The sequence below is a fragment of the Paenibacillus sp. FSL R5-0470 genome (assembly GCF_037975205.1).
GTDB lineage: Bacteria > Bacillota > Bacilli > Paenibacillales > Paenibacillaceae > Paenibacillus_AQ.
This window is the reverse complement of record NZ_CP150238.1, coordinates 115344-230686: the sequence shown is the minus strand read 5'-3', so window position 1 is coordinate 230686 and position 115343 is coordinate 115344. Positions and strand designations below refer to the sequence as shown.

The window sequence follows — 115343 nt, the reverse complement described above, 5'->3', positions numbered from 1 at the left end:
AGAGGGATAGCAACAATTGCGGTAGACACAAAAACTAAACCAAGCCTCCTCTGACGAAAGCCTATTAACTGCTGATTTCTCACAAAAGCTACGAATGCTAGGGGACCCACCACACCTCCAACAATTAAGGCGGCGATCTTCCACCATTGGCTATGAAGGAACAGTGCCAAGAAGGATAAGACAAGGAATCCACCGACCAACCAGAGTAATTGCTCCATCCACTTGTCCTTGGCCTTAGGTAGCGATTTATTATCCTCTGCAACAGACTCCCCGCCGAAGGCGATGGTCACTTTCTCCAACATATGAGGTGTTCGCATATTTAGAAACTCAATGAGTTGTTGTCGAACCGGAGCGTAATAATCAAGTATAGTTAAGAATTCTAACTTGCCCATGATTAGCAGTTCACTATCTTCTAACGCGATCAACGTGTGCAAGGAGGCTGTGTCTGTTAGTAACTCTGTCTCTCCATAAAAATCCCCTTCACGAAGAACAGTCTTGCGCCGCTTTTGACCGTGAAGTTCGATACTCCCGCTACTAATCATGAAAAATTGATCCATTACCGCACCTTCTACGATAATCTCTTCGCCCTTCGTTACTTTCTTGATCGTCGTAATCTCTGCAAGACCCCGAAGTTCAGCATCAGGGATGACCGACCAGATTGTCGTTTTGCGAAGCATACTATGGATCATTCGAATCCGTATGTTCACAAGCACACTCTCATAAAATAGCGGACTCAGGCTCGCCAAATATTCGAACGAGGAACGGTCTAGACGCAACGCTTGTACTGGCCCGATTGCCGTAACACTAGCTGATCTTTGTACGTTCCGAATCAGACCGATCTCTCCGACTAATTCTCCCGGTCCAAGTTCAGCCAAGAGCAGTGCCTGCCCAACTAAGTTAACCGAGGTGACTTGCACTTTTCCTTGCCATATAATGAAACAGTCCTTAGAGGTGGACTCTTCCATAAGAAGTCGTTGTCCATCCTCTAAAGACACAAGTTTTATAGCATTAATTACATTTCGTAGCTCATCATCAGGAATACCTCGTAATAACGGATGATCACGTAGAAAATCGACTGCAGCACTTGGTATCATAGGTTTAACTCATCACCGCATATTTCCAATAACACTACTTCTGGAATCTTGCATTTTTTTAATAAAATTTGTCATTGTATCAAAAGCTTCGTTACGTTTATTCGTTAGACTTTGCAGGCGCAGCATGTCCATTTGCTGACTATTACTTGCACTATCAATCTGTGATTTGATTTGTCCCAACAGATTCTCAAGTTGCCCTTTTGTTTGCGGTATAGCCATACTCATAGCAGTAAACATGGCCCCCTTGTCATCTGCCAGCTTTACAGCAGCGTTGGCCTCGGCACCTGAAGGAAGCTTCGCTAGCTCTTCATTGATCACTCCTAGCAATTGATTCAGTTTTGAGATTGTTTCATTCTTGGCTTGTACGGATGCGATTTGATCTTTCAACTGATCCTCTAACATACTTGCACGATTCGACTGTACAGCCATCATTGCTGCTTCAAGATCCATGCCCTGAATGTTAACCTGTGTCACACCACTCATATCAACGCTACCTACCGAATTTTGCGTGGCATTTCCATTCAGGGCATCCTTAACAGAGTTATACACCGAATTGTTATACAACAAAGCCCCTCCTACAATGATCCCCAGTACAAAAGTACCTGACATAGATAAAACTAATCTTTTCACGCTCATTTCATTTCCTCTTTTCATTTATGGATGATCATTGCGTCATTACGATTAACAAATCCAAATATGCGCTTTCTTTGTTAATATTGTTATATCATTTTGGGTGATTAATGGTCTGTAACCCCAATTACAATTTCCAAATACTCAAACTCAAATCACATCAAGTATCTTTCTAAGTCTATCTATGTTGCACACAAGTATTTTCCTCTGATCAATACGTATCAACTGCTCATCCTGTAATCCAAGCAATGATTTTGTCACGGTCTCGCGCGCCGTTCCTGTCATATCCGCCAGGTGTTGATGCGTCAGCTTCAAATCGATTAGAACACCCTCATCAGAGGGCACTCCATGCTGTTCTGTTAGACGCAACAATACGCGAGCAATGCGCGTACGCACGTCAATAACGGTCAAGTCTGTTATTAATTTATTGGCATCACGTAGACGATCTAACGCTGTTTCCAAAATGCCGATTAATATTTCTGGATTACTTTTTAATAAGGGTATGAAATCGCGTTTTTTCAGAATACATAAGGTGGATTTCTCAATGGTTCTTGCAGACGCAGAACGTGCTCTTTCATTTTGCAATAAAGCCATCTCTCCAAAGAAATCACCTTCTCTAAAAATAGAAAGGATTACATCCCTTGAGTGGTTATCTTGATAGATTTGAACAACTCCAGATATAACCAGATAGAGTTCCTCTCCCTCTTCACCTTCAAAAAAGATAGACTCTCCCTTTATATAAGTACGCTCGCTACATAACTTGGAAATTTCAGCTAAATATTCATCATCAAGATGTTCGAAGAATGGGAAATCTCGTAACAGTTGTGGGTTCATCTTCAAGAGCAGCCTCCAGTGCATCATTTTATAATTTCTATTAGGCTTCAACTCTAGCAAAAGTTAAATCTTTAGGACCATCCCTTATTGTAATACTTTTAAATTAAGATAAATAGTGACTGTAGTCATCAAATTATCATATGACATTTTTACATTTTATGGATTAATAATCCTGGCAGGATATGCTTTTCTACAAGTCTTTAGACAGGTCATAGAAAGCAAAAACCACATCCTCTTGCTGATGTGGTTTTGGGTAGAGGCGAGGGGATTTGTTGTTGATGATAGCTTAGGGCTTAGGAGGTGAAGGATTCATTATTTCAAGCCTACTTCACCTTATATAGTTTCCAATAACCATTAAACTCTTGATACAATGTAGTCCACTCTGCTCCATTTTCATAGAGATCCGGATACTTTTGGTTCACTCCATCTATGGACAAAACGGCTTTCGGGTTTGGAAGCAGGATAAAATCAATGTTATGCTCTGCAGGATTTTCAAGCGATTCTACAAAATCATCATCACTTGTTATAACGAAGTTTTTAGGATTGCTGCTGCCCATAATAATTCTAAAGCTGCTGAATGAGTCTGTAAGAATCATCTGGTTAGGCACATTTTTATTAATGAATGCTGTTACCGCTGCGCCAGCTTGTTGTTCTTCAAACAGCTTATTTTGACGGAAAGCCTCATATTCATCGGATGCGATTTTCGGATTATTCATCATCATACCCATGACTACTCCGCTTATAAGCATCCCAATAATGAGCAGGGTTGATCCTACTTTACGAAATCTCATTTTGCTAATCTCGTAAGGAATCCACGCAACAACGATCGGAAATACATACATGTAGTATCGAATCCACGCTGCAGTCCCTCCCCTTAGCAAAAGAATAACTTGCATCGAAGGTATTGAGAGTGCAAGTATAAGCAGCATGAGAAAATCCCATCTGAATATTCGCCGCTCTATGATACGCATCACAAATATGATAATGAGCGGTATACTGAAATACCATAAACGCTCCGCAACGAAAATTAAAGTAGAAATAGGGTTATTAACCAGCGAAGTAAATTTCTCATCTTCCATTAATAAGGTAGCTTGTCCTAAATTCCCGTAGCTGGATGTCAGAAAGTAAAATCCATCCCCCATAATTGTATAGTTGAAGAAAATCCATAACAATCCTGAGAAAGCAACCGGCGTTAATAGAAGAATCCACGTTCCCTCGACTTGCTGCAACCGCTCCTTCATTAATTCTTTTTTGGTCTGCATTATCCAGATAAGGACCGCTACTGCTAGTGCTGCCCCAAAAAATACAGTTTCGTAACGTGTCCAAAAAGCAAATGCAATTGCAATGGCTGCTATAACCAAAGGTCTTGCACCATCTTTATGCATCCAGAGCAGCATTTGGATCACAGCTATGTTAATGAAATAAATGAAGATAACCTCTGTTAGTCCATTAGCTCCATAATAAAAAATATACGGATTAAAAGCGTAAAGCAGTGCAAAGATGATGCTTAACCATTTGTTCAAACCGAATTGCTTTCCAGCCTTTACTAATAACGCTACAGTTAGAGCAGCAAATAAGCTGGAAACGATAACGGCAGCTAATCCTTCTGATGCAAGTGCTGGGAATAGGGGATAAAAAACAAGTAAAATCATCTCAATAAAACTCGGGAGAGGATTCCAGACAAACCCAATATTTGCAAGGCTCGGCTCACGACTATAAAGGACATAGAAAGCATTAGCTACACGGCTTGAAGCGTCTCCCGACATAAATCCATAAATGGATGTTAGGTAATATCCTACCCCCAACTCTAGTAACAAAACCAAAAAAAAGATAATATATTTTGATCGTTTCCATGTAACTGACATTCAATTCACCTATCCATTTATTTGTTGGCCTACATCGATGTATCCATTTTTTGAATTTGCATGATGTGTATCCATTGTAGCGTGTCCGTGAGTCGTTTTTTCCCAATAAAATGGCTTGGTGACGAGTTGGATTGCCGCCTTAATTGCTGCGATACTCATCAACACCCAATAAATCGGCGTCAACAATGTGTATTTGATAAGTGAAAATGAAAATACTTTATTTCCTTTATTATGTAAATCTCTTGTTACCCAGTAAATACCAACAGTAAGACTATATACAAAAATAAAATTGCCAATAAACAATTCAAATGCGGCAAAATAATAAATTGGACCTGGGAAAAATAGAGGTATGATTTCTACTTTCGCCAAATACCACAGCAACAGCATTGTCCAAAATATAGGGTTTAATAAAGGCAGCATGGGAGTTGCAAGCACCATCGCTTGAAAGCCAAAAAAGCCTTTTGCTCCGAGGTCACGCCAAAGCTGAACCGGATTACGCATATGGACAAGCCATGTTTGCATATAACCCTTAATCCACCTCGACCGCTGTCTAATCCAGTTGCCTACTCGGCTCGTTGCTTCTTCCCATGTTCTGGAGTCAACAATAGCCGTCTTGTATCCTTCTTTATATAGTCGAACTCCAAGGTCCGCGTCTTCCGTCACGTTGTACGGATCCCACGCATTAATTTTCTTCAATACATCCGTCTTAAAATGGTTTGAAGTGCCTCCCAAAGGTATTGGAATATCGAGTTGCATTACTCCTGGCAGAAGCAATTCAAACCACATGCTATATTCATGAGTGAACCAGCGGGTTAGTAGATTTTGATTGCTGTTGTAATAATTAAGCTTTGCCTGTATACAGCAAACATTTTCTTGACTCGCCTGAAAGGCAAGGTATACCTTTTTCAGTTGATCTGGATCGGGACGATCTTCCGCATCATAAATAACTACATATTCTCCTCTTGCCCGTATAAGACCGTAGTTGCAAGCTTTTGGTTTAGTCTTGGGCAAGCTGTGCGGCACAACAAGCACCGTAAAATAAGATGGAGGCTTGAACGTTCTCAGTAATTCCTGGGCTTCGACATCGTCCTCTTCAATTAGCAGCCTGACATCCAATTTCGATCTAGGATAATCTAAGTTTTCAATATTTCGAATAAGCTGTGGAATGATATTGCTTTCCTTATAGATAGGAACCAGTATGCTATATACCGGCAAGGATCTTTCATCTATAGCTGCAATTTCTTCCTCCGTGTACCTAAGCTGAGCTGATTCCTTTGCCCCGTAGATTAAAATGGAATATTTAAAGACCGACATCAATAAATATCCGATTTGAACAACGATGTTAAATATGATTAATGTCCATAGCCAATCCCATATCAAACCGCCCACAAATAATACACCGGATATAAGTAATCCAATGGTTTGTCTTTTCGTAAACGTAATATGTGCGGAATCTTCTGGTTTTTCGGCTATAAGCTTATCCGTACTTTCCAACATGAGCTCCTCGACGTAAACTTCTTTCCAGAATAATTCCATCTCGTCTCTAGTTGCCATTACTTGTTCAATCGGGCTGTCCAGGTATCTTTCTAGTTCCCTCACCTGTTCCTGAGATAGAATGCTACTCACCGCTACCAAGTACCGGTTGAAATCTCTATTTAAAATAATCGCATTATAAGCACGGGCCATCGTTTCTGGCAATTTATGCTCCTGCTCAAATGAAAACTCCACGCCGATACGACCCATATTATTCTGAGTGGCAATGGCCCGATATAGCTGATCAGGTTCAATAAAACGAAACGATAACAAAATATCTCCCAGAATACCTCCACTTTTCTGTTGAAACAAAAGAGCTTGATCCAGCTGTTCTTGCGTAATCTGCCCTGTATTCACCAGCATTTCGCCTAGTCGTCCTTTGCTTGGAAGCTGCTGAGTGAATAATTGAATCCCTTCGCGATCCACACCTTCTAGTTTCATAATAATATCGCCTAGGCGACCGCCAAATCTTGTCTGGTAATCGATAGCTTCTTGCAGCTGTTCGTTTGTAATTAAGCCTTCGCTCAACAGTGCATCCCCAATACGTACAGGCTTCATACGAATATTCTTCCTTTCCTTAGGAGCCTGTGCTCTTCCCAGTCGTAGTCATATCTTGTTATGTCTTCTTCACTAACTTCAACACCAATTTGAACCTCAATCAGGTCAAGGCCATCTATCGCCCTAATTGCATGTTTCGATCCACACTTAATATGAATCACATCCCCTGAACTCACGGTAAAGCGTTGCTCATCAACAACGACATCCCCATTTCCGCTAATAATCGTCCATATTTCTTCGCGCATCGTATGAATCTGGTAGCTAATATGTTTTCTAGCCCATACATGCACCCGCTTCGTAACTACGTGCTGGTCCATCTCGTTTTTCTCTATATCAATCACACGGTACCATCCATATAGGGTCTCTTCGTACATAGGCCTTGCTGAAATGGGCTTTATCAGTTCCTTTAGCTTGGGACTGAGTTTTTTATCCGCGAACAAAATCCCGTCTGGACTGGCCGCGATAATTGCATTGGAAATCCCCATCACAACGATTGGGATCTGCAATTCATTGACGATATGTGTATTTACACTATCCTCACTTAGAATACCTTTTCCATTCAAGTAACTTGGCATCGTGGTTGTCCATTCATCCCAGGTTCCCAGATCACTCCATTTTCCTTCATACGGTTTCACGACAACGTTTCTTTCCTTTTCAACCACTTCATAATCAAAGCTGATGGCAGGCATCGTATGATATTGAGTAAGAAGCTCCTCGTATTGCCTAGGCCATTGTGACATATCCAATAATTGAAGTAGATAGCCTAAGCGGAAAACAAATACCCCGCAATTCCATAGCGCACCCAAAGCAATCAATTGTGATGCTTCGTCTGAAGCAGGCTTTTCAACAAATCGGTCAATTGTTAACAAAGCTGCATTTTCATCTGAAGAATCAGGAAGAATATAACCGAACTTCTCTGAAGGATGTGTCGGTTTCAAGCCAATAAGCCCTATATTTGCTGTCGATGATTCAAATTCAAGCGCAAGCTGCCTAATAGCAGCAAAAAAGCCTTCATCCGCTTCAACATCGACAGGCATGACTACAACTACCTCATCTTCGTTCACATTCCATTTTGTATGCAAAAAACTCGATGCTAGACATATTGCCGGGAAAGTATCCCTCTTAACGGGCTCGAGCACGAGAGTAACATCATCGCCAAGTTGAGATTCGATGACCTCTTGCTGTACCCTGCTTGCTGCAATGATCGCCGAAGAAGCAAGATCATACTTTTTTAAGTTGTTCCATACTCGTTGGATCATTGAAGTTTGACTTTCATTAATGCCATTATTACTATTCATTACCTTTATAAACTGTTTCGAACGATAGTCGTTTGACAACGGCCATAATCGCTTTCCAGATCCGCCAGATAAAAGTATTATTTTCATAGTATTCTCCTTCTAGCTATTAATGAAAGATCAAATATCTCAATGAAAGGAACCTAAAGGCAGCACTATTAATCTAGTTATTTGACGATACTCATCCAAAATGCAAATAGCCGTAATCACATCTAGATAATTCATACATAATCTAACATATTAACCTTCCAAATACTAGAATTCTACATTTTCCTTAAAAAAGGATCATATTATACAAAAAAATATGGTCAAATTGTTACGAGGACCATAGAGATTGTAAATAAAGCAAAAACCACATCCTCTTGCTGATGTGGTTTTACATGGCGGACCCGAATCGTAGCTATGTGAAATCACAATTCACCTGAGCTCAGAACCTGGGTAGCCTATTTACGTGTATACGGTTTGTAAAATTGTCTTATCCGCTAGCTTCAACAATAAATGCAGCATCTATTTTCACGTCAGGTTCGCACTTGCCAAGAGCTCGTTATAAGTTGTGATCTGCGGCTTCTTAGAACCATAATAAACTGGATTCGTAAAGGCGAGCAGCGTCCCCGCTTCATCACGAATGTCAAAGCGATACCAGTTATACGTCCCCTCTTCTAAAGCTATATTCCATTCCAGCACCTCAGGTACTTCTCCTGTGGCCGTTATAGATACATCCCTTACCGATTCAGCAATTCCGTTGTGGATCAGTGTCACTCGAGCGTTGACATCACTTGCTACGCTTAATGTGCAATTCACCTCATGAGATGCTATTTCTCCTTGTTCCTGACTGAATGCAGCAGACAGGTCACTGCCGAAGCGATAAGTTTTACCACCAGCTTGAATCGATGCATCAATCACTGGACCACGCGATACATAAACATGCCCATTTCGCACACCTTCTAATACTGCATCTGCACTCAGATCATCACACCACACATACGTAGCAGGATCCCCGATTAAAGAAGGAATTGGGCTATCATCATAGCTCTCAGTTGGTAGCATATGTGAGTCAGAGCCGCCAATACCTGTAATGCGGTAGCCTTCATTCCAGCTTGCTGTCCATAACTGCAATGCTTTCTCGGTAGCTACATTGTTAGGAGAAAAGGTCGGGTCATTCCATATTTCCATGGAATGTACTCCCTCCAACTGCGTCTCTCCGTATAGCCAAGCCCATGGCGTCAGCATCGGATGATTAATTGAGCAAATCGCCCCCAGCTCTGCCGCCTCTTTCATCAATCGATCCATACCCTGCTGAGTGGTTAGGCCTCCATCCGGTGAGGTTGCTCGCCAATCGATCCATTTTCGAAGTCCAAGTGCATTCCAATGTCCGTCGCCAGCTGTTACCTCTACACCTGGAATGACGAGCGCATCTCCTTTAGCCCAAGATGTAGACATTACATTGTGATCTGTCGCTACAAAGAAATCCATACCTTGCTTCAGTGCCTGCTCACGATTCATAAGCTGAGTCATCTTGCCATCGGACAACACGGTATGCGTATGGAAATCCCCCTTGTACCAACGGCTTCCTGCCTGCCATATCTTCGCCCAGTCATAGTTTTCCATTATGAAGCCAGCATTCAGCTTGCCGCTGTTCCAATACTCACGTTCGCCCTGAATTTGCGCAGATACATACTCGTCTGGCAATGTGCCACAACCAAATTCCCACTCAGCTTCAAAAGTTCTGCCTTCTTCATTTGAAACTTCAAGCATCCATGTGCCGGTCATAATCGGCCCTGGCACCGCTATTGAACTCGTTAATTCCGGTTGGTTATGAACGACAATGAGCCGCTCGTTTCCACCATCCAGAAAGCAGAATCGAATATGTTTTTCCGAATCAAACAAATGTAATCGTCCCCACGACTTCTCCTTCTCATAAGTAAATCGAATCGCGAACCATTCGTACTCTTCTTCAGCCTCAATCGGGAAGTAGGTATTATTCTGTTCCAGCTTAACGGAAATTTGTCCTTTATTCATAGTTAACCACCCTCCATATTCCAAGTTTAGTTGTACAATTCTTCATCTATCCAAGTGTTCCAATAATAATTATCCCTGCCGTAATCGCAATCGACATCATGACCCGCATTCTACCCTGCTGTTCCTTCAAGACTATTATGCCTAGCAGTGTCCCGAAGACGGTGCCTATCTCTCGGATCGGAGACAGATGTGCTAAAGGGCCTAGATTCATAGCAAATAAGAATAACAAGTAAGATCCTGGCGATAAAATGGAGCCGACTATAAGTGGTACCTTATTGATCTTCCACTCCGTCTTAACCGCTTTCGAGCGCAAGGCAGGCAATGTTAGAACAAGCATATAGCCAATGTTGCACAGGGCCAGTAATGCAAGCGGTGGCATGAATTCCAATATGTTCTTATCTGTCAGGGTATAGCCTGTTATGCATAAACCAACCCCAAGAGCATACATAAGACCCTTCATATACTTCTTATCTTGCAGCAATGTTCGATTCAGCTTAAAGCCACCGATGCGGATCATTCCATAAATAATAAGCATTAAACCTGCCCATCCGAAGATGGAAAGGGACTCGTTATACATAAGTACACTTAGGACAGGAACGAGCAGTGCTCCTGTCCCACGCATAATCGGGTAAACCTGCGAAATATCACCGAACTGATACGCCTTCGATAGTAGTATGAAATACCCGCTCTGCAGCATTATAGATAGCAATATTAAGCCGTAAGCTTTCAATGGAATCGTATTGCTTACTAGCCATTCAATCAGATATGGAGTAAGCAGCAAAAAACACGGGATATTAATCATCCATAGGAACACATCTTTGTTCATGCTACGTTTCGCAAACAAATTCCATATTGAATGCGTAAAACCAGATGCTAACACGAGTATGAGTGCGATAGTTGTCATTGTTTAATCACCGAGTTTCTTGTAAAGGTTGTGACTCGTACCAGTATCCTTTTATTCCTTTTTCCAAACGTATCAGTGCTTCAAGGTAGAAATAATCGCCCCATATCATATAATCATCTGGAGCTACATTTCCTCGTACATAGTAGGACCCATGTTTTAATAATCCCTCGGCTCCTTCTTCGCCAATAGTTGAATAATGAAGCACGAGTGAGGTCATCGACAGCTCAAACTTCTCTTCAAACTCAGCGCGATCGGGATCTGTATCGTCAAGAAGACTTAGCATCTCGATCAAGCCAGCTGCGGCGATCGCTGAAGCGGAACTGTCTCGATACATATTCGTATTAACCGGAGCATCAAAGTCCCAATAAGCCACATAATCTTCTGGCAGTTGCCCAATAAAATAGGATGCCATACGCTTCGCCGTGTCCAAGTAAACTTTATGTCCTGTGTAGCGATAGGCAAGGGAAAAGCCATAAATACCCCATGCTTGACCACGAGCCCATGTAGATCCGTTCGTAAATCCTTGATGAGTCGCTCCGCCAAGCGCTTCACCTGTTTCCGTATCAAACACAAACGTATGGTATGAGCTATCATCCCCACGCACAAGATATCGCTGGCTTTGATCAGCTTGCTTAATCGCAACCTGACGATAACGCTCTTCCCCTGTTTGTTGATAAGCCCAGAACAACAGCGGGAGATTCATGAGACAATCAATGATCATTCGTCCCCCATGCTGTGCATCACCAGACAGTCCCCAAGCTTGAATATACTGTCCATCCTCGCGCCAACGACGCATGAGTACATCTGCCGCTTGTAGTGTCAATTCTCTTGATTCCTCATCCTGCTCCACCACCCATTGCGCCTGCGAGGATAACGTATAGAGGAATCCAATGTCATGATGATCAAGAACGATGTTCTGTTCCATTCTCCGCTTGAAGCTTTTTACCGTAAGGCGTGCTGCCTCACGGTAAGCCTCGTCGCTAGAATACTCGTAGCACAGCCACAGCATTCCGCTCCAGAACCCGTTCGTCCAATCATCATTATTGTTCAATACATACCTGCCGTTAACACTGACATGCGGGAAGCGATCACCGAAACGCTCCACATTATTTTTGATCTTCTCCATTGCATCTTCAATTGCATGTTTCCACATGTCCTTACACCCTTTCCACGATCCATTCATCTCAGCGAAGCATTCGTTGCAGAACTGCAGCAGCCTCACCAGATAGTCTACATCTTCCTTAGCCCAATGATTGTCCATATCCTTGAATGTCTTCACATGCTCAACCAAGATGTAGGAATGTCATACAGAATGCTACTATAATTGAAATCCGTCTCTTTCTGATGCCCATTCAAGGTCTCCTCCTACTGAACCCATAGTAATGTCACCCTAAGTCCGGTTGATCCTGAAGTGTAACTTGCAGGTCATTCGTACCATGCAATTCGAACACAACAATCTCATTCTCACCGGCATGCAGCAATGGCCCTGGAACATAAAGCGTCTTTTGCGGTCCCGCCTCCCAATAACGTCCGAGATTGAAGCCATTTACGAATACAATTCCCTTTGTCCAGCCCTCAAGTGCTAGGAAGGTGTCTGCGATATCTACCTCTTGCTCAATATGGAAGGAGCCTTTATAAAATACAGGGCCTTCTTTTCCTTCCTCAACATTAACAACAGGTTCATGTAGTAGATCGATATTGTCCATTGGTAGACTATGAATCGTCCAATCAAATAGGAACTGGAATCCCAATCTCGCACCCTCGGTAATTCCCTTACAATCTCTTAAATACGGTCCATAGTTTGTTCTGCCCATATTCTCGACTAGAATACGAAGCTCTGCTCCGCCCTCTGGTACATGGAACTCAATCGGCTGCGGATCCCAACGCTCAATAACTCCCTTATACTCTCCATCGAGAAATACGAGCGCACGATCATGTACCTCCTGCAAGACCAGTGAACAATTTTGTCTAGGACCGGAAACCTTCGTTGTATATAAAATGAAGCCATAATCCTGTCCAAGCTTCTCCATCGGCTCAGGGCAAGTCCTTTGCACAGGCGTCGACAGCACTGGCAGTAGGTCAAACAGCGGTGCTACTGGCTTCATCTGAACACTGCCATAATCCATCTTGCGAACAGGCTCAGGAAGCGGCATTATCTCCGTATCGAGATATTTTGCAATAAGCTCCCTTAACAGAATGTACTTCTCCGTAACGTCCCCCCATTCTGTCAGTGGGCTGTCATAGTCGTAGCTAGTTACCGTTGGCTCATATATCCCGTGATTATTGGCACCATTGTAGAATCCAAAGTTTGTTCCGCCATGAAACATATAAAAGTTAACCGATCCGCCAGCCTTCAGCATATCCTCAAACACATGCACAGCATCCTGTGCATGTCGCGTATGATGCGGCTTGTTCCAATGATCGAACCACCCGTTCCAATACTCCATACACATTAGTGGCTTATCCGGCTGCACCTGCTTCAGACTATTAAAGGCTTCCTCGGTTCTCGAACCAAAATTAACGGTTTCTAGAACTCCTGGAACCATACCGCCTTGCAGCATGAAATCTTCCGGGCCATCTGAGGTGAACAGCAGGACGTCCATTCCACGTGAGACCATGCTTTCCTGTATATGTTCAAGATATTTCAGGTCATTGCCATAGCTTCCGTACTCGTTCTCTATCTGCATCGCGATGATCGGACCGCCATTCGTACATAACAACGGCTTCAGCTTCGGCAACAGCACATCATAATAAGAATCTATCTTAGATAAAAATGCCTCGTCATAACAGCGCAAGCGCATCCCATCCTCGGCAAGCAACCAGGCCGGCATTCCACCGAACTCCCACTCCGCACAGATGTAAGGACTTGGGCGTACGATAACATGCAAACCTAACTCTGCTGCTGTTTCGATAAATGTGACGATATCCGCCATACCCGTAAAACAGAACTTACCTTCCTGAGGCTCATGAATATTCCATGCAACGTACGTTTCTACCGTGTTAAAGCCGCAAGCCTTCAGCTTGCTCAATCGATCCTTCCAATACTCAGGAATTACGCGAAAATAGTGAATCGCTCCTGACACAAGCGTAAGGGGTGTACCCTCATAAAGAAATTGATCTCCTTGCACTGTGAATGATGCCATATTAGATACTCCTCTACTCATGAACTCGATATAGACTCCTTCTACCTGTCATTACTATTCTGAACAAGAATTCTCGCTAACCAGACGGTTAATCTCTTCACGCTTACGGATATACCATTCTGCCTCTTGTGGGTATACTTCAAGGGATAATTCTTGCTCCAAGCCATCTTCCAATAAGGCGATTACTGCCTCTCTTCCGACTTTCTGCTCGAGTAGCTCAAGTGCGCGTAAATCTTGCAGAGCTTCCGTAAGGACCTCCAGCCTGATCGACTCGATCGGCCCCTCAGCGCCTGGATATACCAAAAATGCATCGCCCGCTGGAAATCCACCTCCTGCATCCGTCACTTGAAATGGATCAATCGGATACTTCGAGAATTGTGCATACCAGAAGTTGTAACCCCAATGCAAAAATCCTTTAAGCTTTAGCTTGTAAATTTGCATCCCGAGTATACGATTGCGTGATGACGGCATATGAAGAAAGCGATTAGAAACGAGCTTGTATTGGGCACAGCAATAATAAGTCCATAACCCCTCTACGCCATGATCCAGAAATGGTTGAATACCATTGCTCGCTGGAATCGGATGCTTAATTAAACCACTTTCATAAAATTCATACTCAGAGAGCGCATCAATGATCGGAAAACCTTCTAGAATTGGCCCAATAAGTTCGCTCGCTGCACGATAAGTATCCATGTCCGCAAGATTTGGTTCATCCGATAGATGGAAATAAACTCGCTGCTCTAAACCATTCTCTTTCACAAACGCTAATAGCTCTTGTAAAAATAACGTAAGGAATCCCGTGTACTCCGGATCTCTAGAATCGGTATCCCATCCAAATAGTTGCTTTAATTGACCATCAACCATAGCCATTACTTTTGGTGCATGCTTGGCACCCCATTGTGTGAATAGATGGGAGAACTCAAAATATTTCACGCCACTGCGGTCACACAGCTCTATCCAACGCTTTAATCGCTCAAAAGTGAAGTTATACTTCTCTCCTGTCCGTTCTACTTGAACAAGTTGTACGGTTGGGCGGTCTCCCCCGATCTCCGTGTCTAACGGCGGTGTAAACAAAGGGGTTAGAATCATATTCATTCCATGTTTCACCGCGGTGTGGATGTATTGCTCAATCAACTGCCAATGGTACTCGCTAAATATGTCCGTTTTATAGTAGGTAGCCAAGCAGTCTACATGGAACCATTCCGTATGTATAAGCGACTGCTCCGGCAATGTTGCCGCGATCACTTCCAGCGTAAATGTTTCCTCACTTACTAGTTCGCCGCTATCATTTGCGATTTGGATACAAATATCAAATAATCCCGCCTTAGCATTGAGCGGCACCTCAACAGTGATCCATATTGAGCGCCATTGATTCGGATAACCAGTTAAACCCCGATTCGTATCGAACGGAATTAACGCATCTGGATAAAGACCCGACGTGCTTCTTAAGACATGTTCATCTGCATCGTGATAGCTCACCATATTAGCAGGCACTAGCTCTACAGTTCGCACAGTGATATTGGACCCCAACTCGGATTGCTCGCCCCGAACTTGAAGCGACCGCATAAGTACATTTGCCCGATATGCAACCTGGAAAGAATAGGATTCACCAAGTAGTGCCGAGCCTCTAAGTTGAGTTGGTGCATGCAGTTCTTCATCAGCAAATACCTTGATTAATGAACTGATACATCTTGTTTCCATCCGTGCAGCTCTATTCAACATTTCCACTTCTTTTCCCCCCATATGAATTGGTAAAAAGGATAAGCCCGGCAAACTCGACTGACTATTCGAACTTACCGGGCTTATTTAATTACTTAATTACTTACTTGCTTTGTAAGCATCGCTAGTATCTTTGAGATGCTGCTGGAAGCTCGGGTCTGCTTTCAGTCCATTAATAAACTTGTCCCAATCCTCCAAGCTGGATTTTTTGATAACGACATTTGTATACATATCAACAAACTTCTTCTGCCAATCGCCGCCTTTTTCCATCCACGCTTCGGTATTTGGCAATCCTGCAGCAGGATTCTTAATCGAAGATTCTGAGATTGTATCGATCAGCTTACGATTGTACTCTAATACTTCTGCTGGCATTCCAGGTCCTTCAGCACGTTGGTATTTATTGAAGAACCCAGAAATCCATTGTGCTGTTGTCGCTGTACCGTATCCTTGCTTCTTACCTTCATCTGTTTGAACAATAGAACCATCTTCAGAAACGGTATAATCCTTGTCTTTGATACCATAAGTCACGAGATTGTAGCCTTCTTGAGTAGCCGTTTCGTTGTAAACTTCAAGAATCTTCTTGAGCTTGTCTTCACTAACCGATTTGTTAACTAGGAACAATCCATAATAACCATAAGCTTGCTCATTGTATTTCTTGCCGTCTTTTGCAGCTGGAATTTCATACGCCTTCAACTCAGCTTCAGGCTTAACCTTCTGCAACTCTTGGCCAAACATAAATGCTTCGTTAATATTACCGAATGAGATACCCGCCTTGCCTTGAATCATCATTTCTTTCACTTGGCTTGACTTCATAACTGGTAAGTCCGGTGTAATAAGACCATCACCATAAGCCTTGCTCCAGAATTCAAGCGCTTCTCTCGCTTCAGCTGTTAGCCAGTATGGCTCAAGACCGCCATCAGCTGTTTCCTTCCACGATGTACCTGCACCAAACATCGTCATCATATAAGGACTGACACTTGCCTGTACCATACCGTAAGTATCGTTTTTACCGTTTTTGTCCGGGTCATTCTTTGTAAAGGCCTCTAACACTTTGTAGAACTCTTCCATAGTAGTAGGAGCAGTCAATCCTACGTTTTTGAGCCAGTCTTCACGAATCAACAGCGACTCATGCCCGTCCAATGGACGAACGCGTGGAATACCATAAGATTTTCCTTTGAACTTAATATTGTTAATTGCATTCTCCGGATAGCCTGCTAGATTAGGATAGTCTGGCAGGAAAGGAGTCAAATCCCAGAATGCACCTTGATCTATTGCAGTTGAGAACGCAGGGTCATTAATATCCTCGATGAGAACGACATCTGGCAAACTCTTCGAAGCAAGCAATGCATTCAACTTTTCTTTATAGTTATTAATTGGATAGAAGTCTATCTGAAGCTTTACATTCAATTTTTCATTCAGCTGTAGAATGCTTTCAAGATCACTACTAGGGGATTCACCATAAGTCATCGTACCGATATTGATTTCAACTGGCTTTTGCTGCTCAGACTTGGAAGCATCTCCAGCAGAATTGGTCTCACCACCCTTTGCACAACCCACCAACATGCTTGTAGTGAGAACTAACACCAATAACATGGTCATCCAACTTCTTTTTTTCATTTGTAAAAACCCTCCCTTTTATCTAATAAATTAATATATAAGCTTGGTTTACCCCTTAACCCTTCACGGAGCCAACCAACATACCCTTAACAAAGTACTTCTGAAGGAACGGGTAGACCATAATGATAGGTAGAGAAGCAACGACTACTGCCGCCATCTTAATCGTCTCTGGAGGAAGCATCTGCTCACTCTGTAGCATAGCAGCTACGGATGGATCTGCTATATTCGTTGAAGCTTGTATCAGCATCATCTGCAGCACAACCTGCATCGGCCGAAGTTCATCTGAGTTGATGTATAAAACGCCATTGAAGTACGTGTTCCAGAAACCTACTGCAAAGAATAGACCGAATGCAGCGACCGCTGACAGCGAGATCGGGAACATAATTTTGAAAAAGACCCCGATATCATTACATCCATCAATCTTCGCTGCTTCCTCTAGCTCCTCCGGCAGTTCCTGATAGAAGTTCTTCATCAAGAATACATACCATGCACTTGTAATTGCCGGTAATATCAACGACCAGATGGAGTCAATAAGACCCAATCCTTCAACTAACATGAAATTTGGAATCATTCCTGGGTTGAACAACATCGTCATTAGAATAGCAACTAGGAAAAACTTCTTCCCGAAGAATCGTTTCCGTGACAGAGAATACGCCAAGGCACTCGTCACCATGATACTAATCGCAGAGCCGACAATAGCTAAGAAGGCACTAACCCCTAATGAGCTCATAAACATCTTGGTTGATAGAATGTACTTATAGGAGGAAAGACTCCAGTTTTCCGGAATAATAATTAATGGCTTGCTCAAATATTCCGAAGGATCTGTAAAGGATACGATAATGACATAAAGAAAAGGTAGTAGTGTTACAAGCCCGATTAAACTGAGCACCGTATAAATGATGCCGTTTGTCACTTTATAGCCGAGGGACTTATTCATTAGTAAAGACCCTCCTCACCGAATTTTTTAGCTAACTGATTGGCTGTTACTACAAGTACAAGACCAACAACCGACTTGAATACTCCAACGACTGTCGCATAACTGAAACGACCATTCTGTATCCCAGCCCGATACACATATGTATCAAAGACATCCGCAACATGCGCTACGGGAGAACTCATCATCAAGAAGATCTGTTCAAACCCTACCTCCATCACTTGACCGAGCCTGAGTATGAGCAACACGACGATTGTACTCCTGATGCAAGGCACTGTAATCTTCATAATCTGTTTCCAACGGTTCGCACCATCAATTTGAGCCGCCTCATACATTTCTTGATTGATACCTGCAATTGCAGCCAAGAAGATGATTGTACCCCACCCGGCTTCTTTCCATATGCTCTGCGCAGTTAACAAACCCCAGAAGTAATTCGGCTCTGTCAAGAAAGCGATTGGCTGACCGCCAAGCTCAACAATAATCTTGTTAACAATTCCATCGCTCTGTCCAAGAATAATAAAACAGATACCAGCAATGATTACCCAAGATAAAAAGTGAGGTAAATAAACTATCGTTTGTATTACTTTCTTAAATCTCATACTCCGAACCTCGTTAATGAGTAATGCAAGAACGATAGGAATCGGGAAGAAGAAGATGATATTCAGCAAGCTAATCGCCATCGTATTTCTAAATAAGAGAAAGAAGTCTGGATTCGTGAAAAACTCACGAAAATATTTGAATCCGACCCATTCGCTTTCCCAGAACCCTAGGTATGGAGAATAGTTTTTAAATGCTAAACCTAGCCCCCATAGCGGGAAGTACTTGAAGATTAAAAAGAAGAGAAGACCTGGAAGTGCTAGTAAGTACAAATATTTCTCTCGACCAAATATGACTTTGAATCGAGCCCATAGGGAGTCTTTCGGATTTAATCTTTGTCTGTCGGCTTCATATGCCTGTGATAAACTTGCGTTCGCTAATTTAAGATTAGATTGCGGCAAGGATTTCACCACCTCCAACGATTTTGTTTGAACCTGGTTGACTGTAACGTTTCATGTCTGCATCTTACAAGCTGCAACGCCCATCAACAATGACCAATTCTTATTCGCCTGAGATCCTTGTGCAATAATTGCGAATAGCTTGATACTACTGGGTTTATGAACACTTCTAGTCTCAATAATTAACCTCATTAGCCCTGAGAGATTATAAATTTGCACCTCATAAAAATCAAAAAAAGACTTGCAAGAACGAGAGGTTTCATTTCTCTCGCTCTTGGCAAAGTCTTATTAAAAAAAGTGCATTTAATTTAGTCAGGAATACTATTTTCGATGCATCTCTCGATATTGCCCCGGTGGTAAGCCCACCTGCTTCTTAAATACACGAATGAAATTTTTAGGGTTATATCCTACCTGCTCCGCTATTTCATTGACCAATAAATCAGTCGTTTCTAACAACTCCTGGGCTTTGGCTACACGTAATTGTGTTACATACTCGATAAAGGAAATATTCATCGTCCGCTTAAACAACTTGCTTAAATATTGCGGGCTCAAATTGCATATCTGTGCACACTGGTCAAGAGAGATATCAAGATGATAGTTTGCCTCGATATAGTCCGTGACCTTCTCAATAAATTGCTCATACTCTTGATTCTTCTTACTATTCACATACAGCATAATCGGTTCGAATATATGATCCATAAACCACTCATTAATTGAATGTATAGTTGTGAGTTTTCTCAAATTTACATTGAGTTCACTAGTTGTATAGCCAAATAATTGCTCCGAATTTATATCCATTAAATATACTATTCGTAAAGTAGTAGACAACAGCTGATCGTAAGACATCATAATGAGCTCTGGATTGTGTACAGCGGATTGTACTTTATCAGAGAATGCATCAAGCATCCGCTTCGTTTCAGAGAGATCTCCCACCAGCAGCGAATCGGTCAGATGGTTCTCAATCTCCGTTGGATAACGGTACATCATCGAAATCGCGAGCCCTTTGCTCTCAATAATCTGATTTCCCCCATTAATCATCCGCGAGTGAATCGCAAGCTGCGCCTCACGATATAAATCAGGCAACTCCTCCACATGCGATGTGGTTCGACTCAAACCGATCGTCGCCGGAGATTTCAAAAAATGAGTAATCTGCTCACGTATCCTATCAATCACAGGCTTCAGCTTATCTGACCAAACGTCTGCCTCTTCATGCTCTGTCCATAGCCAAACCACAACTTGATCATTAAAAGAGTTGATGACCAAGCCCTCCAGTTGCTGATGCTCCAATAATTCTGTCGTCATATTCTTTATGATGAAGAGAATTAGATCCCTATCCGTCTCTTGGAACTTGGTCACATCCGATAAGTGATCATAGGCAATAATAAATACAACTGCACACTGCTTCTCCGGAATAGAATGCCTGCGCAGAAGCTCCAGTAAATATTCACGACGGTCATGAGTAAACTGCCCCTCCATTAACCTTAAGGCGAACAGCTCGCGAATAAGTGGAAATTGTTCATTTAATTGTTCTTCTAGTTGACTCGCTTTACGGTTAATTTCCTTCCAACGCTGATTCACATAACTGAACTCATCCGTTCCCATATCCGCGGTTTGATTATCGCTGATGAGAGAGACTAGCTTCCGAATCGGACTATACACTTTCCTAGTGCCGATCATCGCCAATGCAATTCCTGCAGCAAGTACAGCAATTACAATTCCTATCGTAATGCCTGCAATCTGCCTTGCACTGCTATACAGTTCCGCCGTCGGGATCATATCCACAAACAACATCTTTTGGATTGGAGATTCCGTAGAGGTCACTAAGTACTCTCGGTCCTGCCATCGATAGATAAACTCTTGCTCACCTTTTTTTGTAACCGTTATCAATTCATACAAGTCTTCAGGCACTTCGCTTCCGTTCAAATGGAATACAAGTTGACCGGTGTTATCCATCACATACATTTGCTCATGCTCGTATTTAAGAAATTGTTTTGTCAGTGATTCAAACGCTTTATTATCTATGATGACCTGGATAAATCCGATAGGTTCTTTTGAATGTAAAGGTACTGTACTTGTTAACGTTATTCCTGAATCATAGTCTTTGCCACCCTGAGAATAGCCTACTTTCCAATCTAGTTGCTGATTTTTATCCAGTAGGTTCGCATACTTCTCCCGTTCCACTGCTGATTCGATCTTTATTCCACCGTAAGTTGATGATATTAAGTAGTTCTCATCCAATGTATATAGCGCAATATCCTTAACACGAGAATTTCCGTTCATAAAAGCTAACAAATTCTGATATACACCCGTATAGAAGCTGGAATAATTGGTTCGCTTCATTTCATTCAAGTCTGAAGTAAAGAACGAGCTCAGTTCCATCTGGACTAAGTTATTCTGAACCGCTTCCAACTCGGTATCCATCGTCCTTGAAGCGTAATTCAAGATTTGAGTAATATCTTGGCTAACATTATCTTTAATAGCATTAGAAGTTAATGCATAACTAGCGATTCCAACGATAACGATAGGAATGATCGATGAAAATAATGTATATGCAATCATTTTGCGATAAAATGATGGATACTTCAGCAATCTTTTATTCCAAATTGTTCGGTAATCATCTTTAAGCTTCATATTGTAATCTCCCATGTTGATAAACTATGTCCTCAGCGTACAAATCATTTGATATGAAGTCAATAACTACGAAAAAAATTTTGGGAAATATTATAATATTAAACAAATCAAACAATCTACAATGATTCGAGTCTTAAGATCATAGAAAAAAAGCGACCCTGACCAAAAAAGCTGCCAACGATATTGCAATATCGTTAGCAGCTTTTATCTTATAAAACTATCTATTCCAACTTCATATAATACAGATTCGCCGTACTATCCTTCGTAATGGTATGTGCGCCCGCCGTAAGGGAGACAGTGGCAATGCCATTCGTTATAGGATAATTTGTTCCATCCACTTTTATTTTGGTTCCTTCTGTATTGAACACTAGGGTTAGGGTTGAAGCTTTAGCAGCTGTGAACTGAATACTGGTTGCACTCTCGATTTTTAGACATTGGGTTAGGGTTAAACCCTGATATGTCACATTTCCCTTACTTGTTGAGAGATTTCCTTGGATATTGAAGAAGCTGCTCGTTGTTCCATCAGTGGTAAAGTTATGAATGGTTGCTCCCGCTGTCGGCACTGGCGTTGTCGTGGGTGTCGTTGTCGGTACAGGTGTTGCTGTTGGTGCTATTGTTGGAGATGGTGTTACTGTTGGCACAGGAGTAGCTGTTGGAGTTGGTGTCGGACTTGTTGGGTTTGAATTGCCCCCTACAGAGACAAGCCCCGTTGTGTAGCTTCTGATTGCAGACATCAGTGCAGTATTCAGCGCATACGATGCGTCATCCACGGAATCATTAAATTCCCATGTGAAGTCTCCGCCATTCAGACGTCCGGCTTTTGCCGTAACAACCTGTTCCACATTGCTTACGTTGTCAATATTCGATACGTTCACTCCGGTTTGGACGTTTGTATCGAAGTTATTGTAGGCTGTTCCACCTTTTAATGCTTTGTATGAGCTTGGGACGGTTTCATTTCTCGACGAGGCTAAGTAGGCATCAAATGAGGTTTCATTAGCAGGAGCTGTCCCTGTATTGGAGTTAGCGTAGATAAGACTTGAAGCATCAACAATTAGATTGTTATAAGCTTTAATCACACCCCCATTTTCACCTGAGAACGTACCCTCACCTAAAGCATCTGTACCCTGTAAAGAACTAAGCATTGGGTCTTTAGTATTTCTAAAAACATTGGATTCCACAAAAGCCGAAGCTCCGGTTGTAACGCCGACACCATATTTCGAGACTCCATCATAGAAGTTATTATAGACATGAACAGAGGCCACTCTGATCCGCGGATGACGGGAGTCCGAATGATCGAACCAGTTATGGTGGAAGGTAACAAAGAATTCTGCAGACTCACTAAGTCCGACTAGAGCAGCTTTTCCGGAATCAAAGTAATGGTTGTACGAGATGGTAATGTACGTTGATCCTTTTTTGAGGTCCGTAGATCCGTCGCCTTTGGCTTGGTCCGCATCGCTCCCTGCAGATCCATAAAAAATATCATTATTATGCACCCATACATTCGCATTGCCTGTATCCATTGAAATGCCATCGTCAGGAAATAACATCACACCCAGATTTCTTACTTCCAAATTACCAACATATCTAAGCAGCAATCCCCAACCGTATGCATAAGCATCTTTTCCGATACCTTCGATTGTAATATTCATTTCCGAATAATTATTTTTACCTTTGACTTCAAGATATCCACTGCTGTTAAGCTGTCCACTCAGGTCAGCAGCTGTAACTTTACCGATAATTCGGATGGCAAGTGGGGTTGTATCATAACCCTTTTGTCTCAGAGCCAAGATGCTACCAAGACCAACGCCTGTTTGTACAGCACCTGAGCTGTTGATTTTCACATCAAGTGTTACGGTTTTCGCATTCTGAGATGTTATATACAGCACTTGAGCACCATTCTTGAGGGTTCCATTCTCATTATAAGCGCCAGAACCCGTACCAAATGGCGAGCTTGCCGAAAAAGCAAACCCAGATCGATCATATGACGTTACGGATAACGTATTTGATACTGAACTTGCCGTTCCTCCCCCTGATAGGGTAGCCTCAACCTTCATTACATAACTTCCAGCTGCAAGCCCTACAGCATCCGCTCTCCAATAGGAAGAATATTTGCGGATCAATTCATTATCAATCTGTTGGTACCCCGAATCTGATGCGCTTGCCTGTTTAACATATACGTTATATCCTGTCGCATTACTTACAGGTGACCATTCCACATATGCCGCTTCATTCCAGCCTCCACTGCCTGTTATCGAAAGACCAGCAGCATGCACTACTGTATTTGTCCATCCACCTGCTATCAAAGAAAGTGCAAGAGAAAACAACACACCAATACTGATTACCTTGGCAATACTTTTTTTCATTTTATTCCCTCCTGATTCTAATTTGTTGCAGATAGAATTGTAACCGCTTGCAATAAGATATAAAGCTTCCTTTTCACCTCCTGACAATATTACATTTTATGGGACTAAAACATCCTCAACATATCAGAACAGAAATCAGTTCCGATACAATCATTTCCTCATATTTTTCACATCTAACAGTATTCTGAGTTAATGATTATAGGACAGAGCATTGATTCACCCGTCCTTTCAGCAATGTATCCTGGGCTCTTGTGAAAATACAACATGAATAGCCACACAGTAGCCAGCACATAATAAAATTCACAACCATTAGATAATCAAGGGAGGAGCTTTCAATTGAGTGCAAATCAACCAGATAAGAATCTAATCAACACAGTAAAAGAACTGGAAGCCACGCCCGTAAACAGCCTGGAAGCCCAACAGCAGCAGCAAGCCCGTAATGATCGCCGCAAACAAGCTCTGCATGACAGCGATGGCAAATTCTCAGAAAATGAATCTGGGAACTTCCATTAGAGTCTTCAGCTATGTCCGCACCCCAATAAATCGCACGTTTTATGATCCTTTCCAAAATGAAAAAAACGTAAAAAAGCGACCAACGATGGTCGCTTTTTTACTGATATTAAGAAATGCCTTCTCCTGCAAATCATTCTTATCTTCAGTATCCAGACGAATACTCTTTGCTTTCTTTTAAGCGAGCAATATCATGGCCCGTCGGGTTTTGGAAGACACGAAGCCCAAATATCGGTACAACTGCAAAAATGTGATCAAAGATATCAGCTTGAACCGATTCATACACCACCCAGTTAGTATCATTGCTAAACGCGTAGATTTCTAAGGGCAGTCCATTATCCTCTGGTGCTAGCTGTCTGACGATCAGCGTCATATCCTTATGAATTTTAGGATGATTCCTCAGATATTCATGGATATATTCTCTGAATACACCAACATTCGTGAGATGTCTTCCATTTACTTTACTCTCCGTATTGATTTGATGTTCGATATTATAAATGCTAATTTCATTTAATCTTGCCCTTATAAAATCGGACAGGTAGTGAATCTTCTGGAATTCCTCCATCATTTCTTTTGTACAAAAGCATATGCTGCTTGTATCGATATGAACGCTTCGTTTAATCCTTCTGCCGCCAGAAACTTGCATGCCCCTCCAGTTTTTGAACGAATCTGAAATAAGGGCGTAGCTAGGAATCATGGTGATTGTTTTATCGAAATTCATAACCTTTACCGTATTCAATGTAATGTCAATTACATCACCATCCGCATTATATTTAGGCATTTCGATCCAGTCGCCTACACGCACCATATCATTAGATGATAATTGAACACCTGCCACCAAGCCCAATATAGAATCTTTGAAAATCAGCATAAAAACAGCTGATAATGCACCTAACCCACTAAGTATAATCAGTGGATTCTGACCAATGAGGTTAGAGATCACTACAATAACACCAATGATAAATAGAATAATCTTTGCAACCTGAATGTACCCCTTGATCGGTCTAATCTTGGAGACTTCGAATGAGCGATAAATAGCATCAATGGCATTAAGTAGTGCATTAAACACCGTGATAGTTACGATAATCATATAAGTTAAGGCGGATTTTTCAATAAAAGCCTGATATAGCGGAAAGATAGACGCAGAATAATAGATGATGAAGGCTGGCGCGAGATGCGACAGCTTGTGAAACACTTTTTTCTCCAAAACGATATTATCCCATGCATACCGATCCTTACTAATGAAATGAATAATTATCTTTAGCACGATTTTTTTGGCTATTAAATTGGCTAGTACAGAGAGTAGTGCTATAAATAAGACCATGATTATATTCGAAAGATAACCTGTCATTTGTTCGCTTACACCGTATCCTGCTAGTTGATCTTTTATAAAATTCATCATTTCCTCCTGCTGCGTGTTACTTAAATTGTTTGATGAAATGGTCTAGCACTAACATTCGACGTATCGATCGTTGCGGGTGAACTATTATTGCCTAGTTTCAACTAATTGTATTAACCTGGTTAACGCGCTTGAGTAAATTGTGTCATGTCTATGCACAAACCATACCTGCAAATCTCGATACTCTTCAGGCAAACGGTGGGAAGTGATTATGCCCTGTTCTTCCGCCTTGGCAATCGATGACTGTGGCAGCATAGACACACCAAGTCCAGAGGAAACGCCATCTAGAATAACTGCTAATGTGCCAAATTCCATAATCTGATAAGTGGTCAGGCCAGTGCCTCTCAGAAAACTCTCTGCTTTTGCCCGATGCGTACATCCAACGTCAAAGAACAACATCGGTTTCATGAGTAGCTCATACATTTCGTTTTGTCCCGGCTCAGAGATCAACACCAACTCCTCTTCAAAGGCCGCGATATGTTCTATATCTGGCTCATCAATAGGACCATAGACGAACGCTCCATCAAGCTCGTAATCCAATACCTTTTGTAAGAGCGCATGTGTCACACCCGTAGTGAGCGATAAATTTACATCCGGATATCGTGATTGATACTCGGCCAATAAAGGAGTCAGATGAATGACTGCTGTCGCTTCAATGGACCCTATCCGAAGAGGCCCTGCAGGATGGTCCGAAAATTGTGTTGTTTTCACAGCCTCGTCCATCAGAGTCAGTATTTTATCCGCATACCCCAGTAAATTCTCTCCAGCCAAAGTTAGCGTCATTCCTCGATTGGATCTCCGAAAAAGGGGTGTTTTCAACTGAGCCTCAAGATACTGAATTCGAGTCGTCACATTAGACTGTACATAGTTCAACATTTGCGCAGCCTTGGTTATGCTCCCCTCTCGAGCCACAGCCTGAAATATTCTTAAATCTCCGCTTTCCATTTCTATGTCACCTGCTTGGTATGATCATTTATGATACTCACAATCGGTTTTGTTCATTTTACTGTATGATTCCCACTCTGTACAATTCAATATAGATTCATTGAAATACGAATGACTGGAGGATTAGGATGAAAGCAATCGTACATGCTGGGATGAACGGCTTGAAGAGCCTAACATATGAAGACGTTGTTGATAAACAGCCAGGCTTCGGTGAAGTAAAAGTAAGGCTGAAAACCGCAGGGTTAAATCATCGAGACTTATTTCTCATAGCGGATCGAAAAAATGAGGATGCTCCCCTGATTATGGGCTCTGATGGGGCGGGTATAATTGAAGCGGTAGGTGAAGGCATAACATCACTTACAGTAGGTACCGATGTAATCATTAATCCGTGTATCGGATGGGAAATCACCCACGATGTCCCGAACGTTCCGGCCATAGTGGGCGGCCCTTCAGATGGTACATTTGCCGAGTCTATCGTCATCCCTGCGCAAAATGCCATCAGCAAGCCAGCTTATTTGTCTTGGGAAGAAGCGGGCGTGTTGCCCTTATCTGCCTTGACAGCCTATCGGGCTTTGTTTACGAGAGGCCGCTTACAGCAAGGTGAACATATCCTTATTCCGGGTATTGGTGGCGGTGTGGCTACTTATGCCATGCTTATGGCTTCAGCAGCGGGTGCAAGAGTCAGTGTCACATCACGAAGTGAAACAAAAAGGCAAGTTGCTCTTGCACATGGGGCAGATCATGCCTTTGACAGTCATAGCGATTGGAAGGAAAGTATGAAAGGAGATACAGTGGATCTCATCTTGGACAGTATCGGGCCAGCTACGTTCCAACAGTACTTTGATATCATTAAGCCAAATGGCCGGATTGTTACGTTTGGAGCAAGCTCAGGAGATCGAATGGAAATAGCTGCACGATCCATATTTTACCCCCAAATCAGTATCATCGGCACCTCAATGGGAAGCAGTGAAGAGTTTATTGCGATGCTTGAATTTATGGAATTTCACTCGATACGCCCTATCATTGATAGTGTGTATCCTTTACAAGACACCCTTCAAGCCTTTCAGCGAATGCAACAAGGGCAGCAGTCTGGCAATATTGGAATAAGAATTAATTGAAAAAAGACACCTCTCAAGGTGTCTTTTATTTACTCCATATGGAACCCAGGCGTGGCATGGCAAATCCATTAGCCGCCGTGTGTTCTAGGGCATGCAAGTATTTCCACTGCAACATGCCAAGAGTCAGCAACCATCTATCCTATTACGTGGCGCTAACACGTCGTTTAGCAAGCGCCATCGCGGCAGCATAGCCGGAGCTCCAGGCCCATTGCAGGTTATAGCCGCCGCAATCTCCATCGACATCCATCACTTCACCTGCCAAATACAGCCCAGGGACTAACTTAGATTCTAACGTTCCTTCGATTAGCTCCGTCGTATCGATGCCACCGGCTGTTGTTTGTGCATTCGTGAAGCTATTGGTATCGGTCACTTTAAATTCCCAACGTTTCAAGATTCGATAAAATATTTTCTTGGTTTTCCATGATAAATCCATACAAAGCAAGTGCGGCTGTTGATCAATTCCAGCCTCCTTCAGCAGAACTGGAATCAGTTTCTTGCTGACGATGCCCACAAAAGAATCGGCAACCGTCCGGTGTCCAAAGATCCCCCAGTGGATCTCCAGAAAATCAATTAACTCTTCCTCCGTGCGCTCCGGCATTAAATCAACCGACAATGTCACCGATTCTCCTATTCCGAGATTATACGCAGCCTTTCTGCTGAGCTGAAGTATGGGCGGGCCCGAGATACCATAGTCCGTAAAAAGAATCTCACCAGACTCAGTGCGGATGACTTCATTGTTTACGATAACATGGGCCTCTCCCTCAAATTTGATGCCCGATAGTTCCTTCAAATACGGATAATCCAGCTTCAATTGTACAATGCCTGGCACCGGGTTGATCAGGGTGTGCCCCAGACGTTGGACAAGCGTATAACCGGAGCCGTCCGTTCCCGTTTTGGGAGCGGTAAGGCCGCCGGCACATAGAAAAAGATAGTCGCTGGTATACACAACCTGTTCCTCTGTCTCCGTCTGGCAGGTTATCGCGAACCGCGGATGTCCCGCCGAAACGGTAACATCCAACACTTTATGTTTATAATATACGGGAACATTCCGATCCTCCAGCGCCAGCTTAAATACACCCGGCACCGAAGCCGCCTGCAGCGACATTGGATACATCCGGCCATTCTCCAAGCTTACAAAAGGAAGCCCGAGCGAGGAGAAAAATTCGATCGTTTGGCGGACACCGAATTGCCGCAATACATGTATTGGGAATCCTTCCTGATTACTGTGATACTTGCGTGATAAAGCGGCCGCTTCATCCGTACCGGTGGCGGTGGATTGGTTCGTAATGTTGCAACGCCCGTTACCCGTCGTTATTATTTTCTTCCCAAGCCGGTCATTGCTTTCAATAATTGCTGTATCAATACCTTGATCCCTCGCTGTAACTGCAGCCATTAGACCTGCAGCACCCCCACCGATAATGAACAGCTCGTGGTGCTTAGAAGTCTGATCCTTATACATGTTAATTGATGCATCCCTTTTCCTAATAAATTTATTGAATTGACTTAGCTAGCGCCATGGCGGCCACATATCCGGAACTCCAGGCCCATTGCAGGTTATAGCCGCCGAAATCTCCGTCCACATCCATCACTTCGCCAGCCAAATACAGCCCAGGCACCAGCTTGGATTCCAGCGTTCCTTCGATGAGTTCCGACGTATCAATGCCGCCGGCTGTCACTTGCGCATTCGTAAAGCCATTGGTATCCGTCACTTTAAATTCCCAACGCTTCAAGATTCGATAAAATTTCCCCTTGGTTTTCATCGATAGATCCTGGCAAAGCAGCTCTGGCTGTTGATCTAAGCCAGTCTCTTTTAGTAGGACAGAAACAAGCTTCTTATTGAAAATGCCAACAAGGCAATCCGCCACAGTCCGGTGTCCAAAGGTCTCCCAGAGCCTTTCTAAAAACTCAACTAGCTCTTCCTCCGTGCGGCCCGGCATCAGATCAACCGACAATGTTACCTGTTCTCCTCTTGCAAGATGATACGCAGCCTTCCTGCTTAGCTGAAGAATTGGCGGGCCGGTAATACCATAATCCGTAAAGGCAATTTCGCCCTGTTCACTGCAGATGACTTTACCGTTCACAATGATATGAGCTTGTCCCTGAGATTTGATAGTGGACAGTGCCCTCATGTTCGGATATTGCAGCTTCAATTGCACAATGGCCGGCAAAGGCTTAATCAGGGTGTGTCCCAGACGTTCGGCAAGTGTATACCCAGGAGGTTCTTTTCCCGCATTTGGACCGGCAAGGCCACCCGCAGATAGAAGTAGATAGTCGCTAGTATAAACAACCTCCTCCTCTGTCTCCGTTTGGCATTTTATCTTGAAGCGCGGATGATTCTTCGAAACAGTAACATCCAACACTTTGTTATTGAGGTATACCGGAACATTCCGATCCTCCAGCGCAAGCTGGAAAATATCCAGCACCGCTGCTGCCTGCAGCGACATTGGATACATCAAGCCCTCCTTCAATCTTGTAAGTGGAAGCCCGAGAAAGGAGAAAAAATCTATAGTCTGACGGATGCCAAATTGCTGCAATACCGCAAGTGGAAATCCGGCCTGATTACTGTGATACTTGTGCGATAAAGCAATTGCTTCATCCGTACCCGTTGCAGTGGATTCATTCGTAATGTTACAGCGGCCATCACCTGTCATTAATATCTTCTTTCCAATCCGGTCGTTACCCTCCAGAATGGCAGTATCGATACCCATATCACGCGCAGTAACGGCGGCCATTAGTCCGGCAGCACCTGCGCCGATAATAAACAGCTTGTGGTGCATAGAAGTCTGATTCTCATACATGGTTGGTCAATGCATCCTTTATCCAATTTTTCTAAAAGCACAGAGTCACTTTATTAAATTATAGCATAAGTATACTGGTTTTCATTTATATCTCCCTATTAACTCTTCCTATCCTATGTTTGCCTTTTTTATCCCTATATAGAACCTTAAATTTTTCTTCACGCCTTCTTCACTGCAATCTTTAATTCCACATACGAAAGTACTGGATCTAGCAAGATACTCATTTTTTTGAACCGCCACGTATAGTCCAGATCATACTCTGAAAACATGAAAAAGACACCCTTCATGGTGTCTTCAATAATACTCCATATGGAGGCGAGGGGAGTCGAACCCCTGTCCGAAGATAACGGCACATTAGCTTTTAAATTATAGAATCGTATAAAAATTACTTATCTATGGTTAAAAAAGGAGACTGATCTTAGGAATAACTCCTTAGTATAGTGATGCAATTATATAAGTTAATACGCAGAAAGTACCTTTGCCGCTACAGATGATGGCTGGATCCTTTTAATTTTTAGAAGTTGCTAATTCCCTGCAGAATCAAGATACGTTTCAGCTTCTTCTATCGATTCGTACAAGTTTGCAATATCTTTAAACATACGATGCATTTGCGTTTTGTAGAAAGAAGTAGGCGCAACATACACCCATTTGTGTTTTGTAGAGATTCCAGCTTTCACAGCATCTTCACTTGTTGGAGCAAGAATTGCCAACACTTCTTGCTTAAATACCAGGCCACCAGTAATTACAGTCATACCTGTAAACCCTCGCTTAGTTTTCTTCAGTACTTTCGGAAATTGTTCCGCGTACGCAAGGGCATCCTCAACATCCATACCGTCCGATGTTACAATAATTCTGTTTTTGTTTTTAACATAATCAATAGTAAAACTCATGATAGTAATTCCTCCGAATGTTTTTGTTTTTGGATGCTTAATACTATAATTTTATATCAGTTCGGGCTCTTATAGATATTAATAACTTCAAAGTCAATGATCTAATTTTAGATGTAGACAACATGTCTACAATAATGAACACATTTAGTTCCCACAACTTCTAGTCTACATTCGGTCTACAATCCAACCACTAAACAGCAAAAAACCCGCTATTTTAGCGGGTTTTTCTTATGGAGCCGAGGGGAGTCGAACCCCTGTCCGAAGATAACGGCACATAAGCTTCTACGAGTGTAGTCACAGTTTTGATGTCACCCGAGTATCGCCCCGTAACCGGCTATACGTTGGGTCAGCCTGATTATCTTCTTCCGTTGACCCCAGGCGGAGACCAGACGGCGTATCCCACTACTTGTTAGCCCCTATCCCTGTCACATGGGCGATGCAGGGTAGAAGCACGCGCGCAGTTTCTTAGGCTGCGAAAGCGTAGTTGTTTTGTTGTTTGCCGTTTAATAGGCTTTAGCGTTGATGAAGCGGACGCGTCCCCACTACTCGCTACTCATGCTCGAACTACCCCCGTCGAATCCAAGAACGGCCCCTCATTAAAAAGGGCGCTTCGGATCAAGCGGATCTTCCAAGCAAGAGAGATCCTATCCACAGCTTCTTCTTCAAGAAGTCTGTAACGAAGCAATAATCTTACTTACTCAGTATATCACATTTATCAATACTTTAACACGTAGGTTAAAGGAATTGAAGGTGGAAACTGGTACTCATTTGAATCGTACATTCTTCCTAGATTATCTGGCGATCTTTTGCTTCTCACGCAATACACGCTGAATATCACGTTGAGCATCACGCTTAGCAGCAGAGTCACGTTTATCGTACTCTTTCTTACCTTTACCAAGACCAATTAACAGCTTCGCATAGCCATTTCGCACATAAACCTTGAGTGGCACAATTGTAAATCCATCTCGCTTGGACAAGCCCAGCAGTTTATGAATTTGCTCCTTATGCATCAGCAATTTACGAGTACGCGTCGGGTCCGTAGGGTTAGCACGATTACCTTGTTCAAAAGGGCTGATATGCATGTTGTGAATGTGAATCTCACCGTTACGGATCGTAGCAAAAGCATCTCCAATATTAGCGCGGCCATTACGCAGCGACTTGATTTCTGTACCTGTCAGCACCAAGCCAGCTTCATAAGTATCCTCGATAAAATAATCATGGGAAGCTTTTTTGTTCTGGGCAAGTACTTTCCCGTCTGCTTTTTTACCCATGAGAATCACTCCTTGAATCATATTCATAAGTTAAAGTAACCATGTCTCTCTAATCTTAAACGACATAGTCATCGAACGTCTGATCTATATTGTAACAAATGGAATCGATTGTGCGCAAGGAAGGATCAGGTAATCCTTTCTCAGCCATTTTGACAACTAGTTGTCAGTAAGTTTACCCAATAGTTAACTTTAATTACATTTGTTTATAAAAAAGTGTTTATGTTTCTATATTCACACATCCCAGTCAACTCATCCCCTTTTCTATTCACTCTCTCCCTCCGACGCTACGCTAAAGCTACATAAATGCACTTTATACATCTATTTAATATATTTAAACGCTCGATGGTTGTTTAGTTGTACTTTCTGCAGTTAATAACTCGAAATCATGCGGTTTTGAAGATACTGATCAGATTTAGATGTACAAAGTGCAATTAACCTCAATCTCCACTGAAACGCCGGAATTTAACTGCACATTATGCAATTAAAAAATAAGCATCGTGATAACACTGGTTACTTTGCTCCAACCCAAGTGTCATAGTTACAAAATGATGCTGTAACCTAGCTTCTTCTGATTATTACTCAACAAACTTGTGGCAACCAATAGTCTCGGTCATAAATGAGAATTTCACACTTGAGCAGCGAAAAAGAATTAAAAAAGCACCGCCCCCAATCAAAGGGGGCGGTGCTTAATCTTTCGTCATAGAGCTACGTAACGTAGCTCTATGACGTTATTTATTTCTTCTTTCTCTTACGAGGAGCTCCGTCTGGTGCGCTGCCTGTATTGTCACTACGTTTAGAAGCGGCTTGTTCCGACGTCTGAACGTTGCCCGGTGTCACGGATTGACCGATGAACACACCACTTTTGTTCTTCTTTTTCCGGCGACCTTTACCTGTTGGAGCGCCGCTACGGCCTTCTCCACCGCCAAAGTTACCGCCGCGGTCCTCTCGGCTACGGAACTTCGTGCTGCCGTCCAGGCCGCGGACTTCGCCGCCGGAAGAGTCAGACGCAGGAGCGCCGTATCCGCCTTTGCCGGAGCCAAAGCCAAAGCTGATGCCGCGTCCACCACCGACACCGCCGTTGTCACCGCCGCGGCCTCGCCCGCCGCTGCGCTCACGTGGCGCGCCTGCGTTACCGCCCGCTTCGCCCCCGCGCTCTGCGCCGGTGCTTCCGCCCGGCGCCGCAACTACCCGGCTCGCATCCTCGCCGGAATCACGCCCGCGCTTCCGCTTTGCGCGTCCGCCCGGTGCGCCAACACCGGCCGCTTCGCGCGGCCCTTCGCCGGCGCGCACACCAGCGCCCGGCTTGCCCTTGCCCGCGCCTACAGCAGCCCCGGGCTTGCCTTTACCGCCGCGGCCCTTGCTGCCCGCGCCGCCTTTACCCCCGGCTCGCGCCTTGAAGCCGCCGCTACCTGGACGGCCGCCTTTGCCACCGCGGCCGCCTCCAAAACCACCGCCGCGATGCTCACCTGGCGCGCGTGGTTTCATGTCGACCAACTCGAAATCGATCGTGTGGTCATCCATATTTACCTTGGCGACTCGAATTTTCACCTCGTCACCAATACGGAACACCCGTGATGTGCGCTCGCCGATGAGCGCCATATGGGCCTCGTCGAAGTGATAATAATCGTCGCTCATAGCGCTGAGACGAATAAGGCCTTCGACAGTATTGTCCAGCTCGATGAACATTCCGAAGCTGGTCACACTGCTGACCATTGCCTCGAATTCCTCGCCTACTTTATCCTGCATGTATTCAGCTTTCTTCAGCTGCTCTGTATCGCGTTCTGCTTCTACCGCTACACGCTCACGCTCCGAGGACTGCTGAGCAATGTCAGGCATCCGGCCGGCCAAATAATCATGTCGTTTCTGGCTCAGCGCCCCTCCATTCTCAATCACTTCACGCATTACGCGGTGAATGACCAGATCGGGGTAACGGCGAATCGGCGAAGTGAAGTGGGAATAGTATTCCGCAGCCAGTCCGAAATGGCCTGTGCTCTCCGCATCATATTTCGCCTGCTTCATGGAACGCAACATCATTGTGCTAATAACGGTCTGTTCTTTAGTCCCTTGGATTTGCTCCAACAGATCCTGCAAAGCACGTGGATGAACCGAATTGCCACGTCCCTTCACGTGATATCCGAAATTAGCCGCAAAAGCCATAAAATTCTGCAGCTTCTCTGGATCTGGATCTTCGTGAATCCGGTAAAGGAACGGAACCTTCAACCAGTGAAAATGCTCCGCGACTGTTTCATTCGCCGCGAGCATAAATTCCTCGATAATCTGCTCAGCTACAGAACGCTCACGCTTCACAATATCTACAGCCTTGCCGTTCTCATCTACGATGATTTTGCTCTCTTCAAAGTCAAAATCAACCGCGCCCCGCCGCATCCGCGCATCACGCAGCTTCATCGCCAATTCTTTCATGAGACGGAAATCATCAATTAATGGACTATAGCGCTCCAGCAATTCTGGATCTTCATCCTCCAAAATTTTGCGAACATTGGAATAAGTCATTCTTTCCTTGGTGCGAATCACACTTGTAAAGACATCGTGCTTCACGACCTTCATGTGTTCGTTAAATTCCATCTCGCAGGACATCGTTAAGCGGTCTACCTGTGGATTCAAACTACAAATCCCGTTAGACAAACGATGAGGCAGCATCGGAATCACCCGATCCACCAAGTACACACTACAGCCCCGATCATAGGCTTCTTTATCGAGCTCAGAGCTCTCGCGTACGTAATAACCTACGTCCGCAATATGCACGCCTAGCTTGTAGTTTCCGTTCTCCAGTCGCTGAACATTAACCGCATCATCCAGGTCCTTAGCATCCTCACCATCAATCGTGACAATGTTTAGTCCGCGCAAGTCGCGACGTCCCTGCTCAGCAATTTCCTCTTCTGTGATTGAATCCGGAGCGTTGTCCGCTTCGTTCATTACTTCAGCGGGAAAAGCCTCTGGCAGCTGATGCTTACGGATGATAGATAGAATATCAACTCCTGGATCATCCTTATGTCCGAGGATCTCAATAATTTCACCCTCTGCCGCTGATCGGCCTTCTGGATAATTCACGATACGTACAACGACCTTTTGACCGTCTACCGCCCCCATGAAGGATTGCTTCGGAATAAAAATATCGCGGTTAATCCGTTTATCATCAGGCAGCACAAAGCCATAGGTCTCCAGATTTTGAAATACGCCAACCGTCTGCAGTACTCCCCGTTTTACAATGCGCTCGACTTCGCCTTCCATACGTCCGCCGGACGGACTTTTAGAGGTAATACGGATAAGGACAATATCACCATTCATAGCTCCCTTAAGATCATTCGCATGGATATATACGTCAGGATGATCACGATCATCCGGGATAAGAAAAGCGAAGCCTTTCGCATGAGCCTGTAACCGGCCTCGCAGTAAATCCATCCGTTCCGGAACGCCATAACGTGCATTACGAGTTAATACAATTCTTCCGTCCTGCTCTAATTCAATTAGTAGTTCCTCGAACTTTTTAAACCCTGTGCTATCTTCTAGAGCAAAATGGCTCACCAGCTCTTCATAAGTCATTGGTTTATATGCAGTTTCCCGCATGAAATCGAGTAATATTTCTTGTGTTATCATGTTCGTCACCCCAGCCCTCCGCGGCTCCAAGCCGCTGGCAAATATGTATGTCTTGTCCTGCTCTGTAGTAATGCCAAGTAAAATTTACCTTTACCTACTTCATACCCTAGTATACACGAAATCAATCCTGCGCATCCCTGTTACTGTCATCCAAAGGTAAACGCAGTACAAAATTTCATTCACACCGAAGGAAAAAGTTTGTTTATTAAGGCTTTACCGTATCGAATCTTATTCTTTCTGCTATGCAAAGAAAAGCACCTGCAGGTGCTTTATCCCCTTTTTATTATAACAAAAAAGCCTTCGCTCCATTCCATTCAGAACAGAGCGAGGGCTTACTGTAGGTACTTTAGTCAATGAAAACAGCAGCTAGAATCGCCATAATGAAGAATCCTGCAGCAAGTCCAACTGTTACACGTTGTAGTACGAGTTCCATACCACGAGCTTTTGTTTTACCAAAGAGATGCTCAGCACCACCGGAGATGGCACCGGAAAGACCCGCGCTTTTCCCCTTTTGCAGAAGAACGACCGCAATAAGACCGACGGAAAAAATCAGGAGCACAACTTTCAAAAAGATATCCATTCACTTCCACCTCCTACGCCTAAGCATCACTATCTATGGTAATTGAGGTTATCACGATACATAAACAGTATTCTTATTTTATCATAGCAGTGCCGGTAATACAACCGCCTAGACTGTTAAGTCGTAGCTTTTCTTGAAAGATTAGGATAAACACATATTAAAAAAAGACCCGCCATAATGGCGGGTCTTCGTACTCTGCTATAAAAGCAGATTATCTTTTAAGGTTGTAGAAAGATTTCAGGCCGTTGTATTGAGCCAATTCACCCAACTCGTCTTCGATGCGAAGCAATTGGTTGTATTTAGCAACACGGTCTGTACGGGAAGGAGCACCTGTTTTGATTTGACCAGCGTTAGTCGCAACAGCGATGTCAGCGATTGTGCTATCTTCGGATTCACCGGAACGGTGAGAGATAACTGCTGTGTAACCAGCACGTTTAGCCATTTCGATAGCATCGAAAGTTTCAGTCAATGTACCAATTTGGTTAACTTTAACCAAGATGGAGTTACCGATACCTTTTTCGATACCTGTTGCAAGACGCTCAGTGTTTGTAACGAACAAGTCGTCACCAACCAATTGAACTTTATCTCCCAATTTTTCAGTAAGCAATTTCCAACCATCCCAGTCGTCTTCGGACATACCGTCTTCGATTGTGATGATAGGATATTTCTCAACCCATGAAGCAAGAAGGTCAACATACTCAGCGGAAGTGTAAGATTTACCTTCGCCAGCAAGTGTGTATTTACCGTCTTTGTAGAACTCAGTGGAAGCAACGTCCATACCCAAGAATACGTCAACGCCTGGTTTGTAACCAGCTTTTTCGATAGCTTCGATAATTGTAGTGATTGCTTCTTCATTCGAACCAAGGTTTGGTGCGAAACCACCTTCGTCACCAACAGCTGTGTTCAGGCCTTTGGATTGAAGTACGGATTTCAAGTTGTGGAAGATTTCAGCACCTGTACGAAGAGCTTCTTTGAAGCTTGGAGCTCCTACAGGAAGAACCATAAACTCTTGAACGTCGATGTTGTTGTCCGCATGCTCACCACCATTGATGATGTTCATCATTGGTACTGGAAGAGTTTTAGCGTTGAATCCGCCCAGGTATACGTACAAAGGAATATCCAATGCTGCTGCAGCTGCACGAGCTACGGCCATGGATACAGCTAGGATTGCGTTAGCGCCCAATTTACCTTTGTTATGAGTTCCGTCCAAAGTGATCATCAATTTGTCGATGCCCACTTGGTCAAGAGCGTCCATACCAATAACTTCTGGAGCGATGATTTCATTTACGTTCTCAACAGCTTTCAGAACGCCTTTACCCATGTAACGGGATTTGTCGCCATCACGAAGCTCTACAGCTTCATGAGCGCCAGTGGAAGCGCCGGATGGAACGATAGCACGGCCTTTAGCACCGGATTCAAGATAAACGTCAACCTCTACAGTAGGGTTACCACGGGAGTCAAGGACTTCGCGAGCATAAACATCAGAAATAATAGTCATTTTAGTTAATCTCCTTTAAACAATGTTTTGGTTTTGATTGTTGAAGCTTAATCTTAGGTATTGTTTCCTTATTTGCGACTAACGATCATGGATTGACCAGTCATTTCCGCAGGTTGCGGAATTCCCATCAGATCCAGAATGGTTGGTGCTACATCAGCAAGGATACCGCGATCGCGCAATACAACATTTTCATCCGTAAGGATGAACGGAACCGGGTTAGTGGTATGAGCTGTGAACGGACGACCGTTCTCATCAAATACCATGTCTGCATTACCGTGATCGGCGATAATGATCGCAACGCCACCCTTGGCAACTACTGCGTCCACTACTTTACCTACACACTCATCAGTTACCTCCACAGCCTTGATTGTTGGCTCCAACATACCGGAGTGTCCAACCATATCAGGGTTTGCAAAGTTAAGGATAATAGCATCCTGTCTTTCAGCTTCGATTTCTGCTACGCAGGCTGCAGCCACTTCGTAAGCACTCATCTCAGGTTGAAGATCATAGGTTGCCACTTTAGGAGAGTTGATTAAGATACGAGTTTCTCCTGGAAGTTCCTCATCACGTCCACCACTGAAGAAGAACGTTACGTGCGGATACTTCTCAGTTTCCGCGATGCGCAGTTGCTTCTTGTTGTGTTGCACAAGTACTTCACCCAATGTGTTATCCAGGTTCTTCGGTGAATAGGCTACATAACCTTGTACCGTTTCACTGAAAGTAGTCAGGCATACGAAGTGCAAGTCTTGCGGGAACAAAGGACCCCGGTCGAAACCACGGAAATCTTGATTCGTGAACACTTGTGACAACTGAATAGCACGGTCAGGGCGGAAGTTGAGGAACACGACAGAATCGCCGCTCTCTACTGCCGTTACCGGCTTGCCTTCACTGTCTACAATCACGCTAGGTTCAACGAATTCGTCGAACACGGAATTTGAATAAGATGCAGTGATAGCTTGCAGAGCATCTGTGTATTTCGGTCCTTCGCCATAAACCATAGCACGATAGGCTTTTTCTACACGATCCCAACGTTTGTCACGGTCCATTGCGTAATAACGCCCGGATACCGTTGCAATTGTACCTACTCCAACTTCTTCAATCTTAGCAACCAGATCTTGAACAAACTTCTTACCACTATCTGGAGGTACGTCCCGGCCATCCATGAAAGCATGGATATACACTTCGTGCATATCTTCTTTCTTAGCCAGGTCAAGCATAGCAAACAGGTGATTAATATGGCTATGTACCCCTCCGTCGGATACAAGTGCGTAAAGATGAAGCTTTTTACCTGTGTTCTTAGCATTTCTAACTGCTGCTACCAGTGTTTCATTATCGAAGAATTCGCCCTCACGGATCGATTTATCGATACGAGTCAAATCCTGGTATACAATCCGTCCTGCACCAATATTTAAGTGCCCTACTTCAGAGTTGCCCATTTGGCCTTCTGGAAGACCAACAGCTTCACCACAAGCAGTAAGGGTAGTATTAGGATATTGTTTCAAGTAACGGTCATAGTTAGGTTTGTTAGCTTGAGCAACGGCGTTACCTTCAGATGTTCCACGCAAACCGAAACCATCCATGATGATCAAAGCTACAGGTCTTGGAGCTGACATCTTACTTCGCCCCCTCAACCAATTGAACGAAGGAAGCAGGCTGCAAGCTGGCACCGCCAACAAGCGCGCCATCGATGTCGCTTTGGCCCATGTACTCAGTTACATTCTCAGGCTTCACGCTGCCGCCGTATTGAATACGAACAGCTTCAGCTGTTGCAACATCATACAAATCTTTTACAAGACTGCGGATGTAAGCAATAACTTCGTTAGCATCTTGGGAAGTGGAAGATTTACCTGTGCCAATAGCCCAGATAGGTTCGTATGCAATGACAACTTTTGCTGCTTGCTCGGCACTAAGTCCTTGGAATGCAGCTTCAGTTTGCACTTTACATACTGCTTTAGTTTGATCAGCTTCACGCTCTTCGAGCTTTTCGCCAACACATACGATTGGAGTGATACCGTGACGGAATGCAGCATGCATTTTCTTATTCACGATTTCATCTGTTTCGCCAAAATAAGCACGACGCTCTGAGTGACCAATGATTACATAGTCTACGCCAAGATCGCTAAGCATTACACCACTGATTTCTCCTGTGTAAGCACCGTTATCTTCAAAGTGCAGGTTCTGTGCGCCAATCTTGATGTCTGTACCTTTTGCAGCTGCTACAAGTGCAGGCAGGTTAGTGAATGGGGCGCAGATTACAGTCTCAACGCCTTCTACTTCTGCTTTGCCTTTGATGTCAGCAATAAAGCTTTCTGCTTCAGGAACTGTTTTGAACATCTTCCAGTTACCCGCAATAATTGGTGTTCTCATGAATTAAATTGCCTCCTTCTATACGTCTTACTTGTCGTTCAGTGCTTCTACGCCAGGAAGCGCCTTGCCTTCCATGAACTCAAGGGATGCACCGCCACCAGTGGAGATGTGATCCATTTGGTCAGCCAGGTGGAATTTTTCTGCTGCTGCTGCGGAATCTCCGCCGCCAATAACAGTGTAACCTTCAGTTGTTGCACAAGCTTTTGCTACTGCAAGTGTACCTTCAGCGAATTTATCGATTTCGAATACGCCCATAGGTCCATTCCAGACAACCAGCTTGGAGTTCTTGATAATATCGGCATAAAGTTCACGAGTCTTAGGTCCGATATCAAGTCCTTCCCAACCTTCTGGGATTTCATTGTAATTAACGATCTTAGTGTTAGCATCAGCACCGAATTTATCAGCAACAACAACATCAACAGGAAGCATGAAGTTTTTGCCAAGTGCTTTAGCTTTTTCGATGAATCCAAGAGCAACGTCAAGTTTGTCGTTGTCTACAAGTGACTTACCGATTTCAAAGCCTTGTGCTTTAGTGAATGTATAAGACAATCCACCGCCGATCAGGACGTTATCAGCCAAAGACAACAAGTTATCAATAACATCAATCTTGTCTTTAACTTTCGAACCACCGATGATCGCAGTGAAAGGACGTTCTGGGTTAGTAAGAGCTTTACCAAGAACGGTCAATTCTTTCTCCATCAAAAGACCGGATACAGCTGGTAGGAAATGAGCGATACCTTCTGTCGATGCATGTGCACGGTGAGCCGCGCCAAACGCATCATTGACGAACAAATCAGCCAGTTCAGCGAATTGTTTAGCCAATTCAGGATCGTTCTTTTCTTCGCCTGGGTAGAAACGAACATTCTCAAGTACAAGTACGTCGCCTTCGCCTAGCTCAGCAATTTTTGCTTTGACAGCTTCGCCAACAGCTTCGTCAGCTTTAGCTACTGGTTTGCCGAGAAGCTCGGACAGACGTTCAGCAGCAGTAGTCAAACGCATGGAATCTACGAATTGACCTTTAGGACGACCCATGTGACTCGCAAGAATGATCTTTGCACCGTTCTCAATCAAATATTTAATGGTTGGAAGGGTTTCGCGAATACGAGTATCATCAGTAATCTTACCGTCTTCTACAGGTACGTTGAAATCCACGCGTACAAATACGCGTTTACCCTTTACTTCTACATCACGGACGCTCTTTTTGTTCATGATTAATTCCTCCACACCCAAAGTTGTTTCTAGCAGGAAACAAGAAATACATTTAGAAAGAGCGGAAACAAGGAACTTCTGTTTCCGCTCTATAGATGTTACTTATATCAAGTCAATTACTTAGCGATTTTAGCGAATTTCTCCAAAGTACGAACCAATTGTGCAGTGTAGGACATTTCATTGTCATACCAAGCAACAGTCTTAACGAGTTGTTTGTCGCCAACAGTCAATACTTTAGTTTGTGTAGCATCGAACAGGGATCCGAAAGTCATACCTTTGATATCAGAAGATACGATTTCATCTTCAGTGTAACCATAAGTGTCTGGATCGGAAGCTGCTTTCATTGCTGCGTTGATTTCTTCAACAGTAACGCTCTTATCAAGAACAGTTACAAGCTCAGTCAGGGAACCAGTTGCAACTGGAACACGTTGAGCCGCACCATCCAATTTACCTTTAAGTTCTGGAATAACAAGACCGATTGCTTTAGCAGCACCAGTAGTGTTAGGAATGATGTTTTCAGCTGCTGCACGAGCGCGTCTGAAGTCACCTTTAGCGTGTGGAGCATCCAAAGTGTTTTGGTCACCAGTGTAAGCGTGAATTGTAGTCATCAAGCCTTCAACGATACCGAACTTGTCGTTCAATACTTTTGCCATTGGAGCTAGGCAGTTCGTTGTGCAAGATGCGCCGGAAATAACAGTCTCAGTACCATCAAGAATGTCATCGTTAACGTTGTAAACGACAGTTTTCATGTCGCCAGTAGCTGGAGCGGAGATAACTACTTTCTTAGCTCCACCTTTCAAGTGTTTTTCAGCTGCTTCTTTAGTTGTGAAGAAACCTGTGCACTCAAGTACGATATCAACGCCTAGGTCGCCCCATGGCAATTCTTCAGGGTTGCGGTTAGCAAGAACCTTAACTTCTTTGCCATTGACTTTGAAGAAGCCATCATGCACTTCAACATCACCTTGGAATTTACCTTGAGTTGTATCATATTTAAGCAAATGAGCAAGCATCTTAGCGTCAGTCAAGTCGTTGATTGCTACCACTTCGATACCTTCTACATTTTGAATACGGCGGAAAGCAAGGCGTCCAATACGTCCAAATCCGTTAATTCCAACTTTTACACTCATTGAATAGTTCCTCCTAGAATTCGTTTTATTTATTCAAAACAGACCGTGAAGCCTGTCATGACAACAATGTTAAGTATGATGCAAGATATATGCTCTAGTGAGTTACGAGGATATCTGTAACTGATTATCAATTTCCTTGCCGATTTCCACAGCAGCAGCCTCGTCGGTGACGAGTATATTCTCCTGCCCGAAACGCAGCATGGCATGAATGGCTTTGGCCTTTGGTTTGCCTCCAGCAATACCGATGACTGTCTCCGTCCGAACAATATCTTCTAGACGTAGTCCCATCGTAAGCATCGTATGGACAACCTGACCATCTTCGTTAAAGTAATACCCAAAGGATTCAGCCACGGCTCCCTCACCCTGGATTTCTGAGACAGTTGCCTCATCCAGCTTGCGGCGGCGAGTCATTTCAATGGCATCCCCAATCCCATGTACAATAATACGCGAACTGCGGATGATTTGTACAATCTCTCCAATATTAGAGTCAAGTGCTAGTGACTGGTAGGCATCCCCACTAAGTAAATCAGGTACATGCAGCAACCGGTAATTCGCTCCTACCCGTTTTGCCATTGTTGAGGCAATCGTATTGGCTTGAATCTCCATACTCTCTCCTAATCCACCACGCGCCGGAACAAACCAAGCGTTCTTATAGGAAAGGGATAACGGCGGTGTCAGTTGATCAGCCATGTCGGCAAGCGTTGATCCACCTGTGACAGCAACTATATCATCTGTACGAAGTACACTGAGCAGCGCTTTTGCACCGGCTCGGCCAAGCTCACGTTTGGTGAACGGCGATGACTCACAATCACCCGGCACCACAATAACTTTATCCAGACCGTACGTTGCCCGAATTTTCTCTTCCAGCTCATCCAGACCAAACAGGCTCTTAACGACCGGCTCTAGTAAATCAAGCAGTCTACGCCCAGCAGCGCTAATGCGCATGCCAACGCTCTCGATCTCAATGAGCCCTTGCGATTTCAGAAGGTCCGTTTCGGCACGCAGTACCCGCTCAGTCATATCAAGCGAAGCGGCAAGCGTTCTGCGCCCAATTATATCGGACAGCATGATCTGATGAAGAATCGTGTACCGTCTCTTAAGGGTTTCCATGAGATCAGGCAGAAGCTGCTTTTGGATATCTAATAAATTACGCATACTTTCACTCCTGCAACTTCGTCTTCCTCTATTCCCTTGTTCATGGTCTCAAAATGTCCCGGGTAAACTTTTTAAGTCCCACTCATATTCTAACCAAATATTGCTCGAAGTGCAAGTCTTCCGAGAGTAGAATTCTCAAGCGCTTGTCTTCTTATACATTTATAAGATTGGGAAAGAGGTTCTGCTCCAAAAAACCTGTCATTAACAATCCAGATTCTTTAGCTGAGTGAAACACAATGTACGCTTGTCCACCTTGAAGACAAGGGATAGAGCCTGAGTACAGTATTATTAATTCATTGCAATTGCACAGAAATTGTATTATAATCATTTTTGTTGCGCCCGTGGTCCAATGGATATGACGTAGGCCTCCGAAGCCTGAGATCCAAGTTCGATTCTTGGCGGGCGCGCCATTAATTTCACTTTTGTACATAATTTAGTAGTGCCTATACTACTACTTAACCAAAGAGCCGCGTGTCGGCTCTTTTTTTTGAATATAAGTTTGACTTTCTTTGACTTTTTGTTTGAATTTGTTTATCATGTGGGTAATACGGCAAGAGTAAAAATGAATACATTTGAAGAACCAATATCAAGGAGGTTTTCCACGTGAGTTATATTCCTATGGTAGTAGAACAGAGCAACCGCGGTGAGCGCGCTTATGACATCTATTCCCGCCTGCTGAAGGACCGCATCATTTTCCTTGGAACGGAGGTTAATGACGTGGTAGCCAATTCTATCATCGCACAAATGCTGTTCTTGGCTGCCGAAGATCCGGAGAAGGACATTCACCTTTATGTGAATAGCCCCGGCGGTTCCATTACTGCAGGTATGGCTATTTTTGATACAATGCAGTACATTAAACCGGACGTTTCCACCATCTGTGTGGGTATGGCAGCTTCTATGGGAGCTTTCCTACTTAACGCTGGCGCTAAAGGCAAACGCTTCGCACTGCCTAACAGTGAGATCATGATTCACCAACCTCTGGGTGGTGCTCAAGGTCAAGCAACGGATATCGAAATCCGTGCCCGTCGTATCCTCAAATTGCGTGATAAGTTGAATCGTATTCTTGCAGAACGTACGGGTCAACCGCTAGAACGTATTGAGAAGGATACAGATCGTGATTACTTCATGACTGCTGCAGATGCGGCAACTTACGGTATCGTTGATAAAGTCATCGAGAAAACACTGCCTAGCGGTGTGTAAGCTATAAAACAACACAAAGAGGCTGTGCCCTATCCACTTGATGGTTAGCGCACAGCCTCTTTACTTTTCAGACCACCACTTCATACGAATCTCAGTTAAATCAAACCGCCATATCCAAGCGCATCGAGTTTCTCAGCAATCACACGGTAGCCTCGGCCATTCGGATGTAAGTGGTCAATCGATAATAGCCCTCTCTCATTTCCTGCAAACTCACTATAGATAGAAGCAAACCCACATACTCGGCTACTGTACTGTGAGGCATAGCGGTTAAACTGCCGCACCCACTCTGTAGCACCCACTACCTGAGGATAAGGATTATACAGTCCCACAATCCGAATGATAAAAGGTCTACGCGTTCCCGTCTTCAATTGGAAGAGGATACTCATAATTGCAGCAAAATTTTGTTTGCATTCTTGCAATGATCTTCGCAGCTCTTTAGATAAATTTTCAGGTTGTCTAGCTGCAGCCTTCGCAGCATGGATTAAATCGTTGCCACCGATGGATAGAGTGATGATGTCGGCTGCTCGAATGGCTTCGCGAGTCATTGCACTCCCCCGCAGCCGCTGTTCCAGTTCAGAAGTAGTCAATCCATTCACGCCCAAATTCGTAGAGGCTACATTAGAACGCAGTCTCCCTTCCGCCATTCTACGGTACACCGGTACAAAACCGTTCCCTGGCAGAGCGCCAAATCCAGTCGTCAAGGAATCGCCAATTGCAGTGTATTGATAGCTCATAGCTCTCCCCCGTTCATAAACTAGTTACTCCATTTAGCATATGAATTCGAGGTGATTCTGGTAAGGGGGAGATGTCCAGTGGTGACACTAGCGGGTACGACTTCTCTATTTATTTTACAGCAGCAAATGGGCTACCGCCTTCCGGCAACAATTCTTTGAAAGTAAAGGGATATTCCGGGAACCCCGCAGCATAAGCTGTGTATTCATACAATTGGAAGAACAGAACGACCTGATCATCCTTCAGATAAAAATACTTTTCCGTATTCAATCCGTTGAATCCTCCCAAATAACTTTCCTCCGCTTTTACTAGCTTGTTCAACTTAGCATTCAACTCTTTTTTGTAGTTTGGGTTAGCTCCGAACAGGTCGCCCAACAGTAGACGTTTGCCATCCTTGAGCGAAAAGGTAAAAGCCTCCCGATTGGTCATACCATGAGCGCCGCCCGTATCGCTATACTGTGACATCACTAAGCTGATCACACCATCCTGATTGTAGGTCACCACATAATCTATATCATAAGTATACTTAGGCTCTGACCCAGATAGATTCGAGATATCCTTCTCTGCGCCTGCAGCGAATTTCATGGCACTTTCTTTCAAAATATCATTCATGGCCTGCTGTGCATTGGAATTGCTTAATCCACTAAACTTCGGATAATCAAGCTGGATCAAAGCCTCTTTCCGATCCTTAGCATAGGTCTCCGTGGTTACTATCAACGCATTCTGTGATCTATTCACCACATTCAACCTACTAGAGCCCCGACTCCAATCCACTTTATAGCCCAAATAATCATTTAACAGACCTGATGGAACATAGAGCCGATTGTTTATTAGCTTTCCTTCATACTCTCGAATGTAATAATTGTTCACCCAAATTGAAGTACCATAGCTTGATAACAGCAACTTGGCCTTAGTCGTTCCCTTTCCGATCGTGTATGCATTTTCGTTTTTATCATAAGTTAGAGGTAATTGCAGCACATCACGCATAAAGGTAATCGGAATCCAGACCTTCCCTTCCTGCAAAATACCTGTCTGCTGAGAAATTACCCCGTTCGCCTTTAAAGCTATACTTGCAGCAATAGCCTTGCTCTTCGTCTGATCAGACGCTGCATAACCCTTATCACTAGGCAGCAATGCTCCACCAAGCAATAATCCCGCCGACATCAAACCTATGCCCCATTTGCGTACTGTTTCTTTTGAAATATTCATCATCTTGTTTTACCACTCCTTTCCAGTTTATTAAACCTAATCTTGGAGAATTTACACAAAAAAAGAGGCGCCCCCCACTATTACTAGTGGAAGATCACCCCTCCTCTCTGCAATCATCTTGTTCTGCTACTATTTCAATTCATACATTACGCTCAGCTGTGTTGTAACTTTAACTACTCCCGGTTGAACGGATGTGCTTGCACCAGCATCTGCTGCAGCCATTTCCATTTTTAGATTCTGTTCAAAATAAACCGGAGTGACATTGCCATCATTTTGGCTGACCGTGATTACTTGACCCAGGCTACGTTTAGCCGCCTTAGCAATAGCTCCTGCTTTAACATCTGCATTCGCCATCGCCTTTTCAATCACCTGAGCTTCAAAGGCAGAAGTATCTTCCACGGAAAAACGTGCATTTCCGATATTATTTGCCCCCGCCGCAGATGCAGCGTCTAGCAATTCACCAACCTTGGTCAGATCTCTATAGGACACTAACAGTGTATGATTCGCGTTGTATCCTTTCACTTGCTGTCCTTCTTTTTCGCTATAACTGTAGTTGGGTTGCACATAGAATTGGGTACTTTGAATATCCTTATCTGCGATTTTCCAAGTCCCCTTCAGTAGTGTAGTGATCTTTTGGATTTTAGCAGCATTTGTTTTTTGCGCTTCTTGCGCAGTTGTAGCCGTAGTATCCACACCGATGGACAAGTATACAATATCCGGCTTGATGGACAATTCACCTTTACCTACTACACTAACGACATTTTTCTGCACTTCATCTGCGTAAGCCTTTGCGGGACCTTGGAAGACTCCACTCATGCTAATCCCTCCAATCAACAAACTTCCTACGATCAACACTGAACCAATCTTTTTTACCAAACCTTTCATATTTGCCAGCCCCTTTCATCCTTTGTGATTTGTTATTATCCTCTAGACGAGTCTTTTTGGTAAATGTTGCACAGTTAAAATCTATTTTTTGGTATAAAAAAAAGCCCCTAGGGGCTTTTTAGTCATTCGATAAAAAGTCACTTCAAAAGATTATTGGTTCTCAAGCTCTTCTTTGCTGACGAGACTCGTCAAAGCGTTTACAGCTTGATCCGCGTCTGCACCATCCGCGCTGATATAGATCTCCGTGCCGGAACTGATCGCTAGGCTCATAATACCCATAATACTTTTGGCGTTTACTTTTTTATCGTCTTTTTCCACGAAAATCTCCGACGAAAACTTGTTAGCTTCTTGCACAAACAATGCTGCCGGTCGAGCGTGTAGCCCTGTCTTCAACCGAACAACTACCGGGTGCTTTGTCATGAAACGCTTACCCCCTAATTGAGTTCTCCCCAAAAATTTCACATTAATTTTATATTATTATATCATTATAACGTAAACCACACTAGAAAAAAAGTGACTAGCCGCCTCGAACCTTGTCCGCCAGTTCATCAATCTTACGAAGTCGATGATTTACTCCGGACTTACTAACCGTACCTTTCAGCATTTCACCAACCTCTTTAAGGTTGATATCTGGATGTGCCATTCGAATTTCTGCAACTTCCCGCAGTTTATCCGGTAAGCTCTCCAGCCCCACTTCTCGCTGCAGCAGTTTGATATTCTCAATCTGCCGCACCGCGGCACTTATCGTTTTATTGAGATTCGCGGTCTCGCAGTTCACGATCCGATTCACGGAATTACGCATATCGCGCATAATTCTTACATCCTCAAATTTGAACAACGCTTGATGCGCCCCGATCAGACTTAAGAATTCGATAATCTTCTCGCCTTCTTTAATGTATAGAATGAACCCTTTTTTACGTTCAATGCAGCGTGCGTTTAGGTGAAATTCACCAGCCAGATCGACCAGCGCCTTACAATGCTCCTCATACATCGAGGAAATCTCCAAATGGTAAGAGGAACCCTCCGGATTATTAACGGATCCGCCCGCCAAAAAGGCACCCCGCAAATAAGCACGCTTACAGCAGTTATTCCCAACAATCTCTTTATCAATACCGTCGGTAAAAATAAATCCTTCGGACACAATTCTGAGATCATTTAAGATTTCCTGTACGCGACTAGGGATTCTAACGATATAAACGTTATTTTTCTTCAAACGCATTTTTTTACGCACGAGTAGCTCAATATGGACCTGGTAATATTTCTTAAGTAAAGAATATACCCGCCTTGCAATCGCGGCGTTCTCCGTCGAAATGTCGAGAATCACCTTTTTGCTTGAAAGCTGCACAGATCCATTCATACGGATAAGCGCTGACATTTCCGCCTTCTCACAACAGGGCTCACTCTCCACCATCGTCAGCTCTTTTTTGGTAAGGGCCGCAAAAGACAAGGGTCTCACCTCTTTCTGAAAATAAGTACGTCATTCATATATACAAGCATAAACGCCTTCGGCGTCCTTTTGAGGAAGGTAAGCGTTTAAGCGAGAAATATAAAAAAGTATAGGTTTAAAACTTATACTTTCTTATATTTTAAGTTATACCCTAGGGTTTCTGTTTATCCAATCTTGCACAAGCTGATAGATATGATGACTAAGCTTATCGGTATCATGCCTTAAATAAGTTCGGAATAACACTAGCTTATCCGCTATAACTTTATATGCACTGCCTTCTAGTACATCCTTGTCGAGCTGTACCGGACGTGCACCCTTCTCAGCGTACTTCGACTGCACCTGCTCTGGAATTTCACCGTCATTCACAATAATATAATCAAATAAATGAATCCCAATATGATCATAAACGGCTTGTAGATGGTCATTTACAGTATAATTATCCGTTTCACCAGGCTGAGTCATTACATTGCAGACAAAAATTTTGATTGCATCAGAAGATACAACTGCTTCTGCTAGCTTCGGAACAAGTAGGTTCGGAAGAATGCTCGTATATAGACTCCCTGGACCCAAAAGAATTGCATCAGCATTTCGAATCGCTTCAAGTGCTTCAGGCAACGGCTCCACATCAGCAGGCTCCAAAGAAACCCGTTTAATGATCCCGCCTGCTTCCGGTATCTTAGATTCACCCGTGATAATCGTGCCGTCCGACATTTCTGCACGCAATACTACGGCATCCCCCGCAGCGGGTAATACCCGTCCGCGAACAGCAAATAATCGGCTAAGCTCACGAACAGCTGTGACAAAATCGCCAGATATATCTGTAAGCGCGGCAAGAATTAAATTGCCAAGACTATGACCCGCCAAGCCTTCGCCCGTGTTGAAACGATATCTCATAATATCCGCCATGAGCGGCTCTACATCAGCCATAGCTGTTAATACGTTACGGATGTCCCCAGGAGGCGGCATTTGCAGTTCACTGCGCAAAATACCCGAGCTTCCTCCATCATCTGCTACGGTAACTATAGCTGTAATATCTAGCGGCTTTTCTTTTAAGCCGCGAAGCATGACAGATAGCCCCGTGCCACCGCCCATAACGACGATACGTGGACGCTGTCTTTGTTCTTCAGCCACTATGGACCCCTTCTCTCATTAGTGCCGATCACGCTCGGAATCCCGATGACTAACGGCTACGGATTCCGTTTCGCTGACGCCCAGCATTTTGCCCAAATATTCAGAAATGGCTACTGAACGGTGTTTCCCACCTGTACAGCCAATGCCGATAATAATCTGGGATTTACCTTCCCTACGATATTGCGGAATTAAGAAATGAAGCATATCGAGCAGTTTGGTCAGGAACACCTGTGTTTCAGGCCACTTCATTACATAGTCATAGACATCGCTGTCCTGACCTGTTTTTGGCCGCAGGTGATCCACATAATGTGGGTTAGGCAAAAAGCGAACATCGAAGACGAGGTCTGCATCAATAGGAATACCATACTTAAATCCGAACGATGTAATGTTGACGGAGAGTGTGCTTTTTCCTAAATGCGAGAACCGAGAAACGATCTTCTCCTTGAGCTGCACTGGTTTCATACTGCTAGTATCCAGACATAATGTAGCTGAATTCTTTAATTCCTCAAGCATTTTACGTTCCAGCTTGATACCATCAAGCGGAAGTCCCTTAGGCGCTAGAGGATGATGACGCCGGCTTTCCTTGTAACGCTGCACAAGCACCGAATCCGTTGCATCCAAGAACAAGATTTCACAGCCAATGGTTGACTCATCTTTGATATAGGCTAGAGACTCGGACAAAGCAGTGAAGAATTCCCTACCGCGCAGGTCAATCACAAGCGCTACCTTGGCGATCTTACCCTTCGACTGCTCAATCAGTTCTGCAAACTTAGGGATCAGCACCGGCGGCAAATTATCGACACAGAAGAACCCTAGGTCTTCCAGACTCTGCACAGCAATTGTCTTACCCGCACCTGACATTCCGGTAATAATGATCAGGGTGGCTCCAGCCGTTGGAGTATTGTCCAATTCGGTCATTAAAGCGTCCCCTCCCTAAATTAGTATATGAATACTCCCTATCTTTTAAGAACGAAGCAGAAGACCTGCTGCACCCACAATACCTGCATCATTACCAAGCTCTGCAGGAATAATCGAAACACCAGTCTGAAGCGGAGCCGGTGCGAGCTTAGCAAACACACGACGAACTTCATCAAATAGAATATCTCCAGCCTTAGACACACCACCACCAATGATGAAGACCTCAGGGTTAAGCACGGCTGCAACAGAAGCCATAGATTTACCCAGGTAGTATGCTGCACGGTTTACTATGCGAATCGCTACTTCATCGCCAGCCTTAGCCGCATCAAAGACTTCCTTCGCAGCAATCTTCTCTACCATTGAGAGGGAAGTACGATCACCACGAGCTACTGCATCGTTAGCCATACGAATAATTCCTGTAGCGGAGGAAACGGTTTCCAGACATCCCATATTACCGCAACCACATTGAATGGCTTCCAAATCCGGCACTACAGTGATATGGCCAAGCTCACCTGCTAGACCTGCAAAACCTTGATAAATCTTTCCGTTAATAATGATTCCGCCACCAACACCTGTTCCTAGCGTATAGCAGACACAGTTTTCAATCCCGCGTCCTGCACCACTCCAGGCTTCACCCAGTGCAGCCACGTTCGCATCATTGTCTATTTTGACAGGCTTGTTCCAGCGGTCTTCCAAAATGGAACGAATCGGCACATCTTTAAATCCTATGTTGGGCGCAAGGATAATGATTCCTTCACGAATATTTGTGAACCCTGCTACGCCCGCGCCTACACCTGCAAGCTGATCCCAAGAGTACGGGGAATCCTCCACAATTTGGCGTACATACTTCTCGATATTATCGATAACAGTATCGACACCTTCTGCAGTTCCTGTGGGTCCCTCATAAGTATGCAGTAGCGTTCCCTCAGCATTACAGATTCCAACCTTAATTGCAGTTCCACCCAAATCCACGCCAACGTAGATATTCTCAGACATGTAACAAGCCACCTTTTTTTATACTAAAATAGTTAATCCTAAGTACCAACTATAATAGAAGCCCCCTCTGTGGTCAAGGAAAGACAACACACCCGGGAATTCCTTATTTTAATACTATACTCTATTATATTCTAAAAAGACCCCCTTACGACTAAGTAAGAGAGTCTTCTGACTATATTATTATCTGGAAAATAACCTAAAACACCCATTTATTCTGACAAAATACGCTTTTGCCCCTCCAGTGCACGGATAGGTGCGATATTCTGTGTAAACTCCAGCGTACCCATATACCGACCAGTCTCGTCTCGGACGGCGAAATAACGGATATAGATAAATTTATCCTTGATGTTGATCCAGAAGTCCTCAGCATCCTTAAGACCTGCCTTAAAATCTTCCAGAAGCTTCTCCACCACATGAACACTTTGAGGCGGATGACAGTTCTGTACCGTGCGGCCGATAACTGCCTTAGTTCGGGCAAAGATACGTTCCTTCCCGTGTGAAAAATATCGAACGACATCATTCTCATCAATGAATGTCAGATCTACTGGCAGGTGATTGAGTACTGTTTCGAGCTGATGCAATGACAACAGCCCTGTCTCAAAACGGATGAACCCTTCTTGCGGAGCGGCTCCCACTGCTCCACCCTGCAATGCTGCACCTTCCGGCTCTGCGGCACGTTCGGGTATCCACTCCTGCTCCGGCGCCGTTAGGCAGAATCCGATCTCATCGCTCTCCCGAGCGATTTTGACCCATTCGTCTTCCGTCAATTTATCCAGCGACATAGGCAATAAAATATTTTCTTCCTTAAAAATCATTTCATTAACTTCCTTGATGATCTCCGTAAGTTGAACACCAATATCTGCTGCATTTCCGCTGTAGCTGCTGAGCGCTGCTTTTGCCTCTTTAATCATACGACGGATATGATCATCCACGCCCCACATTACCTTGGTTGGTCCATAAATGCCGTATTTTTCAAGGTAAGGGAACAACAGATTTTCTTTTCGACTATAGTGTTTATCTAGATCCAGCAGTAAGCTAAGATCCTCCAGCAGCTTAAAGATCAGCTCCTCGCTGTCATTCTTCTGGAATTTGGTAGCATGCAAATCTAAACGGAAGTTCACAAGTCTTTCAATCTCACGGTTTTCTAGCTTGAAGGTGTGGACTGGGTGGCCGGGTTGTTCTTCAGGCTTTGAGGAACGGTGAATTTGCTCAATAGAGCCTTTGAATATTGCTGTATGCACCGAACAAAGCCGCTGTACCTCGGATACTGGAATTCCCTCTTCAGTCATTAACGAATGCTCCATTGCAGAGATTTCCGCAACAGTAACATCACCTACAGCTTCCTCGAAGCGTGCCTTAACCTCTTCAACACTTTTGCCTGCATGCAGTTCTTTAATAATCTCCTTGAGCATGGCTTGGCGACGAGTTTGCTCCGGTACATCAAACTCGCGGTTATTTATCAATTCACTCATTATTGATCTCTCCTTAATGAAAATTTTGATGATAGATTCCTTTATTTCATAATCTCGAAGCCATGTCGTTCAAATGCTAACTTCACGGTATCGAGATCCATTTTCTTCAGCTTGATTCCTTTGGATAAGGTCATGAAACGGCCAGCGGTCTGCAGCATACCTGGCTTAGCAATGTCCTTAAAGCCCAGCTCTACCATAATCTCAACGACCTCCGGATGCCGGGATACCATCTCGAAGATAGACTCATCCATTCGCAGCATTTTTTCTATTGGACTCTTCTCCTTTATATGAGAACTATTCTCAACAACAGATTAGCATAGGCCGTACAAAGCAATAGTGATTGCAATCACTAAATCAGAAGAAAGCAAGGACCGTTCTTTTAAAGATGGATTATGAATAATGTGAAATTAAAAAAACTGCCCCCTACGCTAAATAGCATAAGGGACAGTCTAATTCTTAATAAATTATTTATTATAGCGTTACTCCTGTTTTGAATATGGATATCTCGCGGAAGTTATTCTTCTCGTTATTTACCCATTCCCCACTAGCCACGCTGATAATGTAGTTAATGAAGTCACGCAGAACCTCATCTGGAGAACCATCTTCAACCAACACACCCGCATTAAAATCGATCCAGTGACGTTTACCTTCATACAATGGGGTATTGGTAGACACCTTCATTGTTGGCACGAATGTACCAAAAGGTGTCCCCCGTCCGGTCGTAAAGATCACCAATTGGCAGCCAGCAGCAGCCAGAGCCGACGAAGCCACTAGGTCATTGCCCGGCGCGTTAAGAAGATTTAAGCCTTTGTTAGTGATAAGCTCTCCATACTTGAGTACATCCATTACCGTAGAATTACCGGATTTTTGAGTGCAACCCAGCGATTTATCCTCAAGCGTAGTAATCCCTCCGGCTTTATTGCCTGGTGAAGGGTTTTCATATACCGGCTGTTTATAGTCCATGAAATACTGCTTAAAGTCATTGATGAGATCAACAATTTTGTGGAAAATAGCTTCGTCTGCAGCACGTTCCATCAGAATCTTTTCGGCGCCAAACATTTCAGGTACCTCAGTGAGTACAGTTGTGCCGCCTTGGGCAGCCATATAATCAGAAAGACGTCCAAGAAGGGGATTCGCTGTAATCCCGGACAGGCCATCCGAGCCTCCACACTTCAGACCAATCTTCAGCTCAGAGAGTGAGACTTCTTCCCGATGATCGCCCTGTACGTTATTGTAGAGTTCCTTCAGCAGCTTTACGCCTTCTTCAATCTCGTTTCCAACCTCTTGGGAGACAAGAAAACGCACTCGATCCTCATCGTAACTACCCAGCATGTCTTTAAAAATATGCAAATTGTTATTCTCACAACCTAGTCCGAGCACAAGTACGGCGCCTGCATTTGGATGCTTAACCGCGTTAGCAAGTATTGTACGAGTATTGTCATGATCATCACCCAGCTGGGAGCAACCATAGTTATGCTTCAGTACGAGCACGTTATCGAACGGAGCGATATCACCAACCTCTGCCTTAAAAATATTGATGATCTGCTCCGCCACTCCATTCACACAACCAACCGTAGGGACGATCCACAGCTCATTACGAATACCTACAGATCCGTCAAAGCGACGATACCCCTTAAAGGTCAAATTCTCCGTTTTAAAAGGATTGGGGGTCAGCTTCTGCTCAAAAGTATATTCCTCAACCCCTGTTAGGTTTGTCTTCGTATTATGGGTATGCACCCACTGGCCCGGCACGATAGGCACTTTAGCATGACCGATGGGATAACCATACTTCAATACATTCTCGCCTTCGCTAATACTGGTTAGTGCAATTTTATGACCTCTAGCAATATCTTCCGTAATTCTAATTTCTTTTGAACCAATCACAATGGTGTCGCCTGCTTGATAGTCTTTAAGTGCAACTGCCACGTTATCAGCCTCGTTGATCTGCAGTACCTCTTTCACAGTCTTAATCATGTCGTTATCCACCTCCTGTGTATTAGTTGTGTGCAGGTCTCTTCACGTACGCTTGCAGCGCTTGCTTCATACCGGTTCTCTCAATCGCAATGAGCCCTTCTGTCACCTTGTCAGTAAGACCAGCCACTTCATTCAGGTCACAGCCCCAGCGATTTGTCGCTGCTAATACCTCGACAGCCAGTGCCCGTAACCCAGTGTCTGTGCCATCCCATCCTCCCCACAAGGAGGCGAACCATTCCAAAATATCCGCATCATCCGCCAGATGAATCTCTTCTTCCCCTCTACGTCCTTTATAGAAGGCAATTAATGCACTCATTGAGAAAACAAGCTTCTCGGGCAATTGTCCTTTGGACTCTACATATTGCAATAAAGAAGGCAGATCTCTTGTCTTAAATTTCGAGATAGAATTAAGGGAGATGCTCATCAAGTAATGCTGCACATAAGGGTTCAGGAACCTTTCCAATACCGCGTCTGCAAAAGAATTCAATTCCTCTACCGGTAGATCCAGCGTTGGAATAATCTCATCATAGATTAAGGACTTCACGTACGCCCCAACCTCTTCGTGCTCAATGGCTTCAGCAACCGTATCAATACCGTACAAATACGCTACTGGTGTCATAGCTGTATGAGCTCCGTTTAAAATCCTCACTTTACGAGTGCGATAAGGGGCCATATCATCCACCACCAGCACATTAAGACCTGCTAGTTCAGCCGGGAACTCCTTTTTAATCCACTGCGGTCCTTCAATCACCCAAAGATGGAATTGCTCGCCGACAACGACCAGCTTATCCTCATAGCCCAATTCTTCCGTAATCTCAGCGATGGTGTCTCTTGGATATCCAGGAACGATGCGATCTACCAAACTACAGCAGAAGGTGTTGGCTTCATTCATCCAGTTTACAAAGCCCTCTCCCAGATTCCACAGGTCAGCATATTTCAAAATAACCTTCTTAAGCTCATCCCCATTTCGGTCAATCAGCTCGCACGGAATGATGATAAAACCTTTAGAAGCATCACCGTTAAAAAATTCAAAACGCTTATACAATAAGGCCGTCAGTTTACCTGGAAAACTGCTCTGCGGAGCATCGGTTAACTTGTCGCCTGCTTCAAAAGCAATTCCCGCCTCAGTGGTGTTGGACACGATAAAGCGCAGCTCTGGATTCTCGGCAAGCTTCATATACTCCTCATGCTGGACAAAAGGATTAAGCGTTCGTGTAATACAGTTGATGACCTCATGTTCTTTTACCGCTGCTCCATCTTTGATTCCTTGGAGATAAAGCGTATATAAACCGTTCTGAGCATTTAGCATTTCTGCAAGTCCGTTGCCCAGCGGTTGTACAACCACCACGCCACCATTGAAATCCGTTTTTTGATTCATGGTATGAATCTGCCAATCTACAAAAGCGCGCATGAAATTGCCTTCTCCAAATTGCAGAACCTTCTCAGGATATTGCTTGTAAGCTCTCCAACTATCACTATTTAATCTGTTCATATAAACGCCTCCTATTTATAAATGCACACGTGAAACTAATTAAATATACTTTATAATACAATATTTTTATTACTATTTTATTAATTTATGCACACGTGAAAATTTTAGTTCAAAATCCTTCACAAGTGAAAGGATCATGCTGCTATGCGCAGCTTTTTGCTTCTACAGTTTCCTAACCGATTCTCTCGCAATAAACTTCGTATCAATGGAGGTTAGCCCGTCATTCTCCAAAGGTTCTTTAATTAAGCTTAGGAGCTTGCGGGCTCCTTGCTCGCTGATCTTCTCAATAGGACGTTTAACTGTGGTAAGCGAAGGATTCGCAAAGAGCGAAAATCCAATATCATCAAAACCAACAATAGAAACATCGTTCGGCACCTGCAGCCCGCGCTCAAACACAGCTTTCATAGCCCCGATCGCCATATCGTCATTGGAACAGAATACTGCCGTCGGCGGTTTTTCCAAATCTAGCAGCTTGCCCATCGCCTCATATCCACTTTTCATATCGTAATTACCATTTCTCATATAATCGTTACGAACAGGGATATTATGGTCAATCAAAGCTTTTATAAAACCGTCTCTGCGTTCCTGCGTGGATTTAAAGCCCTCAACACCTTCAATGATCGCAATGTCTTGATGCCCGGACTCAATCAGGTGTTTGCCTGCATGATAAGCGCCTTCCCGATCATTCGAGATGATATTAATAATGGAGCGATCATCTAACTGCCGATTCAGCACAACGATTGGAATGCCTTGCTGGACAACATGGTAAATGAATTTATTATCTGCTTCACTCTGGCTCATTAGAATAATTCCATCAAAGCGTTTGTGATGAATAGAGGAATATTCCGCATAATCGTCGATCCCACGGATGAACAGATTATACTCTACATCTATGACACTATTTACACCACGAATCGTATCAGAGAAGAAACCAGACGTGGTGCCGTTGGCGATACTCGTGAAGAACAAGCCAATGGTGTATGACCGCTGCATCACAAGGCTTTTGGCATTGTAATTGGGGACATAACCCACTTGCGCAGCGATCTCGGCAATTTTTTTACGTGTAACTTCTTTAATTAGGGGACTGTTGTTAAGTGCTCTTGATACAGTTGTATGTGAAACATTCGCCAGTTTGGCGATATCCTTGATTGTAGGTGCCATGGGTCAACCTTCCTTATCAAACGGGTTTGGCTATTCCATGTAAGGATATCATAACGATTACCTAGTCACCAATGCCTGTTTCGAGAAATTGAAATAATGATCAGCGTTATTGTAACAGATATTCTCAATCATACTACCCAGTAGCTCCATATCCTCCGGAGCTTCTCCATTCTCTACCCAAGAACCTACAAGATCACATAGGATTCTTCTAAAATACTCATGTCTGGTATATGATAAAAAGCTTCTGGAGTCTGTTAACATTCCGACAAACTGACTAAGCACACCTAGATTAGCCAGCGTCTTCATCTGTTCCAGCATGCCATCCTTGTTATCGTTGAACCACCATGCCGTCCCGAATTGAATCTTCCCTGGAATTCCGCCGCCTTGGAAGCAGCCTATTAAACCAGCAATGACATGGTTATCATTTGGATTCAGCGAGTACAAAATCGTCTTAGGCAGCGCATTCTCACGATCAAGCGCATCTAACAGACCTGCCAGCGGTTTAGCAATCAGGCCATCATTAATTGAATCATAGCCTGTATCAGGGCCGAGTCGCCCGAACATTACGCTGTTATTATTGCGTAGCGCATGGATATGGAATTGCATCGCCCAATCCAGCTCGTTGTACAATTTGCCAAGGAATACTAATGTGAACCCTTTGTATTTCTTTTCTTCACTCTCACTTACAACGCCTTCACGAAGAGCTTTGTTGAATATAGCCGTAGCTTCCTCCAGGGTAGCAGGCTCAAACATTACTGCATCCAAAGCATGATCGGATACACGGCCCGCTCTGGCATGGAAGAATCTCACTCTGCTCTCCAATGCTTCTAGAAACTGACCATAATTCTCAACATCCATTCCTGAGACTTCGCTTAGCTGAGCTACCCAAGGCTTGAAGGTAGTACGATTAATCTCAAGGGCTTTATCTGGACGAAACCCCGGAACTACGCTGGCATCGAATCCACTCAAGCTACTGATTTTTTCATGATATTCCAGAGAATCTACTGGGTCATCGGTGGTGCATACAACAGTTACTTTCGATTTAACAATTAGATCTCTTGCTCCATATCCTTCACCTTGCAACTGTCTGTTCACTTCATCCCAAATCTTCGGAGCATTAGCCTCATTTAGCAAATCATATACTCCAAAGAAACGCTGCAACTCAAGATGTGTCCAATGATAGAGCGGATTCCCGATAATCTTAGGAACGGTTCTAGACCATGCCAAGAACTTTTCATAATCACTAGCATCACCAGTAATGAACTTCTCCTCTACACCATTTGCCCGCATCACTCTCCATTTGTAATGGTCGCCATAAAGCCAAGCTTCGGTAATATTGTTGAACGTCTTGTTCTCATAGATCTCTTGAGGACTGAGGTGGCAATGATAGTCGATAATAGGCATATCTTTCGCATGATTATGAAACAGCTTAATGGCGGTCTCGCTCGACAACAGGAAGTTCTCATCCATGAATTTTTTGCTCATGAGGTTTGCTGCTCTCCTTTATAATCATAATGGGAGTTACAATTAGTTTAACGTGAACATTTTTCGTATTATGATATTTTAACTTATTTATTTCTTTAAAAAATTATAATAATTTGGTTGCTAAATATGTTCGAATTGTTCACGTTAACATTATCTCTTATTGTAAACGTATTTTTACAATGCGCAAGCCCTTTTCGAAAGACATTGTTACAGTTATTTTAACAGCACCCAGCTTCCTGCTACAAAAAAAGCAGGCGCCCCTTTAAGATAAGGATCACCTGCTTGAATTCATTCCGATTAAATTTAGTTATATTAACTACCCAAGTTTTCGCTCCAGTCATGTACCATTGTGCCCTCAAGATATTTCTCAGCGTCCATTGCTGCCATACAGCCAGTCCCTGCTGCGGAGATCGCTTGACGGTAACGGGTATCCTGTACGTCGCCGCAAGCGAATACACCCGGAATGTTCGTCTCGGTAGTACCTGGATTTACTACAATATAACCATTGGTATCGGTCGTAATCTGACCGCCCAAGAATCCGGTATTCGGCGTATGACCAATAGCGACAAACACGCCGTCCGCTTCGATGAGTTCTTCAAGCCCTGTATCATTGTTTCGAACCGTCAGTCCCTTAACTCCAGACTCGCCGGTTGTTACTTCAAGCGGTGTACGGTTAAGTGCCCACACAACCTTACTGTTATCGCGTGCGCGGTCCTGCATAATTTTTGAAGCTCTGAGCTCATCACGACGATGAACCACGGTTACGCTAGAAGCAAATCTTGTTAAGAAGCTGGCTTCCTCCATCGCAGAGTCTCCACCACCGACCACGATAATCTTCTTGTTCCGGAAAAAGAAGCCATCACAAGTAGCGCAAGTGCTGACCCCACGGCCCACATTCTCCTGCTCCCCTGGTATTCCTAAATATCTGGCAGAAGCACCGGTAGAGATAATTACCGACTCTGCCTCTAATACACCCAAACCATCTACTGTAACTTTAAATGGACGCTGTGAAAAATCCACTGAATCCACCCAACCATTCTTGAATTCAGCACCAAAACGTTCAGCCTGCTTCCGCATGTTGTCCATTAAATCCGGGCCGAGAATCCCTTCGGGAAAACCTGGAAAGTTCTCCACTTCTGTTGTCGTTGTCAGTTGTCCACCTGGCTGCATCCCTTCAATTACAAGTGGGTTAAGGTTGGCACGTGCCAAATAAATAGCAGCAGTAAGCCCGGCCGGGCCTGTTCCGATTACAATCGTTTTGTACATAACAGTGGCCTCCTCACAATAGGGTTTATGCATCAAGAATTTAGATATTTTCAGTAAACGGGGGAAGACTGTCGCTCACACTTCCCTGAAAACTACATTCATCATCGATACGCCGAGCATAACGACTGACCATCGACACGGATACGTCATAACGCTGAGCTACCTCGCGGTAGGTGACTGGAAGGTTATGCATTTTTGCGATCAGATATTCCAAGGCAGCACACCAGCCTTCCGTTTGACGGATAAAAGGAACATCTGGATATATGCTACTCACGAATTGCTTCCAAAGTAATTCAGCATCTTTTTTCTGAACGGCATCAAATCTCCGGTCCATCATACTTACCGTCTGGTCGATGACTTTTTGCCAATCTTCTCTCCATTCTGGCAATCCCTTCAGACGCGCATTAGAAGTTTCTTTGGCTTCCTGAAGTACATTTTCCTCCGGAACACTACCAATCAGTCGCTGCAGGCTCAGAAGCGCAGCTTCCTGCAGCTTTTCTTCCTGCAATGGCTGTTGCTTCAGAAGTCCTTGTAGAATCTCGGACATTTCTTCATCCTCAATCCAGCGCAGAGCTTCCGTAACCTGAAGCTTCGTATTGGCATCACCGTAGCGAAGTGCCCAGAAGAAGGAAGATCGAAGCAGTGGATTATTCCGCACCTCTTCAGCAAAGCTGCCTTTGTTGTCTTTCCACAGCTTCAGCTGCTCTTGAAATGGGAGCTGATAGTTGTAACTGATTGGAGACAACGCCTTGCCTTCCCCCTGCGCTTGCTGCAGTTGGGCCAGAAAAAATCTCGGCACAGCCGATTCCGGATCCAGCTTAGCAGCTTTTTGCCAGCAACGCTGAGCCTCTGCATAGAGACCGCTATTACTTGCTGCTGCCGCACAGTAATGGTACAAACTGGCGTCACCGCCGACTTCCTCATCTTTCAGCAGGCGCCGAAAATGACCATAGGCGGTTCTATGCCGTCCCAGAATCCCCATCGTAGTGGCCATCTTGAATAAATGCTCCTGGTGAAAAGGAATAGTCGTCTCTAGCAGACGTAATAATCCAGCCAGTTGCCCGCGGTCACCTTCATACTGCAAAAAGATCGCCAAGTTACAAAGTGCGTGCAAATTCCCAGAGTCCTGTTCAAGCACCCGCATAATGCATTCTTTGGCTTTGGTAAAACGACCCATATAGAAATACGCAAGGGCTAGGTTGTTATGCGCCGCCAAGAAGTCTGGCGTATTGCTCACAATCTCTTCAAGCAAAGTTACGGCTTGTGTAAACTTGCCTTCCTCCAACAGCGCTCGGGCCCGCTCATGCTCTATTACCCCTTCCCGGCTTCTAATCCGGATAAGTGGTGCAGGACGATCGAGCTCATATTGCAGAAGTTCCATCAACTCTTCCGATTCGGCCAGAAATTCACCGTTCACATCTTCTTCGAGATAAGTAACAAGTGAGCGTTCTGCCTCCTCATAGCTTTCCATATTGGCGAAGTTGTTAGCCATATAGAAATAACATTCCGTCATTCCAGGATCAATATTCTCCAGCACATGGGTCAAAATGTCGTTAGACGCCTCATAATTACCCATCTCTGATAATACGCCTGCTACGTTACAATGATTTACCGGGTTCTCCGGTTCGTACTCTACAGCTTTGCGAAAATTCTTTAATGCCTTATCATATTGAAAGCGATCCAAGGACCGAACGGCTCTTTCAAAGAAAAAATTGGCATTCAGAGTGACAGGAATAACATTACCATTCTCCTCATACTCTGAAGTTCTCTCCATCATGGAAGCAAGGCACCCCCTTATAAGAAGCTTCCTTTTATACTAACGAAAAAATAGGAGGACGGCGCCCAATGGGGTATACCGGAGCTCCAAACTTAATCGCTATTCCGTTCCCTTTATGGGTGCGGCTATCTTCACACAGTATACCACATGTGACCGCGAGATTCTCAAGTTGAGAAAGACTCTACCACTCCACAAACAGCAACTTTTTCACGTAAAAACAAGCATAAACGCCTTCAGCGTCCTTATAAGGACGGTAAGCGTATATGCGAGAAATATAAGACATAAAGTATGGTGTGAAACTTATACTTTCTTATATTTAAAAAAAGACGGGGAATTAAATTCCCGCGTCTCTGAAAAGCTTATCGATCGAACCGCCCTCAAGAATAATACGTGTAGCTTGTGCAAGCATCGGTGCCACCGATAATACCGTAAACCGACTTGAATGATCATCTGGCAGCGCAATAGAGTCCGTAATGACCACTTCCTGAACAGAGGGATGGTCAAGCCGCTGCAGCGCAGGTCCTGAGAACAATCCATGCGTTGCACAGACGATACTGTCCTTCGCACCTCTCTCTTTCAGACCCTCAACCACATTCACGATGGTAGTCCCTGTATCAATAAGGTCCTCGATAATGATCGGTGTACGTCCCTCGACATCACCAATGACATGAGTGATTACAGATTCATTATGGGCTGGACGCTTCTTGATCATAATGGCAAAAGGTGAATCCAGCTTATTTGCCAGCTTCTCAGCCATAGATGCACGTCCGGCATCCGGAGAAACAATGACCAAATCAGACATAGCCTTGGCCTTCAAATGGCTGCTGATCAAATCGAGAGCAGTCAAATGATCGACCGGAATGTTGAAAAAGCCTTGAATTGCCGCTGCATGCAAATCAATAGTAATTACACGGGTTGCGCCCGCGGTCGTAAGTACATCAGCTACCATCTTAGCCGAGATCGGTTCACGAGGTGCAGACTTACGTTCCTGTCGAGCGTATCCATAATACGGCACAATAATGTTAACTGTACGTGCTGATGCCCGTTTAGCAGCATCTATCATCACGAGCAGTTCCACGAACATCTCATTAATGGGATGGGATAAGGATTGCACCAAAAATACGTCGCAGTTCCGGATGCTCTCTTCGTAATGCACGTAAATCTCGCCGCTCATGAAACGGGTCAGCTTAATCTGCCCCAATTCAACACCAAGTCGCTCTGCAATATCTGCCGCCAGCTTTGGATTCGACGAACCGGAAAAAATACGTAATTGTTGATGATGCATAATACCCTCCTGCGGATTATAAATTATAGTTTGAACGGAACAGTGGTACGACGGCGTCCCTCAAATACAGCCAGCTCACGGAAGCCTGTGTGCCAAAGCATGCTACGTGCCTCTTGCAAGCCGTCACCAAGCTTGGCAGGGTCATGTGCATCCGAGCCGAGCGTAAGCGGTATACCGAGCTTAAAAGCCTCCTGTAGCAGATGTTCCGCCGGGAACATCTCAGCACATGGCTTGGTAAGTCCTGAAGCATTCAGCTCCATGGCGATTCCGCTATCCGCTATAACCTTTAAGGTTTCCAGCTCCAGCATTCTCACCTCTGCTTTACCTTCTGGTGTCTGAGGACCATAGCCGAACCGTTTAATAACATCCATATGTCCTATAATATCATATAATCCTGATAACGCCGACTTCTTTACAGCATCATAATAAAGGTGATATACCTCTAGTTCATCCTTGCCTTCCCAGCCATCAACCTGTCGATAATCCGTGATATCCCACTCCCCGAGAAAATGCACAGAGCCTATCAGATAATCCCATGGGTAAGGAGATAAAATCTCACGAATTTGATCCTCGTAGCCTTCAATATAATCTGCTTCCAGCCCTACCCGCAAGTCTATGACTCCGCGGTAGCGTTCCTTCAGCGTCAGGCATTCCTCCACATAACGAGGCAGTTCAGCCATTGGCATGGCCATTTCAGGGTAATAGCTAGCAGGATCAACATGGATGAGCGGCAAGTGGTCGGATAACCCTAGCTGCTGAAGACCAAGCTGTATCCCACGCTGCACATACTCCTCAAGTTTGCCCACGGCATGACCGCAGCGCTCATGATGCGTGTGGTAATCGATATGCATCCGTCAGTTCCCTCCCTAGTACTGGTCCCGGCGTGGGCGCTCGTGGCGGGTACTCAACTCTTCCATGATTTCATCCAACGGAAGCTTGCGCTCCTGTAGCAGTACTAGTAAGTGGTAGATCAGATCACTAACTTCAAGACGCAGCTCGGCATTATCTTTATTTTTGGCGGCAATAATCGTTTCAGAGGCTTCTTCGCCTACCTTCTTAAGGATCTTATCGACACCTTTATCGAACAAATAAGTTGTGTACGCGCCTTTCGGACGCTCTACTTCCCGCTCAGCAATCACGCGCTCCAGCTCACCAAGAACAGCAAAACGCTCACCATCCGTAAGGCTATTAGCTACCGATTTCTGAGCTTCCTCGGCTTGGTTATTCAAAGGAATGTCACGGAAAAAGCATGACGTAGCTCCAGTATGGCAAGCTGGTCCTTCAGGGACAACCTTCACGAGCAGTGTATCACTATCGCAATCATAGGATATGGAAGTAATCGCTTGTGTATTGCCTGAGGTTCCACCTTTGTGCCAAAGCTCGCTGCGTGAGCGGCTCCAGAACCAGGTCTGGCCACTTTCCAACGAGAGCTGCAACGATTCCGAATTCATATAAGCAACCATCAAAACTTCTAGTGTGTTAGCATCCTGCACAACGGTAGGCACCAACCCCGCTTCATTCCAGCGAATGCCGGCCAGCGCTTCTTTTTGGCTAATGGATGTATTCTTTTCTGTTTCGCTCATCGGATCTCTACCCCTTTTTGCTTCAAGTCAGCCTTTAAGTCGTTAATGGCAATCTCTTTATAGTGAAAAATGGTCGCCGCCAGTCCCGCATCGGCTTTCCCTTCCGTAAATACATCGTAAAAATGCTCCTTCTTCCCAGCGCCGCCAGAAGCAATCACAGGAATACTAAGTAAATCGCTTACTGCTGAGGTCAGCTTCAGGTCGAAGCCATCTTTCGTCCCATCTGCATCCATACTTGTGAGCAAAATCTCGCCTGCACCCAGCTTTTCAGCTTCCTTGGCCCAGGTCAGAGCACGGATGCCAGTGGGCTTGCGACCACCATGTGTATACACTTCCCATTCACCAAATGCCTCGTTATATTTAGCATCTATTGCTACCACAATACATTGAGAGCCAAAACGGCGTGCACCTTCCAGAATTAACTGTGGGTTAGTGATAGCAGCCGTATTAATGCCGATTTTGTCTGCGCCTGCACGAAGAATCCGCTTCATATCATCAGGTGTAGAGATCCCTCCACCCACTGTAAAAGGAATGGCGATTTCACCTGCGGTCTGCCGCACAACCTCAATCATGGTCGCCCGGCCTTCTACGGAAGCCGATATATCGAGAAACACAAGCTCATCTGCACCCTCACGGTCATACAGCGCCGCCAGCTCTACCGGATCTCCGGCATCACGCAGATTCACAAAGTTAACGCCTTTGACTACCCGTCCGTCCTTAACGTCAAGACAGGGGATGATACGTTTTGCTAACATTATTAATCCCCCTTTCCATGTGTTTCCCTAAAACATTTTGATCCCCCTAAATCCCGCTCCACTCACTCTATAATCACTATGTTCCCACGATTCTTGCTCCTAGCAGGACGACGGGCTCGCGACAACCGCAAGACCACATTCATATAGGCGATATGTGGGCTCGCGCTCATGATATAATCGGTTCATTTAATTGCACATTGTGCAGTTATTTCACCGTCCATCCAGCAAACTAGGCATTTAACTGCATTTCGTACAATTAAATCTGGGAATGAACTTAAATATAAGCTCAACTCTCATTTATAGCTGCACGAAATACAATTAAATTAGCAAACACGCTCATAATTGGAACAATAGTTGTATGAAGTACACTTATACTATCAAAGGAATAATGCCCAACCTGCCGCTTAATTAACTTATTGCAGCAGATTCCACATCAGGCTTTAGCTGAAACCACCTTAGTCGCTCAATAGCTTAGTGGCTTATTAGCCTAGTTCAACGTTCTATTGCATTCTGTACAATAGAATCGACCTCAAACAATCTAATTGTGCCGTCTGTTGCATTTCGTGCAATAGATTCCTGAGAAATCCACAAAAATAAGAGCTTTGTACTGTTTGGATTGTACAAAGTGCAATCAGATAAGCATTCAGCTTCTTTAAGCAGCTTTCTATTGCACAAAATGCAACCAGCACCCCTAAATAAGACTTTTCGCAGAGTGTGAACGAGTTAATTAGTCAGGTTCGTCAACTAACGCACATACTCAGCACTACTTCTGCCCAAGCGCCTGCAAAGCTTTGGAAAGATCAATATTGCCCGTGTACAACGCCTTGCCAACAATAGCTCCGCCCACACCGCTGCCGCTGTGTACGTTCAGACGTAACAGATCATCAAGACTGGTGACTCCGCCGGAGGCGATCACCGTTTTACCGCTGACCTTCGCCATGGACACAATGCCCTCTACGTTCGGACCCTGCATCATCCCGTCGCGGGAGATGTCGGTGTAAATGAACGTCTCAGCTCCTTTTGCAGCCAATTCCTTAGCCAGATCCTCAGCACGTACTTCAGAGGTGTTCAACCAGCCATGTGTCGCAACATAACCGTTGCGCGCATCAATGCCGATAGCTACTTTATCACCGTATTTAGCCAATACCGCTTCGGTAAAAGCATGATCGTTAATCGCAGCAGTTCCGATAATAACCCGACTAACACCAAGCCCAAGCAATTTTTCCACGTCCGCAAGATTACGAAGGCCACCGCCCACCTGAACAGGCACATTAGCATTAGCAGCAATAGCGCCGATAATCGCATCATTCACAGGATGACCTGCTTTCGCGCCATCTAAGTCCACCAAATGAATGAACTTTCCGCCTTGCTCTTCCCATGATTTTGCCACCTCCAGTGGGCTATCATTGTATATCGTTTCCTGACTGTAATCCCCTTGCTGCAGCCTGACACATTTTCCATCCCGGATATCAATCGCCGGATATACAATAAAAGAAGACATTTGGCGCTCCCCACTTTCGTTACATTATATTTATAGCGTGGCTTACGCCCGCTCTCCCTTTAATTTCAAAAAATTGCCCAGCAGCTTGATTCCCAGCTCCCCACTTTTTTCAGGATGGAACTGCATGCCGAATACATTATCTTGCCCCACAATAGCTGTGACTGGGTAACCATAATCGGTGACAGCCAACAGATCACTCTCATTCGCTACAAGCGCATGATAAGAGTGCACAAAGTACACATGACCCTCATCAAGATCTGCAAAAAGCGGACTTTGCGGCTGCCTAAAGCTCAGCTTGTTCCAACCCATATGCGGTACCTTATAGCCATCTCTAGGAGCGAAACGCACCACCGAGCCTGAGAGAATATCAAGTCCCTCATGGCTGCCATGCTCTTCACTGCTGCTAAACAGTAGTTGCATACCAAGACAGATTCCTAGCAGCGGCTGGGTTCCGGCAGCTACCTGTTTGACCACACGATCCAAACCACTTTCCCGCAGCTGCTCCATCGCATCGCCAAATGCACCGACACCAGGCAGAATGACACTATCAGCAGCGAGAATTTGCTCGGCTTCCCCCGTCACTACACACTCATAACCGAGACGTTCTACCGCCTTGCTCACACTGTGCAGGTTGCCCATGCCATAATCGACGATTGCAACAGTCATGCTACAGCACTCCCTTCGTAGAAGGCACACCCTTCACACGTGGATCAATCAGTGTCGCTTCATCGAGTGCCCGTCCGAGCGCCTTGAATACAGCCTCAATCATGTGATGTGTGTTAGAACCGTAGTGTACGATCACATGCAGCGTAATCCGAGCTTCCAGCGCGAACTTCCATAAGAATTCCTGAACAAGCTCCGTCGAAAAGCTGCCCACCTGCTGTGAAGGATACGTTGCGCGATATTCAAAGTGTGGGCGATTGCTGATATCGATCACAACCTGCGCCAACGCCTCATCCATCGGTACAAAAACACTCGCATAACGTTTGATTCCCTTTTTATCATCAAGTGCTTCGTGCAGCGCTTGACCTAGGCAGATCCCGATGTCTTCAACCGTGTGGTGATCATCAATTTCGATATCTCCCCGCGCCTGTACTGACAGGTCAAACTGGCCGTGCTTCGTAAATAGGTCCAGCATATGATTCAGAAATGGAACATCCGTCTCCAGCTCGGAAACTCCACTTCCATCTACGTTAAGAGACAGCTTGATATTCGTCTCGTTTGTTTTACGGCTTAATCCTGCTTGGCGCAAGGCCTGTTCATTATTGTTCTCCATATCCGTCTCCACCTTTTCCTTCGTTCTTGAGTCGAATCTCAATGGCTCGTGCGTGGCCTTCTAACCCTTCGCGACGCGCCAGCTCTATAATGGTCTTTCCATCCCGCAGGAGGGCTTCTTTACTGTAATAGATCAGACTTGATTTCTTTATAAAATCATCCACATCCACTGGCGACGAGAAGCGTGCCGTACCATTGGTCGGGATAATATGATTCGGTCCGGCAAAATAGTCGCCCACAGGCTCCGAGCTATACGCTCCCAGGAAGATCGCCCCAGCATTCTCGATGCTGCCCACAAGGCCCATTGGATCCTCGACAACAATCTCTAGATGCTCTGGTGCCAACCGATTCACTACGGAGATTCCCTCCTCCATAGATTCCACAACAATGATCGCCCCGTAATTTTCTACGGATGAACGGGCGATCGCCTGTCGCGGCAGCTCCTGTAGCTGACGCTCCACTTCAGCAGCCACGCTATCCGCCAAGCTCTGCGATGGCGTGACTAGAATCGCCGAGGCCATCTCGTCATGCTCGGCCTGCGAGAGCAGATCCGCTGCGACATAGGCCGGCTCAGCGGTCTCATCTGCGAGCACGACAATTTCGCTTGGTCCCGCGATACTGTCGATGTCCACGGCACCATATACCTCGCGTTTTGCTAGCGCAACGTATATATTGCCGGGCCCACATATCTTATCTACCGGCGCTATGCTCTCCGTCCCAAAAGCCAAAGCAGCTACCGCCTGCGCTCCGCCCACACGGTAGATTTCATTCACCCCTGCTTCTGCAGCAGCAACCAGGATGTAAGGATCAATCCCTTCTTTGCCGCCGGTGGATGGCGGGGTTACCATAACGATCTCCGGCACGCCTGCGATCTGTGCAGGGATCACGTTCATCAGCACCGAGGAAGGATAAGCTGCCTTACCACCAGGAACATATACCCCTACCCGCTTCAGCGGACGAATAATCTGTCCCAGAATCGTGCCATCGGGCTGAAGATCCATCCACGAATTCCGTTTCTGTCTAGCATGAAAAGCCCGGATATTTGCTGCAGCCGCTTGAATAGCGGATACGAAAGATTCTTCTACCCGGCCATACGCCGCCTGAAGCTCTTCCGGCGTTACCCGCAGCTGATTCGGCGTAAGCGTGACCCGATCAAATTGCTCCGTGTAGCGAAGAAGTGCCGTGTCTCCTTCTTTTTTAATCGCAGTCACAATTTCCTTTACCGCCTGATTTTGCTCTGGCGTTCCATACTCGACTTCTCGCTCTAGCTTAAAGTCTTTGCTCGATACAACCTTCATCGCCGGTTCCTCCCTTTACCCCTTAACATCTGTCACCTACCGCAAATTTGGTTCCCCTATAACCGCCTGTAGTCGGTCACACAGCTGCTGTATCTCTTCATTTTTCATCCGATAGCTCACACGATTCGCCACAAGGCGGCTCGTAATTTCGAATATGCTCTTCATTTCAATTAATCCGTTATCCCGCAGCGTTTGGCCCGTCTCTACCATATCCACGATACGATCGGCGAGACCAATCAGCGGCGCAAGCTCAATTGAACCATTCAGCTTCACGACTTCAACCTGCTGTCCCTGCTCCCGGAAATATTTTGAAGCCACATTCGGATATTTCGTCGCTACACGCTGCTGAATCCCCGGCTGCCAGTTCGGCAATCCAATGATCGACATCCGGCATCGAGCGATGCCAAGATCAAGCAGCTCATATACATCACGATCTTCCTCCAGCAATACGTCCTTGCCCACGATTCCAATGTCGGCCACACCATATTCTACATATGTAGGTACATCTACTGGTTTAGCTAATATAAACTCCATGCCTGCCTCAGGCAGCGGAATAACAAGCTTGCGGGATGCCTCACCATCCGGTGGAATCGGGAGACCTGCCTGGCGGAACAGCTCAGCAGCCTTTTCATAAATCCGACCTTTTGGCATAGCGACCTTCAAAATCTGTGCCATCGTTAAGTTGCCTCCTTTTCCATTTCCATACAAAATTTATCTTAACCGCTCATTCTTGCTAGCGATATCTCAGCCATGTTCACTTACAAAAGATACAAAGGTATAGATTTCGCCGTACCGCATACCATCTGCTTCGATCGTATCCGTATCTAGACGCTTCACCGTTTCAAGCTCTTCTGGACCTGCTGCCAGTCTAGTCACTACTGCGTGCCCTTCCGACCGCAAGCGTGTTGCCTCTTCCAGACCTTCTTTTCTGCGAGTAGCATCATATTGGATCAAGATAGGCAGCTCTTCCTCTTCGCTCGATCCAGCCACACCATCGAGAATACGATTCGTTTTTAAAGAAAAACCTGTAGAAGGGATCGGACGTCCAAACTGCTGAAGGAGATTATCATATCTGCCTCCACTACATACCGGAAACCCTAATTCCGCTGCATAGCCTTCGAAAGTCATCCCTGTATAATAAGAGAAGTCCCCGATCATCGTCAGATCGATCAGCACATGCTGTGATACGCCGTAAGAGACCAGTACCTCCCACACCTTGCATAAATGATCTATCGAATGACGGGCAAGCGGATGATCGCTAAGCTCCAACGCCTGTCCACAAATCTCCTTGCCTCCACGCAAACGTAACAGTCCATCCAGTTCATTCTTCTGAGCTTCCGTCAGATCCAGCCGGCGTAAGGTCTCTCGAAAAGAGACGTAGTCACGGCCCAACAAATGGCTTTTGAGCTCCTCCTGAGCCTCCGGCAATTGTGGAAGTGCCTCTTGAAATAATCCATTCAGAAAGCCTACATGCCCCATAGCGATTTTAAAAGATTTCACACCCGCAGCCTGCAAAGATGAAATTGCGAGCGCCACTACTTCAGCATCAGCCTCAGGTGAATCGTCACCTACCAGCTCGACCCCTGTCTGGAAAAACTCCGCTTCCCGCCCTGCTTCTTCCTCAATGGCACGAAAAACATTAGCGTGATAGGACAACCGCAATGGCAATGGCTCATCCTTTAATAAAGATGCCACAACACGGGCAACCGGAGCTGTCATTTCAGAACGAAGCACTAGCGCCTGACCACGATTGTTGAGCAATTTATAAAGCTTTTGGTCGGACGTAGAGCTAGCCACGCCAACTGTATCGTAATATTCTAGCGTCGGAGTCATCATTTGCTGATAACCCCAGCGACTCATGCAATGCAGTACATCATTCTCAATTTTGCGTAATTTCGTTACGGCCCGGGGCAGATAGTCCCGAACGCCGGACGGCTTCTCAAATCCCTTTGGTTTGGACATCTTCATTGTTCACCTCGTCAGTTATCATTAGATACTGTTTATATTTACTTTACTATGGTAAAGTGGTAGCAAATTAAAGTATTTTCAATATCGTATCATGGTCACTGCTTTTTCGTCAATCTAACGGGGTAAAGCTATGACTTTAATTCTAATGCTTGTATGCTTAAAGCTTGTCTACCTAGGTTGAATTGTTCACAAAGAAAATCTAAATCAAACACTTATGTACTTCGAACCAATACTTGGGAATCCCTTTATTTTGCCTCCACGTTTATCCAATACTATAATGAGCTAATATGATTGTACTTCATAATTCTGTAATTAGTGTTCTAAAAATCTACTTACAACTAGAAAGAAGGGCTAATGCGTGACTAAATCCTATATGATTGGCGTTGATATTGGAACTACAAGTACCAAAGCAGTTCTCTTCGAGGAAAAAGGAGCCATAGCTGCACAAGCTAATGTAGGATATCCCTTACATCAGCCCTCACCCTCAATAGCGGAGCAGGACCCAGAACAAATCCTGAGTGCAGTCTTCCATACTATCTCTAAAGTTATGCGGCAAAGCGGTGTATCTGCGGATGAAATCCTATTCGTCTCCTTCAGTTCAGCCATGCACAGTGTCATTGCAGTTGATAAACTGGGTAAGGCCCTAACTGCCTGCATCACATGGGCTGATAATCGCAGTGCCGGATGCGCACTTCGTTTGAAGGATGAGCTAAACGGCCATGAATTGTATCTACGCACAGGCACACCTATACACCCAATGTCTCCGATCACCAAGCTAATGTGGCTTCGGGAAGAACATCCAGAAGTGTTCCAACAAACCTATAAATTCATTTCCATAAAAGAATACATATTCGCAAGACTGTTTGGCGAATACATCATCGATCATTCCATTGCCTCTTCCACAGGCATGCTAAATCTGGAGAATCTAGAATGGGATAAAGAAGCTTTGGAGATTGCCCACATTACAACAGATCAACTCTCGCGGCTTGTTCCCACCACGCAGATTATGCAAGGGCTGCTCCCTGGTCTGGCAGAGGAGCTTTTGCTGCTCCCTACAACTCCATTTGTTGTTGGCGCCAGTGATGGCGTCCTGTCCAACCTCGGCGTAGGCGCAATTGAGCCCGGTGTAGTAGCCGCTACGATTGGAACTAGTGGAGCAATTCGTACCGTAGTGGATCACCCGCTCACCGATCCCAAAGGACGGACCTTCTGTTATAACTTAACCCCAAAACATTGGGTAATTGGAGGACCCGTCAACAATGGCGGTATGCTGTTCCGGTGGGTACGAGACGAGTTCGCCGCTTCTGAAGTTGAAACCGCCAAACGACTAGGCATTGATCCTTACGAGGTTCTGACTCGAATTGCAGCGCAGGTTCCTGCGGGAAGCGGGGGACTTTTATTCCATCCTTACTTGACCGGGGAACGGGCGCCGCTGTGGAATCCGGATGCTCGCGGCTCCTTCTTTGGCCTTACTATGAACCACCATAAGGAGCATATGATTCGGTCGGTCTTAGAAGGCGTGATCTTTAATATGTATACGGTTCTCCTCGCGATGGAGGAGCAAATCGGGCGTCCCAACAAAATCCTAGCCACAGGCGGCTTCGCCCGCTCCTCGTTATGGCGACAGATGATGGCTGATATCTTTGATCAGGAGGTTGTCATTCCGGAGAGTATCGAGAGCTCCTGCCTCGGTGCGGTTGTACTTGGCCTTTATGCTACGGGTCGTGTAGATTCCTTTGATGTGGTGTTTGACATGATTGGTTCAACCTATAAGCATGAGCCAATTGATGAACATACCAAAATATACAAGCAGCTGCTGCCGATCTATATTTCTGTCTACCGTAGTCTCGAAAGCCAGTATCAAGCCATTGCAGAATTTCAGCGAGAACAAGCTGGAGAATAAGGCAAAAATAAAAAGCGTCGGTCTACCCACATATGTGAGAAAACCGACGCTTTTATATTTCCTTGCAATAGACTATGCACTTTTGGATCCTGCTTTTGCTTTCTGTGGACCCGATCCGAAGATGATCCAAGCCGATTTAATATATCGGAAGGCAAAGGCGACTACCACCCATGAACCTAACAACGCAAAGAGCCACCCCCCAGCAATCGCTGCGGTATATGCAAGAGAACCCCCGTGAAACGGTAATTTTCTATAGAAAAATAGCAGTAACGGATGCAGTAAATAGATTCCGAAAGAGCAAGCTCCGGCAGATAACAACAGTCTTGTAATCAAGCTTCGGCCCGCTCCGTACAATAAGAAGGAGACTTGTAACAACACCACACAAGAGAGTAGCGCATGAAGGTTAGAGAATCCCTCATACCATAAACTATTGATGACTGTTTTCTTCGTATAGTTATTAAACCATAGCTCAACATGAACAACCCCAGCTACGATCCACAACAACCACAACGTAATCCATACCGGACCTTTACCTGCGCGCCAGCCTTCACGTGAAGGTACCAGCCATTTTTTCAAAGAAGGATAATATACTGCAATCCCAGCACCCAGCAAGAAATACGAGAAATAAGTGATTGCCAGACTGCCCTTGGACAACTGCCAATACCCGTTATTAGTCATGTATTTATTCAGCAGCACAAAACCCCATTGTAGAATCAATCCGATTAGCGGTGCCCAAGCCGCCAGACGACGAACCTTTTGCAGACACCACAGAATAAGCGGAAACAATACGTAGAACTGAATAATGATAATAATATAATACAAATGCGTGTATGCTGTTCCTGTCCACAAATACTTCCAAAGCTTAGAAGCCATCTCCCCTGGAGGTAAACTCCATGTATGTCCCGCCGTCATTTTTAATGCAAAATACAACAGTGAAAATAGTACATAAGGCACGATAATATAAAGCAGCCTTCTACCGTAGAACTTCCCCAGCGTCTTTCCGCCCAGAGGACGATCAATATAGTTATAGAACAGCACGAACCCACTCAAAAATATGAATGAAGGTACAGCGAACTGGCTGAATTTATTAATAAATAAGAACGGATGAAACATGTTTGTACCTAGTGTCTCCGCCAACGTTCGCGAAGTAGCATGAATAGCTAGCACTGCAAAAATAGCAATCGCTCGAAAAATATCCAGCTGCGGAATTCTTTCTTTTTGTCTCATTATCTTTCCTCCTGTTAAGCTCCGCATCAAAATGATGCCAAATCAAGTATTAACCTTCCTCATCTCCTCCGAGGCATGTCCTGACTTTACCTTGGAACTAGACTCTAGAGACCGAGGAACACTTCCCAAGAAGATCCATGACTTAGGAATTCGGCGAAAAGCAAACTGCACCATGAACCAGCTTCCTCCCAGTGCAACTACAAGTCCTCCATAGATGAAGAAAACATAAGTTAGCGATTCGAGGGGAATATCATATCGGAACCTGCGATATATCGCCAGCAATAGCGGATGAATCAAATAAATTGCAAATGACAACTCACCTAAACGAGTCAAGAAAGCAACGATCACACGAGGGGCCTTTCGATAAAGCAAAAATGTAGCGTACAACAGAACCAATGCCGATAACATCGTATGAACATTCCATAACAGCTCGTACCACAGCGAATCCGTCCACACCCCAAAATGGCGGGCTACATACCATAGCTGCACATGGATAAAGGCTGCAATTAACCACAAGCTCACTAATAAGGCAGTCCATCTCTTTTGCTTGGCAGCCAGCTCACTCCATGGCTTTATCAGCCACAGCTTCACCTTCTCAAAGTGAATGGCGAGATAAGCACCCATCATATAATAGGCCAGGTAGGAGATCGCCAAGCTCCCTTTTTCAACAATGTGCAGTTCGTACTTATTCCAAAAAATAAAACCCCACTGAAGCGCCAAACCCACCGGTATCGCCCATTTCATTAAGAAGCGGGAACTCTGCAGCAGCTTAAGCAGCACTGGAAAAAGCAAATAAAACTGAATGCTAATAAAGACAAAATACAAATGCGCATATGCGGAACCCGAGAATAACGCTCTAGAAAAGCTTAACAAGTTATCTCCAAGGCTCTGCATCAATCGTCCGTTCACATATAGAGTTAGTGCATAATAGCCCATAGAAGCTAGCAAATAAGGCAGTAAGATATACTTTAATCGCCGACGGTAGAAATTAATGATCAAGCTACGTGTTACAGGACGACCATAATAATTATAAAACAATACGAAGCTGCTAAGGAAAATAAATGAGGGCGTACCGAATTTAAAGAAAATGTTAATCCAGTTCAGCCAGTAATAATAAGGTGAATGCAGTGCCTGCTCTCCAGCAGCAAAAGATGAGGCATGCACATGCAGCACACCTAATATAGCTAGAGCTCTGAAAATATCCAGCTGGGGCAGCCTTTCCTGTCTCACAGTATTCATATTAAATTCCTCTTCTCTACTATGATGGTTGTTCATAGAGACGCTAAGCGGAATGTGGAAACTGAACATACCAGGAAGTCTGCACTTGCTGAATTTACATTCTGATATTTGACGCTGAATGCCTAGCGTGGGATTTACGTGATTACTAAGGTTAATTATACCGCCTACATCCGAATAAAAAACTTAAGAAGATCTTAAAGTTTTCTTAATAAGCTTCTCCAAGACGCAAGAAACCCTGCAGATCCTGCGCTAAAAAAACGCAATATGAAACTGCAGGGTTTAGAAGCATCTTTTACACTTGTTCCGAAGAATCTTCCGATGAAGCTAGGCGTAGCTCTCGCAGTGGATTGCCTCCTACAAAAGAGCCAGCCGCCACGTTCTTGTGTACTACTGATCCTGCGGCAACAACTGCCCAATCACCAATGGTTACACCGGGAAGAATCGTTGTATTCGCGCCAATCAATACATTTTCACCAATCACTACTTCTCCCAGGCGATACTCCTTGATTAAATACTCATGCGCCAGAATCGTCGTGTTATAACCGATAATAGAGTTCTCACCCACCGTTATTTTTTCCGGAAAAAATACATCCACCATCGCCATCAGACCGAAGGAGGTATGCTTGCCTACCTTCATCCCGAGAATCCGACGATAGATCCAGTTCTTTAACGGTAGAATCGGGCAATAACGGGCAATCTGAATAAAAATAAAGTTGCGGACACCCTTCCACGGGCTGACCGTACGGTAAATGTACCAAAGTGAGTTATGACCTTCTACAGGATATCGGGTTACGTTTCTCACGATTCACTCGTTCCTCGCTCCACAATTTCTATAATATCCTTCATGTTATGGATGATATAGTCGGGATCATACTTGCGGAGAGTCTCTTCGCCTTTTAAAGACCACGATACTCCAGCCGCATATACACCAGCAGCTTTTGCTGACTGAATATCAACCGTACTGTCACCCACCATAAGAGTTTTACGAGGATCAACGCCAAGGTTATTGACTGCTGTCAGAACAGGCTCTGGATGTGGCTTTGGTTCAGTAACATCGTTCACCGTCACAATCGTATCCATGTACTTTAGCAAATCAAACATCTCAAGCGACTTAATCGTTGTTGGACGAATTTTTGTAGTCACAATCCCCATTTTAATTCCACGACGTAAGAGCTCTTCCATTGTTTCATTCACTTGAGGAAAGGGACGTACTAACTCATCGTGATGTTCATAATTATAAGAACGGTAGGATTTCTCAAGCGCACCACTTACATCCTCAAGTCCAGAGAAGACTCTCATCTGTTGCTGAAGGGTTGTGCCCATATGCGGAATAATCTCTTCCCTAGTGAGTGGAGCTAGACCATTATCCTTCAGCGCGTACATAAACGAACTAATAATTAGCTCATTCGTATCGACAATCGTTCCATCTAGATCAAAAAGAACGCATTCTATCATAAGCTTTACTGCTCCTTCTTATCTCCATCCGCTGGCTGTCCTTGCTCAGGTTGAGCCCCGTGACGAGCTTTCTGCGGTGTATTTACTGCGCTTTCAGGCACTATGGTATCTGCTTTGATTGGTTTAGTACATACGATAGGATCAGAATAATGTGCTTTAGGCTCTCCGGTGACCCTACGAATAATGATAAGCAGTACAGCTGCGACGATGATCAGTAGAGCAAGCAGCTGAGAAATACGAATATTTCCATAGCTTGGGTCCAAGTATCCTTGCTCAAAGCCTAACCATTCCATCGGTTTCCACAATCCGTTCATAAAGGATGCCAAGCCTGCACTTCCATTAAAGGCCAAGCTGTCCGTACGTATGGCTTCAATGAAGAAACGACCGATGGAATACCATATAAAGTAAGACATGAAGATCTCACCGGCTCGCACAAACTTCTGGCGACGAAGAACCATTAGTAGCGCGATACCCAGTAAGCTCCAAAGAGATTCATACAAGAAGGTCGGATGATGAAAAGCATCCCTTATGTACATTTGGTTCACGATGAAGTCAGGTAAATGCAGTTTATCCCGTAAAAAAGACTCTTCAACCACGCTGCCGTATGCCTCTTGGTTGACAAAGTTTCCCCAGCGTCCAATCATTTGACCCGCAAGTAGTCCAGGTGCACAAATATCAACGATACGCCAGAAGGGGTAGCCTTTATAACGGAAATAAATAATTCCGCAAATAATGGCTCCAATTAACGCACCGTAAATGGCGATGCCACCATTCCAGATCTTAAAGACATCTATTAAATTATCCTTATAATCCTCCCATTTAAACGCCACAAAGTAAATCCGTGCCCCAATAATGGCCGAAGGCACACCTAGCAGCAGCATATCCATAAAGAATTCTTGTGGTATACCAAACCGTTTGCCCTCGCGGATCGCAAGAAATAACCCCGCGAGTGCACCGAAACCTAGTATTAATCCGTACCAGTGTACTTGCAGTGATCCAATTGAGAAGACAATAGGATTTAGTGCTAATGGGAACATTCTCTCACACTCCTAATCGAGATCATCCATATCTTCAGATATGGTCGCAGTTAGCTTATTCGTGAACTGCAGGGCTGCATTAAAGCCCATTTGTTTCAGGCGATAGTTCATCGCTGCAACCTCTATAATAACTGCAAGGTTACGTCCTGGGCGTACGGGAATCGTTACAAGCGGAACATCTGTGTCAATAATCCGTGTCGTTTCCTCATCAAGTCCAAGTCGATCATACTGCTTGTCTTGCTGCCAAGCTTCCAATCTAACAACAAGTGTAATCCGTTTATGATTACGAATGGCACCCGCACCAAAAAGTGTCATTACATTAATGATACCTACTCCACGGATCTCCAGTAAATGACGGATTAACTCAGGGGCTGTACCATGCAGCTGGTTATCTGAAGTCTGACGGATCTCTACGGCATCATCAGCAATCAATCGATGACCGCGTTTTACAAGCTCAAGGGCTGTTTCACTTTTACCAATCCCACTACTACCCGTAATTAGCATACCTACACCATATACATCACAAAGTACGCCATGAATAGTCGCCGTAGGGGCTAATTTCCCTTCTAGGAAGCTCGTCAAACGGCTGGAGAAAATAGTCGTAGCCATCGAGCTGCGAAGCACAGGAAGAGCCTTTTCATTACTTATGTCAATTAACTCCTGAGGCACTTCCAAACCACGTGTAATTACAATACAAGGTGTGTTATCATTACAAATTCCACGAAGTCGACTTTTCCGCTCAGCTTCGGGCAGCATGGAGAAAAAAGCGAGTTCTGTTTTGCCTAGCAATTGAACACGTTCTTCTGGATAATATTCAAAATAACCAGCAATCTCTAGTCCAGGGCGATTCAGGTCATCGACCGTAATGGGTCTCTTTAGACCTTCCTGGCCGGAAATAACCTCTAATTGAAAATGCTGTACCAATTCAGATACTTTTACTTTCTTAGCCATGTAATTTCGTCCTTTCGTCACCTGCGGTATTTGTCCGCTTACTGCGTCCGGTTGGCAGCGATCTCTTTACATTCCGGAGGTAATTCTCCTGCTATCTTAATTGATAACGCTTATGAATGCAATCTTAGCGCCTAACCAAACAGGGGCCATCTAAACAATAAAGCCACCCTTTCGGGTGGCTTTATCAAGAGAGAAAAGATCTTTACAATCTTATCCCAACAAAATGTTAGCTTCGGATTCTTTATCAAAGAAGTGAATTTTGTTCATATCAATAGCCAATTTAGGCTTGCTGCCTTCGCGAGTAGTGGAACGTCCATCTACACGAGCGATTACAGTAGATTTACCAAGGCCGCTCAAGTAAAGGAGCATTTCGTGACCAAGGTTTTCAGTAACATCAACCAATGAAGTGAAGATTGTGTTCGGGGAAGCTTCCAAGAATACTGGCTCTTCATGGATATCTTCTGGACGAACGCCCATGATTACTTCTTTACCGATGTAACCTTTGTTGCGGATGATTTGAGCTTTTCCGCCTGGTACTTCAACATCAAGGTTCTCAGCACGGAAACGGATAGAACCGCTCACTTCGGACAAAGTACCATTGATAAAGTTCATTGTAGGGGATCCGATAAATCCAGCTACGAACAAGTTTGTAGGTTCATTGTACAACTCTTCAGGGGAAGCTGCTTGTTGAATGATACCATCATACATAACTACGATGCGATCACCCATTGTCATAGCTTCTGTTTGGTCATGCGTTACGTAGATACAAGTAGTTTCAAGGCGCTTAACCAGTTTAGTGATTTCAGCACGCATTTGACCACGAAGTTTAGCATCCAAGTTGGAAAGAGGCTCATCCATCAAGAAGACTTGTGGATCACGTACGATAGCGCGTCCCAAAGCGACACGTTGGCGTTGACCACCGGAAAGCGCTTTTGGTTTACGATCTAGCAAATGCTCGATATCAAGAATTTTAGCAGCTTCACGAACTTTCTTGTCGATTTCATCCTTCTTCACTTTACGAAGTTTCAAACCGAAAGCCATGTTTTGGTATACGCTCATATGCGGATACAGGGCGTAGGATTGGAATACCATCGCGATGTCGCGGTCTTTAGGTGCAACGTCATTAACTACACGATCGCCAATGTACATTTTACCTTCGGAGATTTCTTCCAAACCAGCGATCATACGCAAAGTTGTGGATTTACCGCAACCGGAAGGTCCAACCAATACTAGAAATTCCTTATCTTTAATATCAAGATTGATATCGATTACTGTTGCTTTATCTGAACCCGGGTATTTTTTGAAAATATGCTCTAAACGTACGCCTGCCATTGTATTTCCCCCTCGAGTTAATTATTAATTAGTTAATATAAAAATTCTGTTTCCTTGTACATTTATATTACCCCAGTCGGGACACTATGGCTATTTGTAAGGTTCACAAAAAACCTATTTCCTTTTCGTCACTTTATACAAAAGCATAGTAAGCTTAACAATAGCAGCGTCCCCAAAGCTTCGTACATCTGCTCCGGTCTCTTGTTTTATCTTATCCAGACGGTAAAGCAGCGTATTTCGATGGATATACAACTTCTTGGCGGTTTCACTTACATTACAGTCCATCTCAAAAAAGGTCTCCAAAGTCAGCAGCATTTCTTTATCTGATAGTACAGAGGAGTAGTCACCAATTTGTCCAAGCAACTGTTTGCGGCGTACATCAGGAATGCTGTTAACCAGACGTTCCAAATGCAGTTCCCAAGGTAAATGAATATACTCTCCTACTTGAAAAATACGACCAAGTACAATCGTCTCCCTGAGCAAAGCTACAGATCCAGTCAATCCCTTAACAGGGACTATAGCCGGAGCTACTGCCAAATGGAATACCCCTACCCATTCACTAGCTATCAGCTCATGTAACCCCATACTAGTCTGTGCTAGAAGATCATCTACACTCTCTTCTTCATCATCCTTATCATCCCCGCCCGTAAGTAATTCTTTACGAGCTAAAATTAACCATTCCTTCTCTTGAAGGGGAATGAGCAGAATTTCGTTCTCAAAATAGCTACGCAGTAATTTCATCAGTGAACGATAAGAGATCTGTGGACTATGGGCAATCTCACTACTTAGGAGGAATGGAATCATATCTCCGAACAGACGTCCCTTTAGAGTGATCTCATCGGGAATTTCAGTGTCATTCTTCTCTTGCTCTAGCTCCGTGTTCAACCAAGCGCCAAGCTGCCGCGCCTCCACTTCACCTTCTTCTCTAAGCCCTGTAGCTTTAAGTGCAATAGCAAAATTTCGAACTGCATAGTTGACCAGTTGTACTTCCAGAGAGGTGAGCCCCTCCATTTCTACCCAGACAGCGGTTATACGTCCGTCACTCTCATACAAAGGTGCCCAGAGATGACCCTCATGGATTACCAGCTGATCCTGTCCTTCTAATCCCATGCTAAAAAGAGAAGCTGAATGCTGCCTCCCTAACTGCTTGATTCCGGTTCTCTTTCCGGTGAGCTGCTCTAATTTTTTCCGCAATGTCTCACTATCCATAGTCACCATGCTCCACCACTTTTGCTCTTTTCGCCTATTTTAGCATATTCTCTTATATTATGTTAATCGCTACAGTAGCGCGCTACTATAATACAACCATAAAACACAAAAAAAGCCACCACCATAAGGTGATGACTTTCTGTTTGGGATGAGCCATGAAGGACTCGAACCTTCGACACCCTGATTAAAAGTCAGGTGCTCTACCAACTGAGCTAATGGCTCATAAATGGTGGGGGATGATGGATTCGAACCACCGAACACGTACGTGAGCAGATTTACAGTCTGATGCGTTTGGCCACTTCGCTAATCCCCCAGGGAAAAGTGGCTCGAGACGGATTCGAACCGCCGACACGAGGATTTTCAGTCCTCTGCTCTACCGACTGAGCTATCGAGCCATATTAAATTGACATAAAAATAAAGTGGTAGCATTAAACTTCCCACCCTAGTCTTGTGGAAAAAAATGGCGGAACCGACGAGATTCGAACTCGCGATCTCCTGCGTGACAGGCAGGCATGTTAGGCCAACTACACCACGGTTCCGCATTGATAATAATGGTGCCGGCGAGAGGACTTGAACCCCCAACCTACTGATTACAAGTCAGTTGCTCTACCAGTTGAGCTACACCGGCACGGTGTAAAAAGTAATTCTAAAAAAGTAATAATGGTGGAGGCTGAGGGGATCGAACCCCCGACCCTCTGCTTGTAAGGCAGATGCTCTCCCAGCTGAGCTAAGCCTCCAGGTATTATGGTAGCGGCGAAGGGGATCGAACCCCCGACCTCACGGGTATGAACCGTACGCTCTAGCCAGCTGAGCTACACCGCCACAATAATTAGAAATGCTATGGATTGAAAATGGCGGAGAGAGTGGGATTCGAACCCACGCACCGCTTACGCAGTCTAACCCCTTAGCAGAGGGTCCCCTTATAGCCACTTGGGTATCTCTCCAAACGATATCAGTACCACAGCAATCCAAACAGGAATTTGACTCCCTGAAAACTGAATCCGAATTGAATTTGCGTCTTAAGTATAGGATAAGCCCTCGACCGATTAGTATTGGTCAGCTCCATGCATTACTGCACTTCCACCTCCAACCTATCTACCTCGTCGTCTTCAAGGGGTCTTACTAATTGGGAAATCTCATCTTGAGGGGGGCTTCACGCTTAGATGCTTTCAGCGCTTATCCCGTCCGTACGTAGCTACCCAGCCATGCTTCTGGCGAAACAACTGGTGCACCAGCGGTACGTCCATCCCGGTCCTCTCGTACTAAGGACAGCTCCTCTCAAATTTCCTGCGCCCACGACAGATAGGGACCGAACTGTCTCACGACGTTCTGAACCCAGCTCGCGTACCGCTTTAATGGGCGAACAGCCCAACCCTTGGGACCTACTTCAGCCCCAGGATGCGATGAGCCGACATCGAGGTGCCAAACCTCCCCGTCGATGTGGACTCTTGGGGGAGATAAGCCTGTTATCCCCAGGGTAGCTTTTATCCGTTGAGCGATGGCCCTTCCATGCGGTACCACCGGATCACTAAGTCCGACTTTCGTCCCTGCTCGACTTGTAGGTCTCGCAGTCAAGCTCCCTTATGCCTTTGCACTCTTCGAATGATTTCCAACCATTCTGAGGGAACCTTGGAACGCCTCCGTTACTCTTTAGGAGGCGACCGCCCCAGTCAAACTGCCCGCCTGACACGGTCCCCGTACCCGGTAAGGGTACTAGGTTAGAACCTAGATACGATCAGGGTGGTATCCCAACGGCGCCTCCACCGAAGCTTGCGCTCCGATTTCTACGGCTCCCACCTATCCTGTACAGATCGTACCCAAATTCAATATCAAGCTGCAGTAAAGCTCCATGGGGTCTTTCCGTCTTGTCGCGGGTAACCTGCATCTTCACAGGTATTAAAATTTCACCGGATCTCTCGTTGAGACAGCGCCCAAGTCGTTACGCCATTCGTGCGGGTCAGAATTTACCTGACAAGGAATTTCGCTACCTTAGGACCGTTATAGTTACGGCCGCCGTTTACTGGGGCTTCGGTTCATAGCTTCGGGTTACCCCTAACCACTCCCCTTAACCTTCCAGCACCGGGCAGGCGTCAGCCCGTATACTTCGCCTTGCGGCTTCGCACAGACCTGTGTTTTTGCTAAACAGTCGCTTGGGCCTTTTCACTGCGGCCCCCTCGTGCTATTCACACTACCGGGGCACCCCTTCTCCCGAAGTTACGGGGTCATTTTGCCGAGTTCCTTAACGAGAGTTCTTCCGCGCGCCTTAGAATTCTCTTCTCGCCTACCTGTGTCGGTTTGCGGTACGGGCACCTTCTCCTGGCTAGAGGCTTTTCTTGGCAGTGTGAGATCATGACCTTCGCTACTATAATTTTCGCTCCCCATCACAGCCCAGCCTTAATGATGTGCGGATTTGCCTACACATCAGCCTCACTGCTTAGACGGACATATCCATCAGTCCGCGTCACTACCCTCCTGCGTCACCCCATCGCTCATAGCGGATTACGGTGGTACAGTAATTTCAAACTGTTGTCCTTCGACTACGCCTTTCGGCCTCGCCTTAGGTCCCGACTTACCCTGAGCGGACGAGCCTTCCTCAGGAAACCTTGGGCTTTCGGCGGATCAGATTCTCACTGATCTTTTCGTTACTCATACCGGCATTCTCACTTGTATGCTGTCCAGCGCTCCTTACGGTACACCTTCAACCCACATACAACGCTCCCCTACCCCAGATACATACGTATCTAGCCATAGCTTCGGTGGTGTGTTTAGCCCCGTTACATTTTCGGCGCAGAGTCACTCGACCAGTGAGCTATTACGCACTCTTTCAATGGTGGCTGCTTCTAAGCCAACATCCTGGTTGTCTGTGCAACTCCACATCCTTTCCCACTTAACACACACTTGGGGACCTTAGCTGATGGTCTGGGCTGTTTCCCTTTTGACAATGGATCTTAGCACTCACTGTCTGACTCCCGGCAATAAGTATATGGCATTCGGAGTTTGACTGAGCTTGGTAATCCTTGCGGACCCCGCACCCAATCAGTGCTCTACCTCCACTACTCTTATACCGAGGCTAGCCCTAAAGCTATTTCGGGGAGAACCAGCTATCTCCGAGTTCGATTGGAATTTCTCCGCTACCCCCACCTCATCCCCGCATTTTTCAACATGCGTGGGTTCGGGCCTCCAGTGCGTGTTACCGCACCTTCACCCTGGACAGGGGTAGATCACACGGTTTCGGGTCTACGTCCACATACTCAATCGCCCTATTCAGACTCGCTTTCGCTGCGGCTCCGTCTTCTCGACTTAACCTTGCATGTTAAACGTAACTCGCCGGTTCATTCTACAAAAGGCACGCCATCACCCATAGATCGGGCTCTGACTTTTTGTAAGCACACGGTTTCAGGTTCTATTTCACTCCCCTTCCGGGGTGCTTTTCACCTTTCCCTCACGGTACTGTTTCACTATCGGTCGCCAGGTAGTATTTAGCCTTAGCAGATGGTCCTGCTGGATTCATACGGGGTTTCACGTGCCCCGCACTACTCGGGATCCGTCTCGGAGAGAACACAGTTTAGGTTACAGGGCTTTTACCTCTATCGCGGGCCTTTCCAGACCTCTTCACCTACCATATTCCTTTGTAACTCCATGTGAGACGTCCCACAACCCCTAAGAGCAAGCTCTTAGGTTTAGGCTGTTCCGCGTTCGCTCGCCGCTACTGACGGAATCACTATTGTTTTCTCTTCCTCAGGGTACTTAGATGTTTCAGTTCCCCTGGTCTGCCTCTACATCTCCTATGTGTTCAGAGATGAGTAACTGCGAATTACCACAGCTGGGTTTCCCCATTCGGACACCCCCGGATCAAAGCTTGCTTACAGCTCCCCGAGGCAGTTTCGTTGTTCGCCACGTCCTTCGTCGGCTCCTGGCGCCTAGGCATCCTCCGTGTGCTCTTATTAGCTTAACCTTGATTTTCCCTAAGAAAAATCTCACTAATAACATTTACTTGTTTACACAAGTTGCTAAAAGATGTTCTAAAACGCAAATTCGTTTCGGTATCCAGTTTTCAAGGATCAATGTTTAAAGAAGGTATTGAATTAAAATTATGGTGGAGCCAAGCGGGATCGAACCGCTGACCTCCTGCTTGCAAGGCAGGCGCTCTCCCAGCTGAGCTATGGCCCCATAAAAGGATATAATGTCATATGGTGGGCCTTGGTGGACTCGAACCACCGACCTCACCCTTATCAGAGGTGCGCTCTAACCAACTGAGCTAAAAGCCCATATAACATATATAATATTGTGAATCAACCAAAGAATGGTTGTCCGCTTGGCGGCGTCCTACTCTCCCAGGACCCTTCGGTCCAAGTACCATCGGCGCTGGAGGGCTTAACGGTCGTGTTCGGGATGGGTACGTGTGGAACCCCTCCGCTATCGCCACCAAACGCATACGAAAGAGACTTGCTCTTTCAAAACTGAACACGAGTGAGTGTTCGAACCCGAAGGTTCTATAATGGAAGTTTAACTTCCGATTTGAATGTCTTCATTGCAGAAGACGATTCTCCATAGAAAGGAGGTGATCCAGCCGCACCTTCCGATACGGCTACCTTGTTACGACTTCACCCCAATCATCTACCCCACCTTCGGCGGCTGGCTCCCTTGCGGGTTACCCCACCGACTTCGGGTGTTGTAAACTCTCGTGGTGTGACGGGCGGTGTGTACAAGACCCGGGAACGTATTCACCGCGGCATGCTGATCCGCGATTACTAGCAATTCCGACTTCATGCAGGCGAGTTGCAGCCTGCAATCCGAACTGAGACCGGCTTTGATGGGATTGGCTTCACCTCGCGGTTTCGCTTCCCGTTGTACCGGCCATTGTAGTACGTGTGTAGCCCAGGTCATAAGGGGCATGATGATTTGACGTCATCCCCACCTTCCTCCGGTTTGTCACCGGCAGTCACTCTAGAGTGCCCAACATTACTTGCTGGCAACTAAAGTTAAGGGTTGCGCTCGTTGCGGGACTTAACCCAACATCTCACGACACGAGCTGACGACAACCATGCACCACCTGTCTCCTCTGTCCCGAAGGCCGCCACTATCTCTAGTGGATTCAGAGGGATGTCAAGACCTGGTAAGGTTCTTCGCGTTGCTTCGAATTAAACCACATACTCCACTGCTTGTGCGGGTCCCCGTCAATTCCTTTGAGTTTCAGTCTTGCGACCGTACTCCCCAGGCGGAGTGCTTACTGTGTTAACTTCGGCACCAAGGGTATCGAAACCCCTAACACCTAGCACTCATCGTTTACGGCGTGGACTACCAGGGTATCTAATCCTGTTTGCTCCCCACGCTTTCGCGCCTCAGCGTCAGTTACAGCCCAGAAAGTCGCCTTCGCCACTGGTGTTCCTCCACATATCTACGCATTTCACCGCTACACGTGGAATTCCACTTTCCTCTTCTGTACTCAAGTCACCCAGTTTCCAGTGCGACCTCAGGTTGAGCCCAAGGTTTAAACACCAGACTTAAATGACCGCCTGCGCGCGCTTTACGCCCAATAATTCCGGACAACGCTTGCCCCCTACGTATTACCGCGGCTGCTGGCACGTAGTTAGCCGGGGCTTTCTTCTCAGGTACCGTCACTCCGGTAGCAGTTACTCTACCGGACGTTCTTCCCTGGCAACAGAGCTTTACGATCCGAAAACCTTCATCACTCACGCGGCGTTGCTCCGTCAGACTTTCGTCCATTGCGGAAGATTCCCTACTGCTGCCTCCCGTAGGAGTCTGGGCCGTGTCTCAGTCCCAGTGTGGCCGTTCACCCTCTCAGGTCGGCTACGCATCGTCGCCTTGGTGGGCCGTTACCCCACCAACTAGCTAATGCGCCGCAGGCCCATCCCTCAGTGACAGATTGCTCCGTCTTTCATTCTTTCTTCAGGAGAAAAAAGAAATTATCCGGTATTAGCTACCGTTTCCGGTAGTTATCCCAGTCTAAGGGGCAGGTTGCCTACGTGTTACTCACCCGTCCGCCGCTAAGTTATTTTGAAAGCAAGCTTTCAAAATAACTCCGCTCGACTTGCATGTATTAGGCACGCCGCCAGCGTTCGTCCTGAGCCAGGATCAAACTCTCCAATTAGTATTGAAAAGAGCGATATGCTCATTTTGAAACATCTGACGAGAAAATTAATTCTCTAATTTTGGATTTCACTTTCGTGATTTCCCACTCACTCGTTGTTCAGTTTTCAAAGATCAATGTCTCATCTTTCGTCGTCGTTGCTTGTCAGCAGCGACCTTTATAATATATCACAGCACCTTTGTTTTCGTCAAGCGTTTTTTTAATTTCTTTTTTTCGCTTACCGTTTCAGCAAGTTGTTAATCAACATCTTGTCCAAAGGGGCGAGACTTAATGTATCATATTTTTCAAACTCACGTCAAGCATTAAAACAAAATAATTCTTAATCCTATTAACATTACTACGCCTGGAAGGCCAAGAACCGTTACTGCGCCTATGGTTGCGGGATTCAAGGGAATATGAACTTGTGTGATTAAACCCGAGAAATTCACTACATATATCGCGAGCGCAGCCAGTACCAAATGAGCTCCGAACAGACTAAGCCATCCAAAGCCAAGTTTTTTCCGGAATACAATTACACTCAACAATACAACCGATATGACCAGTACTCCTGTAGCTAACATTCTTAGCATGTTGATCCCTCCTATATTTCCATTTGGTTAGCGCCTACATCTGACTGCTATTTAATCCAATGCTCTTTGCATGTTTAAGATGTATCTGATACTTGCGCTCTGCTGCCTCTAAAATATAAATAGCATAATCAATTTGATCTTGACCCAACGCTTCATCAAACATTAGGTACGCTCTCTCCCACTCAGATTGCGCCTTACGAACCTCCAGCAACGTTTCCCAGCCCTCCGTATCTTTTCTACCCTGTTCTTCATCTACTCCCCGCCACAATGAGCTCCACCATCCCATTACTCATTCCTCCTCAGAATAATTTCGATGCAAAATTACATCTCGTTATTCTCATTCATATCGGGATAGGGACAAACTTAGAACAAAAAAAGGAGGCCCAGGGGGCCTCCTTTTGAAAAACACGACTTTAGAGCTACTAGAATAGCTCACGACGACCTTCCAACGCTTTGGACAAGGTAACCTCGTCAGCATATTCAAGATCGCCACCAACAGGCAAGCCATGGGCTATTCTGGTGATTTTAATCTCAAAAGGCCGAACTAAACGAGAAATATACATCGCCGTTGCCTCACCCTCAATGTTGGGGTTAGTCGCCATGATAAGCTCACTCACTCTTTCATCACTCAAACGAGTCAATAATTCCTTCAAGCGAATATCATCAGGGCCTATACCTTCCATAGGTGAAATCGCACCCTGAAGAACGTGATAATATCCATTAAACTCTTTGGTTCGTTCTATTGCCACCAAATCCTTGGAGTCTTGGATCACACAGATTACTGAAGGATCTCTAGTTTTGTCCTGACATATCTTACACGGGTCCGTATCCGTAATATTACAGCAGACGGAGCAATAATGAAGATTACGCTTGACACTTACTAGCGCTTTAGCAAAATCAATGACGTCATCCTCTTTCATGTTAAGCACATGAAAAGCTAACCGGGCGGCTGTCTTCGGCCCAATCCCGGGCAAGCGCGTAAAAGCATCGATCAGCTTGGCTAGCGGTTCGGGATAATACAAATTAATAATTCTCCTTTAGACGAAAGTGGAGTGAGTGAATTAGAACAAGCCTGGGATCTTCATTCCACCAGTAAATTTACCCATATCATTGTTCGCAAGGTCTTCAGCTTGAGTCAAAGCATCATTAACTGCAGTGATTACCAAATCCTGTAGCATTTCAACATCTTCCGGATCAACAGCTTCTGGCTTGATTTGGATAGAAAGCAACTTTTTGTGGCCATTAACTTGAACTGTAACTACTCCACCACCTGATGAGCCTTCAATCACCTTGCCACCTAGTTCTTCTTGAGCCTTAAGCATTTGCTCCTGCATTTTCTTAACTTGCTTCATCATTTGGTTCATATTATTCATACATCATCTCTCCTTTGGAATGCGCAATTTGCGCTAGTATGCTTACATTACTCTTTTATGACAACAAGGTCTTCTCCAAAAAGCTGGATAGCCTCATCAATCCAAGGTTCAGATTTCGCATCTGCAGTATCATGTTCATGCTCTAGCCGCAACTCTTCTTTGCTAGGCTGTCCCACTGACTTTTGAGCGGCTTCGTTCCAATCGCGCTGCATTATAGTTACCAGTCTATAAGGTTTACCAAGACGCGCTGCAAACACATTCTCAATGACCTGTCTGTTTGCTGGCTTCTCCGTTGTATCACGATGAATCGTGTTCTTAAACGCAACAAGCACAGCGTCGTCCATTACAGATACAGGTTCTCCGTCTACAAACCACGCATGAACCGTTACCTTCTCCTCTTTTACCCCTTGCAAGACAAGACTCCACTGTTTATAGATAGCTGCAAAATCAGGACTATCCTTACCAGCAATAAACTTATCAACATTTGGAGGCATTTTGGAGGTTGCAGAGATTCTAGGCGCAGAACTTGGAGTCGGATTCGATTTCGCAGAAGAGGCACCATCTCGCCCACCTCCGGAAATACCACCGGCCTGCAATGCCTGCTCCAGCTTTTTCTCCAGCGCAGTAATCTGTCTCTTGAGCAGATCCAGTTCACCAGAGTGGACTGCAGGAGCATTCGCCCCTGACCCAGCCTGCAATGCACCTAACGGAGCAGCTGATGCGGTCTCACTTTCCTCTTGCTGCAAGCTACAAAGCTTCATCAGTGCGACTTCAAACAAAGTCTGCGGATGAGTAGCATATTTCATTTCACCCAGGTACTTATTAAGTGTATCTACGATCTGAAACAGACGATCCCGGGAAAATGCGGTGGCCATATCTTTAAACTCGGCGGGATTAAGCACTCGCTCCGTCAGTTGATCGGCCCCAGGTACCATCTTAATCATCAATAAATCACGGAAATAATACATAAGATTCTCTAGACATTTATCAGCACTCTTACCTTCATGCATAAGCTGTTCAACAAGCTCCAGCAGAAGACCCATATCACCTTCCAATATGGCAGTGGCAAGACGTGCAAATTGCTCAGAGGGTATCCCTCCGGTCATCCCCAGCACTTGTTCGTACGTAACTTTGCCATCTGTAAAAGATGAAATCTGATCCAGCAAACTCACTGCATCGCGCATACCCCCATCAGAAAGGCGGGCAATATACTGCAATGCGTTAACATCGGCTGTAATCCCTTCCTTCTCACAGATAGCACTTAGATGTGCTGTCTGCTCTTCCAAAGCTACTCTGCGGAAGTCAAAACGCTGACAACGAGAAATGATCGTCGCTGGCAATTTATGAGGTTCCGTAGTCGCAAGGATGAACATTGCATGTGACGGCGGTTCTTCCAATGTCTTTAATAGCGCATTAAATGCTTCTGTTGTCAGCATATGCACTTCATCAATAATATACACTTTACGGCGCACCTCGGTAGGTGCATATTTCACCTTGTCCCGGAGGTCACGAATCTCTTCTACGCCCCGGTTGGATGCCGCGTCTATTTCCTGCACATCCATCACATTACCCGCAGTGATTCGCAAGCAGGAAGGACACTCGTTGCAAGGCTCCGGACCTGGCCCACGTTCACAATTGACCGCTTTCGCTAAGACTTTAGCAGCACTTGTCTTACCAGTTCCCCGCGGACCACTGAACAGATAGGCATGCGAAACCCGCTGTTCACGAATTGCGTTCTGCAGCGTTTGGATAATGTGCTGTTGTCCAACCATGTCTTGAAACGACTGCGGCCGCCAAGCACGGTACAGCGCGATATGTTCCACTATGCATTACCCTCTCTTAGGCTGCCTCTTTCCCGGCATTTGTCGCAAATTTATTATACTATATTCATCGGCTATTGACCAAAAACAAAAAGCATCTTTGCTTGTGGCAAAGATGCTGTTATAAACAGAATTATAAACCGTGCACCTGTTATTGATGACTACGATCCAAGCGGCAACCCTACATGACTGCTCGGGCTAGGCCACCCTCCGGCACAAGAGTAAACTTACTTATGGCTGCTTCCTTCCGGACCTGACCAGGTTCATAAGCACTCATTGCGGAGGACCCAACCGTCAACACAGCCCGTAGGAACCAAGGCCTCACATCGATAGCACCTCTAACAGGAATTCAACCTCGCTACAGCGGATTGCGAGTTACAGGGCACCGCTACCTCCCCGTCTAGCACGGCGAAGATAAGTATAGCTCACGCTCGGACAAAAATCAACTCCAAGACATAAAATGAGCCCCCAGCGAGAAAGCTGGGAGCTCGATCTAACCATTAAGCCGCTAAGCGGCTATTCCAATTAGATACCGTATTTCTTCTTGAATTTATCAACGCGACCGCCGGCATCCAGGAACTTCTGCTTGCCAGTGAAGAAAGGATGGCAGCTGGAGCAAATTTCAACACGAAGCTCTTGTTTAACAGAGCCAGCTTCGAAAGAGTTGCCACATGCGCAGGTTACCTTAGTTAAGTTATACTTTGGTTGAATTGCTGCTTGCATTTTGAATTTCACCTCTCATGCCCTAAGCCTCATGCGGACCCAGAGTTATATGATTACACTGTGGTATTTTAGCACGAAAAATTCAATTGATCAATATGTTTCATTGGTAATTCATTGGTACATTTAATCTATTAAATGTTGAGTTGCCGTTGCTTTACCCGAGCCATATTTGCTGGTGGTACATGTGTGTAAGAACCAATAACAACATCCGGCAATTCGTCCCGGAAAATTTCCAGCATCGTCTTCATGCCGAGAATTTCACCCTTAGCAGGAGGAATTAACTCCAGATAACTCTCTGGATCAATGTTCAGATTACGCATCTGAATAAGCTTCAGATCCGTACGTCTTACAAACTCCACCATCGCCTCAATCTCTTCTTCGCGATCAGTTACTCCAGGGAAAATCAGATAGTTGATCGATGTGTAAACACCTTGCGAGGCAGCATATTTCAAAGACTTCTCTACATTAGCCAATGTGTAGCCACGTGGTTTGTAATAAGCATTGTAATGATCATCTAGAGCACTAATCGTGCTGACACGCATCAAATCCAGCCCAGCATCGACGATTCCACGAATATGATCGCTTAAGCCAGCATTGGTGTTGATATTAATGTAGCCCATGTAAGTAATCGAGCGCACTTCACGGATTGCTTCTATAATAAGTTTTGCCTGCGTAGAAGGCTCACCTTCACAGCCTTGTCCAAAACTGATAATCGATTCAGGCGTCTTCAAGTGCTCCAACATAACTTGTGAAATTTCATTGACCGTTGGCCGGAAATTCATACGAGTCTGCGGAGACACAAAACCACTATCATCAGGTTGCTCAGAAATACAGCCAAAACATCCAGCATTACATGAATAAGAGACAGGTACACCGCCCTCCCAACGCCCTAAGAAGGTGTTGGAGGAAGTCAGGCATTCATAACCAAGCGCACAGTTAGAAAGATGCTCATAGAGACGGTTATCAGGATATTTGGCAGTCAACTCGCCAACGCTTACCTCAAGATCCTGTTTATCACAGTTCAGTGGGTTCCACTTCTCCGGATTATCGGTTGGATCCGCCGCAACATAGAACCCGCCATCCTTCCACACTACAGCCGAATACCCAAACAGAGGAAGCTTGTAAGACTTATCTGTCTTTACATACCCAGGAAGACACAAGCGAGTATAGCCCTGAGGCAGCAGCGCGCCTACAGCCTGTGAGCCATCCGGCAACGCCATCATTTCACCTGTCTCAGGATCCATACCCACAGCCCGCGTACTAGGCAAGCCCACAAGAGTGGCGCCTTCAGGCAGCGGAATCAACTCTTCCTCCAACATTTCAACGATCATATCCCCACTACGGGCTAACCCGTACAGTTCTGGATGATCATATACGTTTCCTTGCCCGTCGGCATATACCAAATACATGTTAGTCTCCTCTTATTATCAATTCTCAAGTTGTAGGTACTGAAGAAGTCTTTGCCCGTGTTGTGCGACGAGCAGCCGTACCACTGTTGGAAGTTCCTCCGCTACTTGCAGTTCCATTTGGCGATTGTTTAGCTCCCGCAACGTCAAATGATGCTAAGAATTCAGCATTAGTCTTTGTATCACGCAGCTTTTTGATGAATCCCTCCACAAAATCGTAGGATTCATTCATATTTTTGCGAATCGCCCAGATCGTATCAAGCTCTTCTTTGCTCAAGAGCACTTCTTCACGACGTGTACCTGAACGACGAATATCAATAGCAGGGAATATACGGCGTTCCGCCAATTTGCGGTCCAAATGAAGCTCCATATTACCAGTACCCTTAAACTCTTCATAAATAATATCATCCATACGTGATCCGGTATCAATTAAAGCAGTTGCTAAAATAGTCAGTGAACCGCCCTCTTCTACATTCCGTGCAGAGCCAAAAAACCGTTTCGGCCGATGAAAGGCTGCTGGGTCGATCCCCCCACTAAGCGTGCGCCCAGATGGTGGAACCACAAGATTATACGCACGTGCAAGACGGGTAATGCTATCTAAAAGAATAACTACATCCTTCTTGTGCTCAACTAAACGAAGAGCTCTTTGCAACACAAGTTCGGCCACTTTAATATGATTCTCTGGAAGCTCATCAAACGTCGATGCAACCACTTCGCCTTTTACTGAACGCTGCATATCAGTTACTTCTTCGGGACGCTCATCTATTAGCAATACAAAGAGTTCAATCTCAGGATTATTAGTGGAAATACTATTGGCAATTTCTTTCAAGAGGAGCGTTTTTCCTGCTTTAGGAGGTGCTACAATCAAACCCCGCTGCCCCAAACCTACAGGAGCGAGCAAATCCATTATTCGGGTAGACAAATGAGTAGGGGATGTTTCAAGCGGTAGCTTGTCTTGCGGATAAAGTGGTGTTAATGCTGGAAAATGTAGTCGCTCCGCTGCGCTAGCAGGGTTCTCGCCATTAACGGCATTGACTTGAAGCAGGCCAAAATATCGTTCATTTTCTTTCGGCGTCCGGCATTTCCCAGATACAAGATCTCCGCTTCTGAGATCAAACTTCCGAATTTGTGAGGCTGAGATATAAATATCTTCAGCGCTAGGCAAATAGTTAATCGGCCTTAGAAATCCATAGCCCTCGGGTAGAATTTCCAGTACGCCTTCCATAAACATAAGACCGCTTTGCTCTGCCTGTGCCCGAAGGATCGCAAAGATCAGTTCCCGTTTCTTCAGCTGTCCGTAATAAGGGATCTGGTATTTCTTGGCCAGCTTATACAACTCGGTCAGCTTCATTTCTTCCAAATCGGAAATTTGAAGATCCATGTAATAACCACCTATTCAATTTTTAAATGAGTTCGCCCTAGTCTATCTACTAGGCAAAATGATGAGTCTATTAAAATGCCCATTAGGATATTAATACCCAATTTGGAAGGATATATGCGGTAAATAAGCAAATAAACCTCCTTCCAAACGGGATATCCTAATTTTATTCGTTCTCACGCCAAACATGAGCACCAAGTTGTCGAAGGTTGCTCACTAAATTATCATAACCACGGTCAATATATTCTACGCCGGTCACCTCGGTGATCCCATCCCCTACCGTCAATCCAGCAATGACAAGAGCAGCGCCTGCCCGTAAATCAGTCGCTTTCACCTTTGCAGCGTTAAGCTTACCACCCTCAATAATTGCAGAACGGCCTTCAACGCGTATTTTCGCGCCCATCCGTACCAATTCTGGCACATGTTTAAAACGGTTGCTGTAGACAAAATCGCTAAGCACACTAACGCCTTCCGCCTGTGTCAACATACTTGTCATAGGAGATTGTAAATCTGTAGGAAAGCCAGGATAGGTCAACGCTTTGACATCTGCGTGCTCATATTTAGCTCTACCTATAACGCGAATACTTTCGTCAAGCTCTTCAATATCAACGCCCATCTCTAAAAGCTTGGCCGTTAAAGCTTCCAAGTGCTTAGGAATAACGTTATCTATCAACACATTACCACGCGTAGCCGCAGCGGCAATCATATAAGTTCCTGCTTGAATCCGATCGGGAATAATGGAGTGACGGCAACCGTGCATCTCCGATACCCCTTCGATTCTGATGGTTTCTGTACCGGCGCCTTTAATAACAGCGCCCATAGAGTTCAATAGGGTTGCTACATCTATAATCTCAGGCTCTTTAGCCGCATTTTCAATAATTGTGGAGCCTTTGGCACGTGAAGCCGCCAGCATGATGTTAATAGTGGCACCTACGCTTGATACATCTAAATAAATCTTCGCACCGCGTAGCTCTTTAGCATATAAGTGGATAGAACCATGTTCGTTGGTAACAGTTGCTCCCAGTGCCTCGAATCCTTTGATATGCTGATCGATTGGACGAGGTTCGAAGTTACAACCACCGGGTAGACCTATTGTCGCTTCTTTGAATCTTCCAAGTAGAGCTCCCATCATATAATACGAAGCTCGAAGTTTCTTAACCGGACCATTAGGCATAGGTATAGATACAATACGCGAAGGATCAATTTTCATCTGGTTGCCTGACCAAGATACACTTGCGCCAAGCTCTTGCAAGATTTCGGAGTAAACGGCTACATCACTAAGGGACGGTAAATTATCAAGAACAACTTCAGATTCGGCCAAAATCGCCGCAGGAATAAGTGCAATAGCACTATTCTTTGCTCCACTGATGGTTACAACGCCCTCTAGCGGACGTCCACCGCCAATCATTAATTTTTCCATAGATTTATCAATTTCCCCCTACGTGTATTGCAGCTGTGTGGGCAATACGTGCTGTGGACTTTTAGTGATGAAAATGGAAAGACACCGGCTAAGCGGTGTGCTTTCCTCATCAAACTATTCAACTGGGCAGAGCTACACCCTGCCCTTTACAAATTGCTTGTCCACCTGTGGCGGAAGCTAACAATGATTAGGCTTTGTTGTTGGATCCAAATTCGCGGATTTTACCGATAACGGTTTCTTTGATTGCATCGCGACCTGGTGCGATGAATGTACGTGGATCGTAAGCATCAGGTTTAGCAGCTAGAACTTCGCGAACAACTTTTGCGAACACGATTTGGTTCTCAGTGTTTACGTTGATTTTGGAAGTACCCAAGGAGATAGCTTTCTTGATGTCATGTTCAGGAATACCTGTACCACCATGAAGAACCATTGGGATGTTAGTAGCGTCGCGGATTTCTTCCATTTCTTTAAATCCGAGGTTAGGCTCGCCATGGTAAGGTCCATGAACGGAACCTAGTGCAGGAGCCAAAGTGTCGATACCTGTTTCTTTAACAATACGTACGCACTCATCAAGCTTAGCATACATGATGCCGCCGATAACGTCGTCTTCTTGTCCACCAACAGTACCTACTTCTGCTTCTACAGAAACACCTTTAGCGTGAGCATATTCAACGACTTTTTTAGTCATATCAATGTTCTCATCGATTGGGTGGTGGGAACCGTCGATCATTACGGATGTAAATCCAGCATCAATTGCTGCTTTACATTTATCAAAGCTAGATCCATGGTCAAGGTGGATCGCTACAGGAACTGTGATATTCATATCGATAATTAGACCTTCTACCATTTTAACAACAGTAGTGAAGCCGCCCATGTGACGTGCTGCGCCTTCGGATACACCAAGGATTACTGGTGATTTCTCTTGTTCAGCGGCACCAAGAATAGCTTGTGTCCACTCCAAGTTGTTAATGTTGTACTGACCTACTGCGTATTTTCCTTCAAGTGCTTTGTTCAACATGTCTGTCATAGATACTAATGGCATGGTTTCATCCTCCTAAGAATGTTGGTTGGCTATGTTTTTAAACCGACATCACATACAGGCTTATTATAACACATCCTGAGTCAAATACTAAATAGGATAAACAAAAAAATGTCCCGGTGGGACGATTTTTATCCAGCCCGTATAGCATTTGCACTCAAACTGTTTATAATCACCATAACCAAATAGAATCGATACAGAAAATATCACTTTAACTGCATTGATCTACAGACTTATTATGAAGATGCATATTGACCGCTACCCGCATTTCATCGATGTCAAATGGCTTTGTGAAATGCATCAATGCGCCTAGCTTGGTTGCTTCCTTAATCATATCCAGCTCCCCATAAGCGGTCATCATTATGACCTTAATGGATGGATTTAGTTCCTTCAGATGCTTCAGAATCTCGAGTCCATCCATTCCCGGTATTTTCATATCGAGCAAAACCAAGTCAGGAGACTCACTGCGAACAATGTCTAAGGCCAATTTTCCGTTAGCTGCTTGAAATGTCGTATATCCTTCGCTATTGAACACTTCCATAAGAAGAATCCGAATCCCATTCTGATCATCGACAATTAACACTTTCTTTTTTTCCATATAATACCCTCCCAGAGATTAAGCCAGATTGACTATACCGCGCTCTCCACAGCTAACGGCCCCTTCAGAAACTAACCCATACGAAACCTATTATTCGTGCTTCACTGCTCAAATCCTGCTAATTGGATAAAATGGGTAAATAAAGAGTCTGAATTACAGTGATGTCATTTACGGAGCTCTTCAAAATGGACAAACAGGCATAAACACCTTCGGCGTCCCTATAAGGACGGTAAGCGTTTAAGCGAAAAATATTAGACATAAAGGATAGATGAACAACTTATACTTTTGAATAGTTAAAAAAAGAGCCTCCTATGGGAGGCTCTTCAGGTTTGATACAGAACCCGCAGGTTCCGATTATATTTACAAAATTACTGCTGTTCGGAATGAGTCAAAGAAGCTTTGACGAAATCACGGAACAACGGTTGTGGACGGTTCGGACGTGAAGTGAATTCCGGATGGAATTGAACCGACAAGAACCAAGGATGTCCCGGAAGCTCTACGATCTCAACTAAACGGCCATCTGGAGAGGTTCCGGAAATAACGAGACCTGCTTTTTCAATCTCATCACGGTACGTATTGTTGAACTCATACCGGTGACGGTGACGCTCATAAACCAGTTCATCATCGTAGCAAGACATTGCCAGGGAACCCTCAGCAATCTTACAAGGATACAAGCCAAGACGCATAGTACCGCCCATATCTTCAATATCCTTCTGCTCAGGAAGCAGATCGATCAGTGGATATGGTGTGTTCGGATCGATTTCGGAGCTATTCGCACCTTGTAGACCTAGAACAGAACGGCCATATTCGATTACGGAAACTTGCATACCTAAGCAAATTCCGAAGAAAGGTATCAATTTCTCACGGGCATAACGAATCGCAGAGATTTTACCTTCAATTCCCCGATCACCGAAACCACCAGGAACAAGAATACCACCAATACCACGCAGCATTTCATCCACGTTCTCATCCGTAATTTCCTCTGCATTCACCCAGCGAATCTTAACCTCTGCATTAGCAGCAAAGCCTGCGTGTGAAAGTGATTCAACAACGCTCAAATAAGCGTCATGCAGTGCTACGTACTTACCAACAATCGCAATTTCCACTGTTTTTTCAAGCTTCTGAATCCGTTCAAGCATACTTTCCCATTCACGCATATCTGGTGCAGGTGTCGTAAGCTTCAAATGATTAACAACAATCTCGTCCAATCCTTCATCACGAAGATTCAATGGAACTTCATACAACGTTGAAGCATCGCGGCATTCCACAACAGCATTAGCATCAATATCGCAAAAGAGTGCGATCTTCGCTTTCATATCTGCGGAAAGCTCATATTCCGTACGGCACACGATGACATTCGGTTGAATACCGATACTGCGCAGCTCTTTAACACTGTGTTGTGTCGGCTTTGTCTTCACTTCTCCAGCAGCCTTGATATAAGGAATCAAGGTTACGTGGATATACATCACATTTTCCCGTCCGATATCACTCTTGATCTGACGAATGGCTTCCAGGAACGGAAGACTTTCAATATCACCTACGGTTCCACCAATCTCTGTGATTACAACATCAGAGTTGGTCTCGCGGCCTGCACGGAACACGCGTTCTTTGATCTCATTCGTAATGTGTGGGATAACTTGTACAGTTCCGCCCAAATACTCTCCACGACGTTCCTTGCTGATTACGGATGAATAGATCTTACCTGTCGTCACATTGTTGTTCTTTGACAGATTAATATCAATAAACCGTTCATAGTGTCCAAGGTCAAGGTCAGTCTCCGCACCGTCATCGGTTACGAATACTTCACCGTGCTGATAAGGACTCATCGTTCCAGGGTCTACGTTAAGATACGGATCAAATTTCTGAATCGTTACCTTTAGACCTCTGTTTTTGAGCAGCCTGCCCAGCGAAGCGGCGGTAATGCCCTTGCCCAGGGAAGACACAACGCCACCCGTTACAAAAATATACTTTGTCACTGTAAAACCCTCCTAAATAAAGTCCAGACATAAAAGCGGCGCATGGTGTTTATCGTAACCCGTTTTACTATCATCAAAACAGGGGAAATCAAAAGTTTGATTCACCGGGGAAAACATAAAACGTTGTCCCGCAAATTACATAAAACTACAGCTACTTTGCATCTAAAAAAACAAAAAAGTGACACCCGTAGAACCGGGGCACTTTTTATTTTAAGAAACGCGTTTATTAACTTACATGATAAGCCCATGCAATAGTTTACTCTGACGTTCCCCCACTGTCAAGGGAGGAATTATACCATCAGCAAGACTCTTTGAAATTATTTATCTTACTTGTCAGCTTCTGCATCGTCTTCATCTGAGTCATCTTCTGCATCGTCTTCATCTGAGTCATCTTCGTCTATGTCATCTTCATCGATCACGACATCTTCGTCGACTTCTTCTTCGCTGTCGTCGTCGGAATAGAGGTCGTCGCGATCTTCGTCGATAGCGTCGAAATCCTCTTCTTCAGCAGCGTAGTTTTCTTCTTCTTCAGCAAAGTCGTCATCTTCCAAATCATCGTCTTCATCGTTGATGATACGCACGCGTTTGGTGTTACCAACCGGATCATCAGAGCGCTCTAGAGGATACCAGCGTTTCAATCCCCAAAGGTTGGTTCCGACACAGGCAAAACGCCCATCAATGTTAATCTCGGTATATAACTGGGCAATAGTATCTTGGCTTTGTTGATCGGTCATGCCGCGCAACTTGGCTACCTCGACCATCAGATCACGGTAATAATACGGTGTATTGGCTGCCTTAAGCACTAGAAAGGCCAAATCCACCATCGGCATTTCTTTAACTTTCTCAGGGTCTAGCTTTAAATTGAGTGGCGTACTCACTAAAGGACACTTCCTCTCACGCATTGTTCACATTACGGTTTATTTCAATAATATCCATTAACAAAACTAAGTAAAACCTATTTGACAACAAATTGCAAGTCAAAAGCGGTAACAGCTAACAGAAAGAGCCTTCAGGCTGTTATCCATAGCAGAAACCTGTCTCCATCTTGAAGAAGGATAAACCCAAAACATATGTACCCGTGTGAAACTTATAATTCCTTTTAAATAAAAAAAGGCGGAGGAAACCCTCCGCGCATGACTGTATCCACGCCAAGGATCGGCTCCTTACGTGATGTTACAAAGAGAGTGTTAATCTCTTCTGTCTATTTTATGTAAAGCGCCGTCTTTTGACACGATGGGCAGCCCATTTCGTTAAAAAAGGGCAAGTTCCCATTCGGACCCCCTCTTCCACTCATACAATATGGCAGCAGGGCACCGAGGAGGGGACAGCGAAACCTATGGACTATTACAAATTTTGGCACATGCTTCTTGAAGAAATATCGGTTGCCCCCAACAATGGTGAGCGGCGTATTCTTACCTTCAATGATCCCCGCCAGTATGCCGGAGCATTTACACAATGGAAGGCGCTGAAAGCGAAGCAGCCTGAGCTGCGGCAAGTGCAGGTATCTCCGCTGATTCGGGCCTTTTTTGTGCCTGCTGCCGGAGCTGGAAAACTAATGAACCGATTTGCAGATCTCCTAAATGTCGAAGAGGATCTACAAATACAAATCCATTCTATAGCTAACGAAAAAAGCGGAACCGCTACACTCCCTTGGGGAGTAAAAGCCATTCATGCTCCTCAGGCATGGTCCAAATCAACTGGAGTTCACGTCAAAATCGGCGTAATCGATACAGGAGCTGATTACCGCCATCCCGATCTGAAGCATTCATTAGCCTCTGGGGTCAACCTACTACACCGCGGAATGTTGCCGCTGGATGATAACGGGCACGGAACTCATATCGCCGGGACCTTAGCGGCAGCAGGGGGAAATCGTGGGATGATGGGTGTAGCACCACGGGCACTACTATATCCAGTCAAGGCTTTTGATCATAGTGGATCAGCCTATGTGTCTGATATTGTGCTGGGTATTGATTGGTGCGTGCAGAACAAAATAGATATCATCAATATGAGCTTCGGAATGAAAACTAGAAGCAAAGCGCTTCACAATGTGGTTATTAAAGCGTACCGAGCCGGAATCGCTGTCATCGCCTCATCCGGGAATGACGGCAAACGTGGCGGAGACTACCCCGCACGTTATCCTGAGACGATTGCCGTGGGTGCCATCGATAAAAGACATCGTGTTGCTGGCTTCAGCAACCGCGGTTCTTATATCGATGTCTATGGCCCCGGCGAAGGCGTGACCTCCTGTTGGCTGAAGGAGGGCTACAAAGAGATGAGCGGCACCTCTATGGCGACCTCGCATGTCACGGGAGCCGCTGCACTGCTGCTCGCGGTGCGACCGGGGCTCTCGCCAAGGGAGCTGAAGCTGCTCTTGCGCCGTACCGCGTCCCCGGTGCGGCTGCGCAAGGGGCAGCGACGCGCATCCCTTGGCGGCGGCGCTGCCGATGCCCTACGCCTGCTGAAAGCAGGAGTGAGGGCCAAGCGGGCGGTATCCGCGAACGTATAGACCCTACCCGGGCACCGGGTGGGTCACTCTGACGTGAGCGCAGCTTGTGCCGGTGCGAAGAACGGCACAAAATAAAATCCGCCTCCCAGGGAACCGGAAGGCGGATTTTTTGTCGTTTGATGTTGAATTACATGCGGTCTGGTGCGGAAACACCAACAAGACGCAGGACATTAGCAATGGTGGTACGCGCAGCACCAAGCAGTGCAAGTCGTGCCACGGTTTGAGCGGCATCCTCAGTGATTACACGTTCAGCTTTGTAATAACTGTGGAACATCGCAGCCAGTTCATATACATAACGGATGAGGCGATGTGGAGCATAACCTTCAGCCGCAACAGCAATTTCTGCTGGGAGCTCACCAATTTTGCGCAGCAGGTCATATTCATGCACTGCTGTCAGCTTGGAGAAGTCAATCTCAGCGTAATCAGGAATGGAGATCCCTTGCTCCTCTGCCTGACGGAAGATGCTGCAGATACGCGCATGCGCATATTGAACGTAGAATACAGGGTTCTCATTAGAAGTAGAGATCGCCAAGTCCATATCGAAATCGAGATGGGAATCCATGCTACGCATGGTGAAGAAATAACGAATCGCATCGATTCCTACTTCTTCCATCAAATCTTCCATCGTAACCGCTTTGCCGGTACGTTTCGACATTTTAACCTTTTCACCATTCTGGAACAGGCTGACCATCTGAGCAATCAGAACCACTAGCTTCTCAGGATCATTGCCAAGTGCTGACATCGCCGCTTTCATCCGCGGAATATAGCCATGATGATCCGCACCCCAAATGTTAATCATTTTATCGTAACCACGGCCATACTTATCGCTGTGATAAGCAATGTCCGGTGTAAGGTAGGTGTATGTGCCATCGTTCTTAATCAGAACGCGGTCTTTATCATCACCATACTTAGTCGTTTGCAGCCAGGTTGCCCCATCCTGCTCATAAACTTCTCCACGATCACGAAGCTCATCTAGCGAGCGTAACACTTCTCCGTTCTCGTACAGGGAAGTCTCACTGAACCAGATATCGAAGTTTACGCGGAATAGTCCCAGATCACGTTTGATTTTATCGAGCTCTTTATTAAGTCCATAAGTCCGGAAAAAAGCTGCGCGGTCACTCGGGCTCATTTCGAGTAGTGTATCACCCTTTTCAGCCACAAGCTCTTTAGCAAATCCCTTAATATCCTCGCCATGGTAACCGTCTTCAGGCATTTCTGCTTCTTGGCCCAGCTCCTGCAGGTAACGAGTTTCAATGGATTTGCACAGGTTGACCACCTGGTTACCGGCATCATTAATATAATATTCCCGTGTCACCTGATAGCCTGCATAATCAAGTACGTTGCAAAGCGCATCGCCGACAGCAGCACCACGAGCATGTCCTAAATGAAGGCTACCCGTTGGATTAGCGCTGACGAACTCCATTTCAACCTTCTGACCTTGACCGATGTTAATACGGCCATAATCATCACCCTGCTCAGCAACAAGGCTGATAATTGGATACAAATAATTCTTGGACAACGTAAAGTTAATAAAGCCTGGTCCGGCAATCTCAGCTTTTTCAATAGAAGCGCTGCTAGTATCCAAATGTTCTATAATTGCCTCAGCAATTTGGCGCGGGTTACGTTTTGCGATTTTGGTCAGCTGCATAGCAGCGTTCGTAGCCAAATCACCGTGTGCCTTATCTCTTGGTACTTCCAGTACGATATCCGGAACCTCTTCCGGTGCAACAATTCCTGCATTTACAATTGCATCGGCAATGGCTTCTTTTACCCGTTCATTCACTAGCTCCAACGGATTCTTTCTCTGTGTCATAATTTCGGCTCCTCCTGTATATGCAAACTAATAGCAAACTTTCCTGACAATTCCTCGTATACGTACAAATCATATTCCCATGCAACCGTTAGGGAGCGCCCTTCGCGCACCACGTCCAGCTTGTTCGTTTCTGTAGAAAGATTAAACTGTGTATATGGTGAACGATAGAATCCCGGCAGACGCCGTCCGGATTGAAAGCTCTGTTCCGACTGTATCCCACCGTGGCGGATTAGCTTTAGCTGTTTGCCTGCAATCTTTATTGTTGTACGAACAGAAATTTCCTCTCCTCGAGGGCCTTGCTCTAACTCTTCATATTGAATATATAGATGCGGTCCTTTGGATACTACCTCTCCATTCGCTTTCATAACATTCCGCTGACCATCTTGAAGGCTCACAAGCGTAATAGAGACGTCATATTTGTTAGACTGTAATTCGGGCATCACACGTTCCTCCATTCTGCAAGCCTCTGCATTCTGCATAAGAAAAACGCCTGTCGTAAAACTTAAACATTTTTATATTCATTCAAAGGCCTATTCGCTTTCCCATTGTACACTATATCCAGTTCAAAGAAGCATTTCAATCTCAGAATCCATTAGATCTAGCTTAGCTCATAAAATTTTACCATATTGATGGATAAAAGCACACTTGGAACATGTAGTAAAACTGTACACAAGTGCAACCAACTTCATAATCACAAAAAAACGGTTCCCTTAGGAACCGTTTAGAAAACTAAAAGCTATGCTCGCTACCTTTACTAACCCGCCTGTTACAAGGACAAAATTTTCAACGAAAATCTAAGTTGCCAAGAAGCGCCGCCATCTTTAGTTACATATAACGATGAATAATCGCGTTCGCGAACGGCTAGCCAGCCTTCTTTATTACTAGTGAACGAGATTACTCCTTCATACCCAGCAATCGCCGGAAGATTGGTCCACTGCTTGCCACCGTTATATGTGCGTCCTACCGCTACTTTTTCTGCTGCGTCGGAATAACCCACCAAGAAGGTCGTATTGTTCCCTATCAGCTCCAAATTTCCCGGTCTGCCAGACGCAGGCCCTTTATTTACTACAGCTTTTCCACTACCCGGGGAAGGTCCACCCCCAGCAGTTTCCTGGGCGATCACTCTATTCCAGCTTTTCCCCTTATTCGTACTTGTATATAGGGAGTATGAGGTTTGACTCATCCCTGAGCCGCCAAAGAGAACCACATCAACTTGATCTCCCTTCGCGGTGATTTGCCCATACTCTGGATCGGTAAAGGCTACCTTTAACGATAAACTCCAAGTTTTGCCACCATCTGCGGTCTTCATTACCCGGTAGCTGGTTCCAGGCACAGTTACAACGGCCCAGCCGGTATTACGATCACTGAAATAAGCACCGCGTGTATTGGATGGGGTTGAAATCTTACTCCAGCTAAGTCCCCCGTCCTTGGTGTAATACGTTGATGCCCTGTTATACCCGAAACCAATCTTACTGTCGAAAAAATCGATTCTTTCAAAGCTAACAGCTTTATTCGAAAGTCTTTTCCATTCTGAGCCGCCATTAGAGGTACTGATTAAATATCGAGCTTGACCGTCTTCTACAGAAGCAAGGGCAAAACCATGCACGTTATCGGGAAAATCAATCTGTTTAAAGCTCCATTGGCCTTCATAAATTTCTTGAAAATTGCAGCCTCCATCAGAAGTGCCAATCATAAATCCATTGCCTGCTGCCCGTCCGATATCTCCATTCAGAAACTGAACATCAGAAAAGGTAAGCGGTGTGGATACGTCTCCTGAATGCTTGTTTTGCAGAGACTGTAGTAGCCCATGATCTCCAGTGCCGCACGCCGCTGGTGTAGCCGATGCCGCAGCATGTACAGAAGAAGCTGATGCACCCCAGCCTGAAACCATTATTAGCGTCGCCGAAAGGGCGGTTATTGTCGTTCTTTGAATCTTTTTCGTCCAGTTCATAGTGACACCTCCTATTGTATATATACCCTAGCTTTCAATCTCTACTCTTTTATACCTCCTGAAGCACGCATGATCCACCATTGAATAGTCACAAAATGGAAACAGTTTGTCATCTCCTATTTAAATCTCCTCCAGCAATAGTCCCTTTAACAGATCACCTAGTTATACAATGAATATCCTTCCAGTTCCTTTCCCATAATACAAGGAGAAGGGAGTCTGGTGTCATGTCACGTGAAACAACGAGTCCACCCAAACGAAAAAGCCGCTTCCGCCGTTTATTCCGGCTGCTGGTAGCCATGATTATATTGTTTCTACTGACCACGGGAGCTCTGCTCGGTTACCTATACCAAAAAGATCTCCCTCCCATTGGCGATGATGTGCGCTCCAAGCTACTCGACTCCAGGGGCAATATTCTTGCCACCTTTACCTCAGACGGGCGTAGCCGTGAACCGGTCAAATTAAGCCAAATTTCTCCCCTGCTCATTGAAGCCACACTAGCCGTCGAGGACCGTAAGTTTTACGAGCATTCCGGATTTGACATGAAGGGGATGGCTCGGGCCGTGCTCGTCAATCTGGAAGAGGGAAACCGAACGCAAGGGGCTAGCACGCTAACTCAGCAGCTCGCGAGAAATCTTTATCTATCACACGAGAAGACGTGGACGCGTAAAGCTAAAGAAGCCTTGTATACGATGCAGCTCGAGATGAAATACAGCAAAGATGAAATCTTGAACATGTATTTAAATAACATCTACTATGGCCATGGTGCCTATGGCATTGAAGCAGCCTCTCAAATGTATTTTGGTAAATCTGCAGCAGACTTAGACTTGGCAGAGAGTACCATGCTAGCTGGAATTCCAAAAGGACCAACCTATTATTCGCCGTACAATCATTTAGACAACGCTAAAAAACGCCAAAAAATCATTTTGACTGTCATGACCAATTTAGGAGAAATCACACAAGAAGAAGCAGGTCAGGCTGTTCAGGAAGACTTGAACTTAAAACCACAAGGCCAGAAGGATACCACTGTGGTTGCACCTTATTTCAGAGATTATATCCGCAATCTGGCCACAGAATCTCTTCACATCAACAGTGATGAGCTGGAACAAGGAGGACTAAATGTTTACACTACCCTTGACCCTGACATGCAGCATGCCGCAGAACAAGCAGTCGACAAAGAGATGGATCAAAAGAGTGATCTGGAGACCGCTCTTGTTTCCATCGATCCTCGCACTGGCTACATTAAAGCTATGGTCGGCGGAAAAAATTATCGTACCAACCAATACAACCATGCTCTAGCCACCACACGTCAGCCTGGCTCGTCCTTTAAGCCGATCATGTATTTAGCAGCACTCTCTTCTAAAGAGATGACTGGTCTTTCCGTTTTCAAAAGCCAGCCAACGATGTTCCATTATGATAACAATCGCAAAACCTACCAGCCTCGGAACTTCGGCGATAAGTATCTGGGCGAAATCAATATGCGACAAGCCATTGCAGCATCCGACAATATCTATGCTGTGAATACGATCATGAAGATCGGCGCAGATAAGGTGAGCGAGATGGCAGGCAAGATGGGCATTGATAGTCCGCTTCAAAGCGTGCCGTCACTGGCACTCGGTACCTCACCGATCAGTCCGCTAGAAATGGCTGCAGCATTCGCTGTTATTGGAAACAGTGGTCAAAAAATGCCCACCACAGCCATTCTAAAAATAACGGATTCTAATGGTATGGTGCTGTATGAAGCACCACAGCCAAAGGGTGAAGCCATTGTAGAGCCTTCTGCCGCCTATGTGTTGACCCGTTTAATGGAGGGGGTATTTGAGACTGGGGGGACAGGAAACCGCGTAGCTTCTATAATCAAACGTCCGGTAGCCGGCAAGACTGGAACTACGGATACAGACGGCTGGATGGTAGGCTTCACCCCCGAGCTGTCCACTGCAGTTTGGGTTGGATATGACAAGGGGCGCGACATCACAACTACCGATGGCCGACGGGCAGCTCCAATTTTCGCGGAGTTTACTGAAAAAGCGTTGGAAAATATCCCGCCTAAGATTTTTCCCATTCCAGATGGCGTAGTCAGTGTATACATCAATCCGCAATCCGGTAAGCTAGCTACAGCAGCCTGTCCCGAAAAAGAATTGGAGACTTTCATTAGTGGAACTGAGCCCACCGAATACTGTGATCAACATGGCAAAGCTCCCGCTGTCGATGATGTACAAAGCAAAGTAGATCCTGCTGAAGAAAGTCGTTCCCTGTGGAACAATATTAAACGCTGGTGGTTGAATTAACCTCTTCATTAATTGAAGAGGTTTTTCTTTTTTATTACTTATTTATTGTAGAATCCATAGGATGGCCAAACTCGATTTTCACTTCTCCCACAAAGGATGTAACCGCTTCATTAATTATATTCACCCCATTCTCTTAACTCACAATTACTGCTATAATAGTTAGTAGCAACCAAAATATAAAGATGTAAATGAGGGACATGGGATGAAGGATACAGGCATGATCCGGAGTTTAGACAGTCTTGGGAGAATTGTGGTTCCCGCAGAAATCCGTATGACTCGTAATATCGACATTGGTGATCCTATCGAATTTTTTATATTAAACGATAACACCATCATACTCAGGAAGTACACCTCGACAGAATGTACGTTTTGCAGAAGCCACGACCATGTCACCTACTATAAAGAGCAATTTATTTGCAGTAGCTGTCTAAAAGAAATTGCCGACCCTGAACGCATGTCTCAAGTGCCTGAGGCGCGCCAAGATTTTGCAGGCGAAGTGTCAGAACACAGCAGCACGATCCGGAAGACAAAGACAGAGGATATGTGCCAACGCCTGGAGCGGGCCATAGAAGAACATCCATATGCCAATCAGAAAGAGCTTGCTGAAATTCTTGGGATCAGTCAAGCCAGAGTAAGTCAACTCAAACGCAAACTTAATACGGCAGGCAGATCGTAAACTAATTCATTGTGTTCAATTCAAAAAGGCTTCGACTCTCCTATTTCAGGATGTCGAAGCCTTTTTTCTGTATCAGGTAACCTTGACCGGGTAATTCGTTCCTACTCGGTCAGTGCGGCCTTAAGCTCATCGGAGGACGCAGTCCACCATGCCTCATTATGAGAGATCAAGAGGGATTTGAGGGCAGCTTTTTCAACTGCGCCAAGCCCTCCCACATCGATTTTGCGTTTTAGAGCAGCATCCAACTTATTGACATGCTCGGCGAGAATTTTCCAACCGCGACGTGCTTCCGTATCGATCCACATTTCGCAGGCCGTTATTCCACCATAGAATTGACTATCCTGTGTACGGTCCACTGCTACCCATACTACCCAAACCTGTCTACCATTAGGTACATCTTCACGGTTCATGGAGAATTTAATCCCCTTTTCAACCTTACTCTTGGCATGCATGGCACCAATATCAATGACTGCTTCACCGCCATCAATAATGACAGGCGATACGTTATTGAGCTCTATAGAGCCTGCTCCAAAGCCTTTATGTTTACTTTTGGCATTCACAATATTTAAGGCAATCTGTTTCTTGCCCTCCGGTTGTATGTTGTCCACGAGTGCACACCCTTCCTCTTACGAATAATTTAATTTTAGCTAATAATGCGGCGATTGCAAACATATACATCCCGTAGATGCTTGTCACGGGAGGAATCACACTATGAAGTCACTGTCATTAAGGTACATCATCATCTTTGCGACCCTGGCCACCCTCGTGCTATTAGGAGGCATATGGGTCTATTCGGGGGATAACTCCACATCTTCTGTTACTAGCTTTGTTTCAAAAGAGGCCAAGTCCTCAAGCGGCACAGCTCCTGCAGCTGCACCACAACAGAAACTGCCTGAAAGCGCCCCCGTTCCAGCAGAAGAGGCATTAAGTCAACGAGTTGTCGAGTATCACATCGATGTTCAGCTTGTTCCTGATACAGAAACCTTAATCGCTTCTGAGACGGTAACCTGGACACACCCCGGTGTAAAACCGGTAAGTGATCTATATTTCCATATGTATCCAAATGCTTTTACTTCACCAGATACTACCTTTATGAAGGAGTCCGGAGGAACGCTCAGAGGTGACACCATGCCAGAGAATGGCTTCGGAAGTATGACTTTAACCGATTTGCGCACAACAGAAGGAACATCACTAATGCAAAGAGTGCAATTTGTACAACCCGATGATGGTAACGTCAACGATAAGACACTCCTAAAGGTACATCTCCCACAGCCGGTTAATGGTGGGGAAAGTGTCACGCTTAAACTCCAGTACGAGGTCCAGCTCCCCAAAATATTTGCCCGTATGGGCGCATCAGGCAATTTCGTGATGGCTGGGCAATGGTTCCCTAAACTTAGTGTATACGAGCCTATGGGCACACGTGGGGTTAAGGAGGAAGGCTGGGATTTGCATCAGTATCACGGCACCTCTGAGTTTTACAGCGATTTTGGCATCTTTAATGTAACGATTGCGGTTCCTTCCGACTACACGGTAGCTGCGACCGGATTTCCTGTGAGGAATGCCAAGCTAAAGCAAGATCAAAAAATATATCAGTTCTACGCTGACGATGTCCATGACTTTGCGTGGGCGGCATCCCCTGATTTTACAGTAGCCGAAGAAGCCTTCTCTACGCCAGAAGTGCCTGGTGTACGGATTAAGGTGTATCTCGATCCATTACACAAAGACTTAAAGGAACGATACCTTCAGGCCGCTAAGGCAGCTCTGACCTACTTCAGCAAATGGTATGGTCCTTATCCCTACTCGACTCTGTCTATTATCGTTCCGCCTAAGGAGGGGAATGGGGCTGGAGGAATGGAGTATCCAACACTCATTACAGCATTTGGAGCCACAGACTCTTCTCCTGACACCTCACTTGAAAGAACCGTCGTTCATGAAATTGGCCATCAATACTTTTACGGCATGGTAGCCAGCAATGAATTCGAAGAGGCTTGGCTAGATGAAAGCTTCACTTCTTATGCTGAAGACAGACTCATGGAGCAAGAATATGGCATCAAAACGAATCTCCCTCTTCAGTCCAGCTTGGTGACCAAATCAGAGCCGCTAAATTTAGAAACATGGAAATATGCCGGGGCAGAATCCTATAGCCGGAATGTGTATATTCGCGGAAAGCTAGTACTTAAGGATATTGAACGCCAAGTAGGCACTAAGGCAATGAACAGCATCATGTCCACTTACGCACGTAAATTCCGTTTCCAGCACCCCACTACGTCTGATTTTCAAAAAGTCGTTGAGAAGGTAACCAAAAAATCATGGCAGCCTTATTTCGAAGATTATATTTATGGTGGTGGTGCTCCTGATTTCTCAGTAGATACGATTACGATTAAAAAGAATGGCAACAGCGATGCTCAGAGCTATGAATCCATAGTAAAGATTACAAACAAAGGGAGCCATTACGTTGACGTTCCCATTAAATTCACATTCGCCGATGGCTCTGCTACAGAGCGGGTCTGGAGCGGTGAAGGAGCAGAGACTACCTTCCAATTGTTAAGCGATAAGCTTCTTCTCTCTGCTGAGGTTGATCCTGAGCATACCATTCTGTTAGAAAACAAGCATCTTAATAACTTCAGACTGGCGGAAATAGAGCCCAAAACGCTCTCCCGCTGGACATTAAGTGTAACTAAACTAGTTGAAACCGTGCTCGGAACTCTTGTCTGGTGAGGTGAATGATTGTGAGAACATCGATAACCCGCGGCTGGCAAAGCATGAAGGAGCAATTTTATATTCTGATTCTGCTCTTCATCTACCGACTGCTCTGGGGCTACTTTATGTACGGCTTCATCCGGTCTGCTATCGTTCCAATTCTACTGCGTTATCCAGATAAAGACGCTGGAGGCAGCGGAATGGGTAGACTACTCTATTATGTCGAAGGGCAGTTCAGCTTGAACACAGATCCTGCGATACGTACTTGGTTATGGATGTTCCTAGGGCTTGTTGTCTTACGACTGCTACTCTCCCCCTTCATAAGGGCAGGATTACTGCATGAACTCCATCAGGAGCGAAAAGGAGAGCGTGGCCTGTTCTTTTTTCCAGGTATGAAGCTTTATGGATTTCCAGTGTTTATCTTCAGTCTAATCGAATGGGTGCTGGCTCTACTTCCGTTATACTGGCTTGCTCCAAAAATGTACGGGCTATTCTTGTCCTCCTTTCTGAACTACTCTTTGTTACTTCATCTAGTTCCATACGTATTGGCATGGCTTATATACATCTTTATCGTGCGCCTGTTCCTTCTATATATGCAGTTTGGTTATACCAGCGGCACGGGGATGTTCTCCTCCTTATTCATTTGCTTGAAGTCGCTGATTCCGGCAATAGGAATTTCAATCATACTTGGTGCAGCAGGCCTGATCCTTTTGCTAGTGTGCGGACTAACGGGTATCTTCTGTCCTGGCCTACCAGCACTTCTTATTCGTCAACTTTCATCACTGCCCTCAACACTCTTCAAAATGTGGGGAATTTCAGCTCAATATCATCTATGGCAAAGTAAAGCATTTCCACAATAATTTGAAGCATTACAGAACATAATATAAGAGTCCCGGTTCCTGAATCAGGAGCTGGGACTCTTTCGCGTTATAGACAAATTATGAGGATTTGCAAAATCGTAAAGACTTTGTTACAATAAGTCCTGTTCCATTGGTAACAAGTTTGTAATCATTTGAAACGATTTCTACATAACTTCATGTATTTGTCGTAGTCATGTCGATAAGTCACTATCTGGTGCATAAAACGCCGAATTCCTTGCACCGGGAAGTGGGGGAACCATATTTTGGGTGAATTGATCTCGCTTTGCAGTGATCATAGGGGAACCTTCTACCGAATCCTTAAGCTAACCTCACAGGCATTGGAAGGGGTACAATTTTTT

General features: G+C 45.1%; 90 protein-coding genes, 11 tRNA genes, 3 rRNA genes, 2 other RNA genes and 1 riboswitch (1 of these 107 only partly in view). Of the genes, 10 read left to right on the top strand and 96 right to left on the bottom strand.

Annotation, left to right across the window (positions count from 1 at the left end; genetic code table 11):
* The 16 genes from MKY99_RS01075 to MKY99_RS01000 all read right to left on the bottom strand — a co-directional run.
* Positions 1-1094: the 5' portion of a cyclic nucleotide-binding domain-containing protein gene (locus MKY99_RS01075; RefSeq protein WP_339268189.1), read on the bottom strand. Its footprint begins 727 nt before the window's first position; 1094 of the gene's 1821 nt are visible here — the first part of the coding sequence; its start codon is at positions 1092-1094; the stop codon falls past the left edge of the window.
* Between the two features lie 12 nt (positions 1095-1106).
* Entirely contained in the window at positions 1107-1730 is a 624-nt protein-coding gene (locus tag MKY99_RS01070; RefSeq protein WP_339268187.1) for a hypothetical protein, read from the bottom strand.
* Positions 1731-1874: 144 nt separating this feature from the next.
* Complete coding sequence (locus tag MKY99_RS01065; protein WP_339268185.1) at positions 1875-2558, bottom strand: Crp/Fnr family transcriptional regulator; 684 nt, start codon at positions 2556-2558, stop codon at positions 1875-1877.
* A gap of 323 nt (positions 2559-2881) precedes the next feature.
* Positions 2882-4375 (bottom strand): glycosyltransferase family 39 protein, encoded by a 1494-nt coding sequence (locus MKY99_RS01060; protein WP_339268183.1) that lies wholly within the window; start codon positions 4373-4375, stop codon positions 2882-2884.
* Between the two features lie 57 nt (positions 4376-4432).
* Positions 4433-6514 (bottom strand): glycosyltransferase family 2 protein, encoded by a 2082-nt coding sequence (locus tag MKY99_RS01055; RefSeq protein ID WP_339268182.1) that lies wholly within the window; start codon positions 6512-6514, stop codon positions 4433-4435.
* Positions 6511-7899, bottom strand: a complete 1389-nt coding sequence (locus tag MKY99_RS01050; RefSeq protein WP_339268180.1) for a sugar phosphate nucleotidyltransferase — start codon at positions 7897-7899, stop codon at positions 6511-6513. The genes MKY99_RS01055 and MKY99_RS01050 overlap by 4 nt, the downstream gene beginning before the upstream one ends.
* 423 nt (positions 7900-8322) lie before the next feature.
* Positions 8323-9828 (bottom strand): CehA/McbA family metallohydrolase, encoded by a 1506-nt coding sequence (locus MKY99_RS01045; protein WP_339268178.1) that lies wholly within the window; start codon positions 9826-9828, stop codon positions 8323-8325.
* A gap of 46 nt (positions 9829-9874) precedes the next feature.
* Complete coding sequence (locus MKY99_RS01040; RefSeq protein WP_339244283.1) at positions 9875-10732, bottom strand: DMT family transporter; 858 nt, start codon at positions 10730-10732, stop codon at positions 9875-9877.
* Between the two features lie 7 nt (positions 10733-10739).
* The gene (locus MKY99_RS01035) at positions 10740-11885 is read right to left on the bottom strand and encodes a glycoside hydrolase family 88 protein (RefSeq protein WP_339271443.1); all 1146 of its coding nucleotides are present in this window, start codon (positions 11883-11885) and stop codon (positions 10740-10742) included.
* A 232-nt stretch (positions 11886-12117) separates the two neighbouring features.
* Complete coding sequence (locus MKY99_RS01030; protein ID WP_339268176.1) at positions 12118-13875, bottom strand: beta-galactosidase; 1758 nt, start codon at positions 13873-13875, stop codon at positions 12118-12120.
* Between the two features lie 54 nt (positions 13876-13929).
* Positions 13930-15597, bottom strand: coding sequence for a DUF4091 domain-containing protein (locus MKY99_RS01025; RefSeq protein ID WP_339271441.1), 1668 nt, complete (start codon positions 15595-15597; stop codon positions 13930-13932).
* Positions 15598-15693: 96 nt separating this feature from the next.
* A complete protein-coding gene (locus MKY99_RS01020) occupies positions 15694-17211 on the bottom strand; it encodes an extracellular solute-binding protein (RefSeq protein WP_339268174.1) in 1518 nt (505 codons plus the stop codon).
* A gap of 55 nt (positions 17212-17266) precedes the next feature.
* Entirely contained in the window at positions 17267-18148 is an 882-nt protein-coding gene (locus MKY99_RS01015) for a carbohydrate ABC transporter permease (RefSeq protein WP_339244278.1), read from the bottom strand.
* Positions 18148-19035, bottom strand: a complete 888-nt coding sequence (locus tag MKY99_RS01010; protein ID WP_339271439.1) for an ABC transporter permease subunit — start codon at positions 19033-19035, stop codon at positions 18148-18150. The genes MKY99_RS01015 and MKY99_RS01010 overlap by 1 nt, the downstream gene beginning before the upstream one ends.
* Positions 19036-19461: 426 nt before the next feature.
* Positions 19462-21771: a helix-turn-helix domain-containing protein gene (locus tag MKY99_RS01005; RefSeq protein ID WP_339268172.1), complete on the bottom strand. Its 2310-nt coding sequence runs from the start codon at positions 21769-21771 to the stop codon at positions 19462-19464.
* Between the two features lie 221 nt (positions 21772-21992).
* On the bottom strand, positions 21993-24134 hold the full coding sequence (locus MKY99_RS01000) for a pectate lyase (RefSeq protein ID WP_339268170.1): 2142 nt from the start codon (positions 24132-24134) through the stop codon (positions 21993-21995).
* Positions 24135-24470: 336 nt separating this feature from the next.
* On the opposite strand from MKY99_RS01000, the gene MKY99_RS00995 reads away from it, so the two are divergent.
* The gene (locus MKY99_RS00995; RefSeq protein ID WP_179085866.1) at positions 24471-24647 is read left to right on the top strand and encodes a hypothetical protein; all 177 of its coding nucleotides are present in this window, start codon (positions 24471-24473) and stop codon (positions 24645-24647) included.
* 142 nt (positions 24648-24789) lie between these two features.
* Here MKY99_RS00995 and MKY99_RS00990 read toward each other — a convergent pair whose 3' ends face one another.
* Both MKY99_RS00990 and MKY99_RS00985 read right to left on the bottom strand, forming a co-directional pair.
* On the bottom strand, positions 24790-26043 hold the full coding sequence (locus tag MKY99_RS00990) for a mechanosensitive ion channel domain-containing protein (RefSeq protein WP_076286813.1): 1254 nt from the start codon (positions 26041-26043) through the stop codon (positions 24790-24792).
* 87 nt (positions 26044-26130) lie between these two features.
* Positions 26131-26988: a LysR family transcriptional regulator gene (locus MKY99_RS00985; RefSeq protein WP_339268167.1), complete on the bottom strand. Its 858-nt coding sequence runs from the start codon at positions 26986-26988 to the stop codon at positions 26131-26133.
* A gap of 128 nt (positions 26989-27116) precedes the next feature.
* Between MKY99_RS00985 and MKY99_RS00980 the strand changes: the two genes are divergently transcribed.
* Entirely contained in the window at positions 27117-28106 is a 990-nt protein-coding gene (locus MKY99_RS00980) for a zinc-binding dehydrogenase (RefSeq protein ID WP_339268165.1), read from the top strand.
* 142 nt (positions 28107-28248) lie between these two features.
* On the opposite strand, the gene MKY99_RS00975 is transcribed toward MKY99_RS00980, so the two are convergent.
* From MKY99_RS00975 to MKY99_RS00915, 13 genes are all read right to left on the bottom strand, one after another.
* A complete protein-coding gene (locus MKY99_RS00975; protein WP_042184042.1) occupies positions 28249-29565 on the bottom strand; it encodes an NAD(P)/FAD-dependent oxidoreductase in 1317 nt (438 codons plus the stop codon).
* A gap of 31 nt (positions 29566-29596) precedes the next feature.
* Positions 29597-30904 (bottom strand): aminoacetone oxidase family FAD-binding enzyme, encoded by a 1308-nt coding sequence (locus tag MKY99_RS00970; RefSeq protein WP_339268163.1) that lies wholly within the window; start codon positions 30902-30904, stop codon positions 29597-29599.
* Positions 30905-31428: 524 nt separating this feature from the next.
* Positions 31429-31794: a hypothetical protein gene (locus tag MKY99_RS00965; RefSeq protein WP_042184038.1), complete on the bottom strand. Its 366-nt coding sequence runs from the start codon at positions 31792-31794 to the stop codon at positions 31429-31431.
* A 228-nt stretch (positions 31795-32022) separates the two neighbouring features.
* Positions 32023-32387: a transfer-messenger RNA gene (gene ssrA / locus MKY99_RS00960) on the bottom strand.
* Between the two features lie 198 nt (positions 32388-32585).
* Positions 32586-33065, bottom strand: coding sequence for an SsrA-binding protein SmpB (gene smpB / locus MKY99_RS00955; RefSeq protein WP_042123338.1), 480 nt, complete (start codon positions 33063-33065; stop codon positions 32586-32588).
* Positions 33066-33797: 732 nt separating this feature from the next.
* Positions 33798-36680: a ribonuclease R gene (gene rnr, locus MKY99_RS00950; RefSeq protein WP_339271436.1), complete on the bottom strand. Its 2883-nt coding sequence runs from the start codon at positions 36678-36680 to the stop codon at positions 33798-33800.
* A gap of 346 nt (positions 36681-37026) precedes the next feature.
* Complete coding sequence (secG, locus tag MKY99_RS00945) at positions 37027-37260, bottom strand: preprotein translocase subunit SecG (protein ID WP_042123332.1); 234 nt, start codon at positions 37258-37260, stop codon at positions 37027-37029.
* Between the two features lie 211 nt (positions 37261-37471).
* On the bottom strand, positions 37472-38758 hold the full coding sequence (gene eno / locus MKY99_RS00940; protein WP_042123330.1) for a phosphopyruvate hydratase: 1287 nt from the start codon (positions 38756-38758) through the stop codon (positions 37472-37474).
* Positions 38759-38826: 68 nt separating this feature from the next.
* Positions 38827-40371 carry a 2,3-bisphosphoglycerate-independent phosphoglycerate mutase gene (gpmI, locus tag MKY99_RS00935; RefSeq protein ID WP_339268161.1) on the bottom strand — a complete coding sequence of 515 codons (1545 nt, stop codon included), beginning with the start codon at positions 40369-40371 and terminating at the stop codon, positions 38827-38829.
* Position 40372: 1 nt separating this feature from the next.
* Complete coding sequence (gene tpiA, locus MKY99_RS00930) at positions 40373-41125, bottom strand: triose-phosphate isomerase (protein WP_042123325.1); 753 nt, start codon at positions 41123-41125, stop codon at positions 40373-40375.
* Positions 41126-41152: 27 nt separating this feature from the next.
* Positions 41153-42334, bottom strand: a complete 1182-nt coding sequence (locus MKY99_RS00925) for a phosphoglycerate kinase (protein WP_042184036.1) — start codon at positions 42332-42334, stop codon at positions 41153-41155.
* A 116-nt stretch (positions 42335-42450) separates the two neighbouring features.
* A complete protein-coding gene (gene gap, locus MKY99_RS00920) occupies positions 42451-43461 on the bottom strand; it encodes a type I glyceraldehyde-3-phosphate dehydrogenase (protein WP_036687120.1) in 1011 nt (336 codons plus the stop codon).
* A gap of 102 nt (positions 43462-43563) precedes the next feature.
* Positions 43564-44616, bottom strand: coding sequence for a sugar-binding domain-containing protein (locus tag MKY99_RS00915; protein ID WP_042123320.1), 1053 nt, complete (start codon positions 44614-44616; stop codon positions 43564-43566).
* A gap of 335 nt (positions 44617-44951) precedes the next feature.
* Between MKY99_RS00915 and MKY99_RS00910 the strand changes: the two genes are divergently transcribed.
* Positions 44952-45026: transfer RNA gene (locus MKY99_RS00910), tRNA-Arg, on the top strand.
* A 193-nt stretch (positions 45027-45219) separates the two neighbouring features.
* Positions 45220-45816 carry an ATP-dependent Clp endopeptidase proteolytic subunit ClpP gene (clpP, locus tag MKY99_RS00905; RefSeq protein ID WP_060626469.1) on the top strand — a complete coding sequence of 199 codons (597 nt, stop codon included), beginning with the start codon at positions 45220-45222 and terminating at the stop codon, positions 45814-45816.
* A gap of 95 nt (positions 45817-45911) precedes the next feature.
* Here the strand turns inward: clpP and MKY99_RS00900 are convergent, their stop codons facing one another.
* From MKY99_RS00900 to MKY99_RS00775, 26 genes are all read right to left on the bottom strand, one after another.
* On the bottom strand, positions 45912-46550 hold the full coding sequence (locus MKY99_RS00900) for a GDSL-type esterase/lipase family protein (protein WP_076299968.1): 639 nt from the start codon (positions 46548-46550) through the stop codon (positions 45912-45914).
* A gap of 109 nt (positions 46551-46659) precedes the next feature.
* Positions 46660-47760 carry a DUF4163 domain-containing protein gene (locus tag MKY99_RS00895; protein ID WP_339268156.1) on the bottom strand — a complete coding sequence of 367 codons (1101 nt, stop codon included), beginning with the start codon at positions 47758-47760 and terminating at the stop codon, positions 46660-46662.
* A gap of 126 nt (positions 47761-47886) precedes the next feature.
* A complete protein-coding gene (locus MKY99_RS00890; protein WP_042184030.1) occupies positions 47887-48642 on the bottom strand; it encodes an SIMPL domain-containing protein in 756 nt (251 codons plus the stop codon).
* A gap of 150 nt (positions 48643-48792) precedes the next feature.
* Complete coding sequence (locus MKY99_RS00885; protein ID WP_036687106.1) at positions 48793-49062, bottom strand: HPr family phosphocarrier protein; 270 nt, start codon at positions 49060-49062, stop codon at positions 48793-48795.
* A 97-nt stretch (positions 49063-49159) separates the two neighbouring features.
* Positions 49160-50089 carry a DNA-binding protein WhiA gene (gene whiA, locus MKY99_RS00880; RefSeq protein ID WP_042123310.1) on the bottom strand — a complete coding sequence of 310 codons (930 nt, stop codon included), beginning with the start codon at positions 50087-50089 and terminating at the stop codon, positions 49160-49162.
* Between the two features lie 144 nt (positions 50090-50233).
* Positions 50234-51181: a YvcK family protein gene (locus MKY99_RS00875; RefSeq protein WP_179085868.1), complete on the bottom strand. Its 948-nt coding sequence runs from the start codon at positions 51179-51181 to the stop codon at positions 50234-50236.
* Positions 51182-51238: 57 nt separating this feature from the next.
* Positions 51239-52138 carry an RNase adapter RapZ gene (gene rapZ, locus MKY99_RS00870; RefSeq protein ID WP_042123306.1) on the bottom strand — a complete coding sequence of 300 codons (900 nt, stop codon included), beginning with the start codon at positions 52136-52138 and terminating at the stop codon, positions 51239-51241.
* A 45-nt stretch (positions 52139-52183) separates the two neighbouring features.
* Positions 52184-53134 (bottom strand): ROK family glucokinase, encoded by a 951-nt coding sequence (locus MKY99_RS00865; protein ID WP_042184026.1) that lies wholly within the window; start codon positions 53132-53134, stop codon positions 52184-52186.
* Positions 53135-53343: 209 nt separating this feature from the next.
* Positions 53344-54606, bottom strand: coding sequence for a DUF438 domain-containing protein (locus tag MKY99_RS00860; protein ID WP_339268153.1), 1263 nt, complete (start codon positions 54604-54606; stop codon positions 53344-53346).
* A 41-nt stretch (positions 54607-54647) separates the two neighbouring features.
* Positions 54648-54857: a DUF1858 domain-containing protein gene (locus MKY99_RS00855; protein ID WP_339268152.1), complete on the bottom strand. Its 210-nt coding sequence runs from the start codon at positions 54855-54857 to the stop codon at positions 54648-54650.
* A gap of 220 nt (positions 54858-55077) precedes the next feature.
* Positions 55078-56568 carry an altronate dehydratase family protein gene (locus tag MKY99_RS00850; protein ID WP_339271434.1) on the bottom strand — a complete coding sequence of 497 codons (1491 nt, stop codon included), beginning with the start codon at positions 56566-56568 and terminating at the stop codon, positions 55078-55080.
* Positions 56569-56602: 34 nt separating this feature from the next.
* Complete coding sequence (locus tag MKY99_RS00845; protein ID WP_339268150.1) at positions 56603-58072, bottom strand: tagaturonate reductase; 1470 nt, start codon at positions 58070-58072, stop codon at positions 56603-56605.
* 162 nt (positions 58073-58234) lie between these two features.
* Positions 58235-59233 (bottom strand): LacI family DNA-binding transcriptional regulator, encoded by a 999-nt coding sequence (locus MKY99_RS00840; protein WP_339268149.1) that lies wholly within the window; start codon positions 59231-59233, stop codon positions 58235-58237.
* A 57-nt stretch (positions 59234-59290) separates the two neighbouring features.
* On the bottom strand, positions 59291-60718 hold the full coding sequence (gene uxaC, locus MKY99_RS00835) for a glucuronate isomerase (RefSeq protein WP_339268147.1): 1428 nt from the start codon (positions 60716-60718) through the stop codon (positions 59291-59293).
* A gap of 312 nt (positions 60719-61030) precedes the next feature.
* Entirely contained in the window at positions 61031-61984 is a 954-nt protein-coding gene (trxB, locus tag MKY99_RS00830; protein WP_149647951.1) for a thioredoxin-disulfide reductase, read from the bottom strand.
* 40 nt (positions 61985-62024) lie between these two features.
* On the bottom strand, positions 62025-63761 hold the full coding sequence (locus tag MKY99_RS00825) for a tetratricopeptide repeat protein (RefSeq protein WP_076286824.1): 1737 nt from the start codon (positions 63759-63761) through the stop codon (positions 62025-62027).
* Between the two features lie 334 nt (positions 63762-64095).
* A complete protein-coding gene (locus tag MKY99_RS00820) occupies positions 64096-65046 on the bottom strand; it encodes a ribose-phosphate pyrophosphokinase (RefSeq protein WP_042123288.1) in 951 nt (316 codons plus the stop codon).
* Positions 65047-65069: 23 nt separating this feature from the next.
* Complete coding sequence (gene hisJ, locus MKY99_RS00815; protein WP_339268144.1) at positions 65070-65897, bottom strand: histidinol-phosphatase HisJ; 828 nt, start codon at positions 65895-65897, stop codon at positions 65070-65072.
* A 15-nt stretch (positions 65898-65912) separates the two neighbouring features.
* On the bottom strand, positions 65913-66629 hold the full coding sequence (gene hisIE / locus MKY99_RS00810) for a bifunctional phosphoribosyl-AMP cyclohydrolase/phosphoribosyl-ATP diphosphatase HisIE (RefSeq protein WP_339268142.1): 717 nt from the start codon (positions 66627-66629) through the stop codon (positions 65913-65915).
* On the bottom strand, positions 66626-67384 hold the full coding sequence (gene hisF, locus MKY99_RS00805) for an imidazole glycerol phosphate synthase subunit HisF (protein WP_042123282.1): 759 nt from the start codon (positions 67382-67384) through the stop codon (positions 66626-66628). The genes hisIE and hisF overlap by 4 nt, the downstream gene beginning before the upstream one ends.
* A gap of 763 nt (positions 67385-68147) precedes the next feature.
* Complete coding sequence (hisA, locus tag MKY99_RS00800; protein WP_076286827.1) at positions 68148-68885, bottom strand: 1-(5-phosphoribosyl)-5-[(5-phosphoribosylamino)methylideneamino]imidazole-4-carboxamide isomerase; 738 nt, start codon at positions 68883-68885, stop codon at positions 68148-68150.
* A 42-nt stretch (positions 68886-68927) separates the two neighbouring features.
* Entirely contained in the window at positions 68928-69551 is a 624-nt protein-coding gene (gene hisH / locus MKY99_RS00795) for an imidazole glycerol phosphate synthase subunit HisH (RefSeq protein ID WP_339268140.1), read from the bottom strand.
* A 1-nt stretch (position 69552) separates the two neighbouring features.
* The gene (hisB, locus tag MKY99_RS00790; RefSeq protein WP_339268137.1) at positions 69553-70161 is read right to left on the bottom strand and encodes an imidazoleglycerol-phosphate dehydratase HisB; all 609 of its coding nucleotides are present in this window, start codon (positions 70159-70161) and stop codon (positions 69553-69555) included.
* A complete protein-coding gene (hisD, locus tag MKY99_RS00785) occupies positions 70148-71458 on the bottom strand; it encodes a histidinol dehydrogenase (protein WP_339268135.1) in 1311 nt (436 codons plus the stop codon). The genes hisB and hisD overlap by 14 nt, the downstream gene beginning before the upstream one ends.
* Before the next feature lie 36 nt (positions 71459-71494).
* Entirely contained in the window at positions 71495-72133 is a 639-nt protein-coding gene (gene hisG, locus MKY99_RS00780; protein WP_042123270.1) for an ATP phosphoribosyltransferase, read from the bottom strand.
* A 69-nt stretch (positions 72134-72202) separates the two neighbouring features.
* The gene (locus MKY99_RS00775) at positions 72203-73420 is read right to left on the bottom strand and encodes an ATP phosphoribosyltransferase regulatory subunit (protein ID WP_042193089.1); all 1218 of its coding nucleotides are present in this window, start codon (positions 73418-73420) and stop codon (positions 72203-72205) included.
* Between the two features lie 379 nt (positions 73421-73799).
* On the opposite strand from MKY99_RS00775, the gene gntK reads away from it, so the two are divergent.
* Complete coding sequence (gene gntK, locus MKY99_RS00770; RefSeq protein WP_339271432.1) at positions 73800-75329, top strand: gluconokinase; 1530 nt, start codon at positions 73800-73802, stop codon at positions 75327-75329.
* A 72-nt stretch (positions 75330-75401) separates the two neighbouring features.
* Here the strand turns inward: gntK and MKY99_RS00765 are convergent, their stop codons facing one another.
* From MKY99_RS00765 to rpoE, 35 genes are all read right to left on the bottom strand, one after another.
* Positions 75402-76556, bottom strand: a complete 1155-nt coding sequence (locus tag MKY99_RS00765; protein WP_339268134.1) for an acyltransferase — start codon at positions 76554-76556, stop codon at positions 75402-75404.
* Positions 76557-76598: 42 nt separating this feature from the next.
* Positions 76599-77795 carry an acyltransferase gene (locus tag MKY99_RS00760; RefSeq protein WP_339268133.1) on the bottom strand — a complete coding sequence of 399 codons (1197 nt, stop codon included), beginning with the start codon at positions 77793-77795 and terminating at the stop codon, positions 76599-76601.
* Between the two features lie 292 nt (positions 77796-78087).
* On the bottom strand, positions 78088-78597 hold the full coding sequence (locus MKY99_RS00755; RefSeq protein WP_339268132.1) for an acyltransferase: 510 nt from the start codon (positions 78595-78597) through the stop codon (positions 78088-78090).
* The gene (ppaX, locus tag MKY99_RS00750; protein ID WP_076286834.1) at positions 78594-79250 is read right to left on the bottom strand and encodes a pyrophosphatase PpaX; all 657 of its coding nucleotides are present in this window, start codon (positions 79248-79250) and stop codon (positions 78594-78596) included. The genes MKY99_RS00755 and ppaX overlap by 4 nt, the downstream gene beginning before the upstream one ends.
* A gap of 5 nt (positions 79251-79255) precedes the next feature.
* A complete protein-coding gene (lgt, locus tag MKY99_RS00745; protein ID WP_339268129.1) occupies positions 79256-80287 on the bottom strand; it encodes a prolipoprotein diacylglyceryl transferase in 1032 nt (343 codons plus the stop codon).
* Between the two features lie 12 nt (positions 80288-80299).
* A complete protein-coding gene (hprK, locus tag MKY99_RS00740; protein WP_042183988.1) occupies positions 80300-81238 on the bottom strand; it encodes an HPr(Ser) kinase/phosphatase in 939 nt (312 codons plus the stop codon).
* Between the two features lie 210 nt (positions 81239-81448).
* Positions 81449-82570, bottom strand: a complete 1122-nt coding sequence (gene ugpC, locus MKY99_RS00735) for a sn-glycerol-3-phosphate ABC transporter ATP-binding protein UgpC (RefSeq protein ID WP_042123255.1) — start codon at positions 82568-82570, stop codon at positions 81449-81451.
* Between the two features lie 114 nt (positions 82571-82684).
* Positions 82685-83779: a helix-turn-helix domain-containing protein gene (locus MKY99_RS00730; protein ID WP_042183986.1), complete on the bottom strand. Its 1095-nt coding sequence runs from the start codon at positions 83777-83779 to the stop codon at positions 82685-82687.
* 149 nt (positions 83780-83928) lie between these two features.
* A tRNA-Lys gene (locus MKY99_RS00725) sits at positions 83929-84001 on the bottom strand.
* A gap of 5 nt (positions 84002-84006) precedes the next feature.
* Positions 84007-84092, bottom strand: a tRNA-Tyr gene (locus MKY99_RS00720).
* Between the two features lie 9 nt (positions 84093-84101).
* A tRNA-Phe gene (locus MKY99_RS00715) sits at positions 84102-84174 on the bottom strand.
* Between the two features lie 66 nt (positions 84175-84240).
* Positions 84241-84318, bottom strand: a tRNA-Asp gene (locus MKY99_RS00710).
* Between the two features lie 13 nt (positions 84319-84331).
* Positions 84332-84407, bottom strand: a tRNA-Thr gene (locus MKY99_RS00705).
* Positions 84408-84440: 33 nt separating this feature from the next.
* Positions 84441-84516 (bottom strand) — tRNA-Val (locus tag MKY99_RS00700).
* 8 nt (positions 84517-84524) lie between these two features.
* Positions 84525-84601: transfer RNA gene (locus tag MKY99_RS00695), tRNA-Met, on the bottom strand.
* 30 nt (positions 84602-84631) lie between these two features.
* Positions 84632-84723, bottom strand: a tRNA-Ser gene (locus MKY99_RS00690).
* Positions 84724-84805: 82 nt separating this feature from the next.
* Positions 84806-87734, bottom strand: a 23S ribosomal RNA gene (locus MKY99_RS00685).
* 139 nt (positions 87735-87873) lie between these two features.
* Positions 87874-87949, bottom strand: a tRNA-Ala gene (locus MKY99_RS00680).
* Positions 87950-87970: 21 nt separating this feature from the next.
* A tRNA-Ile gene (locus MKY99_RS00675) sits at positions 87971-88047 on the bottom strand.
* A gap of 45 nt (positions 88048-88092) precedes the next feature.
* Positions 88093-88209, bottom strand: a 5S ribosomal RNA gene (rrf, locus tag MKY99_RS00670).
* 124 nt (positions 88210-88333) lie between these two features.
* A 16S ribosomal RNA gene (locus MKY99_RS00665) occupies positions 88334-89891 on the bottom strand.
* The 16S, 23S and 5S rRNA genes sit together here with 10 tRNA genes alongside, the layout of an rRNA operon.
* Before the next feature lie 302 nt (positions 89892-90193).
* The gene (locus tag MKY99_RS00660) at positions 90194-90460 is read right to left on the bottom strand and encodes a pro-sigmaK processing inhibitor BofA family protein (RefSeq protein WP_339268126.1); all 267 of its coding nucleotides are present in this window, start codon (positions 90458-90460) and stop codon (positions 90194-90196) included.
* Positions 90461-90494: 34 nt separating this feature from the next.
* Positions 90495-90746 (bottom strand): DUF2508 family protein, encoded by a 252-nt coding sequence (locus MKY99_RS00655; RefSeq protein ID WP_339268124.1) that lies wholly within the window; start codon positions 90744-90746, stop codon positions 90495-90497.
* 136 nt (positions 90747-90882) lie between these two features.
* The gene (recR, locus tag MKY99_RS00650; protein WP_042123249.1) at positions 90883-91482 is read right to left on the bottom strand and encodes a recombination mediator RecR; all 600 of its coding nucleotides are present in this window, start codon (positions 91480-91482) and stop codon (positions 90883-90885) included.
* Positions 91483-91521: 39 nt separating this feature from the next.
* Positions 91522-91833 (bottom strand): YbaB/EbfC family nucleoid-associated protein, encoded by a 312-nt coding sequence (locus tag MKY99_RS00645; protein ID WP_042183982.1) that lies wholly within the window; start codon positions 91831-91833, stop codon positions 91522-91524.
* Positions 91834-91880: 47 nt separating this feature from the next.
* Positions 91881-93656, bottom strand: a complete 1776-nt coding sequence (gene dnaX / locus MKY99_RS00640; RefSeq protein WP_076301044.1) for a DNA polymerase III subunit gamma/tau — start codon at positions 93654-93656, stop codon at positions 91881-91883.
* A 137-nt stretch (positions 93657-93793) separates the two neighbouring features.
* An RNA gene (ffs, locus tag MKY99_RS00635) (signal recognition particle sRNA large type) lies at positions 93794-94062 on the bottom strand.
* A 116-nt stretch (positions 94063-94178) separates the two neighbouring features.
* Positions 94179-94376, bottom strand: a complete 198-nt coding sequence (rpmE, locus tag MKY99_RS00630) for a 50S ribosomal protein L31 (RefSeq protein WP_042123239.1) — start codon at positions 94374-94376, stop codon at positions 94179-94181.
* Positions 94377-94507: 131 nt separating this feature from the next.
* Positions 94508-95785 (bottom strand): radical SAM protein, encoded by a 1278-nt coding sequence (locus MKY99_RS00625; protein WP_339268121.1) that lies wholly within the window; start codon positions 95783-95785, stop codon positions 94508-94510.
* 25 nt (positions 95786-95810) lie between these two features.
* The gene (gene rho, locus MKY99_RS00620; protein ID WP_042123234.1) at positions 95811-97163 is read right to left on the bottom strand and encodes a transcription termination factor Rho; all 1353 of its coding nucleotides are present in this window, start codon (positions 97161-97163) and stop codon (positions 95811-95813) included.
* Between the two features lie 163 nt (positions 97164-97326).
* Positions 97327-98580: a UDP-N-acetylglucosamine 1-carboxyvinyltransferase gene (locus tag MKY99_RS00615; RefSeq protein WP_060623903.1), complete on the bottom strand. Its 1254-nt coding sequence runs from the start codon at positions 98578-98580 to the stop codon at positions 97327-97329.
* Positions 98581-98767: 187 nt separating this feature from the next.
* Positions 98768-99622, bottom strand: coding sequence for a class II fructose-1,6-bisphosphate aldolase (gene fba, locus MKY99_RS00610; RefSeq protein ID WP_036679934.1), 855 nt, complete (start codon positions 99620-99622; stop codon positions 98768-98770).
* A gap of 208 nt (positions 99623-99830) precedes the next feature.
* Positions 99831-100217: a response regulator gene (locus MKY99_RS00605; protein ID WP_042123230.1), complete on the bottom strand. Its 387-nt coding sequence runs from the start codon at positions 100215-100217 to the stop codon at positions 99831-99833.
* A 368-nt stretch (positions 100218-100585) separates the two neighbouring features.
* Positions 100586-102193, bottom strand: a complete 1608-nt coding sequence (locus MKY99_RS00600) for a CTP synthase (RefSeq protein ID WP_042183974.1) — start codon at positions 102191-102193, stop codon at positions 100586-100588.
* 326 nt (positions 102194-102519) lie between these two features.
* Positions 102520-103071, bottom strand: a complete 552-nt coding sequence (rpoE, locus tag MKY99_RS00595; protein WP_042183972.1) for a DNA-directed RNA polymerase subunit delta — start codon at positions 103069-103071, stop codon at positions 102520-102522.
* A gap of 458 nt (positions 103072-103529) precedes the next feature.
* Here rpoE and MKY99_RS00590 point away from each other — a divergent pair, with 458 nt between their 5' ends.
* Positions 103530-104699 carry a S8 family peptidase gene (locus MKY99_RS00590; protein WP_339268117.1) on the top strand — a complete coding sequence of 390 codons (1170 nt, stop codon included), beginning with the start codon at positions 103530-103532 and terminating at the stop codon, positions 104697-104699.
* A gap of 127 nt (positions 104700-104826) precedes the next feature.
* Here MKY99_RS00590 and argS read toward each other — a convergent pair whose 3' ends face one another.
* The 3 genes from argS to MKY99_RS00575 form a co-directional block, all read right to left on the bottom strand.
* Positions 104827-106512 carry an arginine--tRNA ligase gene (gene argS / locus MKY99_RS00585; protein ID WP_076121339.1) on the bottom strand — a complete coding sequence of 562 codons (1686 nt, stop codon included), beginning with the start codon at positions 106510-106512 and terminating at the stop codon, positions 104827-104829.
* Positions 106509-106952: a DUF1934 domain-containing protein gene (locus MKY99_RS00580; RefSeq protein ID WP_143764154.1), complete on the bottom strand. Its 444-nt coding sequence runs from the start codon at positions 106950-106952 to the stop codon at positions 106509-106511. The genes argS and MKY99_RS00580 overlap by 4 nt, the downstream gene beginning before the upstream one ends.
* Positions 106953-107278: 326 nt before the next feature.
* Positions 107279-108463 (bottom strand): hypothetical protein, encoded by a 1185-nt coding sequence (locus tag MKY99_RS00575; RefSeq protein WP_339268114.1) that lies wholly within the window; start codon positions 108461-108463, stop codon positions 107279-107281.
* A 224-nt stretch (positions 108464-108687) separates the two neighbouring features.
* On the opposite strand from MKY99_RS00575, the gene MKY99_RS00570 reads away from it, so the two are divergent.
* Entirely contained in the window at positions 108688-110748 is a 2061-nt protein-coding gene (locus MKY99_RS00570) for a PBP1A family penicillin-binding protein (protein WP_339268112.1), read from the top strand.
* 202 nt (positions 110749-110950) lie between these two features.
* A complete protein-coding gene (locus MKY99_RS00565) occupies positions 110951-111424 on the top strand; it encodes an AbrB/MazE/SpoVT family DNA-binding domain-containing protein (RefSeq protein ID WP_339268110.1) in 474 nt (157 codons plus the stop codon).
* 101 nt (positions 111425-111525) lie between these two features.
* Here the strand turns inward: MKY99_RS00565 and MKY99_RS00560 are convergent, their stop codons facing one another.
* Positions 111526-112032, bottom strand: coding sequence for a YwhD family protein (locus tag MKY99_RS00560; RefSeq protein WP_042183958.1), 507 nt, complete (start codon positions 112030-112032; stop codon positions 111526-111528).
* A 103-nt stretch (positions 112033-112135) separates the two neighbouring features.
* Between MKY99_RS00560 and MKY99_RS00555 the strand changes: the two genes are divergently transcribed.
* Complete coding sequence (locus MKY99_RS00555) at positions 112136-114142, top strand: M1 family metallopeptidase (RefSeq protein WP_339268108.1); 2007 nt, start codon at positions 112136-112138, stop codon at positions 114140-114142.
* Positions 114143-114153: 11 nt separating this feature from the next.
* Positions 114154-114984, top strand: a complete 831-nt coding sequence (locus MKY99_RS00550) for a hypothetical protein (RefSeq protein WP_339268106.1) — start codon at positions 114154-114156, stop codon at positions 114982-114984.
* 214 nt (positions 114985-115198) lie between these two features.
* Positions 115199-115337: riboswitch (cyclic di-AMP (ydaO/yuaA leader) on the top strand.
* Positions 115338-115343: the final 6 nt, after the last annotated feature.

Coding starts and splice junctions, on each gene's coding strand:
- MKY99_RS01070 (WP_339268187.1), bottom strand. CDS start 1,730: ATGAGCGTGAAAAGATTAGTTTTATCTATGTCAGGTACTTTTGTACTG.
- MKY99_RS01065 (WP_339268185.1), bottom strand. CDS start 2,558: ATGAACCCACAACTGTTACGAGATTTCCCATTCTTCGAACATCTTGAT.
- MKY99_RS01055 (WP_339268182.1), bottom strand. CDS start 6,514: ATGAAGCCTGTACGTATTGGGGATGCACTGTTGAGCGAAGGCTTAATT.
- MKY99_RS01050 (WP_339268180.1), bottom strand. CDS start 7,899: ATGAAAATAATACTTTTATCTGGCGGATCTGGAAAGCGATTATGGCCG.
- MKY99_RS01045 (WP_339268178.1), bottom strand. CDS start 9,828: ATGAATAAAGGACAAATTTCCGTTAAGCTGGAACAGAATAATACCTAC.
- MKY99_RS01040 (WP_339244283.1), bottom strand. CDS start 10,732: ATGACAACTATCGCACTCATACTCGTGTTAGCATCTGGTTTTACGCAT.
- MKY99_RS01035 (WP_339271443.1), bottom strand. CDS start 11,885: ATGTGGAAACATGCAATTGAAGATGCAATGGAGAAGATCAAAAATAAT.
- MKY99_RS01030 (WP_339268176.1), bottom strand. CDS start 13,875: ATGGCATCATTCACAGTGCAAGGAGATCAATTTCTTTATGAGGGTACA.
- MKY99_RS01025 (WP_339271441.1), bottom strand. CDS start 15,597: ATGTTGAATAGAGCTGCACGGATGGAAACAAGATGTATCAGTTCATTA.
- MKY99_RS01020 (WP_339268174.1), bottom strand. CDS start 17,211: ATGAAAAAAAGAAGTTGGATGACCATGTTATTGGTGTTAGTTCTCACT.
- MKY99_RS01015 (WP_339244278.1), bottom strand. CDS start 18,148: ATGAATAAGTCCCTCGGCTATAAAGTGACAAACGGCATCATTTATACG.
- MKY99_RS01005 (WP_339268172.1), bottom strand. CDS start 21,771: ATGAAGCTTAAAGATGATTACCGAACAATTTGGAATAAAAGATTGCTG.
- MKY99_RS01000 (WP_339268170.1), bottom strand. CDS start 24,134: ATGAAAAAAAGTATTGCCAAGGTAATCAGTATTGGTGTGTTGTTTTCT.
- MKY99_RS00990 (WP_076286813.1), bottom strand. CDS start 26,043: ATGAATTTTATAAAAGATCAACTAGCAGGATACGGTGTAAGCGAACAA.
- MKY99_RS00985 (WP_339268167.1), bottom strand. CDS start 26,988: ATGGAAAGCGGAGATTTAAGAATATTTCAGGCTGTGGCTCGAGAGGGG.
- MKY99_RS00980 (WP_339268165.1), top strand. CDS start 27,117: ATGAAAGCAATCGTACATGCTGGGATGAACGGCTTGAAGAGCCTAACA.
- MKY99_RS00975 (WP_042184042.1), bottom strand. CDS start 29,565: ATGTATAAGGATCAGACTTCTAAGCACCACGAGCTGTTCATTATCGGT.
- MKY99_RS00970 (WP_339268163.1), bottom strand. CDS start 30,904: ATGTATGAGAATCAGACTTCTATGCACCACAAGCTGTTTATTATCGGC.
- MKY99_RS00965 (WP_042184038.1), bottom strand. CDS start 31,794: ATGAGTTTTACTATTGATTATGTTAAAAACAAAAACAGAATTATTGTA.
- smpB (WP_042123338.1), bottom strand. CDS start 33,065: ATGGGTAAAAAAGCAGACGGGAAAGTACTTGCCCAGAACAAAAAAGCT.
- rnr (WP_339271436.1), bottom strand. CDS start 36,680: ATGATAACACAAGAAATATTACTCGATTTCATGCGGGAAACTGCATAT.
- secG (WP_042123332.1), bottom strand. CDS start 37,260: ATGGATATCTTTTTGAAAGTTGTGCTCCTGATTTTTTCCGTCGGTCTT.
- eno (WP_042123330.1), bottom strand. CDS start 38,758: ATGACTATTATTTCTGATGTTTATGCTCGCGAAGTCCTTGACTCCCGT.
- gpmI (WP_339268161.1), bottom strand. CDS start 40,371: ATGTCAGCTCCAAGACCTGTAGCTTTGATCATCATGGATGGTTTCGGT.
- tpiA (WP_042123325.1), bottom strand. CDS start 41,125: ATGAGAACACCAATTATTGCGGGTAACTGGAAGATGTTCAAAACAGTT.
- MKY99_RS00925 (WP_042184036.1), bottom strand. CDS start 42,334: ATGAACAAAAAGAGCGTCCGTGATGTAGAAGTAAAGGGTAAACGCGTA.
- gap (WP_036687120.1), bottom strand. CDS start 43,461: ATGAGTGTAAAAGTTGGAATTAACGGATTTGGACGTATTGGACGCCTT.
- MKY99_RS00915 (WP_042123320.1), bottom strand. CDS start 44,616: ATGCGTAATTTATTAGATATCCAAAAGCAGCTTCTGCCTGATCTCATG.
- MKY99_RS00900 (WP_076299968.1), bottom strand. CDS start 46,550: ATGAGCTATCAATACACTGCAATTGGCGATTCCTTGACGACTGGATTT.
- MKY99_RS00895 (WP_339268156.1), bottom strand. CDS start 47,760: ATGATGAATATTTCAAAAGAAACAGTACGCAAATGGGGCATAGGTTTG.
- MKY99_RS00890 (WP_042184030.1), bottom strand. CDS start 48,642: ATGAAAGGTTTGGTAAAAAAGATTGGTTCAGTGTTGATCGTAGGAAGT.
- MKY99_RS00885 (WP_036687106.1), bottom strand. CDS start 49,062: ATGACAAAGCACCCGGTAGTTGTTCGGTTGAAGACAGGGCTACACGCT.
- MKY99_RS00875 (WP_179085868.1), bottom strand. CDS start 51,181: ATGGGCGGTGGCACGGGGCTATCTGTCATGCTTCGCGGCTTAAAAGAA.
- rapZ (WP_042123306.1), bottom strand. CDS start 52,138: ATGACCGAATTGGACAATACTCCAACGGCTGGAGCCACCCTGATCATT.
- MKY99_RS00865 (WP_042184026.1), bottom strand. CDS start 53,134: ATGTCTGAGAATATCTACGTTGGCGTGGATTTGGGTGGAACTGCAATT.
- MKY99_RS00860 (WP_339268153.1), bottom strand. CDS start 54,606: ATGAGTGAATTGATAAATAACCGCGAGTTTGATGTACCGGAGCAAACT.
- MKY99_RS00855 (WP_339268152.1), bottom strand. CDS start 54,857: ATGGATGAGTCTATCTTCGAGATGGTATCCCGGCATCCGGAGGTCGTT.
- MKY99_RS00845 (WP_339268150.1), bottom strand. CDS start 58,072: ATGAACAGATTAAATAGTGATAGTTGGAGAGCTTACAAGCAATATCCT.
- MKY99_RS00840 (WP_339268149.1), bottom strand. CDS start 59,233: ATGGCACCTACAATCAAGGATATCGCCAAACTGGCGAATGTTTCACAT.
- uxaC (WP_339268147.1), bottom strand. CDS start 60,718: ATGAGCAAAAAATTCATGGATGAGAACTTCCTGTTGTCGAGCGAGACC.
- trxB (WP_149647951.1), bottom strand. CDS start 61,984: ATGTACAAAACGATTGTAATCGGAACAGGCCCGGCCGGGCTTACTGCT.
- MKY99_RS00825 (WP_076286824.1), bottom strand. CDS start 63,761: ATGATGGAGAGAACTTCAGAGTATGAGGAGAATGGTAATGTTATTCCT.
- MKY99_RS00820 (WP_042123288.1), bottom strand. CDS start 65,046: ATGCATCATCAACAATTACGTATTTTTTCCGGTTCGTCGAATCCAAAG.
- hisJ (WP_339268144.1), bottom strand. CDS start 65,897: ATGCATATCGATTACCACACGCATCATGAGCGCTGCGGTCATGCCGTG.
- hisIE (WP_339268142.1), bottom strand. CDS start 66,629: ATGAGCGAAACAGAAAAGAATACATCCATTAGCCAAAAAGAAGCGCTG.
- hisF (WP_042123282.1), bottom strand. CDS start 67,384: ATGTTAGCAAAACGTATCATCCCCTGTCTTGACGTTAAGGACGGACGG.
- hisA (WP_076286827.1), bottom strand. CDS start 68,885: ATGTCTTCTTTTATTGTATATCCGGCGATTGATATCCGGGATGGAAAA.
- hisH (WP_339268140.1), bottom strand. CDS start 69,551: ATGACTGTTGCAATCGTCGATTATGGCATGGGCAACCTGCACAGTGTG.
- hisB (WP_339268137.1), bottom strand. CDS start 70,161: ATGGAGAACAATAATGAACAGGCCTTGCGCCAAGCAGGATTAAGCCGT.
- hisD (WP_339268135.1), bottom strand. CDS start 71,458: ATGAAGGTTGTATCGAGCAAAGACTTTAAGCTAGAGCGAGAAGTCGAG.
- hisG (WP_042123270.1), bottom strand. CDS start 72,133: ATGGCACAGATTTTGAAGGTCGCTATGCCAAAAGGTCGGATTTATGAA.
- MKY99_RS00775 (WP_042193089.1), bottom strand. CDS start 73,420: ATGTCCAAACCAAAGGGATTTGAGAAGCCGTCCGGCGTTCGGGACTAT.
- gntK (WP_339271432.1), top strand. CDS start 73,800: ATGATTGGCGTTGATATTGGAACTACAAGTACCAAAGCAGTTCTCTTC.
- MKY99_RS00765 (WP_339268134.1), bottom strand. CDS start 76,556: ATGAGACAAAAAGAAAGAATTCCGCAGCTGGATATTTTTCGAGCGATT.
- MKY99_RS00760 (WP_339268133.1), bottom strand. CDS start 77,795: ATGAATACTGTGAGACAGGAAAGGCTGCCCCAGCTGGATATTTTCAGA.
- ppaX (WP_076286834.1), bottom strand. CDS start 79,250: ATGATAGAATGCGTTCTTTTTGATCTAGATGGAACGATTGTCGATACG.
- lgt (WP_339268129.1), bottom strand. CDS start 80,287: ATGTTCCCATTAGCACTAAATCCTATTGTCTTCTCAATTGGATCACTG.
- hprK (WP_042183988.1), bottom strand. CDS start 81,238: ATGGCTAAGAAAGTAAAAGTATCTGAATTGGTACAGCATTTTCAATTA.
- ugpC (WP_042123255.1), bottom strand. CDS start 82,570: ATGGCAGGCGTACGTTTAGAGCATATTTTCAAAAAATACCCGGGTTCA.
- MKY99_RS00730 (WP_042183986.1), bottom strand. CDS start 83,779: ATGGATAGTGAGACATTGCGGAAAAAATTAGAGCAGCTCACCGGAAAG.
- MKY99_RS00660 (WP_339268126.1), bottom strand. CDS start 90,460: ATGCTAAGAATGTTAGCTACAGGAGTACTGGTCATATCGGTTGTATTG.
- MKY99_RS00655 (WP_339268124.1), bottom strand. CDS start 90,746: ATGGGATGGTGGAGCTCATTGTGGCGGGGAGTAGATGAAGAACAGGGT.
- MKY99_RS00645 (WP_042183982.1), bottom strand. CDS start 91,833: ATGAATAATATGAACCAAATGATGAAGCAAGTTAAGAAAATGCAGGAG.
- rpmE (WP_042123239.1), bottom strand. CDS start 94,376: ATGCAAGCAGCAATTCAACCAAAGTATAACTTAACTAAGGTAACCTGC.
- MKY99_RS00625 (WP_339268121.1), bottom strand. CDS start 95,785: ATGTATTTGGTATATGCCGACGGGCAAGGAAACGTATATGATCATCCA.
- rho (WP_042123234.1), bottom strand. CDS start 97,163: ATGGATCTTCAAATTTCCGATTTGGAAGAAATGAAGCTGACCGAGTTG.
- MKY99_RS00615 (WP_060623903.1), bottom strand. CDS start 98,580: ATGGAAAAATTAATGATTGGCGGTGGACGTCCGCTAGAGGGCGTTGTA.
- fba (WP_036679934.1), bottom strand. CDS start 99,622: ATGCCATTAGTATCTATGACAGACATGTTGAACAAAGCACTTGAAGGA.
- MKY99_RS00605 (WP_042123230.1), bottom strand. CDS start 100,217: ATGGAAAAAAAGAAAGTGTTAATTGTCGATGATCAGAATGGGATTCGG.
- MKY99_RS00590 (WP_339268117.1), top strand. CDS start 103,530: ATGGACTATTACAAATTTTGGCACATGCTTCTTGAAGAAATATCGGTT.
- argS (WP_076121339.1), bottom strand. CDS start 106,512: ATGACACAGAGAAAGAATCCGTTGGAGCTAGTGAATGAACGGGTAAAA.
- MKY99_RS00580 (WP_143764154.1), bottom strand. CDS start 106,952: ATGCCCGAATTACAGTCTAACAAATATGACGTCTCTATTACGCTTGTG.
- MKY99_RS00575 (WP_339268114.1), bottom strand. CDS start 108,463: ATGAACTGGACGAAAAAGATTCAAAGAACGACAATAACCGCCCTTTCG.
- MKY99_RS00570 (WP_339268112.1), top strand. CDS start 108,688: ATGTCACGTGAAACAACGAGTCCACCCAAACGAAAAAGCCGCTTCCGC.
- MKY99_RS00565 (WP_339268110.1), top strand. CDS start 110,951: ATGAAGGATACAGGCATGATCCGGAGTTTAGACAGTCTTGGGAGAATT.
- MKY99_RS00555 (WP_339268108.1), top strand. CDS start 112,136: ATGAAGTCACTGTCATTAAGGTACATCATCATCTTTGCGACCCTGGCC.